We start from the raw sequence: 114491 nt of genomic DNA, 5'->3' as shown, positions 1-114491 counted from the left end.
CAGCACCCGCGGGTCGCCGAGCAGGGCCGCGGCGATGCCGAGCCGCTGCCGCATGCCGAGGGAGAACCCGCCGGCCCGCTTGCCGGCGACGTCCTCCAGCCCGGTCCGCGCGAGCACCTCGCCGACCCGGCGGCGGGGGAGACCGTTGCTGACCGCGAGGGCCAGCAGGTGGTCGCGGGCCGTCCGGCCGCCGTGGACGGCACCGGCGTCGAGCAGCGCGCCCACCTCGGTGAGCGGCGCGGGGAGGCCGGCGTAGCGGCGGCCGCCGATGGTGGCCGAGCCCCGGGTCGGCGCCGCCAGGCCCAGGATCATCTTCATGGTCGTGGACTTGCCGGCGCCGTTGGGGCCGAGGAAACCCGTCACCTGCCCGGGTTCGACGGTGAACGAGAGGTCGTCCACCACGGTGTCGGGCCCGTACCGCTTGGTCAGGCCCCGTACGTCGATCGTGGTCATGCGGCGAGCGTGCCCGGCCGATCCGACCGATTCCTGAGTGCTTCTGGGAGAACTCTGTGAATCCGCCGCCCACGGCCCGGCCGGGACGGCCCGGTCACGAGGAATCGCAATCTTCGACCGGGTCAGCCCAGCGCGGCCGCCTTGCCCAGCAGCACCGAGCGTTCCCGCTCGTTGGTGCACAGCCGGGCCGCCAGCTCCAGCTCGGCCCGCGCCTCCGGCCGCCGGCCGAGCCGGGTCAGCAGCTCACCGCGCACGGTCGGGACCAGGTGCGAACCCGGGAGCCGGTCGGTGACGACCAGCTCGTCCACAATGGCCAGACCCGCCGCGGGACCCGACGCCATGGCCACGGCGACGGCCCGGTTGAGCTCGACCACCGGTGAGGGCGCGACCCGGCCCAGCGCCTCGTAGAGCAGCACGATCCGGTCCCAGTCCGTCTCCGCCACCGACGGCGCCGACGCGTGGACGGCGGCGATCGCGGCCTGCAGACCGTAGGGGCCGAGCCCGCGCGGTGACGCCTGGGCCAGCGCGGCCAGCCCACGGCGGATCGCCGAGAAGTCCCACCGCCGCCGGTCCTGGTCCTCGAGCAGGATCGGCGCGCCGTCCGGGGCGGTCCGGGCCGGGAAGCGCGCGGCCGTCAGCTCGAACAACGCGAGCAGGCCGTGCACCTCCGGCTCGGCCGGCTGCAGCGCGGCCAGCGTGCGGGCCAGCCGGATCGCCTCGTACGCGACGTCGGGGCGCACCAGCCGGTCACCCGAGGTGGCCGTCGAGCCCTCGGAGAAGATCACGTAGAGGACGCTGAGCACGCCGCCCAGCCGCTGCTTGCGTTCGGCGGCCGGCGGCAGCTCGAACGGCACCCCGGCCGCCGCGATCGTCTTCTTGCCGCGGGTGATGCGGGCCTGCACGGTCGGCACGGACACCAGGAACGCGCGGGCGATCTCCTCGCTGGACAGGCCGCCGACCACGCGCAGGGTCAGCGCCACCCGGGCCTCGGGGGAGAGGACCGGGTGGCAGCTGATGAACATCAGCTTCAGGACGTCGTCGTCGATCCGGTCGGGGTCGGTGTCGTCGACGGCCACCTCGGCCACCTCGTCGTCGGTCGCGAGCAGGGCGTAGCGGTCCCGCAGGGCGGCCCGGCGGCGGATCGTGTCGATGGCCCGCCGCCGGGCCGTGGCCATCAGCCAGCCGACCGGGCTGGCCGGCGCGGCCTGGGGCCAGGACACCAGCGCCTCGGCCACCGCCTCCTGGGCGGCGTCCTCGGCGAGCCCGAAGTCGCCGGTGAACCGGGTCAGCGCGGCCACGATCCGCGCCGACTCGATCCGCCACACGGCCTCGACGTCGGCCGGTCCCATCAGTCGCGACCGGCGCTCTCGGCCCCGGCCGCCTCGCTGCCGCGCGGGACCTCGTCGTCGCCGGCGACCCGGCGGACCTCGATCTTCGACCCGGCCACGGCCGGCATCCGCGTGGCCCATTCGACGGCCTCTTCCTGGGAGGAGACGTCGAGCAGGAAGTAGCCGCCGAACAGTTCCCTGGTCTCCCCGTAGGGCCCGTCGGTGACCACCGGCTTCTCGCCGCCGAAGGCGACCACGACACCCCGGGCCGGGTCGTCGAGGCCTTCGGCCGCGAGCAGCACCCCGGCCTTGAGCAGGTCCTCGATGTACTCCCGGGTCGCGGCCATCTCCCGGTCGATGTCGGCCATCATGGCCGCGTTGGACTCGTCGGTGCCCCGCATGATCAGCATGTACTTCGACATCGTGTGCTCCTCGTTCCGGTCAGGCCGCCTGCCGGCCTCACGCCCCCTGGTCGAACGGGCGACCCGGGAATCGACACGGCCCCGGAGAAATCTTCCCCGGGCGCCGTCGATCCCGCCGGAGGACGCCCGGGGCAGGCCGGCTTGACGAAAACATGAACGTGATTCACAGTTACCTTCGCTCCGACTCCGAGGTAACGAGGTGCCCATGAAGGTGTCCCGGATCGTCCTCGCCGCCGCGCTGGCGGTGGCCACCGTGACCGGTGCGGGGGTGGCGAGCGCCGCGCCGGCTCCGGCGTTCCGCCACTACGTCGCGCTGGGCGACTCCTACACCGCCGGGCCGCTGATCCCGTGGCAGTCGGCGAGCTGGTGCTTCCGGTCGAACAACAACTACCCGTCGTGGCTGGCCACCCGGCTCGGCATCTACGCCACCCCGGGCGCGTTCACCGACGTGAGCTGTTCCTCGGCGGACACCACGAACATGACGCGGCAGCAGACCGTGCCCAGCGAAGACGCGCCGATCACCTACGAATACCCGCAGTTCGACGCCCTGACCCCGGACACCGACCTGGTGACCATCGGGATCGGCGGCAACGACGCCAGCGTGTTCGGGTCGATGATCTACATCTGCCCCGGCCTGCGTGCCGCCGACCCGACCGGCTCGCCGTGCCGGGAGCACTTCACCGTCGACGGCGTCGAGACCCTCACCGCGGCGATCACCGGCACCGAACGGAACCTGGAGAAGGTCGTCAAGGGGGCCCGCGCGCTGTCGCCCGGCGCCAAGATCGTCCTGGTGGGCTACCCGCGGCTGGTCCCGCCGAGCGGGTACTGCCCGGACCAGATCCCCTTCGCCGACGGCGACTACCGCTGGTTCGACGGCGTGGAGCGCACCCTCAACGCCGCCCTGGCCAAGGCCGCGAAGAAGACCGGCGCGACCTACGTCGACACCTACGGCCCGTCGCTGGGCCACGACGCGTGCGCGGGCAGCGCCGCCTGGGTCAACGGCCAATACACGAACCTGGTCAAAGCCGTCGCCTACCACCCGGTCCTGGCCGGGATGCAGGCCGAGGCCGGCCTCATCTACCAGGCGCTGGCCGCCGGACCCCAGCGGTGAGCGGGGTGCTAGCGGAAGCGGGGGCTGGTGACGATCTCGTCGACGTAGAGCCGATCAAGGCGCTTGGCCTCGTCCAAAGTGTCCTGATCGCCGTGGGGGTCGATCCGGAACGCCAGCTGCAGCAAGGCGTCCGCCACCCGGACGGCGGCCCGGCAGGCGAGCGCGAGCGGCGGTCCGTCGACGACGTCCGAGCGCGCGAGCAGGATCCGCCGGATGCTCTCGGCCAGCAGGTCGTTGTTCGCGTCGTCGGCGCGCAGCAGCTCGGGGCTGAGGTGGCGGCCCGTCCAGATCGCGACGTAACCCGGGTTCTGCCGGTACCGCTCGACGAACCGGTCGAAGACGATGTCGACCAGGTCCGCCAGCGGCGCGCGGGAGGCCGCTTCGACCGCCTCGGCCATGGTCTCGCCGAAGCTGTCCATGTAGTGCTGCGCCAGCGCCGACAACACGGCGGCCTTGTCCTCGAAGAACTGGTAGACCGTGCCGGTCGGCACGCCGGCGCCGTCGGCGATCCGGCGGATGGTCAGCGCCTCGACGCCTTCGCCGGCCAGGATCCGGTCGGCCGCGGCGACGATCGCCCGCACCCGCGCGCGGCTGCGGGCCTGCTGGGGTTCCTTGCGCAGCCCCTTGAGGGCGCGATCCGGTCCTGGCTCGGTCACCAGGGCACAGTACCGTCCGGAGCGAGGCGGGCGACCGCGCAGCCACCGGGAGGGGACAGCCGTTGACGGACAGGGACTTCCTGGTCGGCCGCGGGATCGCCGACATCACCGGCGAGGCCGCCGGCTGCGAACTGATGGGCTACGGCAAGTCCTGGCAGCGCAGCGCCGGGCTCCATACGCGACTGCGCGCGCGGGCCTTCGTCATCGACGACGGCGTGCGCCGGGTGCTGCTGATCGTCTGCGACCTGCCGCTGATGTTCCCGAGCGTGCACCGCGCGGTGCTGGCCCGCCTGGACGGCCGGTACACCGAGTCCAACGTCATGATCACCGTGACCCACACGCACTGCGGCCCCGGCGGCTACGGGCACCACCACCTCTACAACCTGTCCAACGGGTTCCACCCCAAGACGTTCGCCGCGATCGTCGACGGCATCACCGCAGCCGTCGAGCGGGCGCACGCCGACCTCGCACCCGCCGACCTGACGCTGGCGCACGGGGAACTCCGCGACGCCAGCACCAACCGGTCGCGCGTGGCGTTCGACCGCAACCCGCGGGCGGACCGGGAGTTCTTCCCCGACGGCGTCGACCCGCAGACGACGGTGCTGCGCGTCGAGCGGGCCGGCCGGGTCGTCGGGGTGATCAACTGGTTCGCCACCCACGGCACCAGCATGACCAACCGGAACCTGCTGATCAGCTCGGACAACAAGGGATACGCGGCGCTGCACTGGGAACGCGAGGTCGAGGGCGGCGACTACCTCGCGCCGGAGCCGCCGGGCTTCGTCGCCGCGTTCGCGCAGACCAACGCGGGGGACATGTCGCCCAACGTCGGTGGGCGGCCCGGCAGCGGCCCGACCGGCGACGAGTTCGAGAACACCCGGATCATCGGCCTGCGCCAGTACGCGGCCGCGGCCTCGCTGCTGAAGCAACCCGGTGTCCCGGTGCGCGGCGGGGTGGACCACCGGCTGACCCACGTCGACCTGTCCGCGACGGCCGTCTCGGCGGAGTTCTGCGGTGACGGGCGCGCCCACCGGACCCGCGGCCCGATCGGCGGCGCCGCGGCGCTGGCCGGCACCGACGAAGGCAAGGGCTTCGCCGGGTTCCGCCAGCAGCGCAACCCCTTCTGGGACGCGCTGTCCGCGGTGCTGTACCGGCTCGCGCCCGGACTGCGGGATGCCCAGGCCCCCAAGGGAATGACGCTGCCGGGCCGCTTGCTCAACCGGCTGCGCCCGTTCATCGCCACCCGGTTCCCGGTGCAGCTGCTGCGTGTCGGCCCGCTGTACCTGATCGGGATCCCCGGCGAGGTCACGATCGTGGCCGGCCTGCGGTTGCGCCGCACGGTGGCCGAGCTCGTGGGCGCCGAGCTCGAGAACGTGCTGGTCGCCGGCTACAGCAACGGCTACTTCCACTACGTGACCACGCCGGAGGAGTACGAGGCCCAGCGGTACGAGGGCGGCAGCACGCTGTTCGGGCGCTGGCAGCTCGACGCCCTGCGGCAGACCGCGGCGAGGCTGGCCGTCGCCCTGCGCGACGGGACGCCGGTGGAGCGGGGCACGCCGGAACCCGACCACTCCGGCCGGATCCGGCCCGCCGAAGACGAGACCGCGGACGGCCCGTCGCCCGGCCGGGTCCTGACCCAGCCCGCGCCGAGCTACCACCCCGGCGAGCAGGCTAGCGTCAGTTTCGTGGCCGCCAACCCGAACAACGACCTCCGCCGCGGCCGCACGTACCTGACGGTCGAGTCCGAAGTGGACGGAGCCTGGCACACGATCGCCGACGACGGCGACTGGTCCACGAAGTTCCACTGGTCGAGGGGCAAGAGCACCGGCCCGGTCGTGCGGATCACCTGGGACATCCCACCCGGCGCGACCGGTCCGCACCGCATCCGCTACCACGGCGACGCGAAGGACCCGGCGGGCCGCAACGAGCCGTTCACGGCGGTGTCCGACGTCTTCGTGATCGGCTGACGGGAGCCCCGGTAGGGGACCGGTTTCGGCGCCATGGTGACCGTGCTCGGCCCCGGTGTCGGGTTCGTCTCCGCTGTGCAGGACCAGTTCCAGCCGTTCACGGGGCAGGACCCGGCGACCTGGGTGGTCACCTCGGCCGTCCTGGCGGCCGGCACCAGCCCGCGAGGCGAACCAGCTGGAAGGCGCGCCCGGCAACCTGCCCTCCGAGGTGCACGGCACCGGTCTCGCCGGCCTGCTCGTCGTCCGCGACGTGGCGAAGGACGACTGCTGACGCCAATCCGGTGCGGGCCCCGCCCCGAACGACCAACGGTGCTCGCGGTGTTTGAGGCAGATGAGTTGCGGGCACTCGAATTGTGGACGAGGTAATTTCTACCGTCGGGAGGACAGATGCCCAGCGTGACCGTCGGCCACGAGAACTCCGCGCCGATCAACCTGTACTACGAGGACCACGGCACCGGGAAACCGGTCGTGCTGATCCACGGCTGGCCGCTCAGCGGCCGCTCCTGGGAGGCGCAGGTGCCGGCGCTCGTCGACGCGGGTTATCGCGTCATCACCTACGACCGGCGCGGTTTCGGCCGGTCCTCACAGCCGTGGGGCGGCTACGACTACGACACCTTCGCCGCCGACCTCGAAACCCTGCTCACCCACCTGGACCTGCGTGAGGTCACGCTGGTCGGCTTCTCGATGGGCGGCGGCGAGGTCGTCCGCCACCTCGCCACCCACGGGGCCGGCCGGGTCGCCAAGGCCGTGCTCGCGGCGGCCGTCCCGCCTTACCTTTACCAGAGCGACGACAACCCGGACGGCGGTCTCGACGACGCGACGATCGGCCAGTTCGAAGCCGGCGTCCGCGGCGACCGCCTGGCGTTCCTGAAGCAGTTCACCACGGACTTCTTCAGTGCCAATGGCACGCTGCTCGTGAGCGAGGACCAGCGCGCGTACGCCCAGGAGATCGCGGCGTTCGCGTCGCCGAAGGGCACCCTCGACTGCATCGCGGCGTTCGGCCGCACGGACTTCCGCGCCGACATCGCCAAGATCGGCGTGCCCACCCTGGTGATCCACGGTGACGCGGACGCGATCGTGCCCTTCGAGGTCAGCGGCAAGCGTTCGGCGGAGTCCCTCGAGGACAGTGAACTGGTCGTGATCAAGGGCGGCCCGCACGCGATCAACGCCTCCCACGCCCAGGAGTTCAACGACGCGCTGCTGGCGTTCCTGGCCCGGGGCGCCGCGTGACGGCGGCGGCCGGCGCGGTCCACCACATCCGGCTTACCGTCACCGACGTCGCCCGCGCGCGGGAGTTCTACACCCGCGTGCTGGGCTTCTCGGTGGCGGTGGACACCGTGCCGCCCCAGGACGATCCGGACCACTGGCTGATGGTCCACAACCTGCAGGGCGGGATCGTGCTGACCAACGGGCAGCTGCAGCTCGGGCTCCGGCCCTGCGACGACCCGCGCCGCCGGGCCGGCGACCGGTTCGACCCGCTGCGCGTCGGCCTCGACCACGTCAGCTTCTCGGTCGGCGGCCGTGCCGAGCTGGCCGAGATCCGCGACCGCTGCGCCGCCGGCGGGCACGAGCACGGCGAACTCGCCGAGCTGGCGCCGTTCGGCATCGCGGTGCTGTCGATCACCGATCCCGACGGCATCCAGCTCGAACTCACGGCCCCGCTGGCGCCGGACGCCTGAGGTTCGCCCCGCCGGTGACGTCGGCCGCGGTCAGGACCCGGTTCCACACTTCGACGTCGTCGACGCTGCCCGGCCACAGGTCGCTGTGCTGCCCGCCGGAGACGGCGCGGCCGATGGCCAGCGGGCCGGGCGACGCGTCCCCGGTCGCCTGGCTCCAGGTCTTGGCCTGCGCCACGCCGTCGACGTAGAGCACGTAGGTGCCCGCGTCGGCGTCGTGCACGCCGACCAGCCGGTACCAGCGGCCCGGCTGCGGGGCGACGTCCGCCAGGGCCCGGCCCGCGCTGGTCGAGAAGGCCAGCCGGTCGTCGGCCGCGGAGTACTGGAGGTAGAAACCGCTGCTCGGGTCGCCGTCCTGGCTGACGGCGGTGGCCCACGATCCCGTGCGGTCCAGCCGGACCCACGCGCTGACCGAGTAGTTCCCGGTGGTGTCCAGCACCGGCCCGCCCGTCTGCCCGTACTGGCTCGAGCCGTCCAGCTGCAGGGCGGTGCCGGTCACGCCGGGGACCCACGCGGGCGCGCCGGTCAGGGCGGCGTCGTGGCCGCCCGCGCTGTCGTGGGCGACGGTGCCGCTGCCCTCGTCGAGGCTCCACGCGCCGACCGGATCGTGCTGCCCGGCCGGGTGGGGGATCTGCAGGTTCTGGCGCTGGTGCGTGGTTTCCGTCCGGCCGCCGGGCCCGCGGTAGGACGCGGTCGCGGTCAGCGTCGCCGCACTGCCCGGTTCGGCGTCCGGTGGTGCCGTCAGGGTGAACGTCGACGTCCGGGACTGCCCGGGCGGGATCGCGGCGGCGGGCCGTCCGGCCGGCGTGACCGCCCAGCCGGCCGGCACGGCGAGGCTCACTCGCGGTGAGATCAGCGGGCTCGACGTCGTGTTGCGCACCGTCACGGTCAGCGGGGTGCTCCGGCCGACGATGACCACGCCGTTGGCGTTGGCCGGCCCGACGGTGATCCGCGCGTCCGGGCTCGACGGCGTCCAGGACTGCAGCTCCGTGACGCCGACGAACGCGCCCGGCGGGTTGGTGAACACCAGCCGGACCTTGCTCGTGGTGAGCGTGGGGAAGGTGACGCGGTTGACGCCGTTGCCCACCGGGCTCGCCGGCGCGCGGACCTGGCCGGGGACGTCCTGCCAGGCCGAGCCGGTCCAGTACTGCAGGCTGTAGGCCGCGGCCGGTCGGACGCCGCCGCCGTCGTCGTACCCGCTCCAGCGGATGTCGCCGACCGGCGTGGGCGCACCGAAGTCGACGCCGTAGAAGTCGCTCGGGTTCGGTGAACCGTAGTTGGTCCACCGGGTGTTCTCGGGCACCTCGCTGTAGAAGACCTTGCCGTCGAGCGCGTTCCACGCGTTGTCGTTCGGCCAGGTGTAGGAGGTGATCGGCCGCGGGTAGCCGGTGCGCAGCGGGTTGGCGGCGTCGTTGACGAGATCGTTCCGCTGGGGCACCACAGTGCGCCCGACGTCGATGGTGGTGTCGCGCAGCGTCGCGGAGCGCTGGACGAGCTTTCCGTCGACGTAGAGGCGCATCCCGGCGCCCTGGCCGTAGTGCTGGCCGTCGCGGTCCCACAGCACGCTGACGTTGTGTCCGTGGTAGGGCACGTTTTCGGCGGCGAAGTGGTCCCAGCCGGCCGGGGTGAGCGGCTTGACCTCGAGGGTGTCGCCGGACTGCGGGCGCAGGCCGAGCAGCCCGGACAGCACCAGGTCGGTGTAGGTGGAGTGGTTGTAGTCCTCGCTGTGGTTCTGCCCGTCGTAGATCCACGCGTCCCGGTCCGGGTCGTGCGCCTCGGCGACGTAGGGCTCGCCGTTCCTGGTCTGGGTCCGGGCGTAGCCGGCCAGCGCGGCGGCGTAGTCCTCTTTGGACACCGTGCGCTGGGCCGGGTGGTCGTCCAGCAGGTTGGCGAGGCCGGTCAGGGTCTGGGAGGTGGCGAAGGGCCAGCTCGGTCCGTCCCAGCGGCAGCACGAACCGGCGTCCTTCATGAAGAACGGGCTGCGGCGCTCGGCCGTGGTCGGGCCGTAGGCGCTCGCGAACCCCTGGGGGTCGAGCAGCTGGGACCACGCCGTGGTGTCGGCCGGGCCGGCGGCGCCGAACGTCCAGGGGAGGTAGCCGATCTGCTCGCGGCTGCCGGACAGGCGGTGGCCCGGGTTGTCGTCGCGGGCCATGGCGTAGTAGAAGCCGCGTTCCGGGTCCCACAGCCACTTCTGCATCGCAGCCTGCACCCGCGTGGCGCGCTGGGCGTACTCGGCGGCGAGCTTGTGGTCGCCGACCGAGTCCGCGATGCGGCTGATCGCGACGGCGTCGCCGTACTGGTAGGAGTTGAGCGTCGGCCGGTAGCCGGCGCCGCCGTGGTAGGGCTCGGCGGATTCGTAGGAGGAGGCGGAGAACTCCATGGCGTCCCAGACCGGCACCGACCAGTAGAGGCCGAGGCCGGGGTTGAACTGCTTGTCCCAGCCGCGGTACTGGCGCACGAGCGCCGGGAGCAGCTGACGCAACGGCGCGAAGTCCCCGGTGACCTGGGCCTGGCCGTAGGCCGAGCTGGCCAGCCAGACGCTGTACTCGTGCGCCCAGTCGGTCGTGTCGGCGTTGACGTCGTCGGTGGCGGGCTTGGGGCCCGCGCCGGGGCCGGTGAGCCAGAACTTGAGGTAGTCCTGGCCGTAGGCCGGATCGCGCAGCCAGCGCCCCTCGGTCAGCTGGTGCCCGGCGGCGGCGTCGATCGCCTGGTAGGGCGCGGCGTACCCGCAGCAGTCGAGGAACTCCGTCGAGATCCAGCCGTCGGTGGGGTTCGTGTAGCGCAGGTGCTCTTTGTAGACGCGCCAGCGGTAGTAGTAGACGCTCTGCATGGTGGCGTCGGGCAGGTCCACGAACGGGATGTTCGCTTCGTACCAGGCGGGATCCGAGTACCCGGCGAGGGCGGCGGCGTGGTCGAGGAAGTGGGTCCCCGCGCCTGGTGTCGGCCGGCCCGAGGAGTCCCCGGTCGCTTCCGCGACGCCGCCGACGCCGCTGACGCCGCTGAGGGCGAGCTGCGCGGCCAGGCTCAGCGCGGCCACCCAGGTCATCGCCGACCGGGTGCGTTTCCAGGACAGCCGCCCGCGCATCGGACCTCCACGAGAAGGTTTACAACGTTGTAAAACACAGCTTCGACCACTATCGCCCAAGAGCGCGCAAAAGGGAACACCTCTCGTGACGTCGGCTGCCCGATCTGCTCGATCGACCCGGTTCGACGAGTTCGACTGCTGGTTCGCCCGAATAGGAGGGTCCGCGGGCATCCGTGGGTGATCGGACGGGCAACCCGATCCGGAGGCCCCGGCGCCGGTTCCCGGGAGGTTGGTAGCTTGAAAAGATCTCGGGCCGGGCAGAGTGAGCCGGCGAGCGGTCCCCCCACTGAGGATGGTTCCACCACATGAGCAACCCGTTGATCGCGCCGACGCAGGATTCGACGAAGGCGTACTCGGGGATCTCCCTGCTGGAGACGGCGAACGACCTGAAGTCCGCGATCGAGAGCGGTGACTGGGCCTCGGTCGCGATGGGGGCGGTCGGCACCGCCCTCGACGCGCTGTCGATGGCCATGGACCCCTTCGGCGCGATCCTCGCCGCCGGGGTGGGCTGGCTGATCGAGCACGTCGGGCCGCTGAAGGAAGCGCTCAACGGCCTCACCGGCAACGCCGACGAGATCGCCGCCCAGTCGGAGACGTGGAAGAACATCGCGGGCGAGCTGCAGAGCGTCGGCACCGACTTCGGCGACATGGTCAAGGCCGACCTGCAGTCGTGGACGGGGCCGGCGTCCGACGCCTACCGGCAGCAGTCGCAGGACCTCGTCGCCCTGCTGGGGAGCGCGCAGAAGGGCTGCGAAGGCGCTTCCAGCGGCGTGAAGACCGCGGGTGAAGTCGTCGGCGCGGTCCGGTCCCTGGTGCGCGACATCATCGCCGAGCTGGTCGGGCACCTGATCAGCTGGGCGCTGCAGGTCGTGTTCACCCTCGGCATCGGCCTGACCTGGGTCGTCCCGCAGGTGATCGGCGCGGTCGCGAAGACGGCGTCGAAGATCGCCGACCTCGTCACCCGGCTCGTCAAGGCCCTCAAAGCGCTCATCCCGCTGCTGAAGCGGGCCGGCTCGCTGTTCGGCGACGCCGCGAAGGCGCTGAAGAACATCAAGCCCGGCAAGGTGTCCGCGCCGAAGAAGCCCCCGAAGATCGACGGCACGCCGAAGGCGCCGGAGCCCAAGCCCAAGGGTGGCGACAGCACCACGACCTCCGGCGCGGACGGGACGCCGCCGCCGAAGCACGACGGCCCGCCGCCCAAGAACGACGGCACGTCGCCGTCCGGTAACGGGACCAACGGCGACACGCCACCCGGCGGCCACGGCGGTGGCAACGGGAACGGCGGCGGCGGGAAGGGCTCGTCCGGGGGCGGCGGCACCAGCCCGTCGTCGAACAAGCCGGACAACCCGCGCGACACCGCTCCCGACCCCGACAACCGCGTCTGCAAGGACGACCCCGTCGACATCGCGAGCGGCGAGGTGATCCTCGAACAGCTCGACCTCGAGCTCGGTTCGCTCGTGCTGGCGCGCACGCACGTGTCGACCTACCGGGCGGGCCACTGGTTCGGCGTCTCGTGGTCGTCCACTGTGGACCAGCGGCTCGAGGTGGACGACGAGCACGTCTGCTACTTCTCACCCGCCGGCACGATCCTCGTCTACCCGCGCGGCGAGGGCGAGCAGCTGCCGCTGGAGGGCGCGCGCTGGCCGCTCACCCGCGACGGCGACACGTTCACCCTCACCACCGACGACGCGGTGCTGGAGTTCTCCGGCTCCGGGCGCGTGGTGCCGCTGCGCGCCTTCGAGGGCGAGCAGCGGGTCGAGGTCTTCTACGACGACTTCGGCACCCCGACCCTGCTGCGCCGCGAGGACGGCGTCCGCGTCGCGCTGCGGACCCGGCGCGGCCGGGTGAGCGAGGTCGTCGTCCTGGGCGACGGCCTGCCGGACGTCACGGCGCTGCGCTTCGAGTACTCCCCGCAGGGCCACCTGTCCGCGGTGACCAACTCCTCCGGGCAGGCGCAGCGGTTCGGCTACGACGAGGCCGGGCGCCTCACGTCGTGGCAGGACCGCAACGACGTCCACTACGCCTACACCTACGACGAGCGGGGCCGGTGCGTCCGCACCACTGGTGACGGCGGCTTCCTCGACGGCACGTTCGCCTACGACGACCACCTCACGCGCCACACCGACTCGTTCGGGCACGTCACCGAGTTCCACCTCAACGACGCGCGCCAGGTCGTGCGCGAGGTCGACCCGATCGGCGGCGTGACGCTGTCCGAATGGGACCGCTACGACCGCCTGCTTTCCCGCACCGACCCGCTGGGCCGCACCACCCGCTACGGCTACGACGAGAACGGCACCCTGACCCAGGTGCACCGGCCGGACGGCTCCGTGGTGCTCGTCGAGGGTGACGCGGGCGGGCCCGCCGCGATCACCGTCCACAGTGGAGACACCACCTGGCACCGCCGGTACGAAGACGACGCGCCGGATCCGCGCACCACCCCGATGGGCGTCGCCACGCCCATCTCGCTGAGCGGCGACGAGCCGCCCGCGCCCGAAGGTGTGGAGCCCGACCAGTTCGGCCGGCCGCGGGCGCTGCCGACCGCGACCGGGACGGTCGCGCTGAGCTGGACCGTCGAGGGCCGCTCGGCCGCCCGGGTCGGACCGCGGCAGGAACGCGCGTCCTGGCGCTACGACGGGGAAGGCAACGAGACCGAGCACGTCGACGAGCTGGGCCGCGTCACCCGCCGCGAGTACGGCCCGTTCGACGTGCTCACGGCGCTCACCGACCCGGCGGGCGCGCGCACGGTGTACGGCTACGACACCGAGCTGCGGCTGACCTCGGTGACCAACCCGCAGGGCCGCACCTGGCTCTACCGCTACGACGAGCTGGGGCGGCTGCAGGCGCAGACCGACTTCGCCGGGCGCACCCGCACCTACGCCTACGACGCGGCCGGGCAGCTGGTCCGCTCCACCGACCCGGCGGGGCTGGTGACCACCTACCGCCACGACGTCATCGGCAACCTCGTCGAGGTGCGGGCGCCGGAACGAACCACCACCTACCGGTACGACCCCGTCGGATACCTGGCGCACGCCGCGAACGGCGAGTCCACAGTGGAGTTCGAGCGGGACGAGCTGGGCCGCGTCGTGCGCGAGACCGTCGACGGGCGCAGCGTGAGCTTCGAGTACGACGAGTCGGGCTACATCCACCGCCGCACCCCGGGCGACGCCGAGAGCACCTGGTTCTTCGACGACCTCGCCCGGCCGATCGGGCTGCTGGCCGGCCCGCACGCGATCGTCTACCGCCACGACACCGCGTCCCGCGTGATCGGCCGCCACGACGGCGCCGCCCAGCTCGGCCAGACCTACGGCGGCCAGGGCGAGCTCGCCACGCAGGCCGTCGCCGCCGGGAGCGTCCCGGTGCAGCGGCGGGCGTTCGGCTACCAGGCCAACGGGACGCTCGCGACGCTGCACGACGACGTCACCGGCACCACGGCGCTGACGCGGGACGCCGCCGGGCGCGTCGTCGGCGTCACCTCGGTGCAGGGGCGCGAGGAGTACCGCTACGACAACGGCGGCACGTTGCTCCCGCCCGCGGACCTCGCGGTGACCGAGGACGGCTACGGCCGGCGGGTCACCCAGGGCGCGGTGCAGTTCACGTGGTCCGGCGACCGCCTCACGGCGGCGGCCACGCCGGACGGCACGGTGTGGCGCTACCACTACGACCCGCTCGGCCGCCGCGTCGGCAAGACCCGCCACGGCGCCGACGGCAGCACCGCCACCACGATCTACACCTGGGACGGCACCACGCTCATCGAGGAGGCCGGGCCGGGCCGGATCATCACGTGGGACCACCTGCCGGGCACGGTCACCCCGGTCGTGCAGCGCGAGCGGGACGCCCAGGGCACGCGGTTGCGCACGTTCGTCACCGACGCCGTCGGCACGCCGACCGACCTGCTCGACGAGCGGGGCGGGCTGGTGTGGACCAGCCGCCGCACCGCGCACGGCCGGGAGCTGACGGCCGCGCCGACGCCGCTGCGGTTCCCCGGCCAGTACGCCGACGCCGAAACGGGCTTGCACTACAACGTCTTCCGCTACTACGACCCGGCGACGGCGCGGTACCTGAGCCAGGACCCGCTGGGCCTGGAACCGGGACCGGACCCGTACGCCTACGTGCCCGATCCGTACGCGGAGTTCGACGCGCTGGGCCTGATGAACTGCGGCACCAGCTCGCAGTCCGCGGGCGGGGGCAACGGTGCCCCGCAGACCCCGAGGGGCGGGCACGACGCCGGGAACACGGGTGGCAGTGACGGGAAGCCCACACCGCCGCCGCTCAAGCCGAAGCCGAAGCTAGGGCCCGACGGCAGGCCCATCGTGCCGCCCAAGCCGAAACCGAAGCCGCAGCTCGGGCCGGACGGCAGGCCCATCGTGCCACCCAAGCCCAAGCCCAAGCCGGACACGACGACGCCGTCGAGCAGCAAGCCGCCCCGGCCGGAACCGCCGCCGCAGAGCACGAAACCGAAGCCCGACACCCCGGCCGAGCCGAAGCCGGACACCCCCGGGCCGTCGAACCCGAAGCCGGACGCGGGCGGCGCGCCGGGCACCACGGGCAACCCGGCGTCGAAGCCGCCGCCGGGCAAGGACGACTTCCACCAGCCGCCGCCGGGCGCGAACGGCAAGCTGCAGGGGGAGTACACGTTCAAGCCGGAGCCGCAGAAGATCAGCGGCAGCAATTACGGCGACGTGACCCCGATGCAGGAGCACGTCTTCCAGGGCGTGATCGACGACAAGATCGCGAAGTGGAAGGCGGACGGCCTGATGGACAAGCCCTTGGACGTCAAGGTCTACTACCCGCCGGGCTCCAACCAGCTCAAGCTCGCCGGCGACGGCCACCACAGCTTCGCCGCGGCGATGGAGAGCGGCCGCCCGATCAACCTCCAGCTGTGGAAGCAGCCCGGCGGCGGCCTGGCCAACCCGCAGACCAGCTGGAACAACACCACCGCGCTGCCGGGGGTGCCGAAACCGGGGCAGTGGCAGAAGTAGCCGTCACCCCACCGGGCGTCGTCCGCGAGCCGCGGGCGGCGTTCGGTGCTTTACTCGGGTCCCGGACGAGGAAGGCGGGGACGCGGATGGCGAGCGCGACAGACCTGGTGGTCGGAGTCGACGGATCGGAGCCGGCGTTGACGGCGGTCCGCTGGGCGGCGCGGGCCGCCGCGACGCGCCGCCGCGGGCTCAGGCTCGTGCACGCCACGGAAGAGCTGCCGGTGGCCTATCCGCACGCCGGCGGAACGTTCGACGATCTCTACGAACTGGTCGGCGCGCGGGGGCAGCGGCTGCTCGACGCGGCCCGGGCCGCCGTGGCCGGGGTCGCGCCGGACCTGACCCCCGAAGTCGTGCTCCGCCCGGAACAGCCCGCGGAGGGGCTGATCGCCGAATCGGCGTCCGCGGCGATGGTCGTGCTCGGCACGCCGGGGCTCTCGACGGCCGCGCGGGTGCTGCTCGGCTCGGCGTCGCTGGCGCTGGCCGCGCACGCGGAGTGCCCGGTCGCGCTGATCCGCCCGCACGTCGCCGAAGACGACGCGCCCACCGAAGGCCCGGTGGTCGTCGGCGTCGACGGCACCCCGGCGAGCGAAGACGCGATCGCGGTGGCGTTCGACGAAGCGTCCTGGCGCGGCGCACCGCTGGTCGCGGTCCACGCCTGGCACGACACGTTCCTGGCGGGCGTCTTCGAAGAAGGCCGCCGCACCATGGACGGCACCGCGATCGAGCAGTCCGCGAACGAACTGCTCGACGAGCGGCTGGCGGGCTGGCAGGAGCGGTACCCGGACGTCCGGGTGGAACGGCTGGTCCAGCGCGGCCGCCCGGCGCAGGCCCTGCTCGACCTGGCCGACCGGGCCCAGCTGCTGGTGGTGGGCAGCCGCGGCCGCCGCGGCCTGGCCGCGCTGGCCCTGGGCTCGACGAGCCAGGCGATGATGTCGTACGCACTCTGCCCGGTGGTAGTGGCCCGCGGCGGCACTCACCCGGCGGCGGAGTAACCGACCGGACCGGCGAAGCAGCGACAGACCGGCCTAGCCGACGAGCCGCGCGAGTGCCTGCAGGAAAGCGTGCTCCGAGACGACCGGGACGCCGCATTCGCGCGCTCGCTTGGCCTTGCCCGACATGGAGTCCGGATCGGCCGCGGCGAGGACGCGCGTCTGCTTGCTGACCGATCCGGTGACGCGGACGCCGGCCGCGGCGGCTTCGGCCGCGATGTCGGCGCGTTCGCGCCGCATGGCACCGGTGAGGACCACTTTGTCGCCCGGTCGCAGGACGAGTCCGCCGACCTGGCGTTCCGGCCCCGGCGTCGGTTCCCGGACGGCGTCGCGTTCCTCGTCGAGGATCGTTTCGACGATCGCCGGGTCGAGCGCCAGGAGGATGGCGACGGTGAGCAGATCGTTCCGCTCTTCGTCGGTCACCACCTGGTCCGCCCAGGCTTCGCGCGCCAGGTCCCGCAGGTAGCTCAGGTGCAAGGCGACGACTTCGTTCTTGTGCAGGCCGAGGTCGTGGGCGATCTCGACGAGCGCGTCGCCTTCGGTGGCCGAGATCTGCCGGTCGAGCAAGGCGTCGTCGAGCATCGCGTAGTACGCGTCGACGGCCGGTTCACCGTCCCGCGGCAGCCGCTCGACGAGCTTGGCCAGGAAGTGCGGTTCGACGTGCCCGATCGCCGTGCGGTGCGCCGCCGGGGTGTGGCGTCGCTCGAGGTGCGGCCAGGTCCAGTTCGCGGCGTGCAGCTGGGCATCGGTGACGCGCACGGCGTCCGGCGCGTGCCGCAGGAGGAAGCCGAGCAGCTCGCCCGCGCCTCGCGCGTCGGCGAGCGCGGTGTGCCACGCACGTTCGGGCAGCCCCGCGGCCGCACAGCAGTCGACCAGGGACCGCCCGGAACCCAGCCGCGCCCGGCCCGCGGCTCGCATGGTGCACAGCCCGGCGTCGGGTTCGAACGGCGTGTCGATGCCCAGCCGGCTGAACTCGGCACGCAGGTGCATCGCGTCGAAGGTCCAGTTGTGCGCCACCACCACGCGCCCGCTCAGCCGCTCGACGAGCTCGCTCGCGAGGTGCTCGAACCGGGGTGCCCGGCGGGCGTCGGCCGCCCGGATGCCGTGGATGGCCTGAGGGCCCAGGTCGCGCTCGGGGTTGACGAGCGTCACCCACTCGTCGGTGACGGTGCCGCGCGGGTCCACGTGGACGATCGCGATCTCCGCGATGCGGTGGTGCCAGCCGGTGAGGATCCCGGTGGTCTCGGTGTCGATGACGGCGTAGCCGTGCGCGGCTTTCACAGCGGCAGCCGGTTGGTGCTGGCGGATCGGACCGCGGCCAGCCACCGGGGCGGCAGCGGATCGGGATCCCCGTGCGCGGCCCGCACGTAGCGGCGCCGGTTCTTCACCTGCTCCGTCTCCGCCCAGACGGACACCAGCCACCTCAGCGTGCGGGCGATCGACAGGACCTCGGACACCACGGGCGTCCCGGGCGCGGCCGAAATGCGCGCAACCCGCTGCAGGGAAGCGAAGTCCTGGACCTCGGCGTCGTCGGGAAGGTCGTGCGTCCACTCCAGGGGAGTGATCGTCTTGCTGTCCTGGCGTGCTGCTTCGACGGTCGCGGCGTACTGCTGCCGCCGCTCGGCCGTCTCACGGAACGCGTCCACCGGGGAGAACAGGTGCCGCTCCCACCCGCCGTCCTCGATGTCCACCTTCGCCGTCGTGGTCAGCCGGTCGAGCCATTCCCGCAGTTTCCGCGGGTGCACGGCGGCGATCGCCCGGCGCTCGACGAACGTCAGGACACGTCGCGCCGCGTCCTGGGAGCCGAACACGTCGTCGGCGGGGTAGATCCACGCTCCCGTCGCGTCGCCGGGCGGGCTGACGTGCCAGGTCGCCACCGACTCGATCCCGTCGTCGCCTTCCCCCACGCACAGCACCGCGCTTCCGGGTGCCCACAACGCTGTCAGTTCTTCGAGCGGTTCCACCGTGACCGGGTCCGTCACCGAGCGCCTCCTTCGTCGACCAACATCAAGTCGTCGGCGCGCAGCGGTTGTTACAACCCATCGATCCGGTGAGGCCGCGTCGCCCGATTCCGCTGGTTCTTTCCCCAACGGGTCATCCGGCAGCGCGTGGCCGGCCGCTTGTGGTTGCGCTGGGTGGTGATCACCGGTCTCGGCCGGGGTGGGTGGGTCCCGATTATCGTGACGCGCCGCAAGGTTTCCCCGACGAAAGGACCTTCGTGTCCCAGGATCTCCTCGAGCGCAAGTGGTCGAACTTCTTCCGGCACTTCGACGCCGACGGCAACGGTTTCATCGAGCACGAAGACTTCGTGCAGCGTGGTGCGCAGGTGGCCGCCGCGTTCGGGTACGCCAGTGAGACAGCCGCCGCGCAGGCCGTCACCTCGGGCTTCCAGCGGGTCTGGGAGTCCCTGGTGGGCAACCTCGACGCCGACGGTGACGGCCGGGTGTCGCGCGAAGAGTTCACCGGCGGCATGACGGTCTTCGCCGGCGAAGACCGTTACCAGGACCTGTTCCAGCCGGCGATCGACGCGCTGCTGGCGATGGGCGACGCCGACGGCGACGGGCAGCTCAGCCGGTCGGAGTGGGTGCGCCTGCAGGTCGGCTACGGCACTCCGGAGACCGACGCGGAGTACACGTTCGGCCTGCTCGACACCGACGGCAGTGGCTACCTCTCGCACGACGAGATCTCGGCCGCCACCCGGCAGTACTTCACCAGCACCGACGCCGACGCGCCGGGCAACAGCCTGTACGGCCCGCTCGCCTGACGACCCGGGTGCCGCCGACCGTCCACAGTGGCCGGCCGGCGGCACCGCGGTGGTGACCGCATCGGGGGACAGAGGTTCATCGATCGGGTAAGCGGGTGCTGCCTACTGTGGGGTGCTCAGCGAAAACCGATTTCGGAGGTCTGTCCCCGTGCCGGAGAAACCCGACACCGCGGTCGCGCTCACCCATCGGGCGATCGGGCTCCGGGCCTCGGACCCGGCGCGGGCCCGGGAACTGCTGGGTGTCGCGCTGGCGAAGGACGACGGCTACGAGCCGGCGTGGCGGTGGCTCGCCGAACTGGTGGCGACCGAGGGCGAACGGCGGTTCTGCCTCGAACGGGCTTACGAGATCAAAGCCGATCCCGAGACCGGCCGGGCGCTCAAGGCGGTGCGCACCACGCCACCGAGTACGCCGGCCGACGTCGCCGACCTGGTGGAACCGGAGCGGCCGCCGGCCAACGTCCGTGCCGGCCGGGCGAAGGGCGGCTGGAAGAAGATCTGGATCGCCGTGGGCGCGGCCGTGGTGCTGGCCTCGGTGCTGGGCGTCTGGACGGCGGCGGGAGCCGAGCGGGGCGAACCCGTCTACGTGGCGCTGGTGGCGGGGATGACCGGGGACAACGCGGTGACCTCGGCCCACATGGAGCACGCCGTGCGGATGCACCTCGACACCGTGAACGCGGCGGGCGGGATCCACGGGCACCCGGTGGAGCTGCTCGTCTACGACGACGCGGACCGGGTCGACAAGGCGATCGGGATCGCGCAGCAGATCGTCCGGGAGGACAAGGTCCTCTACGTCGTCGGGCACGGGAGCAGTGACACCGCGCTCGCGGCGTCGCCGATCTACCGGCGGGCCCGGATCCCGGCCATCACCCCGTCGGCCAGCTCGTCGCGGATCACCGACGGCAGCGAGTGGTACTTCCGCAGCATGTTCGGCAACCGGACGCAGAGCGACTTCATGTCGGTGTACGCCTCGCACGTCCTGGGCTCTAAGACCGCGGCCGTGATCTACGACGACGACGAGGACGGCCGGTCGGCGCACGACACCTTCCTGGAGTCCTTCGGCGAGTTCGGCCGGGTGACCGCCGAGCTGCCGATCTCCGCCGCGCCCGCGAGCCGCGCCGCGTCGGTCGACGCCGCGGTCGCCGCGCTCGAGGCGCACGACCCGCGTGAGCCGATCGTGCTGGCGTTGAAGGAGAAGAGCGGCCTCGAGGTGATCGACCGGCTCCGGTCCGCCGGTGTGACGGCGCCCGTCCTCGGCACCTCTTCGCTGAGCTCCCGGGCCTTCCACGACGCGTTGACCGGAGCCGAACGCAAGAGCGGGCGGCCGGGGGCGCTCACCGGCAACCTGTTCATGGCGACGCCGCTGGCCCAGGATTCGCTGTCCGGCCCCGCGCAGGTGTGGGCCGACGCCTTCGAGCAGCGCTACGGCGAACGCCCGTTGTGGCAGGCCGCGACGGCCCGGCAGGCGCTGAACGTCGGGCTGCACGCGATGGAGGTCGGCGGGCTGGGCTTCGACGGGAACCACCGGGCGGCGGACCGGCAGCGGGTGCGTGACTCCCTGGCGTCGTTGAAGGACCGGAAGAATTCGTTTCCCGCGTTGCTCGGGCCGTTGTACTTCAACGCGAGCGGGTCCGCGCAGATGGCCGTGTCGGTGGTGACGAGCGACGGCGCCCGGTTCGTCTCGGCGCCCGTCCAGTTCACGATCTACGAACCGCCGTCCGGTGACGCGCTGCAGGCGGGGCTGGCCGACGGCGAGGTCATCGCGGTCAAGAACCGGTACCTGAGCCGGCGCCAGGTGGTGGCGACCGGCATCAACCTCAACGAGGTCCGCGACCTCGACACGACCGACGGCACGTACTTCGTCGACTTCTTCGTCTGGCTCAAGTACACCGGCAACAACGGCGCGGCCGACGTGCAGTTCGTCAACGCCGTCAAACCCGACCTGAAGCTGGGGGAGCCGCTGCGCGACGTCACCGAGGACGGGCGCACCTACCGGCTCTACCGGGTGGCCGACCGCTTCAAGAGCAGCTTCGAGTTCCATGACTTCCCGTTCGACCACCAGCGGCTCACCGTGTTGCTGCAGAACCGGACGCAGACCGCGGACCAGGTCTCCTACGTGACGGACAAGGAGATCCTCGACCAGGATCCGCGCGCCTACCTGCGCAGCGGCGCCGACGCCGAGGCCACCATCAACCAGGTCCCCAACTGGGTCGCGTCCTCGGTGCACTTCTTCCGCCAGACGGTCGGCAGCAGCGACGCCCTGGGCGACGGCCAGTCCGCGGGCGCCGCCACCGGGATCTACTACAGCCAGTACGCGGCCGAGATCGAGATCGAGCGGGACACGCTGCCGTTCCTGATCAAGAACCTGCTCCCGCTGATCCTGCTGATCTGCGTCACGTACCTGTCGTTGTTCTTCAAGGCCGCCGACGGCAGCGCGCCGGTGTCGATGGGCGTGACCGCGATCCTCAGCACCGCGGTCCTGCTCAACAACGTGACGTCCCAGCTCCCGTCGGTCAGCTACATCGTGGCGCTCGAATGGGGTTACTACGCGTTCATCCTGCTGGCCGCCGGTTGTGTGCTGATCGCGATGCTGCGCAAGCGCTTCGCCACGCTGAAACGGGACGACGCGGAACAGACCCTGCGCCGGGCGGCGCGCATCGGCTATCCCGTCTACCTCCTCGGCATCGTGACCGTCTTCATGATCGCCTTCGGCTGAGGCGGGCCGCTACCGGCGGCCGTTCCAGGCGGCTCGTTCGGCGCCCGCGGCGTCCTGGACGACCCGGCTCTGTTCGTCGTAGACCATGGTCGTCCGCCCGTCGCGGTCGTACCGGGGCCAGCCGGGATCTCCCGTGGTGGCGAAGCGGACGAAGTCGGCGTGCACGCGCCGCGCCAGCTCCCGCGGGGGACGGCTGCCGAACCGGTCGATCGCGGGCGCTCCCAGCGCCATGACCGTTTCGAGGTCGTCGCGCACGAACGGCAGGTCGACGGCGTGGAACGCGCCGGAGCCCGGCGGGATTCCTTCGCGCTGCCAACGGAACTCGTAGAGCCACGACGGTTCGGGACGCGCTTCGAGCAGGCGGATCGTCGGGATCCGGAACCCCCAGTCCGTCCAGCCGGCCTCGACCAGGGCGGCCAGCCCGCGGACGTGGCGGGGGCCGTCGCGGTAGGCGCGCACCGTCGGGGCGTCCATCCCCAGCGTGCGGCGCAGGCCCAGGCGGATCAGCGGCGCCACCGGGCCGGCGACGCTCGCGATGCCCTCGATCAGCGGCGCGGCCTCGTTGCGCACCGTCCCGGCGAGCAGCGGGACGCCCGGTGCGGCACCGGCGGACCGGACCGGGTTCGCCGGCAGGAACTCCGTGCCGTGCACCCCGCGGAACGGGCTGAGCAGCAGCGCCCGGCGATCACCCTTGACCAGGCCCAGGGCGTACCGCTTCAGTGCCTTGAACGACGCCGCCGCGGTGCGCTCCAGGCCGACCGCCGACAGGCCCGCCACGGTCGGCGCGACCCCGAGGTCGCGCGCCACCTGCCGGGTCACGCGCCACGCCTCGTCGACGTCGACGGACGCCATCGAACACCCGCTTTGGGCGATGGCCCCGGCGAACGCGCCGCGCGAAGCGGGCAGCGCGAGGTGGTTCATCACGCTGACGCCGCCGCCGGACTGGCCGAAGATCGTCACCCGCGCGGGGTCCCCGCCGAACGCGGCGATGTTGCGCTGCACCCAGGCGAGCGCCGCCGACTGGTCGCGCAGCCCGAGGTTGTCGTGACCTTCGCCGAGGTACAGGAAGCCGTCGATGCCCAGCCGGTAGTTGATGCCGACGTGCACGACGCCGTCGCGCGCGAAGTTCCTGCCGCTGTAGCCGGGCAGCGAGCCGGCGCCGTAGATGTACCCGCCGCCGTGGATGTGCACCACCACCGGCAGGTTCGCGTGGCCGGGGTCGGGGGTCCACACCTCGAGGGTCAGGCAGTCCTCGCCGGTCTCGGTCGCCGCGTAGACCGCGCCGAGCGGGTTCTCCTCTGCGACCTGCGGCGCGGCGGGCCCGGGTGCGGTGGCGTCGCGGACGCCGTCCCAGTCCGCGGCGGGCTGCGGCGGCAGGAACCGGCGCGGCCCGAACGGCGGGGCGGCGTAAGGGATGCCGCGGAAGTGGTGCAGGCCGTCGATCTCGAGACCCCGGACCACGCCGTTTTCGGTGCGGACCCGCGGGAAGGCGACGCTCGTCATCTCCGCAGCCTTTCGACTCGGAGGCAATTAGTCAAGCCGTACTAATTCACGCGTCGAGGATGCGGTGGGCCAGCCGCTTCCACGCCGCGAGGTTCGGGTCGCTCCGGTGGTCGCGCGGCTCGAAGGTGTAGGTCAGGGCGACCCCGCGCATGCTCGCCAGCAGCACGGGCGCGAGGTCGGCGAAGCCGGGGTGCGCGACACGCTCCGGCCCGAACAGGCCGGTGATCAGCTCGCGGATGTGCCGGCCCAGCTCGTGCTCCGGCGGCCGCAGCGCCGCCGCGAGCTGCGGGTTGTGCTGCGCCGCGACCCACAGCTGCAGGGCGGCGGTGAAGAGCGGGCCGTGGAAGGTGAGCCAGATCTGCTCGACGGCGTCGTCGATCGTGCCGGCCGCCTCGGGCACGTCGACCTGGCCGGCACGCTGGATGGCGAGGTGCTGCACGGCGGCGATCAGCAGGTCGTCGCGCGAGGGGAACTGGTGCAGCAGGCTCCCGCGGGACACCCCGGCGCGTTCCTGGATGCGCGAGGTCGTCGTCGCGGCGTAGCCGTCCTCGGCGAGGCAGGCGACCGCGGCGGCCAGGATGCGCTCACGCGTGTCCCAGGCCCGCTTCTGGACGGGCAGCGGCGCGGGCTGCGAGGTGGCCATGGCCCGAGGTTAACGGGCTCAGCGTTGTTCCTGGATGCGGATCAGGTTGCCGGCGGGATCGCGGAAGGCGCTGTCGCGGACGCCGTAGGGCTGCTCGATCGGCTCCTGGACGACCTCGGCCCCCGCGGCCTGCACCTTCTCGAAGGTGGCGTCGAGGTCGGGGGTGGCGAGCATGATCCAGCCGTAGGTGCCCTTGGCCATCATCTCGGAGATGGTGCCGCGCTCGGCGTCCGTGATGCCGGGGTCGGCGCCCGGGGGAGCGAGGAGGAGGGACGTGCCGGGCTGACCGGGCGGGCCGACCGCGATCCAGCGCATCTTGCCCTTCCCGACGTCGCTGCGGACCTCGAAGCCGAGGACGTCGCGGTAGAACGCCAGCGAGGCGTCCGGGTCGTCGTGGGGGAGGACCGTCGTGTGGATGGTGATGTCCATGGCGCTCACGCTAGCCCGCGGTTCCGTGCCCCGGACGGCGACGGGCCGCCGGCTCCCGAGGGGGAACCGGCGGCCCGTCGTGACGGTCCGGCTCAGCCGATCCGGTAGTGGTACGGCAGGGTCGTGATGACCTCGCCGGTGCCCTCCTCCGGCAGGCCGGTCGAGCCGGTGGGCAGGGTCGGGACGGTCACCAGGTTGAGGTGACCCGTGACGTCGGTGCCGCGGGCGCCGGCCGGGGTGATGGTCACCTGGATGGTGGCCGTCCGGCCCGGCTGGATGATCACCGGCGTGCCGCCGGTGCCCGCCGGGTCGATCGCCTGGTCGTACGGGTCTCCGGTGGACGAGGTCACGGCGTGGTCGAAGCCCGCGGTCACCAGGGACGAGGTGTAGCTCGCGTGCCCGGCGGGGGCGCCGGCCGGCCCGAACGGGCCGAGCTCCTGCACGTCGGCGAACCAGATGCCCTTGGTGACGTAGCCCTTCTTCTCCCCGATCGTGGCGACCGAGACGGTACTGCCGGCCTGGGCCTGCTTCAGGTCGCCGAGCACGTCGATCCCGGCGGCCGAGCTCTGCAGCTCGACCTGGGCCGGCCTGCTCGACGAGGTGGCCACCGTCAGCTTGCTCGTGTCCGGCGGCACTTCGTAGACCGGCGCGATCGCGCCCGGCTCGGGCAGGTCGACCTCGGTCTGGCCGCCGACCGGGACCGGCTGCAGCGTCTGCGCGGTGTTGGTGCGCGCGTCGACGCCGATCGCGATCGGCTCGATGCCGGTGTTGTGCACGGTCACCGGCACCGTGACCGCCTTGCCGGCGGCCAGCTTCCCGCCGCTCGGCAGCGCCGGCGCGGACACCGACACCCGGTCGAAGGCGACCGTGCCGGTGAACGGCTGCTGCAGCTGCTTGCCCGTCACCGGGTTCTGCACCACCAGCACCAGGTGCCAGCGCCCGGGCAGCGGGTTCGCGTCGGTCAGCTGCAGCCCGGTGCCCTGCGACACGGTCGTCGGCGAAGCGAGCGAGATGTTGCTGGTGACGTCGCCGAGCTCGCCGTTCGGGTCGACCAGGACGCCGTCGACGACGGTGCCCGGGTCGGCCAGGTGCACGGCGACGTCGAGGTCCTTCTTGCCGTGCGGCACGTCGAACTCGTAGCTGAACGTCTGCGCGGGGGAGAACGCGCGGGCGTTGCCACCGGTGATGGTGCCGCTGAAGGCCCCCGGTCCGTTGCCGGTCGGGATGAGCGAGCGCAGCACCGCCGACACGGACGTCTGGTGGCCGTCGGAGCTGCCGAAGGTCACCGAGTAGTCCGCGTCGCCGCCCGAGGCCGGGGTCGGCAGGGCGATCTTGACCGGCTTGGTCTGGCCCGGGGCCAGGGTCAGGACCTGGGGCGAGACCTGGCCGTAGGGCACGGCGCGCTGCGCGTCCGCGGCCAGCTGGATGGCACCGGTGTAGCCGGACGCGCCGGCGACCGAGTACAGCACCGCCGTCCAGGTGCCCGCGGCCGGGTGCCGGACGTCCACGTTGGCGTAGTTGGCCGTCGCCGCACCACCCTGCGGGCGGCTGTTCGCGACGAACGTGCCGTCCGGCGCGAGCAGCGTCAACCGCACCACCGGGGTGACCGAAGCGCCGTTGACCGTCTTGGGGCTGCCCTGCCACGCCATCCGCGACAGCAGCCGGTCGGTGGCCGGCGGGACGCTGAACTTCACCGTCTTCTGCGCCCACTGCGCGCCGTTGTAGTAGGTGAACGTCGGCAGCTTGGCCGCGTCGAACGGCACGGTCTGGGTCTGCGTCGACGCCGTCGCGAACCCGCGCGTGCCGGTGGACACCGTGAGCGGCTTGGCGCCGACGTTCGACACCTTGACCGTCGCGGTCTGCGTGCTGCCGGGCGCGCCGTCCAGGGTCAGCTGGTCGGTCGAGAGCGCGATGTTCGACGACACCCCGGCCGGGGCGCCGTTGGTGCCGGGCGCGGTCGTGGCCGCCTCGACGGCCGCGCGCGCGTCCAGCAGTCCGGAGCCCTGCTCGTCGGCCGGCAGGCCGAGGTCACGCGTGGTGCCGGTGATCAGCTGCTTGATCAGGGCCGGCGTCGGCGACGCGCCGTGGTGCGTGCCGCGGTAGGCCTGGATGACCAGCGCCGCGACGCCCGCGGTCAGCGGCGCCGATTCGCTGGTGCCACCGAAGGATTCGAGGTCCGCGCCCTGCGGCGGCGACTGGAACGTCTGGCACTCCGCGTAACCCGGTTCGCAGTCGGCCCAGTTGCCCTCGCCGGGCGCGACCAGGTCGATCGTGCGGCCGTTCTGCGTGATGCCGGAGGAGGACAGCGCGGAGATGTTGTCGCTGACCCACTTCCCGTTGGAGAACGGGAAAGCCGCGTACGTGGTCTGCGCGTACAGCCGGTTGTCCGTGGTCGCGCCGGCGGAGATGACCAGCGGGTCGGTGGCCGGGCTGCCGATGGTGGACGTCGTGCCCGCGTCGCCGCTGGAGGTGGTGACCGTGACGCCGGCGGCGACGGCCTCGTCGTTGAACACCTGGAACAGCTCGCGCGAGCTGGTGTCCGGGTACTGGTTGAGGCCGAGCGACTCGTTGATGACGTCGACGTGGTCGACCGTCACCGCGTAGTCGATGGCCTGCAGCACCGCGGAGTTCGTCGCGGTCGAGCCGAAGACGTTGAGCCCGACCAGGCTCGCACCCGGCGAGACGCCCTTGACCACGATGGTGCAGCCCGGCGGCAGCGGGTGCGCCTGGTTCACGAACTTCGACAGGTCGTGCACCACGGTGCCCTGCGCGGCGATCGACGACGCGTCACCGAACGCCTCGGCACCCGCGTCCGTGGTCGCCGGGCCGTCGCCGGAGAAGTCCTGGTAGTCCGAGAAGACCTTGGACCCGTCCGGCCGGATGAAGTCGGCGTAGTCCGGGTCCATGTTGTCGGCGAGGAACGCGACCTTCACGCCGGAGCCGTCGGCGAGATCGGCCGCGCTCTTCGAGCCGTCGGTGCTGTAGGCGTGGATCGAGGTGAGCGCTTCCGGCTCCAGCAGCGGCTTCGCGGGGTCGGCCGGGCAGATCGCGCCGGGCGCCGTCGACGTCCGGGGCTGTGCGCTCGGCGCCGCCCCGCTCGCCGCCGCCGGCGGTGTGCTCGGCGTGGGCAGCGTGACCTTGCTGTCGGGCAGCACGGAGGCCACGGCCGGGTCCTGCGCGAGCGCGGCGGCCTGCGCGGGGCTGACGGTCGCGGAGAAGGCGTTGCCGACCGCGAAGTGCTTGACGTTCGCCGGCGCCGGGCCGGTGAGCTTGCCCAGCACCGCGTTCTGCGCTCTGGTCGCTTGGTCGCGTCTGCTCCCGGACGCCGCTTTTGTCGGTGGCGCTGACGCGATCTGGTCGCCCAGCACCACGATCACCGCCTGCGACGCGGTCCCGGCGTTCGCCGCGGGCACGGCCGCACCGGCCGGCTGAATGGATCCGGCCAGCACCAAGCCACCGACGGCGGCCAGAATCGCCGGCCGGAGTATGAGCGACGAACGCCGCATATGCAGCTCCCTGGTCGTAGGGGTTCAAATCCAGCAGATCCGACTAAATCGGACTCCCTTTCGGGTTCGATTTTCGTCGCCTGGCGACTATTGCGGTTCGACGTCCCGTCCACAAGCGACAATGGTCGGCGATTCCGCGCGATTCCGTGCCGCAACGGGCGTTACATCCGCATTGACCGATGTCATGAGTGGCTGTCGACGAGTTGGAAAATTCTTGACACCCATCGACGAATTCGCCCGCCGCTGCGGCCCGAGGGCGCCGGCGGGGCGTCCGTTTCCCGCTCGTCCGGCGGAATTCCCCGCACTCGTCCGGCGCTACCTGCGGGATGTCGCGCTGGGTATCGTCCCTGTGTCGTACAGAGGAACCACCAGTTCCGGAGGTAACCCATGCGCAAGAGTGCGGCCCTGGTTTCGACCGTCCTGCTGGCGGCGGGCATCGGTGTGCTGACCGCCGGACCCGCCGCGGCCCTGGGCGGCGAGACGTACGGGTGCCAGGTCTCACCGGGCCCGGTGGGCTCCTACACCGGGAACTGCCACAACAGCGCGAAGTTCCACGGCCCCTACTCGGCCGGATTCTCCGTCGGCGGCGCGGCCGCCGGCACGACCTACACCTGGCACGTCCCGGCCGGCTACCAGACCGCACCCGGCCTGTGCGGCACGACGTCCGGCTGCCGGGTCGACGGCCTGACCGGCGACGACGAAGTCACCGTCTCGGTCACCCTGACCCAGGCCGGCGCCACCGAAACCCTGACGGCAACGGCGTTCATCCTGGCGGTCTGCGGCAACGTCTACTGCTGACCGGCTGCCGTCCGTTCTCTGGTGCAGAACCTGTTCGACCTGGTCGGCGCCGGGCGGGTCTGATCCCCGTCTCCTGCGGTCACTTGCCTCCCGCGCCCGTGGTCGAACCGATGTCGATCCGGCCGAACAGTTGCTGGGCCACGGACTTGCACACTTCGGCGCCGTAGTGGTGGTCGTCGCCCTGGTCCGGGTAGTGCACCATGACCGCGAGCACCCAGTGGTCCCACATCGCCAGGCAGTTCACCGTCCACCAGGTGCCGTGGCGGGTCCAGCCGTTCTCGACGGCCGGGTGCAGGCCCGCCAGGGCCGGGGCCTCCGGGATGCCGAACGCGGTCGCGGGGTCGGCCGACCGCATGAGATCCAGCAGCTTGGCCCGCCACCGCGGGCTCAAGCCCGGACCGCGGGCCACGCACCGGCCGAGCAGGGTCGCCTCGGTCGCCGGCATCGCGGTCTTGGACCACCAGTTCGGGTGGATCGTCGTGTCGTGCAGGCCGCAGGTGCGGATCATCCGGGCGATCGAATCGTCGCCACCGAGCCGGAGGTAGAGCGTCTGCGCGGCACGATCGTCGCCGGACCGGATCATCCGGGTCACCCGATCCTCGTCCCCGGCCGAGATCCGCGACTCCCGCGAGGCCAGGTAGTCGACCGCGAGCCAGCTCTTGATCATGGATTCGGTCGTGTTGCGCAGGGTTCCGGCACCGACCACGGTGCCGGTGGCCGTCTCGCGCAACGCCCAGGACCATTCGCCCCGGACGTCGACCGCCACCTCGGCCGCCTCCGGAACCGGCGTGGCCGCCCGCGTCCTCGGGAACGACGGCGGGACGTCCGGCGCCGGTGACGTGCCCGCCGCGGCGGGCACGTTCGCGGAACGAACGCAGACCGCCGCGGCGAGCGCGCCGAGGATGACACCGACCAGGACGACGACGAGCGCGGAATTACGCATCGAAACTCCCTCGCCTGGGTCATGGATCGATGCCGCGAAATCACGGCAATTCGAGTGCGCTTTCGGGAATGCGGAAAATCAGAATCCGGTAGTAACGCTGATTCTCAGCGATTGAGCTGAACGGAGTTCAGCAACGCCAGCGCGGCCTGTTCGTTGGCGCGCGAACTGTCGATTTCGAGGGTGTAGGTCCCGAGCTTCCGGTGCTGGTGCACGGGCAGCGGGTCCTGCGGAAAGCTGCTGTCCGCGGCTCTGTTGGTCAGCGACACCGTCAGGGAGAAGCATCGGGGGTCGAGCGGGGTCTTCCCGACCTCGGAGGCGGGGCAGAGCACCAGGGTGTTGGTTTCGGGTTCGCTGGTGAACGTGCCGACCTGCTGCCCGTCGGGGACGTGCAGCGACTTGAGCGGCGACGCGATCACCGGTGGCGTGGCGTGGATCTTCCCCAGCAGGGCCAGCATTTCCGGGGCTGTCACGGGTTTTGTGGTCGTCACCCGGATCCAGCGGTTCGGTCCGTCCTGCCACATGACCGACTGCGGGTGCGGGATCTGGTCCGCCGCCGAGGGTTTCGTGGCCAGTGCGCTGTGGGGCGCGGTGCCGTCCCGGACGTCGATCTCGAACGCGTACCGGTGATCCTGCGCGTAGTGCAGGCCGGCGAAATGCGGCTGGACCGCCCAGAACAGCAGGTCCCAGGAACTGTCCTCGAGGCTGATCGCCGGCGCGGCCGGGGGCACCTTCCCGGCGGCCGGCGGCTGGGTCACCGTGGCGGACGGCGGGCTCGCGAGCGTGGCCGGTGGCACCGCGGCGGTACCGCGGTCCTGCGCCCAGAAGACCCCCGCGCCGACGGCGGCCACCGCGAGCGTCACCGCGGCGACGCTGGTCGTGTGGCGCCGCCGGATCCGGCGGCCGGCGACGGTCACCATGGCGTCGGGATCGGACGCCGGCGGCTCCTGGGCGTCCGACGCGCGGCGCACCTCGTCGAGGTCGGTCATGGCACGGTCTCCTTGCCTTCGTCGAGCTGGACGTGCAGCGCGCTCAAGCACCGCACACCTCTCAAGAGGCCACCTGCCCCGCGTTCTGTTGCAGTTGTCTTCGAGATTGTCCGGACGGCCGCGCGCGTCCCGGTGTGGTGAAGGCGACGTGAGTTCTGCCGTTCCCGTTCGGCTGACCAGGTGTTAGTGTCGGCTCGCTCAGTCAGTACAACTTCATGTTTTCTGCCCGTGGCAGGGGAAGCCGGTCGAAGTCCGGCACTGTCGCGCAACCGTGGGTCACCTTGGGGTGACGAGTCGGATTACCGCCTCGGGCAGGTGTTTGTCGAACCGCTGTCGCGCCAGCAGTGGGTGGACGCCCGGCCTCCCGTGGGGGCCGGTCTCTCCCTGTGTGTGTCGCGCCGGCGTCTGGGGAGAGGAAGGATCACGTGGCCGGCAAGCGGTTCAGGCCCATCGCGGCCTGGGTGTCCGCCGTCGTCGTGTTCACCGTCGGCTCGGTGACCCCGGCCTTCGCCGGCGATCTCGCGGCCTCGAAGCCGACGTCGAAGTGGCTCGCCGCGCAGCTCGCGCCCGACGGCACCCTGCAGAACCCGCTCGGTGGCGCGCTGCCCGACCACGGCCTGATGATCGACACGCTCTTCGCGATGTACGCCTCCGGCGACGGCGCGCTGGCCGCGCCCATCGTGAAGTACCTCGACGACGACCACCACGCCACCGACTACTACACGTGGGACGGCCTCGTCCCCGGCCAGGGTTACGACGCGATCATCACCGGTGGCGCCGCGGCGAAGGTGCTGGTCGCCGCGGAAATCGCCGGGCGGGACCCGAGGTCCTTCGGCGGGCACGACATGGTCGCCGAGACCCTCGGCACGATCGCGCGCTCGGGCGTCGACAAGGGCCGCGTCAGCGACTACTCGAAGAACCCCGACTTCAAGGACTTCGTCAGCAACAACGCCAACGTGTTCGGCCAGGCCCTGGCCGTGATCGGGCTGGCGGGCGCCGGCCTCACCGATCGGCTCGTGATCGACACGATGCTGAAACAGCAGTGCTCGGACGGCTTCTTCCGGATCTTCTTCGGCCTCATCCCCACCACCGAGACCGGCGACCAGGTGACACCGGACGGCCACCGGATCTCGACGTGTGACGAGGGCAAACCGTTCGACCAGTCGACGCCGGACGGCGACGCCACCGGTATCGCACTCTCCGCGATGCTCGCCGCCCGCGACGCCGGCGCGGCGAACCTCGACGCGCCCATCACCAAGGCCGTGCGGTGGCTGAAGGCCCACCAGACCGCGAGTGGCGGCTGGGGCGGCGGCGTCGGCACCGAAGCGCCCAACACCAACAGCACCGGCCTGATCGTGCAGGCGCTCGCCGACGCCGGGTGCGCGGACGCCGCGATGGCCTCGGGGACCGCGTTCCTCAAGTCCGCCGAAGCGACCGCGGCCGACGCGGGCACCCCGCTCGGGGATCAGCTCGGCGCCATCGCCTACACCCCGGCCGAGTACCGAGCCGCGCGCACCACCGGGATCGGCGGGCTCGACACCTGGATCCGCGCGAGCGCGCAGGCCGCGCTCGGCCTGTCCCAGGTCGGGTTCCACGACCTCACCCTCGGCCACGCCGGAGCGCAGAGGCAGCCGGACCCCGGCTGCAGCCCGCCCGGTCCGCCGCCACCGCCGCCCGGCGAAAAGCCCGCGCCGACGGGGGATCACGCCGTGAAGCCGCCGGTGAGCCCGAAGGCCGGCACCCCGGCGGTGCGGCCCGGTTCGCCGCGCGGCACCGTGGTCGTCCCCGTCGATGCCCCGGCGCCGGTGACCGGCCCGACCCCGGCCGACCGGCTGGGCGGCTACCTCGCGAGCCGGCTCGTCGACGGCGACCACGTCGAGGTCGCCCAGGACGGCAAGACCTTCGTCGACTACGACCTGACGGCGGATCTCGTGCTCGCCCTGCACACCCTCGGGCAGCAGCCGGACGCCGCCGCCCGGGCGTCACGGTTCCTGCTGAGCCCGGACTCGATCCGGGCCTACGCCCACGGCGCGCCCTACGAGCAAGGCCAGGCCGCCTACGCCGAACCCCTGGCCAAGCTGCAGATCGTCGCCCGGTTCCCGGAATCCGGCGCGGACGCGGAGGCCGTCGGGCAGCTGCGCACCGACCTCGCCGCGCTGCGGACCGCGTCCGGCGAGTTCACCGACACCGGCGAGTTCGCCGACACCACCGGCACCCTGCGGCGGCACGCCTGGGCCACGCTGGCGACCACGGCGGGCGCCGATCCCGCCGAAGCGCCGGTCGGCGCGCTCATCGCCCACCAGTGTGCGGACGGGCTCTTCCCGGCCGTCTTGACCGGAAAGCCGTGCGCCACCGGCGATCTCACCGCGACGGCCGCCGCGGTCGAGGCGCTGAACGCCGTCCCGCGCGACGGCCGGGCGCCGGGCAACGTCGCACCGGCCGGCTGGACGCCCGAACACCGGCAGGCCCTCGAGTCCGCCGCCGCGGCGCTGACCACCCGCACCGGACCCGACGGCACGATCGCCGCGGCGGACGGGCAGCCCGATCCCGTGCTCACGGCGGCCGTCGCCGGCGGGTTCAGCTCCGCCGGGCTCGACGCGAGCAAGGCCGCGCAGGCCCTCGGCGCGCTCGTGCTGGCCGACGGCGGGTTCCCGAAGAGCCCGGGCGGGCCGAGCGACCCGGGCGCGAGCATCGCCGCGGCGACCGGGATCGCCGGGCGGACCTGGCTCGACGCGGACGGCTCGCCGCTCACGACGGCGGTCCGGTTGCCGCTGGCCGAGCCGCTCGCCGCCGCGGGTGGCCACGGCGGTGTCGTCGCGGCGCCGGCCGCCCTCGGGAGTCCGGCGCTCTGGCTGGCCTTCCGCCTGTCCGGTGCCGCGCTCGTCCTCGCCTTCGCGCTGGCCGCCGGCCTGCGCCACCTGATCACCCGCACACCACGCACCAGGGGGTAACACCATGAGACGTCTTCCTTCGCTGCTGGCCGGTCTCGCCGTCATGGCCGGGCTCGTCGTGTCGTCGGCGACACCGGCGTCGGCGGTCGACCCGGCCAAGGGCTACGCCGGGATCTGCACCGGCAACGACGCGCTGAGCGGCGTCACCGTCGTCGTCGACTTCCAGGAGCTCAACGGCAACGGCGGCACCGCCGCGCCGACGATCACCCGCTGCTCGCCGAACGCCGCTCCCGGCACGGACCGGACCGGCATCCAGGCCCTGCAGGACGCGGGGATCGCCGTCGCCGGTGTCGCGCAGTGGGGGCTCGGGTTCGTGTGCCGGCTGGAGGGCCGGCCCTCGGCGACCGAGTCGATCCCGGTCTCGGGCAACCCGACCTACAAGGAAGCCTGCGTGCGGACGCCGCCGGGCGCCGCGTACTGGTCGTACTGGACCGCCACCGGCGCCACCTCGACCTGGACCTACAGCAGCTACGGCGCGCTCAACCGCAACGTCGTCCCCGGTGGTTTCGAAGGCTGGTCGTTCTCCCTCAACCGGTCCGCCGGCTCGAACCCGGTGCCGCGGGTGACCCCGCTCAACCCGGCCGTCAACGCGAGCAACCCGACCGTGAGCCTGTCGGCCGACGACCTCGACCACAAGATCACCCTGGGGCAGAGCACCACCCTGACCTGGACGTCCACCAACTCCACGACGCTCACCGCCCAGTCGGTCGCCCCGGCCACCGGCGGCGGCGCCTGGTCCGGGTCGCTGGCCGTGCCGGGCGGGACGAAGACGATCACGCCGACGGCCAAGGGCACCTACACGTACACGGTCAAGGCGGTCGGCACCGGCGGCACGGTGTACTCGACGGCGACCCTGACGGTGCAGTGAGGCGGATCTTCGCGGGTGCGGCCGTCGCGGTGCTGACGGCCGCCCTCGCCCCGGGCGTCGCGCGCGCCGTCGACCAGGGCAAGGGGCATCCCGGGTTCTGCGCCGACGGCGCCGGGGTCACCGTCGTGCTCGACTTCCAGCAGCTGGGCGGCACGACGATCGTGCGCTGCGACCCGCAGACCGGCCGTGGCACCGGCTTGGACGCGCTGAAGAACGCGGGTTTCCAGGTCGCCGGGGTGCAGCGGTGGGGTGAGGCGTTCATCTGCCGGATCGAGAACCGGCCGTCCGCGGTCGAGGAGATCCCGGTCAAGGGCAACGAGCACTACAAGGAGACCTGCGTCGACACGCCGCCCGCGGCGGGCTACTGGTCGTACTGGCACGCCGGGAACAACTGCGCGTGGGAGTACAGCCAGTGGGGCGTGAAGAACCGCGACTTCACCGCGGGCGGCTTCGAGGGCTGGTCGTTCTCGCTGAACGCGACGGCCGACTCGAACCCGGTGCCGCGGATCGCCGCGGTCCGGCCCGGCACCGCGGGGCCGTGCGTCACCGCGGCGGAGCCGGCGCCGAGTTCCGCCGACATCAACGAAAAGCAGCCCGGCGCCACGACGGCCCCGGCCGCGCCGCCTTCGGGAGCGCAGGCCACCACGGCCGGGCCGCCGGGACAACCGGACCAGCTCGGCACGAGCGGCCGTCCGTTGCCGCCGCCCAAGCCGCGGCCCGGCGGGGGTGGGCCGCAGGCCGCGGATCCGGCCGGCAACGTCGCGTTCACCGGCGGCGAGCAGGCTGCCGACGTCGACCAGGCGATCAAGGAGCAGGCCGGGGCGAGTGACTACGCGCCCTGGGTGGCCGGCGCGGCGGTCGTGCTGCTCGCCGCCGCGGCGTGGTTCACCGCGCGGCGTCGCAAACGCGCCCGGGACAGCTGATGCTCGCTTCCTGGTTCCTGCCGCGTGATCTGCACCCCGCCGCGTGGTGGGTGTGGGCGCTCGGGCTGGCGGTGGCGGCGAGCCGGACGACGAACCCGTGGCTGCTGCTGACGATCGTCGCGGTGCTCTGTCACGTCGTGATCGCGCGGCGGGCGGACGCGCCGTGGGCCATGGCGTTCCGGATGTACGCCTACCTCGCCGCGGTCATCATCGGGGTGCGGGTGTTCTTCCGGATCGTCTTCGGCGGCGCCGAAGGCTCGACGATCATCCTGCGCCTGCCCGAAATCCCGCTGCCCGCGTGGGCCGCGGGCATCCGGCTGCTCGGCGACGTCTCCGCGGAGTCCGTGCTGGGTGGGCTTTACGACGGGCTACGGCTGGCCACGATGGTGCTCTGCCTCGGCGCGGCCAACGCCCTGGCCAACCCGAAACGGCTGCTCAAGGCGATGCCACCGGCGCTCTACGAGGTCGGCACGGCCGTGATCGTCGCGCTGTCGGTGTTCCCGCAGCTGGCCGAGAGCGTCCAGCGCGTCCACCGGGCGCGGAAGCTGCGCGGCGGTGCGAAGGGACGCCGGTTCCGGGCGCTGCACGCGGTCGTCATCCCGGTGCTGGAGGACGCGCTCGACCGGTCGCTGCAGCTCGCGTCCTCGATGGACTCCCGCGGCTACGGCCGCGCCGGGGTGGTGCGGGCCCGCGCCCGGCTGCTCACCGGCGTACTGATGATCACCGGCCTGATCGGCGTCTGCGTCGGGGTCTACGCGACGCTCGACGGCTCGACCCCGCGGTTCCTCGCCACGCCGTTCCTGGTGGGCGGGCTCGCGCTCGGCCTGATCGGCTTCCGGACCGCCGGGACGCGCGTGCGGCGCACCCGCTACCGGCCGGATCGCTGGCACCCGGCCGAGTTCGTCACCGCCGCGAGCGGTGCCGCGGTGGCCGTGGCGTTGTTCACGACGTCCAGTGTGGACCCGACGAACCTCAACCCGTCGCTGAGCACACTGTCCTGGCCGCTGCTGTCCTGGGTGCCGCTCGCCGGCGTGCTCCTCGGCGTCCTGCCCGCCTTCCTGACTCCGCCGCCCGCGCTGCCGTTCGAGGCGGAACCGGTGCCCGAGACCGAGAAAGTCCCCGCATGATCGAGCTGGACCGCGTTTCCTTCTGGTACCACGGGCAACCGGAACCCGTCCTCGCCGACGTGTCGCTGTCGATCGGGGAGGGCGAGCTGGTGCTCGTCGCCGGGCGGACCGGCTCGGGCAAGTCGACGCTGCTCGGCACGTTCAACGGCCTGGTCCCGCACTTCACCGGCGGCCACCTCGAAGGCACGGTGTCGGTCGAGGGCGCCGTGACGCGGGACCGGCCGCCGCGGGAGTTCGCGCACCTCGTCGGCGTCGTCGGGCAGGATCCGCTGGCCGGGTTCGTCACCGACGTCGTCGAGGACGAGCTCGCCTACGGCATGGAACAGCTCGGCCTGGCCCCGCAGGTGATGCGCCGCCGCGTCGAAGAGACGCTCGACCTGCTCGGCATCGCCGAGCTGCGCCGCCGTCCACTGAGGACACTCTCGGGCGGGCAGCAGCAACGCGTCGCCGTCGGGTCGGTGCTGACCATGCACCCGAAGGTCCTCGTGCTCGACGAGCCGACGTCGGCCCTCGACCCGATCGCGGCCGAGGAGGTCCTCGCGACGCTCGCGCGGCTGGTGCAGGACCTCGGCACCACCGTCGTGCTGGCCGAGCACCGGATGGAACGGGTGATCCCGTTCGCCGACCGGATGCTCTACGTCCCGGGCGACGGCAGCGTCACCGACGGCACCCCACCGGAGATCCTGCGGACGACGCCCATCGCGCCGCCGATCGTGCGGCTCGGCCGGCTCGCCGGCTGGGACCCGCTGCCGATGTCGGTGCGCGACGCCCGCCGCGTCGCCCGGCCGCTGCGCGAGCGCCTCGGCTCGCGCCCGGAGCCGGCCGGGGCCGAGCCGGGGGAACCGGTGCTGACCGCCGCCGGCGTGGTCGTCCGGTACGGGCCGGTGGTCGCGGTCCGCGGGCTCGATCTCGACCTGCACCCCGGCCGGGTGGCCGCGATGATGGGCCGCAACGGCTCGGGGAAGTCGTCGTTGCTGTGGGCTTTGCAGGGGTCCGGGCCGCGGCAGGGCGGGAAGGTCCGTGCCGCCGGGGTCGATCCCGGGGAGCTGCCGAGCGCGAAGGCGCGCAAGGTCGTCGGGCTCGTTCCGCAGACCGCGAGCGACCTGCTCTACCTCGAGTCCGTCGCCGCCGAATGCGCCGCGGCCGATGCCGAGACCGGTGCCGAGCCCGGCTCCTGCCGGGGACTGCTCGACCGGCTCGCCCCCGGGATCGACCCCGGGCGGCACCCGCGCGACCTGTCCGAAGGGCAGCGGCTCGCGCTGGTGCTGGCGGTGCAGCTGTCCGCGTCGCCGTCGATCATGCTGCTCGACGAGCCGACCCGCGGGCTCGACTACCCGGCCAAGGCGGCGCTGGCGGGGATGATCGCCGCGATGACCGCCGAGGGGTGCGCGGTGGTCGTGGCGACGCACGACGTCGAGTTCGTCGCGACGGTCGCCGACCGGGTCGTGGTCATGGCCGAGGGTGAGATCGTCACCGACGGCGCCACCGCGGAGGTGCTCGGCGGATCGCCGGCGTTCGCGACGCAGGTGGCCAAGATCCTCGGCGGCGGCTGGCTGACCGTCGCCGAGGTCGAGGCGGCGGTCTCGTGACGCGCCTGCGCCAGTGGGGGCGCGCCGACCAGGCCGTGCGCGTCGGCCCGCGCTCGGCCGTCGTGCTCGGGCTCGCGTCGCTGGCCGGGCTGATGATGTTCGTCTGGCCGCTGCTGGTGCGGGTCGAACCGCAGAGCATGCAGCACGGGCCGGACGCGCCGTTCATCTTCTTCGGCATCCTGCCCATCCTGATCGCCATCGTGCTCGCCGAGCTGTCCGAAGGCGGCATGGACGCGAAGGCCCTCGCGATGCTCGGCGTGCTCTCGGCCGTCAACGCCGCGCTGCGGCCACTGGGTGCGGGCACGGCCGGGATCGAGACGGTGTTCTTCGTGCTCGTCCTGGCCGGCCGCGTGTTCGGTGCCGGGTTCGGGTTCGTGCTGGGCTGCACGTCGTTGTTCGCCTCGGCCCTGCTGACCGCCGGTGTCGGGCCGTGGCTGCCGTTCCAGATGCTGTGCTCGGCGTGGATCGGGATGGGTGCCGGCCTGCTGCCGCGTCGCGTGACGGGCAAGGCCGAGATCGCGATGCTGGTCGGTTACGGCATCGTCGTCGCTTACCTGTTCGGGTTCCTGATGAACCTGTGGTTCTGGCCGTTCATCACCGGTGCCGAAGTCCCGTACCACGACGGGCACATCTCGTACGTGGCCGGGGATCCGGTGTGGGAGAACCTGCACCGCTTCGCCGTGTTCACGCTGCTGACGTCGACCGCGGGCTGGGACACCGGCCGCGCGATCACCAACGCCGTGGCGATCGTCGTGCTCGGCCCCGCGGTGCTCGCCACGTTGCGGCGGGCCTCGCGCAAGGCCTCCTACGGCGTCGCCCCGACCTTCGCCGAACTCCCCGAACGAATCCCGGAAAGGCAGAAACCGTGAAACTCCGTCAGCTCGCCGCAGTCGTCACCGCCGCCACGCTCCTGGTCCCGGCGACGGCGTCCGCCACGACCCCGGCGCAGCACACCGCCGACGTCGCCGCCGGTTGGCTCGCCAGACAGCTGACCGGCGGTGACCACCTCGAAACCGTCTTCGGCGGAGTGTCCTATCCGGACACCGGCCTGACGATCGACGGCATCTTCGCCTTCGCGTCCGCCGGCGTCGCGAACACCGCCGCCGGCCGCGCGACCACCTACGTGGCCACGAACCTCGCCGGTTACGTCGGCGACGGCGTCACCGAGTCCTACGCCGGCGCCACCGCGAAGGCGACCCTGGCCGCGGAGGTCCGCGGCCAGAACCCGGCCACCTTCGGCGGCACCGACCTGCCCACCCGGCTGCGCGCGCTGCTGGCACCGTCCGGGCGGTTCTCGGACAAGTCGCAGTACGGGGACTACAGCAACGCCTTCAGCCAGTCGCTCGCGCTCATCGCCCTCGACCGGACGCCGGGCGGCGCACCCGCGTCCGCGGTGACCTTCCTCGCCGGGACGCAGTGCGCGGACGGCGGCTTCCCCCTCGACTTCGGCGTGACGCCCTGCGTCAGCGACACCGACTCGACGGCGATGGCCGCCCAGGCGCTGCAGGCGACCGGCCGGCCCGGCCAGGCGCAGCAGGGCCTGACCTGGCTGGCCGGGCGGCAGCAGGCGAACGGCGGGATCTCGGTCGGCACCGGTGACCCGGCGGTCGCGCCGAACGCCAACACGACCGGCCTGGCTAGCCAGGCGTTCCGCGCGGGCCTGCGGCTCGCCGCCGCCCAGAAGGCGAAGACGTTCCTCACCGGCCTCCAGGTCGGCTGCGCGGGCGCCGCCGCGAACCGCGGCGCGATCGCCTACGACGCCACCGGCTACAACGCCGGCACCGTCGTGCGCGCGACCACCCAGGCCGTCCTCGGTCTCGGCGGCCGCGGCCTGGCCCAGCTGACGTCGGCCGGGTCGTCCGCCGCGGAGCCGGCGCCGACCTGCCCGTGACCACGGGGGAGCCCGGCGCCCACGAGGTGCCGGGCTCTCGCCGGTTCGAGGCGCCCTGGTCAACGCCCGAATTCACGAAGCGACATTGATCACTCCCGGCTCCGGCCGCCCGCGTCGGTCGCGCATGATGGCCGGAAATGGTTGAGGACTTCCGCCTGCGCTCGGTCGCCGCGGCGGCGTACGGGCCGGCGGTCCTGTTCGGACTGTCCGAGGGGGCCGTGCTGCCGGTCGTCGTGCTGAGCGCGATCGACCGCGGGGCGAGCACCTCGACGGCCGCGCTGATCGCCGCGTTGCTCGGCGTCGGGTCACTGGTCGCGAACATCCCGGCCGGGATGCTGGCGACCCGGATCGGCGAGCGCCGGTCGATGCTCCTGGCGTCGGCCGTCATGGTCGCGGGCGTCGTGACCTGCCTGGTCGATCTGGGCCGCGGACCGGCGTCGCTGCTGCTCTACGGCTGCGGGATCCTGCTGATCGGGGCGGCGAGCGCGGTCTACAGCCTGGCCCGCCAGTCGTACCTGACCGAGATCGTCCCGGCGCACATGCGCGCCAGGGCGCTGTCGACGCTGGGCGGGAGCATCCGCGTGGGCGTGTTCCTCGGGCCGTTCGCCGGGGCCGGGGCGATGCAGGTCGCCGGGCTGCCGGGCGCGTACTACGTGAGCCTGGCCGCGATCGTGGCGGCGGCCGTCCTGGTGTTCCGGGTGCCCGACCTGGAGGTCACCGCCGGCGAGCGGGTGGACGCGGCCGCCGTCACGACGCGGGGGATGCTCCGGCAGTGGTGGCGGGTGTACGCGACGCTGGGCGTCGGGATCCTGCTGCTGTCGGCGATCCGGCAGACCCGCCAGACCGTGGTGCCGCTGTGGGCGGCGCACATCGGGCTGTCGCCGACCGCCAGCTCGATCGTCTACGGCGTCGCCGGCGCCATCGACGCGCTGACGTTCTACCCGGCCGGCAAGGTGATGGACCGCCACGGGCGGCGGTGGGTGGCCGTGCCCGCGACGCTCGTGCTGGGCGCCTCCTTCGTCGTCATGCCGTTCGCGGGCGGCGCGGTGGCGCTGGTGGTGGTGGCCATGGTGATGGGCTTCGGCAACGGCATCGGGTCGGGCATCGTGATGACGCTCGGCGCCGACGTGTCGCCGCCGGTCGGACGGCCGACGCACATCGGCATCTGGAACGAGCTCGCGGACATCGGGGCCGGCGCCGGCCCGCTGATCCTGTCCGCGGTGACCGCGCTGGCCGGCCTCGGCGCCGGAATCGTGGCGAGCGGCCTGGTCGGCTTCGCGGCGGCGGGCGCGTTGTGGCGGTGGATACCCCGGCCCCAGCGCGCCGGGCCGGGCACCCGGTGACGCGCCGCTGCCCGACGATGTCAATCCTTGACGCACGTCCCGGGACGTGCGTCCCGGCAAGTGCCGCTTACTGGTGGCCCGCTTCGTCCAGCCGACGCGCCTGCGCGGCCTGTTCGAACGGCGTGTCGCCCACCGCGTGGTGGTCGCCCAGGCCGGCGAACAGGGCGGCCACCTTCACCGAGTCGTGGTGGGCGGCGAAGTCGGCCAGCGCCGGGTCGGTGGCCGCCAGCACCTGCCGGAACCGGAGCTCGGCGAGCGGCCCGAGCCGGTCGTAGATCTGCAGGAACACCTTCTGGGCCCGGTCGCGCGCCCAGCCGGCGGGCAGCAGCTCGGCGGGCAGGTCGGGGTCGGTCTCCGGGAACCGGCGCCAGTCCACGCGCAGCTCGGTGCGGGTGCGCAACGCCTGCGCCGGGCTGACCAGGCCGGCGTCCAGGCCGGTGAGCACCCGTTCGTACCGCTCGACGAACTGCTCGTACTCCCGGGCGAGGGGCTCGAGGTCGAAGGCTGCGACGGGGCTGCCGGCGTCGCCGGGGACCTCGGTGGCGCGGAAGACCGTCGCGCTGCGGAGGCCGAGTTCGCGCAGCGCGGCGAGCGCGGGGGCGGCCAGGTCGTGCGGGCTGACCCACACGCCGTCGTAGAGGGCGGCGAACCGCAGGACCCGCAGCCGTGACCGGAGTGCCGTGCGGAGCCCGCGGTCCTGCTCCGGCACGGAGAAGGTGACGACCGTCCACTGCCCGTCCCACTCGGGCGCGGTCGTGCCGAAGGTCAGCATCCGGTGGGTGCGCTCGATGATCACTTCGGACGTGCGCGCGGGAATGCCGTACGCCGTGGTCCGCCCGCTCCGCGACACGGTGAGCAGGCCGCGCGCGGCGAGGCGGCGGATCGCGGCCCGCGCGCTGGCCGCGCTGATGTCGAACTCGCCGAGCAGCTCCACCAGGGCGGCCGAGGGGATGTGTTCATCGCGCCAGTACCAGAAGTCGCCGAGCAGGGACGTCAGGAGGAGCTGCGGTTCGGCTCCCTGCTGGGAGCGGGGCAGCGGGCCCGTCGTCATCGCGCGCTCGCCTCTTCCGGGGTTCGGGCCGGCGATCGGCCGGGGTCGTCCGCCGCCGGTGTCCATGGTGGCAGTCCCGGACGAGCGGCCGGATCGAGGGGTTGAATCACACGACACATCATGCGACGATCGGCGCCCAGATAGCAACCAATCTCCCCTCGGGTTCTCGCGCCGCCCGGTTCGGACGGCCTTCCTCAGGAAGAAACGACATGGGTTCCTCACTTCGTCAATGGCGTCGAAGCCCGCTCGCCGTGGCCGCCGCCGCGGGACTCGTCCTGGCCGGCTGCACGGTCGACGACGGGGCGGCGCCCGCGCCCTCCGCGGCCGCGCTCACCGTCGTCGCGGCGTTGCACGACCAGCTGCCGCAAGCGATCAAGGACGCGGGGGTGCTCCGGTTCGCCGGGGACTCCCACCCGCCGTACCGCACCGTCGGGCCGGACGGCAAGACCGTCACCGGCATCGACCCCGACTTCCAGCAGGCGCTCGGCCAGATCCTGGGCGTGCGCACGGAAACCACCATCGTCGCCGGGCTCCCGGCCGCACTGCAGGGCATGCTCAGCGGCCGGTACGACGCCTTCAACGGACCGGTCAAGGCCACCGCCGAGCGCGAGAAGCAGTTCGACACCGTCACCTGGATGACCACGCGCACCGCCTACGTGGTGCCCGAAGGGTCCGCCGCCGGCATCAAGCAGACCGCCGACCTGTGCGGCAAGCGCGTCGCCGTGGTCACCGCCAGCGTCGTGGAAGGCCAGCTCGCGAAGCTGTCCGCGTTCTGTGAGCGCGAACAGCGGCCGGGGGTGCAGGTGATCGGGCTCGACGACACCAACGCCATCCTGCTGGCCGCGAAGTCCGGCCGGGTCGAGGCCGCCGGCATGACCCAGGCCGCGGCGATCGACGTGACCGAACAGCAGAAGGGGCAGTACGAGTACGTGACGCAGACCGAGGAGCAGGGCGCCACGACGGACAACCTCGCGCTGTACACCCCGAAGGCCGGGAAGCTCGGCCCGGTGCTGCAGAAGGCGTTCGAGGAGCTGTTCCGCGACGGCACCTACACCCGGATCATGCAGAAGTGGGCCCTGGCCGACGTCACGGTCCCGCAGCCGTTGTTCGACGCGGCGTCCGCGAAATGACCGCGATGTCCACTGTGGCGGAGACGGCCGCGGCCCAGGACGACGTCGCGTCCGCGCGCGGCCGCTTCCGGCCGCTGCGCTGGCTGTTCGTGCTCGTGCTCGCGGTGCTGGCGGCGCAGCTGGCCGTCTTCCTGGTCGGCAACTCCCGGTTCCAGTGGGACGTCGTGGCGAAGTACCTCTTCGAGAAGAGCGTCCTGGCGGGGCTGGGCACCACGGTGGTGCTCGCGATCGCGGCGATGGTGCTCGGGTCGCTGGCCGGCGGGGTGGTCGCGGCGATGCAGCTGAGCGGGTTCGGGCCCGCGCGGTGGGTGGCGACGCTGTGGGTGGGCCTGTTCCGCGGCATCCCGCCGCTGGTGCAGCTGATCTTCTGGTTCAACCTCGCCTACCTGCTGCCGCGGCTGTCGATCGGCATCCCGTTCGGCCCGGTCTTCGGCAGCTGGGACGCCAACGCGGTGATCACGCCGGTGACCGCCGCGGTGATCGGCCTGTCGCTGGTCGAATCGGCCTACCTCGCGGAGATCTTCCGCGCCGGGGTGTCGTCGGTCGATCCCGGCCAGCGCGACGCGGCCCGCGCGATGGGCTACCCGCCGGGGCAGACGCTGCTGCGGATCGTGCTGCCGCAGGCGATGCGCGTGATCATCCCGCCCGCGGGCAGCCAGTTCATCAACGTGCTCAAGGGCACCGCGCTGGTGTCGGTCATCGCGATGTCGGACCTGCTGCACTCGGTGCAGGTGATCTACAACCGCACCTACGAGATCGTGCCGATGCTGCTGGTCGCCTGCTTCTGGTACCTCGTCGTGGTCACCGTCCTGACGGCCGGGCAACGCCGGCTGGAACGCCGGTTCTCGCGTGGTCACCGGAGTGCCCGGTGAGCGCCCCGGTGCTGCGGATCGGCGACGTCCGCAAGCGGTTCGGCACGGTGGACGCGCTGGCGGGGGTCAGCCTCGACGTCCACGAAGGCGAGACCGTCGTGGTCATCGGGCCGTCGGGCTCGGGCAAGTCGACGCTCGTCCGCTGCGCCCACCAGCTGGAGTCCGTCGACGGCGGCGCGATGTACCTCGACGGCGAGCTGCTCGGCCACCGGCGCTCGCCGGGCGGCCTGCGCCCGCTGAGCGAGCGGCGGATCGCCGCCCAGCAGCGCCGGATGGGCATGGTCTTCCAGCAGTTCAACCTCTTCCCGCAGTTCACCGTGCTGCGCAACGTCACCGACGCGGCGATCCGCGTGCACCGGCGCGATCGGTCCACTGTGGAGGGTGAGGCGCGGGAGCTGCTGGCGCGCATCGGCCTGGCCGGCCGGGAGGACCACTACCCGCGGCAGCTCTCGGGCGGGCAGCAGCAGCGGGTCGCGATCGCGCGGGCCGTGCTGGTGCGGCCGCGGATCATGCTGTTCGACGAACCGACCAGCGCACTCGACCCGGAGCTGGTCGACGAGGTCCTGGCCGTGCTGCGGGACCTCGCGGCGGCGGGCACCACGATGGTCGTCGTCACCCACGAGATGGCGTTCGCGCGCGAAGTGGCCGACCGGTGCGTGTTCATGGAGGCCGGCCGGATCGTCGAGGAAGGGCCGCCGGAGGAGCTGTTCACCCGGCCCCGGACCGACCGGCTGCGGGCCTTCCTGTCCCGTCATCTGTCCCACGAGGAGGGTGTTTCGTGATCACTGTCGGCGCCGTCGGCGACCTCATCCTGGACGAACCGGACCCGGAGTTCTTCCTCGCGCCCGCCGCGCCGGTGCTGCGGGAGCTGGACCTGGCGATCGGGCACATCGAGGTACCCCACTCGACGACGTCGGTGCAGAGCAGCACCGACGTCCCCGCGCCGCCGGCGGACCCGATGGCGCTGAAGGCGGTGGCCGAGGCGGGTTTCGCGGTGGTCACCCTGGCGGGCAACCACGTCTGCGACGCCGGCGACGGGGGACTGGCCGACACGATCGCCTACTCCCGCGCGGCGGGCCTGCTGACGGCCGGCGCCGGGCCGGACCTCGCGCGGGCCCGGCGCCCGGCGATCGTGAAGCGGGGCGGCCTGCGGATCGGCGTGCTGTCCTACAACTGCGTCGGCCCGCGCGACTCCTGGGCCGCCTCCCGCAAGCCCGGCTGCGCGTACGTGCACGTGCTGACCCACTACGAGCTCGACCACGCGAGCCCGGGCGGCCCGCCGAAGATCTACACCTTCGCCGATCCCGACAGCCTGGCGGCGATGGCCGACGACGTGCGCCGGCTGCGCGCGGAGGCCGACATCGTGCTCGTGTCACTGCACAAGGGCGTCGGGCACACCCCGGTCGTGGTCGCGATGTACGAGAGCCCGGTCGCCCGCGCCGCGGTCGACGCCGGGGCCGACGCGGTGTTCTCCCACCACTCGCACATCATGCGCGGCATCGAGGTCTACAAAGGACGGCCGGTGTTCCACGGGCTCGGCAACTTCGTCACGGTCACCCACGCGCTGACGCCGGGAGCGGGCGTGGGGGCCGACGAACTCCGCGCGTGGGCCGAACGCCGGACCAAGCTCTACGGCTTCGCGCCCGACCCGGACATGCCGTTCTTCCCGTTCCACCCCGAAAGCCGCAACACCGCCATCGCCTTCTGCCGCTTCGACGAGACCGGGCTGCACGAAGCCGGTTTCGTGCCCTGCCGGGTCGACGGCCAGGGCCGTCCGGTGCCGGTCGGCGGCACCCCGGAAGGCGAAGCCGTGGCGAAGTACGTCGAGGACATCACCCGCGGCGCGGGCCTCAACGGCCGGTTCACCACCCGCGGCCCCGAAGTGCTCGTCGATCTCTCCGAGGGAGCTGCCACATGACCGACCAGCCACTGGCCGGCCGCGTCGTCGTCGATCTGACCACCGCGCTCGCCGGGCCGTACGCGACGCTGCTGCTCGCCGGGCTCGGGGCCACCGTGATCAAGGTCGAGAACCCGGCCACCGGCGGCGACTCGTCGCGCAACAACGCGCCCTACGTCGGCCGCGACGGCCTGAACCTCGCCCGCCGCCACGACGACGACCTGTCGGTGTCGATGCTGCTGCGCGGGCGCAACAAGCTCAGCGTCACCCTCGACCTGAAGAACCCGCGCTCCCGGGCCGTGTTCACCGACCTCGTCCGCGACGCCGACGTGCTGGTGGAGAACTACAGCCCGGGTGTCACCGAGCGGCTCGGCATCTCCTACGAGAGCGTCCGGGAGGTCAACCCGCGGCTCGTCTACACCTCGATCAGCGGGTTCGGCGCCCAGGGCGGCCCGGGCTCGGGCAAGGCGATGGACTCGATCATCCAGGCGCTGAGCGGGGTGATGATGACCGCCGGGGAGCCCGACGAGGGCCCGGTCCGGTTCGGGCTGCCGATCGGTGACCTGCTGGCGCCGCTGTTCGCCGTGGTCGGCACGGTGTCCGCGTTGCTGCAGGCCGAGCACACCGGCGAGGGCCAGCGCGTGGACGTGTCGATGCTCGGCGCGCTGACCTCGCTCGTCGCGTGCGAGCCGTTCGACGCCTTCGACGCGGTCGGCCTGCCCCAGCGCACCGGCTCGATGGTGCCGCGCCTCGCGCCGTTCGGGATCCTGCCCGCTCTCGACGGCTATCTCGCCCTCTGCGCGCCGACCGACGCGTTCGCCCACGGCGTGCTCCGGGCGATCGGCCGGCCGGACCTGGCCGAGGACGACCGCTACCGCACGCGGGACCAGCGCGTGCGTGCTGCCGACGAGCTGCACGACCTCATCCGCGAGTGGTGCCGGGTGCGGCCGCTCGCCGAGATCCTCGCCGCGTTCACCGCCGAAGGGGTGCCCGCGGCCGAGGTCCGCGAGCCGCGTGAGGCGGTCCGGGACCCACTGGTCCTGGCGCGCGAGGAAGTCGTGCCGCTGCGGCACCCGCAGCACGGCGCGGTGGCCGACCTGGCCGGGACCGGCGTGCCGATCCGGTTCTCCGCCGCCCGCGTCGCCCTGGACCGGCCCGCGCCCGCGCTCGGCGAGCACAACGAGCACGTCTACCGCGAGCTGCTCGGCTACACCGAACAGCAGCTGGCGGACCTGGTGGCGGAGGCGGTGATTTGAGCGCCGGGTTGCCCGCGGTGGGCTACGTCGGGGCCGACGTCCCGGTCGAGCTGATCACCGCGGCGGGGCTGCTGCCGCTGCGGCTGGCCGGGAAGCCGGGCGAGGACAGCACGCTTGGCGACCGCTACCTCGGCCACGGCGTGGATCCGGTCGCCCGGTCGATCCTGACGCGGATCCTCACCGGCGGCTACGGGCCGCTCGAAGCCGTCGTCGTCTCCCGTGACTGCGAAGCCTCGCTGCGCCTGTTCTACGCCTTGCGCGAGCTGCACCGGGTCGAGCCGGAGCTGCGGCTGCCGCCGGTGCGCCTGGTGGACGTGCTGCACCTGCCGCACCACACGACCACCCGGTACGTCCACGCGAAGATCGCCCAGCTGCGCGAATGGCTCGGCCGGTGGCGGCCCATCGGCGACGACGACCTCGCCGCGGCGATCACCGCGCACGACACCCTGCGGCGGTCGCTCGGCCGCTGCGCTGTTTTGCGCCGGGCGAACCGGCTGAGCGGCACCGAGTTCCTCACCCTGGTCGCCGCGACCACCAGGCTGCCGGTCACGGCGGCCACCGCGCTCGCCGACCGCGTGGCCGCCGGCTCGCCCGAGGTCGAGGGGGTGCGGCTGTTCCTCACCGGCAGCTCCCACGATGACCCCGGCGTCTACAAAACGTTGGAGGACAACGGTTTCCTCGTCGTGGGGGAGGACCACGACTGGGGTGAGCTGCTCTTCGCGCGCACGTGCGCGGCGCCGACGGAACTCGCGCTGGCCGAGCGCTACCAGCACAACGGCCCGGCCGCGCCCCGCGCGTCCATCCGGCAGCGCGCCGCCCACACGGCCGCGGCCGCACGGGCCTGCGACGCGGAAGTCCTGTTCTCCTACGCGCGCGTCCACGACGACGCCCCACCGTGGGACTTCCCGGCGCAACGGGCCGCCACCGGACTGCGGGCGGTGCCGGCGGAGCGGCAACCGTACGGCGAGCTGACCGGCGACGCCCTCGCGGCGCTCCTGCCGGCCGGGGTCGCGGGATGACCGGCCGGCTGACCTCGGCGACCACCGCGACCGGCTACCAGCGCGAGTGGTTCGCCGGGATGCGCGACGACGTCGCCGCCGGTGCGCCACTGGCGCTGGTCAACGCGGACGCGCCCCAGGAGATCTTCCGCGCGATGGGCATCCCGTACGTCGTCAACCAGTGGTGGGCCTCGATCGTCGCGGCGAAACGCCAGACGCAGCGCTACCTCGGCCTGCTGCGCGAGCGCGGTTACCCCGACTACATCGAGCAGTACAGCGCCACGTCGCTGGCGTCGGCGTTCGAGGACGATCCCGGTCGGGCGCCGTGGGGTGGCCTGCCGAAGCCGTCGATCGTGCTCGGCGAGACGACGGGCGACGCGTCCCGGAAGATCTTCGACGTCTGGGACGCGCAGCCCGGCGTCACGTACTACCCGCTGGAGAGCGCGGCGGAGAACGCGGTGCCCGAGCGGTGGTGGGAGCTGATGCCGCACCGCTGGGAGGAGGCCATCGGGAGCGACCGGCTCGACCTGCTGACCGGCGAGCTGACCGGCCTGATCCGGTTCCTGGAGCAGACCACCGGCCGGGTGTTCTCCGAGACCCGGTTCCGGGAAGTCATGGCGCTGGTCAACGAGCAGCAGGAGTGGAACCGCCGCACCCGCGACCTGATCGCCGCGGCCCGGCCGTGCCCGATCGCCGTCACCGACGGCATCCCGAGCGTCATGGTGCCCCAGTGGCACCGCGGCACCGAGTGGGCCCGCGACGCCGCCCGCGCGTTCCACGACGAGGTGCGCGACCGGATCGACGCCGGTGTCGCGGCGTGCCCGGACGAGCGGCTGCGCTTGATGTGGATCGGTCGCGGCCTGTGGTTCGACCTCGAGTTCTACCAGCGGTTCCAGCGGTCGCACGGCGCGGTCTTCGTCTGGTCGATGTACCTCGCCATCGCCGCGGACGGCTACCTGCGTTACGGCGACGACCCGCTGCGCGCCCTCGCCGCCCGCTTCGCCGCTTTCAGCGACCAGCTCTACACGCCGCCGTGGTCGGCCGAGTGGTACGTCAAGGAAGCGCGGCACCACGGCGTCGACGGCGTCGTGCACCTGGTCTCCGACGACGCCCGCGGCGGCTACTTCACCACCCGCGCGCTGCGCGCCGCGGGGATCCCCGTGCTGGAACTGCACGCGGACAACGTCGACGCCCGCACCGGAGACGACCTGAGCGCGCAGATGACCGCGTGGCTCGACGAACTCCGGCGGGCGCTCACTTCTCCTTGCCCTCCGTGATCTTCACGGACTGCCAGTTCCCCGGCGCGTAGATGGCGAGGACCTTGTCGTCGCCCTGGGGGTCCTTGCCGCCGTACACGTAGAGGATCCCTTCCGGCCGCGAGGCTTCGAAGTGCTCGCCGTTCGGATACTTGTCTTCGTAGCTGCGGCTGGTACTTACCTCGACGGCCATCGATCACTCCTCGCTGCGTTGGTCTTCGTAGGTCGCAAGCGGTGGCGAGGCCGTTACAGGTGGTGAGCTCCCGACGGGCGCTAGCGAGGCTGCGGCGCGGGGAGACCGGCGGCGGCCAGGGCGTCCCAGAGGGGCTTCGCGTCGTACCGGTGGAAGCCCGGCCCTTCGACGAACTGGCAACCGAAACTTGCGGAGGTGAGAGTCGTGGTCCGGTTCTGGGTGTCGAGGAAGCGGAGTTCGTAGCTCGGTCCGAGTTCGAGGGTGCAGGCGATGTCCGCAGGCGGGGCCGGCAGGGAGCACGCGGCGGCGGCGATCTTCTTGATCGCCGCCGCGTCGGTGGTGCGGGCTTCGGCCGGGGTGCGGCCGGAGAGGCTGGGAAGCGCCACCTGGAGGGGGCGGTCGACGAGTTCCCGGGGTTCGTAGCCGGGGGAGCACAGCGCCGGAAGGTCTCCGGACCCCGGTTCGGCGCGGCCGCACGCCGTGGCGGCGGCGAGGAGGAGCAGGATGCCGGCCACGGCGGGCAGTCTTCGCATGGGCACGCTCCCCAGACGGAAGGGCCCGGCCGCACGGTTGCACGGAACCGCGCGCGCTCCCCGTGGCGTCAGCGGAAGAGGCGGAAGAACCCGCGCACCTGCTCGACCAGCGACTCCGGCTGCTCCAGTGCGGCGAAGTGGCCACCTCGCGGCAACTCCTCGAACCAGCGCAGGTCGGTGAACCGCCGCTCGGCTTCCCGGCGCGACGGGACCGTGATGTCGCGCGGGTAGACCGACACCCCGGACGGCGCGGTGACCGTGTCCCGGAAGTCGGCGAAGCTTTCCCAGTACAGGCGCGCCGACGACGTGGCCGACGCGGTGAACCAGTAGACCGAGATCTCGTCGAGGAGCTGCTGCCGCGACACCGCGTCCTCGGCGTGGCCGTTGTTGTCCGTCCAGGCCCGGAACTTCTCGGCGATCCAGGCGGCCTGGCCCGCGGGGGAGTCGGTGAGGCCGTAGCCGAGCGTCTGCGGCCGGGTCGCCTGCTGTCCCGAATACCCCCGGCCGGTGCGCTGGAACTCCTTCGCAGCCGCGAGGTGCACGCGCTCCGCGGGCGTCGGATCGTCGAACGTCCCCAGCGCGACGGACCCGAGGTTCACGTGCACGCCGGCGACCCGCTCGGGCGCCACCTCGCCCAGCGCGCCGGACACCGCCGAACCCCAGTCACCGCCCTGCGCGCCGTACCGCTCGTAGCCCAGCGACACCATCAACGTGTCCCAGGCGCGCGCGATGCGCTTGACGCCCCAGCCGGTCGTCGACGGCTTGTCGCTCCAGCCGTACCCGGGCAGCGACGGCGCGACGACGTGGAACGCGTCCGCCGGGTCCCCGCCGTGCGCGCGCGGGTCGGTCAGCGGTCCCAGGACGTCCAGGAACTCGAGCACCGAACCCGGCCACCCGTGCGTGAGCACCAGCGGGAACGCGCCCGGCTCCGGCGAGCGGACGTGCAGGAAGTGGACGCCCAGCCCGTCGACGATGTCGCGGTACTGCGGGAAGACGTTCAGCCGCTCGGCGAACCCGAAGTCGTAGTCCTCGGCCCAGCTGCGGCACAGCTCCTGCGCGTAGGCCAGCGGCAACCCCTGCGACCAGTCGTCCACCGGCTCGGGATCGGGCCACCGCGTCCGGCGCAACCGGTCACGCAGATCCGCGATCTCGGCTTCGGTGACGCTGACTTCGAACGGTTCGGCGGCCACAGCGGGGCCCCTTTCTCGGATCGGATGCGGGTCAGGCGCCGGGGCGCCGGGTCAGGCTGAGGACGAGTCCGGCCAGCGGCAGGGCCGCGAGCGCGGCGAGGGCCACCGGCACCGGCACGACGCCGGACAGGCCCGCGACCGCGGCCGGCCCGATCCCGCCGCCCAGGAAGATCATGAAGGTGAGCAGACCCTGTGCGGTATCGCGGTCGCGCGCGTCGACCAGTTCCGGTGCGAGGCCCACCAGCACGGCCTGCGCGCCGGCGAACCCGCACACGGTCAGCGCCGTGCCGGCGACGACCGGAACCGGCCCGGTGAAGACGGCGACCACGAGCACGCCGACGACGGTGAGGGCCGCCAGCCCGGCCGAGATCCGCCAGCCGGGGAACCGGCCGGTCAGGGTGCCGACCAGCCGTCCGGCCAGTACCGAGCAGGCGGCGGCCGGAACCAGGAGCGCGCCGGCTTCCAGGGCGCCGCCGCCCGTGGCCTGCTCGATCAGGGACGGGGCGAGGAACAGCACCCCGTAGTAGCCGGCGAAGACCGTCCCGCCGATGACCCCGGCGGGGAGGAAGCCGCGGGCCGTGATCACCCGGCGGGGCACGAACCCGTCGGGCGTGCGCCGCACGCGCCACCACAGCCCGACGGCGGCGAGCACTCCGGCTCCGGCCACGACGAGCGTCACCGGAGCGGGCAGGCCGACCGAGTGCGCCTGCAGCAGCGTGATCACCGCGCCGGCGAGCACCGACAGGACGGCCGCGCCGGCGACGTCGAACCGACCGGCCGGCTCGCCGCCGGTAGGCGCGAACGAGCGCCTGCTCGCCCACGCGGCCGGCAGGAGCGGCAGCGCGACGACGGGGATCGCGAGCACGGCACGCCACCCCAGCCAGGCGGTGACCGCCCCGCCCAGCAGGGTCCCGCACGCCGACGCCGTCGCGCCGGCGGCGGCGATGATCCCCAGCGCCCGGATCCGTTCCCGCCCGGGAAGGGCGGTGACCGCGGCGAAGACGGCGATCACGGTCGCGCCCGCCCCGGCGCCCCCGAGCAGCCGGCCGGCGATGACGACCGGCAGCGTCGGGCCGGCTCCCGCGAGCGCCGAGCCCGCGGCGAGGGTCACGACCCCGGCGACGAGGACGCGGAAGGGGCTCCACCGGCCCATCAGCCGGCCCGCGACCGGCATCGCGAGCGCGGATGTCAGCGACCACGCGGCGAGGATCCAGGCCGTGGCGCCGAACGGCACCGCGAGCCCGCGGCCGATGGCCGGCAGTGCCACCGACGGCGCGCCCAGTGCGACGTACTGGGGCAGCACCAGCAACCCCAGGACCAGCCCCAGCCGGCGCCCGTCCGGGGAGTGGTCCGTTTCGCCGCTGAGGGCCCCGTCCGCTCGGATCGTCGTCTCCTCTCGGTATGGTGTGACACGTGACAGTCGCTTTGGGTGTCACGTTACGGAACGGTGAGGAGACACGTCAAATGCTCGATGCGTGTTACACCGACGCGGCGGTCCGGACGGCCGTCGATCTCGCCAACACCTGGAAGCCGATCAAGGGGGAGGACGCGCTCGAGACCGTGGCGCAGCTCCGGGACTTCCTCGACGCCCATTCCCCAGCCGGTCTGGCCGGGGAGCAGGGGACCGGTCCACGGCGGCTCACCGGCACCGACCTGGCGGAGGTCCGCGAGGTGCGCGAGACGGTGCGCGCCGTGCTCGAACGAGCCACCACCGACGCGGCCGGAACCGCGGCCCTGATCAACGACGGCCTGCGTCGCAGCCGCGCCACCCCGGCGCTGCGCCACGAGCACGACCGCTGGTGGACCGAGGTCACCGCCGACTCCGGCCGCTGCTCGGCGCACCTGGCCGCGACCACGCTCAGCGCGCTGGCCGCCGTGATCGCCACGCTCGGCCCGGCCCGTCTCGGCGTGTGCGCCGGGCCGAACTGCCGGGGCACCTTCGTGGACCTCTCGCGCAACGGCTCGAAGCAGTACTGCACCCGGACCTGCGCCCACCGCGCCAGCGTCGCGGCCTACCGGAGCCGGAACGCCCGGGGCTGACCCTCCACTGTGTACTGACCGCGCGGACGGTGCCCGGGCCGGCTCGCGTGACCGGCTACTCGAACACCCCGTAGCCCGCGACGGCGTGGGCCCGGACGCCGTCCATGTCGAGCTTCACGCCGATGCCGGGCGTGTCGGGAAGCGTGATGTAGCCGTCCTTGACGATCGAGCCGCTCCCGTCGGGGGCGTGGACGTAGCTGTCCCACACCGCGCGCTCCTCCAGAGCGTGCCATTCCTGGACCAGGAAGTTGGGGATCGCGCCGCACATGTGCGACGTGGCCATCGTGCCCAGCGGCGTCGACACCAGGTGCGGTGCGAACGGGATGTAGTGCAGCTCCGCGAGGTTGGCGATCTTCTTGGCCTCGGCGAGACCACCGCACTTCGGCACGTCCGGTTCGATGACGTCGACGGCGCCGCGTTCGAGCAATTCGCGGAATCCCCACCGCAGGTAGAGGTTCTCGCCCGCGCAGATCGGCGTGCGGGTCTGCTCCCGCACCCGCACCAGCGCGTCGATGTTCTCCGCCGGCAGCGGTTCTTCGAGCCACATCAGGTGGAACGGCTCGAGCTCCCACGAAATCCGGCACGCGCTCGGCACGTCGTAGCGCGCGTGGAGGTCGATGGCCAGATCGACGTCCGGTCCGATCGCCTCCCGGACGGCGGCCACGCGCTCGACCATCGAGCGCAGCTCGGCGGCGTTGATCGTGTGGTTGAAATCGTCGAACTTGGCCGGGTGGCGCAAGTTGTCGATGTCGAACTTGATGGCGGTGAAGCCTTCGGCGACCATCCGCTGGGCCCGGTCGACGCACCCGGCGATCGAGCCCGCCGGGTCGTCGCCGTCGCCGCAGTCGGCGTAGAGACGGATGCGGTCGCGGAACTTCCCGCCGAGCAACCGGTAGACCGGCTGGCCCGCGGCCTTGCCCGCGATGTCCCACAACGCGAGCTCGATCCCGGACAGCGCGATCACCGACACTCCGCCCTGGACGCCCGCGAAAACCTTGTTACGGCGCAGTTTCTCCCAGCACCGCTCGACGTTGCGCGGGTCCTCGCCGATCAGGAGGGGCGCCAGGAAGCCGATCATCCCGACGACGGCGCCCGCACCGGCGTCGGGATTGGCCTCGCCGAACCCGCTGATGCCCTCGTCGGTGTCGATCCGCACCAGCGTGGCCTGACCGTGGTAGGCCACCACCGCCGTCGTGACGTTCACGATCCGCATTGTTCTCCCGCCGCCGGGTAGTGCGTACGAATGGACTGTCGCGAGGTCCAACTTGTCCTATAAGCTGATGACATGCAAAGGAGACAAGAGTCACAGGACGCTGTCAAGGTCCGGACTCTGCCGGTGCAGGTGGCGGCCCACCTGACCCGGCGCATCGTCAGCGGCGAGTTCGAGGAGGGCCGGGCCCCGTCGGAGCTCGACATCTCCCAGGAGTTCGGGGTGTCCCGTGTGGTGGCGCGGGAGACGCTCAAGATCCTCGCCTCACTCGACATCGTCGATGTCGCGCAGGGCCGCCGCGTCGTCGTGCGTCCCCGCGCGGAGTGGGACTACCTGAGCCCGCTGCTGATCGAGTGGCTGCCCGCGGAGATCGTCGGCGAGCTGCTGCAGGAGCTGCACCAGCTGCGCGTGCTGCTCGAACCGGAACTCGCCGCGATGGCCGCGGCCACCGTCACGGACGAGACGCTGGCCCGGCTCCGGGCCGAGATCGACCGCATGTCGGTGCTGGAAGCGGATCCCGAGGCCTACCTCGAGGTCGACCACGAGTTCCACATGGAGATCTGCCGGGCGGCCGACAACCGCATCCTCGACCGGATCATGTACTCCGCCCGCTGGCTCGGCACGGCCAGCCGGCGCATCACCAACGAGGGGCCGGCCGCGCTGCGCTGCGCCACCACCGACCACACGGACATCTACGAGGCGCTCGTGGCGCGCGACCCGGAACGGGCCCGCGCGGCGATGCGCAAGCACCTGAGCAACAACTCCACGCTCATCGCCCAGACACAGCGAACCAAGCGGGCCACCCGGCGGCGCTAGCCACACCGCACGACCGGGATCCGGAACCGACGACGAGGACGGACGAGGCATGGCAGCACCCGCGATCCCGCCGATCCGGCCGGGACCGACCGGCCCCGGACCGGGCGTCGCGCGTGCGGGCCGCCGGCCGCCGGCCCGTGACGTCGAGCGCCGTCGTCCGCTCGCCCGCGACCACGTCGACGCGCCCTTCCCCGCACCGGCGGCCGGACATCCGGACCGCACATTGTTACTGGGCGAGAACTTCTTCCACCGCGACGCCCGCTTCGGCGTTCTCCACACCGCACCCAACAGTTCGGCGTCCTTCGCCGCATGAACGACCCGCAGCGGGGCGCTCGCCTCGCTGTCCCGCCGGTTGCACCGTCGCCCCGTCGGTACGCGTCCGCTCGATCGGACGCGAGAGGAGTTGTCATGGAAGAGAAAACGGACCTGTCGAGACGCACGTTCCTCGGGATGAGCGCGGGAGTGAGCGCGCTGGGCGTGCTCGGTCTCGCCGGGTGCGGGAGCGGCCCCGCACCCGCGCCGCAAGTCGACGTCCAGGTGCCCAAGGCGCTGCTCGACCAGGCCGCCGCGCTGCGCGGCGGGTCGGCGGGGATGCTTTCGCAGAAGCTGTACTCCGAGGCCGCGAACAAGGCATTGGACAAGTCGCTGCAGGTGTTCGCGCAGGCCACCGGCACCACGGTCCGCAACGACCTGGTCTCCGGCGACGCCGGTGACATGGTCGCGAAGATGGACGCCGAGGTGAAGGCGGGCACCAACCGCGACCTGGCCTTCATGAGCGACCGGCGGTTCGTCGGCCAGCTCCACAACCTCGGCGCCCTCACCGACGTCACCGACGTGGTCACCGAGATGAAAGCGCTTTACGGGGAGCCCGCGACGGAGGCGGCCAACTACTGCGTGTTCGACGGGCGCTGGTTCGCGATCCCGTACCACTTCATCGCGACCGGGATGTACCTGCGCAAGGACTGGTACCAGGAAAAGGGTCTCCCGCTCAAGCCGTACTACTCGTGGGAAGAGCTGCGCGACAACGCGCTGGCCGTCTCCGACCCGGCGAAGCGGCGCTTCGGCTGGGGGCTCACGGTGAACCGCTCCGGCGACGCCAACGGCTTCATCGCGAACGTCATCAACACCTACGGCGGGGCGATCGCGGACAACACCGGCACGAAGGTGACGTTCAACTCGCCGGAAACCGTCGAAGCCGTCACGTTCATCGGCGACATCTACACGAACCCGAAGTACGCGCCGATGCTGCCGCCCGGGATCGGCAGCTGGACCGACTCGAGCAACAACGAGAACTGGCTGGCCCAGATCCTGGGGCTCACGCTCAACCAGTTCAGCGTCTACGCCGATTCGAAGACCAAGAAGAACCCGGTCTACGCCAACACCCACCCGTTCAACGGCGCCACCGGACCGGCGCTCGACCGGCCGCTCGCGTACGGCGAGTCCAACTCGTTCGTCGTGTTCAAGGGGGCGAAGAACCCCGACCTCGCCAAGCTGGTCGCGAAGTTCATGGTCGGCGGGAGCGCCCTGCTCGGTGTCGCGAAAGAAGCGCCGTGCCTGGTGAATCCCTCGTGGGACAAGGTGTGGGACTCCGACCCGTACTACACCACCGGTGACCCGGCCTTCGCCGCGCTGCGCGAGCAGACCCGCGCGGCGCTCCCGATCAAGACCAAGACCGGCTACGCCTTCCCGCAGGCGCCGAGCCCCGGCGAGCAGGCCGCCACCGCCGCCTACCTGCTGACCGACATGATGCAGTCGGTCATCCAGGGCACCCGGCCGGCCGACGCCGTGGCCTCGACCCACACCCGGATCGTCCAGATCTTCGAGCAACAGGGCTACCGGCAGTGACCGTCCTGCGTCCGAAGAGGACACCCCCGGCGCCGGCCCGTCCGGCGCCGGGCGCGTCGTCCTCGCTCACCCCGACCCAGCGGCGGCTCGGGCGCGACTGGCGCCTCGCGGCGGTGTTCATCGGGCCGACGCTGGTGCTGGTCGCCGGCCTGATCCTGGTCCCGATCATCAGCTCGGTCGTCACCAGCGCCACCGAGCGCCACGGTGCGGACACGGTCTTCGTCGGGCTGGACAACTACACCGCCCTCATCGACGACGCCGTGTTCCACAAGGGCGTGCTCAACTCGTTCGTCTTCACCGCCTACGCCGAGATCTTCAAGGTGGTCTTCGGCCTCATCGCGGCGTTGATGCTGCACCACATGCGCCGCGGCCGGGCGATCATCGCCGGGGTGATCCTGCTGCCGTGGGTGATCCCGACGGTCGTCACGGCCTTCACCTGGCGCTCGCTGCTCGACCCGATCTTCGGCAGCGTCAACGTCCTGCTCACCGACTCCGGGATCGGGCCCGCCCTCGCCGCGATCGGGCTCGTCGACAAGTGGCCGGCGGAGTGGCTGTCCGATCCCGCGCTCGCGCTGCCGGCGGTCATCCTGGTCAACGTCTGGAAGGGCGTCCCGTTCTTCACGGTGACGTTCCTCGCCGGCCTCAAGGCCATCGACAGCGGCCTGCACGAGGCGGCGATGGTGGACGGCGCCTCGTCGTGGCAGCGCTTCGTGCACATCACGCTGCCGGGGCTGCGCCCGGTCATGATCGTGACAGTGCTGCTGTCGTCGATCTGGACGTTCAACAACTTCGACCTGATCTGGCTGATGACCCAAGGTGGACCGGGCGACGCCACCGCCCCGTACGTGATGGTGGCCTACTCGAAGGCCATCCAGCAGCTGCAGCTGGGCGCGGGCGCCGCGGTCACGCTGGTCATGCTGCCGATCATCGCCGTCCTCGTGGTGATCCTCGTGCGGATGATGCGCCGCAGCGACCAGCCGGGCGCGGCCGATATGGGGCGCCGGCGGCTGAGTCCCGTCCAGCGCCGGGCGCTGCCGTGGGTGATCGTCGCGGGCTCGGTGCTCGTGCTGGTCTGGGCGTCGCCGCAGATCGTCTGGAAGGCCGCGCTCGTGCTGGGCGTGTTCGTGGTGCTCGCGGCGGCCGTCGGCCGGGTCGTTTCGACGCTCGCCGCGCGCGGCAACCGGCCGGCCGCCCGCCTGGTCGCCGGCGGCGGCTCGGGGGTCGCGCTCGCCGGCCTGCTGGGTTTCGTGCTCGCCCCGATCTACTGGATGACGGTCACGGCCTTCAAGTCCGACGACCAGATCGTCGCGCGCGGCGACGACCTCTGGCCGACGCCGTGGAGCACCGAGCAGTTCACGAACCTGTTCTCGGGCCGGGCGTTCGGCACCTGGTACCTCAACACGATCCTGGTGTCGGTGGCGTCCACCGTGATCGCCCTGGTCTGCGCGGCGCTGGCCGGCTACGCGCTGGCCCGGCTGAAGTTCCGGGGTTCGGAGAGCTTCACGGTGACGATCCTGCTCACCTACGTGATGCCGGGCGCGCTGCTGTTCATCCCGCTCTACCAGCTGATGAGCGGGATCGGGCTCAACGACTCGCTGTGGTCGCTCGTGCTCGCCTACCCCACGTTCACCCTGCCGTTCGCGACGTGGCTGCTCGTCGGCTACTTCAAATCGATCCCGGCCGAGCTCGAGGAGGCCGCGCTGGTCGACGGCTGCACGCGGTTCGGGGCGTTCCGCCGGATCGTGCTGCCGCTGGCGAAACCGGGCCTGCTCGCGGTCGCGCTGTTCACGCTCACCAACGCGTGGAACGAGTTCCTGTTCGCCTTCGTGTTCATCACCAAGGACGACTACAAGACACTGCCGGTCGGCATGCAGTCGATGATCTTCGGCGACGTCGTCCCGCAGGGGCAGCTCGCCGCCGCGTCGCTGCTGGTCAGCATCCCGGTCGTGCTCATGTACGGGTTCGGGCAGCGGTTCCTGACCGAGGGCCTCACCGCGGGAGCGGTGAAGGGATGAGCGGGATCACGGAGGAGCACGTCGCGACGGCGTCCCGGCCGAGCAAGCTGCGCATCACCGACCTGCGCGTGGCCAACGTGGCCGGGGTGCCGTTCCGCTCGTCGATCATCCGGATCGACACCGACCAGGGCCTGTCCGGTTACGGGGAGGTGCGTGACGGTGCCAGCGCCACCTACGCGCTGATGCTCAAGAGCCGGCTCGTCGGGGAGAACCCCTGCGACGTCGACAAGATCTTCCGCAAGATCAAGCAGTTCGGGTTCCACGGCCGCCAAGGCGGCGGGGTCTCCGGCGTCGAGATGGCGTTGATGGACCTGGCGGGCAAGGCGTACGGCGTGCCCGCGTACGCGCTGATCGGGGGCCGGTTCCGGGATGAGATCCGCTGTTACGCGGACACGCCGTCGCTGCCGGACCCGCGCGCGATGGGTGTCCGGCTGCTGGACCGCAAGCAGCGCGGGTTCACGATGCTGAAGATGGACGTGGGCATCGACCTGCTGTGGGACGTGCCGGGCGCGCTGATCGCGCCGCCGGGTGCGCGCGAGGACGCCACGACGATGCACCCGTTCACCGGCATCCAGGTCACCGCGAAGGGCGTCGACCACCTGGTGTCCTATGTGGACATCGTCCGCTCCGTCGTCGGCTACGACATCGCGCTCGCCGCCGACCACTTCGGTCACATCGCCCTCGACTCCGCCATCCGGATCGCCCGCGCGCTGGAGCCGTTCACGCTGGCGTGGATCGAGGACCTGATCCCGTGGCAGCTGACCGATCAGTGGCGGCAGCTCACCACCGCCGTCGACGTCCCGACGTGCACGGGGGAGGACATCTACCTGCTCGAAGGCTTCCGGCCGCTGTTGGACGCCGGTGCCATCCGCGTCGCGCACCCCGACCCGGCGACGGCGGGCGGCATCGCGGAGACCAAGCGGATCGGCGACTACGCGCAGGAACGCGGGATCGCGATGGCGCTGCACCTGGCGGCGTCGCCGATCGCGACGATGGCGTGCGTGCACCTGGCCGCCGCCACCGAGAACTTCCTCGCCCTCGAACACCACGCGGCCGAGGTGGGGTTCTGGAGCGACCTCGTCACCGGCCTGCCCCGCCCGCTGATCCGGAACGGCCACATCACGGTGCCGGACACGCCGGGACTCGGGTTCGGCGACGTCGACGAGGAGTTGCTGCGCCGCCACCTCGACCCCCGCGATCCGGTGTTCTTCGCCGAGACGACGCACTGGGACGGGGAGGCGAGCCACGACCGGTTGTGGAGCTGAAAGCGCTGTCAGGCCGGGCCCCGCCGGGCGCGCCACCGCTCGTACTCGGGCCGGGCCTCGTCCGACAGCGGGTAGTACAGCCGCATGTCGCCGCCCTCGGCCAGCCGGATCCGGGAGAACTCCTCCCATTCCGCGTGTTCCTGGGCGTGCGCCACCAGGGCGGGAGCGAGCTTGACCGGCACCACGACCGCCCCGTCGTCGTCGGCGACGACGATGTCGCCCGGCTCGACGAGCGTGCCGCCGCACGCAATCGGCACGTTGACGGCGGCCGGGACGATGCCGGTCTGGGTGTGGAAGTTCGGTGTGGCCCCCCGGATCCACAGCCCGAGGCCGAGCTGCTTGGCCTCGCCGGTGTCGCGCAGGCAGCCGTCGACCACGACGCCGGCGCCGCCGCGGCCCTTGAAGTAGGTCAGCATCATCTCGCCGAACACACCGCTGGTCATGTCGCCGCGCGCGTCGACGACGATCATGTCGCCGGGCTGGGCGTGGTACATGACGTGCCGGTGCAGCTGCTTCTCCGGTTCTTCGTACTCCTCGACGGGGTAGAGGTCTTCCCGTTTCGGCAGGAACTGCAGCGTCAGCGCCGGTCCGGCCACGCGCACGCCGGGGGTCACCGAGACCGGGCCGCTGATGAACGCGCTGCGGATGCCCATGCGGCTGAGCTCGCCGCTGGCCGTCGCGCTGCCGATGGCCGCGAGGGCCGCGCTCAGTTCGGCGGGCGGGCGAACGATGTCGTGCGTCTCGACCACGTCGATAGCTCCCTCGGGTCCGCGGTTACCGTGACTGTCGAAGAGTTTCGCTGAGACTCCGGATCCGAGCCTAGTCCGGCGGACCTGCTTCCGCGACGTCATCCGGGTGCGGTTTTGTCCTCCGTGCCACCAAAACACCGACCCCGCGGTCCACTGGGTCCGCGTTCCCCCGTCGTTGCAGCGCTTCGGCCGTGGGGAACGCGGCGCTGACACGGAACCCGTCGCCCGACGGTCCGGCGGTGAAGCGGCCGCCGAGCGCGTCGACGCGTTCGCGCAGCCCGGCGAGCCCGCGGCCGCCGGAGCCGAGCACGCCGGCGTCGGTCGCCGGGCCGCGGGTGGTCACCTCGATCTCGAGGTGGTCCACGCCGTGACCGACGCGCACCGTGGCGGGCCGGCCGGCGGCGTACTTGGCCGCGTTGGTCAGCGCTTCCTGCACGATCCGGTACGCCGTCAGCTCGGTGTCCGCCGGCCACGCCCGGCGTTCGCCCGATTCCACCAGCTCGACCACCCGCCCCGGCTGCTCGGCGAGGCCGCGCAGCGCGTCCAGGCCCGGCGTGCGCGCGCCGGTCGCTTCGAGAACACCGAGCAGGAACCGGAGTTCGGTGAGGGCGTCGCGGCCCGAGCCGGTGATGGTGGCCAGTACCGCGGGAAAGCGTTCGGGTGGCAGGTACCGCGCGGCGTCGGCCTGCACCACCATGGCCGTCACGTGGTGGGTGACGACGTCGTGCAGTTCGCGGGCGAGCCGGGCGCGTTCCTCGGCCGCCGCGGCCCGGGCGGTGAGCCGCCGCCGTTGCACCTCCTGCCACCGCCGTTGCCGCACCACCGTGCCCAGCAGCCAGAACAGCGCCAGCACCCCGTAGTAGACGAGGTAGATCGGCACACCCGACGGGGACCCGCGCCAGGTGACCAGGACCGCGAAGACGACGTACCCCGCCGTCACCGCCGCCGGCAGCACCCAGCGGAACCGCTCTTCGCGCGCTCCCGCCGAGTAGAGCGCGAAGTACAGCGCGAGGCTGGCGATCGTGGGGGAGTAGGCGAGCACTTCGTGCGCGGCGAACGAGGTCGCGATGACCGCGAGGGTCGCCGCCGGCCACCGGCTGCGGCCGGCCAGCGGGAGCGTCTGCCCGAGCACCAGCACGACCGCCGCGAAACCGCCGTCGTGGCGCGGCAGATCGCCGAACTGAGCCCCGAGCATCGCCAGTGCCGGGACGAACGCGGCGACCGTGACGCTCGCGGCGAGCGCCCGGTCCCGGATCTCCGGCGGCACGCGCGCCCAGCGGTTCCGGAGACGGTCCGGTGTCGGCATGGCCGGGAGCCTAGCGATACCGGGCCGTTCCCGTTGCGGCGCCTGGGAAAGCGGAGGTGCACCGGACCTCGGCTGCCCGCGAGCGTGTGAATCAGCTGTGGTGACGGCACTTCGGTCCGGATTCCGCTGATCACCGCAGAGCGGCGGCCGGCCACTCGCGCAGCGCCGCCGCTTTGCGCGGGTCCGGGTCCGGCTGGGGCGTGCCGTTGATCGTCGCCACCAGGGAGTGGTACCTGGTCAGCAGTTTCAGCCCGGTCGACTCGGACATCGACACGAGCTTGTGCAGCAGGCTGACCTGTTCCGTCGTGGTCTGCTGCCGCACGACGGTCCGCAGCACGGCTCGGCGGGCCCGGAACTGCCGCAGCTGGTCCTCGACCAGCCGCAGGTGGGTGCGAGCCAGGTCGGGCAGGGTGCGGACGAGTTCGAGGCGGGCGATGGCGTGCACGTCGTACTGCCGGAAGCCGCGCTCGGTGAGCGCGGCGGGCGACGTCTCCGATGGCGTAAAGCTCTTTCATACCGCCACTATGGGATCTCGAGCGGGTTGAGAGTCAAGGGCGCGGGCGGCCTCCGTCGAGAGGCCGCCCGCGCCGGGCCGATCACTGCGTCGTGACGTCGGTGCAGTCGAGGTCCTTCTCCGGCAGCCGGCCGGTGTCCAGGAAGGCCGTGGTGGCGGTGTCCGCGCAGGCCGAGCCTTCGTGGTAGACGTAGTGCCCGCCGTTGCCGACGCCGACGAAGGCGGCGCGGTTGCCCAGCGCGTGGCGCAGCCCGAGGCCGGAGTCCCACGGTGTGGCGTGGTCACGGCGGTTCTGCAGGATCAGGGTGTTGCGCGGGCCCTGGCCGGTCACGGTGACCGGCTTCTCGACCGGTTGCGGCCAGAACGCGCACGGCCAGATGTTCGCCGGCATGCCCGCGGTCAGCGGCCAGGCCGTGCGGTCGGCGGCGGTGGCCCGGGCGTAGGCGCCGACGTCGTGGGACCACTCGGCGTCGCCGCAGGTGAGGGCCAGGAACATGGTCGCCTGGTTGTCCGCGGGGACACCCGGGGCGGCCGGGCCGTCGGCGAACACCTGCTTGAGCACCGCACCGTCGGCGTCGGTGACCCGCCCGTCGGCCAGGTCGCCGGCGGCCTTCCAGACCTGGGCGAGCACCGGCAGGGTGTTGTTGTGGATCAGCAGCGCGTAGGTGACGCCGCGCAGCATCGCCCCGCTCAACGACTGTGGTGTGCCGGGGACCGACGCCGGCTGGTGGTCGAGCCGGTCGGCGAGCGCGAGGTAGGTCCGGGTGACCTCGGCGGGGGTGGCGCCGAGCCCGAGGGCGCCGTTCTGCGCGGCGGCGACGGCGGCCGCGTCCGGGAACCGCTCGGCCATGCCCTTGCTCCAGCTCGCCGCTTCGCCGGCCCACACGTGGGCGGGATCGACGTTGCCTTCGAGGATCACGCGGTCGGTCCGGTCCGGGAACAGTGCACTGTAGACGGTGCCGAGGTAGGTGCCGTAGGACTGGCCCCAGTACGAGATCTTGGCTTCACCCAAGGCCTCCCGGACGCGGTCGAGGTCGCGGGCGGTGTTGGCGGTGGTGAAGTAACGCAGGTTCTCCCCGGCCGTGGCGGCGCACTTGGCGGCCGTGGCCCGGGCGGCCTGGACGTTCGCGTCGATCGAGCCGTCGGCGGCGGGGTAGGGGAAGAGGGCGGCGACGCTGGGGTTCTCGAGGCCGCAGCTCTGCGGGGTGCTGGTCCCGACTCCGCGCGGGTCGAAGCCGATCAGGTCGTAGCCGTCCAGGACGGGTTTCGGCAGCGTCGGGGCCATCGCGCCGGGTGTGTCGAGCCCCGGCAGCGCCGGACCACCCGGGTTCAGCAGCAGGACGCCGTGGCGCTTGGCGGGATCGGCGGCCCCCAGCCGGGAGATGACGACCTCGATCGACGCGCGGTCCGGCCGGCTGTAGTCCAGCGGTACCTTCACTTTCGCGCAGGTGAGCCGGGGATCCCGGGTCGTGCCCGGCGCCGCCGCCGGGCACGCTCCCCACGCGAGCGCCGCGGGCTGGGCCGGGCTGTCTTCGTCGTCCGCGCTGTCGCACGCCGCCACGCCGAGAACGGTCAGCGTGGTCACCGCCAAAGCCGCCGCGAACCGTGACCCGCGTGTCTTCCTCATGGTGCTCGCCCTCCGCCGTTCAATGGTTTTGACGGCGCTGAAGGTAGCGAGGGCGGGACCGCGCGAACGTCACCCCGGAGTGGGCAGCCCGAGTAGCTCTCCCGGGGGACAACGGCCCGGATCTACACGCTTTTGGCGAGCGGCGTTGGCCGTGCTACTCGGCCGCTGCCGCGGGGATGGCGTTGTCGACGAGGACGGCCGCGACGGCGGCGGCGGTGGTGAACGCTTCGGCGTCGAGGACCCGGCTGCGGGCCGAGGCGCCGTCCAGGAGCAGCGCCAGTTGCTCGCCGAGCTGCCCCGGGTCGGGGGCGCCGGCCTCGCGGGCGGCCTCGGTGAGCCGGGCGGCGAAGCCGAGTTTGTAGTCACGGGCGTGCACGCGTGCCGGGTGGCCCGGGTCGGGGATCTCGACGGCCGCTGCGATGAAGGGGCACAGGGGCGAGTGCACGTCGAACACGGCGAGGAGCCGTTCGCGAGGTGTGAGGTCGGTGCGGTCGAACACTTCGGGCAGGATCTCGGGGTCGAATCGGCGCAGGCCTTCGGCGATCAGCTCGTCCTTGCCGGCGAAGTGCTGGTACAGCGTGCGTTTGGACACCTCGGCCACCGCGCAGAGCTGGTCCATGCCGGTGCCGTTGATGCCTTGGTCGCGGAACAGCTGCTGTGACGCGCTGAGGATGCGCTCGCGGGCGCCCCGGCCGCGCCGCAGGCCTCGCGGTCCCTTCTCCACCTCTGTCACCTCCTCAGCTTAGCGCACTTGGGTACCGCTCGGTGTGCATAGCTTGCGTCCCACCCGGCTGCCCGCTACGTTAGGTACTCAGATCGGTGTACATAACATCGGCACAGCGAGTGGATGGAGCAGTCGTGGGAAAGCTCGATGGCAAGGTCGCGGTGATCACCGGCGGGACGAGCGGAATGGCGCTGGCCGGTGCGAAGCTGTTCGTCGACGAAGGGGCGCACGTCTTCATTTCGGGCCGGCGGAAGGACGCGCTGGACGACGCCGTCAAGCTGATCGGCCGGAACGTCACCGGCGTGCAGGGCGATTCGGCCGATCTCGACGACCTGGACCGGTTGTTCGAGACGGTCAAGCGGGAGAAGGGTTCGGTCGACGTGGTGTGGGCGAGCGCCGGGACGGGCGAGCAGGGCAAGCTCGGCGAGATCACCCCGGAGCAGTTCGACGCCGCCTTCTCGCTGAACGCGCGCGGCACGCTGTTCACGATCCAGAAAGCGCTTCCGCTGCTCAACGACGGCGGCTCGATCGTCATGACCGGGTCGAACGCGTCGCTGCGGGGCTATCCCGAGTGGAGTGTGTACGCGGCGAGCAAGGCCGTGCTGCCCGCCTACGCCCGGGTGTGGGTGGCCGAGCTGCGGGACCGGAAGATCCGGGTGAACGTGCTGACCCCCGGCCAGGTCGCCACGCCGATCCTGGCCGAGGTGATGGACGAGGAGACGAAGGCGCAGTTCGAGTCCGTGATCCCGCGGCGGGAGATGGGCCGCCCCGAGGAGATCGCGTCGGTCGCGTTGTTCCTCGCCTCGGACGACTCGAGCTACGTCAACGGCATGGAGCTGGTCGTCGACGGCGGCACCACGGTGATCTGAGCGCGTCGTCAGCCGGCGAAGTGGTTCTGGCTCAGTGCAAGCAGTTTTCGCTGGGTCGCGGGGTCGTGGGACACCGGGGGAGTGCTCGTTTTCTTGTCACGATTGAAGTAGCGGCCGGTGACACCGGCCATGGCGGGGTCGGTCGCGATGCGTGTGGCGCTTCGCGCTCCTTCGGCGGGGGTGAGCAGGCTGCGGCGGATGAGGGCACGCATGGGGCGTAGCAACGGGGGCACGAGGTCGTCGATGATGTCGGTGGCGACGATGCCCGGGTGCAGGGCGTTGACGGTCACCCCGTCGGCGGCGAGGTCGCGGGCGAGGGCGTAGCCGGCGGTGACGGTCATCAGCTTGGCGCGTGCGTAGGCCTCGAACGGCGCGAAACCGGCCTCGGGGTTGAGTTCCGCGAGGTCGTCGACGCCGGTCAGGTCGAGGGTCGCCGGCCGCGGCTTGCCGGCGAGCTTGACCTGCCGGGTGTCGTTGAGGGTGTCGCTGGCGACGTTCACCACGCGTGCTCGGCCGCGGCGCAGAGCCGCGTCCAGCAGGGTGGTGAGGCCGTAGGCGGCGAGGTAGTCGAGGGCGATGTGCATCTCGACGCCGTCGGCCGAGACGAGGTGTTCGGGGAAGTGTGCGCCGGCGTTGTTGACGAGGAGGTGGATCCGGTCGTGCCGGTCCAGGATGGTCTTCGCCGCGGTGACGACGTCGGCGCGCCGGGACAGGTCGCCGGGGATGACGTCGAGCCGGTTCGCCTGGGCACCGAGGAGTGCGCGCAAAGCGTGGGCACGAGCGGGATCGCGGGCGACGGTGAGCACGTGCGCACCCGCGCGGACGAGGTCGGCGGCGATGACCTGGCCCATGCCGCCGGTCGCGCCGGTGACGACGGCGACCTTCCCGGTCAGGTCGGGGACGGCGGCGCTCACCGGCTGATCCGCGGGTAGGCGTGGGCGTACCGCGGGGTTTCGGCCTCGTCGAGCAGGAACGCGGCGAGATCGGCGCGGCCGATGGAACTCCACAGCCGGATGCGCAGGTCGGTGCCGGCCCGGTACTTCCCGATCTCGTCGTGGTCCGCCAGCTTCGGCGGCCGCACGATCGTCCAGTCCAGGCCTGAGGCGGTGATGAGCGGCTCCATCGTCTCCTTGTCGCGCATGCGCTCGGCGACGTTCGCCCACACGGCCAAGGAGTACAGCGACTTGTCGTGCGTCTCCAGTACGCCGTGCGCGCTGAGGGCGATCAGGCGGTCCACCCCCGCCGCCTTCATCGCGGTGACCGCGGAGCGGACGCCGTCGGTGCACACCGTCGTCGGCCCGGTGCCGGCGCCGCCCAGTGCGCTGATCACCACGCTGGTGCCCGGCAGGGCGCGGGTGAGGGCCGGGACGTCGGTGACCTCGGGCCAGCTCACTTCGTCGAGTCCTTCGTGCGGCGCGAATGTCCCCGCTCGGCGGACCGGCGCGACCACGCGGTATCCGCGCCGGAGCGCCGTGGACACCACGTGGCGTCCGGTGGCCCCGGTCGCTCCGAGTACCGCCACGGTCATCTGTGATACAGGATGTCTCATACCGTCATCATGCACACTCGTCGTGCTTCGAGTCAAGTTGTCTCATAGGATCGGCTCGTGACCAGTGAGACAGACCCCCGATCCGTGCGAAGCCGGGAAGCGATCTTGAACGCCGCCCGCGAGCTGCTGCTGGAAAGCGGCCCGACCGCGGTGACGCATGTGCAGGTCGCCGACCGTGCGGGGGTGGGCCGCGCCACGGTCTACCGCCACTGGCCGCAGGCCGAACCGCTCCTCCTCGAGGCCATGGCCACCGTCCCGATGCCGTTCCTCGACCAGCCCACCACGCCCACCCGGGAGTGGCTGCGCCGGGAGCTGACCGCGATCGCCCGCCAGCTCGAGCTGGACGACGTCCGCGCCGTGTCCACGACCTTGGCCAATACGGCCCTGTGGGACGAGAACATGGACGCCCGCCGCGCACAGTTCGCCACCATCCTCACCGACCGCCTGGCAACCGCCCTGGACGACGCCCAGACGCGCGGCGAGCTAACCCTGGCACTGGCGAGCCGCAACGCCGCAGCCCTGACGATCGGCCCGCTGTACTACCGCAGCACCATCGAGCACGCCCCGACCGACGCCACCCTCATCGACGCCGCCATCGCCGCCCTGGGCGACTGGTCCGCCGACCGGTGAGGACGCCGGACGACCGGTCAGCGGCGGGTGAAGGCGCCGAGGAGGAAGCTGGCGGAGTGCCGAGCAGCGAACGAAGGAACCGGGAAGCCATGCGCCGCGCCGCGGTCGAAGGCGTAGCGGCCTACCTCGCCGACGAGGACGCGGATGTCCACAACATCATCGACGCCGCCGTCCGGGAGAACGCGGTGGTAGCGGCGTTGAACCTGACCGCGCTGGCGGCAGCTGCGGTCACGGCCCTCGCCGAAGCGACGGACCGTACGCCCGCCGATGCCCTGCGCTCGATCGACCGAGCAGACATCGGTCGGCTGGCGTAGGCCCGCTCACCAGGCGGATTTCCGGAACCCGCCGCCGTCATAGTCATCGTCCTCCGAGGCGACCTCCGGCTCCGCAAGATCGAGCGCCGCCAACGCCGCGATCTCCTCCCGGACCCCGGCTTCCGCGCCGTCGAGGGCCGCTTGCTTCTCGGCCTCGGGCAGCGCGTGCCACTCGTCGATGCCCGCGTGGGCCGCCTCCAGCGTTTCCTCGGACAGGTACGAGCGGTACAGCAGGTCCTCCGGCTTCGCGTGGCCCGCCAGGACGTCGCGGGCGAAGTCGGCCAAGTCGCCCTCGCCGCGGGCCAGCAGCACCAGCTGGTTGTGCCTCGCGAGCCGGCCCCGTTCCGTTCGCCACGGTGAGATCTCCACGTCACGTCCCCGGGTGCTTGTACGGTTCGCCGGGCCAGGCCTTCGCGGCGATTTCGCCGTTGCCCGCCACCAGTTCGGAGATCGACGCGATCGTGTGCGCCAGCGTGTTCAGCGTGTCGATGGCGGTGCGCAGCGGGGTCACCTCGGTCATGATCCCGGCGATCGCCTGGCGCACGGATTCGCCGTCGCCCAGGCCGGCGATGCCCAGCAGGAACATCTCCAGGGCCTTGCCGAGCTTGAAGACCTTGCCGAGCAACGCGTCGAGCAGCCCTTCGAGCGCGATGTCGAGCGCCTGCATGGCGTCGTAGGCCGCGCGGGCGAAGTTCTTGATCTTCTGGCCGGCCTCCGTGCAGAACCTGGCGTGTTCCGCGCAGGCGTGGGAGTAGTCGGTCAGCCAGGCGCGCGCGGCTTCACCGGCGTGCCCGGTCCAGCGCTCCTGGATGCCGAAACGCCCGCGGTCGACGTTCTGCTTGATCTTGGCGAACGCGAGCCCGGTGTCCTCGAACACCATGCCCTGCCGCAGCAGCGCGTCCCAGTCGCCGGCCACCAGCTTCTCGACGACGGTCAGCAGGTCGATCCCGACCAGCTTCGTCAGCAGCCCCCGCGCCGCCCCGGAGATCGACGCCCCGCCCGCGATGTCGTCGGCGATGCGCTGGACCTCGATGTTCCAGCCGCCGAACGCGTCCTCGCCCGGGTTGTCCGGCCCGGTGTACTCGAGCTCGGGGTGCCGCGGGTTGCGGGACGCGTTGTCGAAGTCGGTGAAGGACGCCGCGGTTTCGGGCGAGGCGACGTCGTCGGGCGCGACCCGTTCGGACAGCGAGTCCGGGTAGGCCGCGTCGGCCTTCGCGGCGGCCTCGTGGTCAGTCTCGCGGTACAGCTTCGCCACGGCGACGAGCGTGGTGTCGTAGGAGTCCGCGAGGGACTCGGCCTTGCCCCCGTTGGCGACGGCGAGCTCCTGCCACCGGTCGAGCGGCGCGGCGAGCTTGCCGAGCAGCCCCTCACCCCACTCGTTCGGCCCGGCGGTGGCGGCCGCCCGGTAGAGCCCGGCCGCGGCGCCGGCCCGCCCGGCCAGCGCGCCGAGCTTCTTGATCGCCTCGGGGTCGGCGTGGAAATCACTGCTGATGGTCGTGCCTCCGGGTCCGGTCGTGCTGACGACCGGTGCACGCGCGCCGGGGTGATCCGGTTTAGTCCACCCGGTGGAACGCGGCTCGGCTCACCGGTAGTCGGTGGAGGTGGCCAGTTCACGCCACTGGTCGAGCTCGCCGGCGACCGTGGCCAGCTTGTCCTCCACGAGCCGGACGCAGTCGCTGCCCAGCTGCAGCCGCAGCGGCGGCTCCGCGGTCGTGACCAGGTGGCGGATGGCGGTGACCGCGCGGGCCGGGTCGCCGGGCTGGTGGCCGTCGTTCTTCTCGATCGCCGACGTCACGGCGCCGACGCTGCCGGCGTAGGCGGGCACGGTGACCGCGACCTGGCGACGGCTGGCGGGGGCGAGGAAGTCCGTGCGGAACGAGCCGGGCTCGACGACGGTGACGTCGATCCCGAGCGGCCCGACCTCCGCGCGCAGCGCCTCGCTGAGGCCTTCGACGGCGAACTTGGCCGCACTGTAGAGGCCGCGGCCCGCGCCGGAGGCGAACCCCGCGCTGGAGCTGATGTTCACAACGTGGCCCGCGCCCTGGGCCCGCAACACCGGCAGCGCGGCGCGGGTGACGTTCAGCAGCCCGAAGACGTTGGTGTCGAACAGCGCGCGCACATCGGCGTCCGGCACCTCCTCGACGGCGCCGAAGAGCCCGTAACCGGCGTTGTTGACGAGCACGTCGATGCGGCCGAACCGGTCGACGGCCGCGGCGACGGCGGCCTCGGCCTGGGCGGGATCGGTGACGTCGAGGCGGACGTCGAGCCGCGGCCCGGCCGGGTCGCCAGGCGGTGGGTTCCGCGCGGCGGCGACGACCTGGTCGCCCGCGGTGAGGGCGGCGTCGGTGAGCGCCCGGCCGAAGCCGCGGGACGCGCCGGTGATGAACCAGACAGACATGAGTGTGCTCCGTGATCGTGCGACGGCAGGCCGGTTATCGGCCGGACGGGTCGTCCGCGGGGGAGAGGGCGTAGCCGGCCAGCAGGGCGAGCGCGTGGGCGGCCGGGCTGCCCGGCTCGGCGTGGTAGACGACGAGGTGCTGCCCCGGCGCGCTGGTGACGGCCAGGTTTTCGAACCGCAGGGTCAGGTCCCCGGCGAGTTCGTGGTGGAAGTGCTTGACCGTCGCGGTCTTGGCCCGGACCTCGTGCTTGCCCCACAGGCGGGCGAAGTCGGGGCTGCCGACCGACAGGGTGCCCACCAGTTCGGTGAGGCGGGCGTCGTCGGGGTCCGGGTTGGCCGCGCGGAGAGCGGCGACGCAGCCTTCGGCGATCTTCGCCCAGTCGCGGTAGAAGACGCGAGCGCCGGGCTCGAGGAAGATGCCGCGCAGCAGGTTCCGCTCGCCGCGCAGCCAGGAGAACAGCGCTTCGCCGAGCGGGTTGACGGCCAGGAGGTCGAAGTACCGGCCGTAGACCAGGGCCGGGGTGTGGGGCCAGGCGTCGAGCAGGGCCACGAGTCCCGGTGCCGCGTGTTCGGGCCGGGCTTTGCGTGGTTTCGCCGGTGCGGCGAGGCCGCGGAGGTAGGCGGCGGCCTCGTCGTCCAGCAGCAGGGCGTCGGCGAGGGCCGTCACCACCTGCGGCGAGGGGTGGGTGTCGCGGCCCTGTTCCAGCCGGGTGTAGTAGTCCGTGCTGACGCCGGCCAGCATGGCGACCTCTTCCCGGCGCAGGCCGGGCGTGCGCCGGTCGCCGTCCGGGATGCCGTGCCGGCCGGGCCGGGTCAGGGCGCGCCGGGCCCGGAGGAACTCGCCCAGCCGGGGTGCCGCGTGCGCCACGGTCACCACCTCCTGTCCGTCGCGGATCTTCGACCTCACCGACGCTAGCCGGGGTTCGCCGGAGCCGGGTAGCTCTGCCAGGTCCCCCGTGCGGCGCTCGTCGGGGAAGCCGGATCAGGCGACGGCGAAGCGGGTCAGCACCGCGGCCGGCCGGACCTCGGGCAGGGCCCGGCGGAACGCGCGGTAGTAGGCGAGTTCCTCTTTGGACCGCAACGAGGTGGCCGGGTCGCGCCGCTCCGTCAGCTCGGCGTCGCCGATGTGCCGGTTCCAGTACGGGGTCAGCAGGTCCGCGGCGCCGCTGCCGGTGCCGAACTCCAGCTTGGGTCGCCAGAGCAACCGGTCGGGGAGCCAGCCGGTGAACGCGCGGCGCAGGTGGCCCTTCTCGAGGCCGTCGGCTTCGAGTGATTTCACGTTGTCCGGCAAGGACATCGCGTGGTCGACCACGCGGGCGTCGAGGAAGGGCACGCGCGCTTCCAGCCCGTGCGCCATCGTGACGCGGTCGCAGCGCTGGAGGTTGAGCCCGTGCAGCTGCTCGATGGTGCGCCGCAGCTCGCGGTGCAGCGCAGCCGGGTCGCGGTGACGTTCGTGGTAGTAGCTGTAGCCGGCGAAGAGCTCGTCCGCGCCTTCGCCGGTCAGCACCGCCTTGACGTGCTGTGCGGCCAGCTCGGCGAGGAACCAGTTCGGCACCGCGCTGCGGATGAGGCCGGCGTCGAACGACTCGACGGACGCGACGACGTCGTCGAGGGCCGCCACGGCCTGCGCGGCGTCGAAGACCGTTTCGCGGTGCTCCGTACCGAGGAATTCCGCGACCTCCCGGGCCGCGAGCAGGTCGGAGGACCCCTCGACGCCGACGGCGAACGTCTTCAGCCGCCGCCCTTCGCGGGTGTACTCGGCCGCGGCGACAGCGGCGACGATGCTGGAATCGAGCCCGCCGGAGAGGAAGACGCCGACCTCGACGTCGGCCATCAGGTGCCGGCGGACCGAGTCGACGAGCACGGCGCGCGTCCGGCTCTCCAGTTCCACCGCCGTGAGGCCGTCCTGGACGGGGGCGAAGGTGACGGCCGTGGCGAACCGGACCAGGCCGTCTTCCGGCGTCCACCAGCAGCCGGGCGGGAACATCTCCACCGCGTGCTGGACGGTGACCGGGAAGGCGCGCATCTCGGACGCGAAGTAGTACCGGCCGCCGGTCCGCGCCCAGTACAGGGGCTTGATGCCGAGGCGGTCGCGGGCCGCGACGAACCGTCCGTCCGGGGTCGCCGCGCACAGCGCCCACATCCCCTCCAGCCGGTCGAGCGCGCGCGGCCCTTCGGCGGTCAGCAACGCGAGCGCCGACTCGCTGTCCGAGGCGGTGGTGAAGTGGTGGCCGGGCAGGCTTTCGCGCAGTTCGGCGTCGTTGTAGATCTCCCCGTTGCAGACCAGCGACCACGGCCCGGCTTCGCCGAGCGGCTGCCGGCCGTTGGCGGGCCCCACGATCGACAGCCGGTTGTGGCCGAGCCAGACGTGCTCGCCGACGCGGGCCTGGCCGGTGTCGTCGGGGCCGCGGTGGGCCAGCCGGGTGAGCATGGCCCGGCCGGTGGCCACGACGTCGGAGGTGATCGCTTCGGACGAGGGGGCGTACCACGCGACTATTCCGCACATGCAGGTCACGCTAGGTCGGCCCGTGCGTCGGTGACAACCGTAGTTGCGCTCCGCGCACGGCCGTCGGACACTGGGCCGATGGCGAACGACAGTCTGACCAGCGTGCACCGGGCGCTCGACGTGCTGCGGACGCTCGGTGCGGGCCCGCTCGGGGTCCAGGCGGTCGCCGAGGCCCTGGCGGCCGAGAAGACCCAGATCTCGCGGACGCTGAAGGTGCTGCTCGAGGAGGGTTTCGCCGAGCGTGACCCGAAGACCCTGGAGTACCGCCTCGGCTGGCAGCTCTACGCGCTCGCCGGCGCGGCCGGGGACGGCCGGCTCCGGCAGGACGCGCCCCGGGCGCTGCGCACGCTGGTCCAGGAGCTGGGGGAGGCGGCGTACCTGACCGTCCGGGAGGGTGACGCGGCCCTGACCGTGCTGAGCGAGCAGGCGGGACGCAGCGTCCAGGCGCGCGAGTGGATCGGCCGGGGCACGCCGCTGACCTGCACGTCCAGTGGGCGGGCGCTGCTGTTCGGCCTGGCCGACGCCGAGATCGCCACCCTGCTCGCGGCCCGGCCGGGCGCGCTGCCCGGCACCCGCCGGGCCCCGCGGACCGTCGCCGCGGTGCTGAAGCGGCTGCGCGAGGAGCGGGTGGCGGGCCACGTCGTCGCCGCGGAGGAGTACGAGATCGGCCTCACCGCGGTCGCCGCCCCCGTGCTCGACTTCCGCGGCACGCCGCTGGCGGCGGTGAACGTGTCGGTGCCCAGCTTCCGGCTCACCGAGGACGGCCTGGCGCGGATCGTGGCGGCGGTGACCGCCACGGCCGCGGACCTGTCGCCCGGCGCCCGGGCGTGAGCCGGGTCGTCACCCGACGAGCAGGCCGACCGCGGTGGTGAGGCGGCCGAGGTACGCCTCCCGCGTCTCGACCTGGTGCTTCAACCCGATCGACACGCTGATCAGCGTCTGCGCGACCGGGACCGCGGCCGTCCGCCCCGACGTCTCGGCGATGGCGTCGGTGACGAGTTCCGCGAAGCGGACCGGGGCGGTCTCGACGATCTCGCCGAGCAGGTCCGGGTTCTGCTCGATGACGCTCGTGACGTCCCGGCCCAGCGGCCCGACGTAGCGGCCGGCCCAGCGGTCGAACGCGCCGGCCAGCCGCTCGCGCAGCGGCCGGTCAGCGGCGGCGAGGACGGCCTCGGCCGCGGCGAGGTCCTGTTCCAGCGCCCGGGTGAACGCGGCCCGGAACAGCGTTTCCTTCGACTCGAACAAGAAGTACAGGCCCGGCCGCGAGATCCGGGCCGTGCGCGCCAGTTCCTCCATGGACGTCTTGCGGTAGCCGTGGCGGGCGAAGGTGAGCAGCGCCGACTCGAGCACCGCGTCACGACGTCGTGCGGTGCCGACGTTCGATGTCTCGGGGGCGACCATGGGCCGATCCTACGACTCGTAGACTCGCTATACAAGAATTGACTAGTACGTATAGTGGCGCCATGACCACACGTGCACTCATCACCACCCCGTTCTCCGCCGCCAGCACCGCGGACGAGGTGCTGGCGGGCGTCGACCTCGCCGGGATCCGCGCGATCGTGACCGGGGCGTCCTCGGGCATCGGCGCCGAAACGGCCCGCGCGCTCGCGGCCGCCGGCGCCGAGGTGACCCTCGCTGTCCGGAACCCGGCCGCCGGCCACGCCGTCGCCGACGCCATCACCGGCATGACGCGCGTCGCGGCGCTCGATCTCGCCGATCAGGCGGCGGTCCGGCGTTTCGCCGGCGGCTGGGACGGGCCGCTGCACCTGCTCGTCGCCAACGCCGGTGTTGTCACCGGCGGCCTGGAGCGGACGCCGGAAGGGTGGGAGCTGCAGTTCGCGACGAACCACCTCGGCCACTTCGCGCTGGCCACCGGCCTGCACGACGCGCTCGCCCGCGGCGCCGCCGACCGCGGCGAAGCGCGCGTCGTCTCGCTCAGCTCGACCGCGCACATGCGCGCGAACGTCGATTTCGACGACCCGCACTTCGCGCACCGGGCCTACGATCCGCAGCTCGCGTACGCCCGGTCGAAGACCGCGAACTCCCTGTTCGCCGTCGAAGCGACCCGCCGCTGGGCCGCCGACGGCATCTTCGCGAACGCCGTCAACCCCGGCGGTATCGCGACCGGCCTGCAGCGGAACTTCACCCCGGCGCAGAAGGCGTCCCTCGACGCGGCCGAAGCCGCCGGCACCTTCACCTACAAGACCGTCGAGCAGGGTGCCGCGACCACCGTCGTCGCCGCGGTCGCGCCGCAGTTCGCCCGCACGGGCGGCCACTACCTCGACGACGCCCAGGAGGCGTACACCGTGCCGGACGACGCCACCCTCGCCGACCACCCGCATGGCGTGAAGCAATGGGCGCTCGATCCCGCCGCCGCGAAGCGCCTGTGGGACGTCTCGACGGAGCTGATCCATGGCTGAAGACGATCGGCGAGCCCGTGCGCCGGCGAGGCGTGGAATCATCGTCCTTGCTGTCGTGTCAGCCGTGGCTGTACTGTCCGATGCATGCTGACGTGTGAGACGCGGGGAGCGGCGCTGGCCCGGCTGGGGCGCGCACTGGCCGATCCGACGCGGTGCAAGATCCTCGTGTCCCTGCTGGACGGGGCGAACTACCCCGGTCAGCTCGCCAAGGAACTGGGCCTGAGCCGCTCCAACGTCTCGAACCACCTGGCCTGCTTGCGCGGGTGCGGCCTGGTCGTCGCGACCTACCAGGGGCGTCAGGTCCACTACGGACTGGCGGACGAGCACCTGGCCCGCGCGCTCCGCGAGCTGGTCCAGCTGGTGCTCGCGGTCGATCCCGAGCAGCCCTGCGTGGACGACGTCGAGCCGGTGAAGGCATGAGCGGCGACGCCGAACCACGCGTCGAGCTGCTGCCGGTCGAGCAAGGCGGCTGCGCCGACGGATGTTGCGCTGTCAAAGTGACAGACGCCGACCGCCGGGCGGTGCTGTCACGCCGGGTGCGGCTGCTGGTGGCCGCCACGATCGGCTACAACGTGGCCGAGGCGGTCATCGCGATCTCGGCCGGGTCGGTGGCCTCGTCGACGGCGCTGATCGGGTTCGGGCTCGACTCGGTCATCGAGGTCGCCTCCGCCTCGGCCGTCGCCTGGCAGTTCTCCGGCGCGGATCCGCAGGCGCGCGAACGGACGGCGCTGAAGGTGATCGCGGCGTCGTTCTTCGCGCTGGCCGTGTACGTCACGGTCGAGTCGGTGCGCTCCCTGTTCGGCGCGGAGCCGGCCGGGCATTCGACCGTCGGGATCGTGCTGGCGGCGGTGTCGTTGCTGGTGATGCCGTTCCTATCCCACGCGCAACGCCGGGCCGGACGCGAGCTGGGCTCGGCGAGCGCGGTCGCCGACTCGAAGCAGACGCTGCTGTGCACCTACCTCTCCGGCGTCCTGCTGCTCGGGCTGCTGGTGAACGCGTTGTTCGGCTGGTCGTGGGCCGATCCGGTCGTGGCGTTGGTGATCGCCGCCGTCGCGCTGCGGGAAGGTCGCGAGGCGTGGCGCGGCGAGCACTGCTGCTGAAACCGCGGTGAAACCGGCGTGAATCCCGCTGCCCGCATCCTCCTCGTGTCGTGGCCGCTCCGGCCACGCCGACGGAAGGGGGCGCATGGACAGCGCTGCATCCGCGATCACGGTGACCGGGCCCACCGGCATCCTCCGGTTTCGACCGCGGCTACGGGCGGATCACTTGGTCAGGAACTCGTCCGGCCGCAGTGCCCGGCCGACGATCCGGACGTCGCCGATCCAGCCGTGGAACACGTTGTCGAGCGCGCCGCCGTATTCGTGGCCGCCGAGGAGCCACGCGAGGCCGAGCGAGGCGATGCCGACGGAGTCGGTGAAGGGGTTGTCGGCCACGGGGGAGCTTTCGACGTAGACCTTGGTGCGGTGCCCGTCGTTGACGACCGCGAGGTGCCACCACTGGTCTTCGGCCAGGCCGTGGCTCCAGTTGGTGGTCGGGTAGGTCTGGCTGAGCGGGTAGCAGTTGAACTGCACCTCACGACCGTTGTTCGTGGTCATGAGCTGGGCCACCGGCTCCTTCGGGTCGGTGTTCTTCCCGTGCTTGCCCGCGTCGCCGGATCCGCCGCGGCGGACCAGGACGGGCATGTTGCCGTTGGTGCCGCCGTCCCAGTCGCGCGGGATCTTCACGAACGTCTCGATGGTGTAGCCGCGCTTGAACGTCTCGGTGTTCAGCGGCGCGCCCGGGCCCGTGGTCAGGTACGCGCCGTGCAGCGGGCTCCGGCCGCCGGCGAACCGGAGGCTGGCGTGGCCCGGCTGGTCGGGGTGGTGGTCGTCGGTCCAGGTCAGGGCGTCGGGGGCGGTGCCGGCGACGGACTGCAGCGTGAGGTCGTTGCCGTGACCCGACAGGTCGCGCACCTGCTGGCCGGCGGTGACGGCGCTGCCGTTCGCGCCGACGCCGTCGAAGCGCCAGTACGCGAGCGTGCCCGGCACGAGCACCTTGCCGGCCGGCCGGGCCGGGCGGACCGGCACGGGGATGAAGCCGGCGAAGCGCCGCTCGAAGTCGAACGGCATCGAGAAGCGGTCGACGGCCGTGGTGAGCCGCGACTCCAGCACCTCCATGCGGTTGCGCTTCGCGGGGTCCTTCTCGAGGATCCACGGCGAGACCGTCTCGACGTCGATCGTGTCGCGTTCGAGGTCGAAGTGGTACAGGCGCAGCATGCCGCCGCCGCTCATGTACCGGTTCTGGTAGTTCGTGATGTGCAGGTGCACGTCGTTACCGGCGGCGTTCTTCTTCGTCGTGCGGCCCGAGGGCCAGTAGTGGCCGTTGAGCGTGAGGAAGATCTGGTCGTTGTCCTTGATCAGCGAGTCCCACACGGTCTGCCCGTAGCCGGTGATCTCGGCGTTGTCCTCGGCGTCGCCCGACTCGTACGGGTAGACCTCGTCGCCGTAGGTCGGCGCGACGATCTCGTGGCAGGTGAGGATCACCGGCAGCTTCGGGTGCTTCTTGATCACGTCGTTGGCCCACGCGAAGCCGGCGGCCGAGGTGCGCCAGTCCATGGCCAGCAGCAGCCACTCGCGCCCGGCGGCGCGGAAGACGTGCGCGGTGTTGTAGCCGCTCGCGTCGGCGCCGAGGAACGACTTCTGCCGGCGGAACCGCTGCGGGCCCATCGTCTGCAGGTACGGCGTGGTGCCGCGGGTGTCGTCACCGGACACGTCGTGGTTGCCGGCGAGGACGCTGTAGGCGAGTCCGGCCGAGTCGGCCGGCCTGAACGTCTTGTCCACGGCCTGGAACGACGTGACGTCGGCGTCCTGCGTCAGGTCGCCGAGGTGGGTCAGGAAGACGATGTTGCGGTCCGGTGTGCCGCTGTTGGCGATCACGTACCGCAGCGACGCTTCCTGCGGCTCCGGGTTGATGCTGTTCTGGCTGCCCCAGTAGAGGTACTGGGTGTCCGGCATCACGGCGACGGTGAACTGGCGGCTCTCGCCGTCCGGATTCCACCTGCTGCTTTTCACGCTGTCCACGGCTTCGGCCGGTGCGGTGCCGAGCGCGCCCAGCGCCGTCGCGCCGACGCCGGCCAGCCCCGCGTTCCGCAGGAAGGACCGCCGGTTCGGGCCCGCCGGGTTTTCGCGCATGATCTGCCTCATTCGGTATTGCCGGGGGAATCCTTCGGCGACCCGGACGCTATTCCCGCCTGCTTGAGCCGACACGAACACCAGGTGGCCTGCTCACGTCGGCTCCCTTACGGCGCGGCCCCGAAACTGGTGACAATTCCTGTCCTGTCCGGGGAATTCACCCGGATTCGGGCCGCAGGTTGTCCATGAGCAGGCCGAGGGCGAACTCGAAGCGGTCGTGCCCGGTGCCGGAGATCAGCTCGGCGGCATGACGTCGGGTCTGCGGGAATTCCTCGGCGGGCAACGCGGTGAAGCGGTCCAGCAGTTCCTCGTGGCTGAGCACCCATTCCTGGTCCTGGTGCCGGCGTCGTTGCCGGACCAGCGACTGCTCCAGCGCGTAGGCGCTGACGTAGAGGGACATCGCGTCGCGGGCCCAGCCGGCCGGCCTCGGTCCGACGCCGCCCGCGAGCAGGATCGCCAGGATCCCTTCGCCGACCCGCAGCGTTTCCCGGTTGGTCGGCACCGTGGCCAGCGCGGCGCGCGAGACGCCGGGGTAGTCCAGGTACAGGTCGCGGATCTGCGAGTACACGTCGAGCAATTGCCCGCGCCAGGCCGCCGGGTCCGGCTCGGGGAGCACCACCGCGGCGTAGAGCCGGCCGATCAGCAGGTCGTCGATGTCGTCCTTGGTGGCGATGTGCGCGTACAGCGACGACGGACCGGTGCCGAGCACGGCGGCGACCCGGCGGATGGTCAGCGCGTCATACCCCTCGGTGGCGACGACTTCCAGGGCGGCGTCGGTGATCCGGTCGACGGTGATCGGCTTCTTGCGCGGTGCCTTCGCCGTTGGCTGGGCGCTTCGCGGGCGGGGATCGGCGGGCATGAGGGTCACTATAACTTGACACGAACTAAGTTCGCTAGGTACTACTTGAGGGGTAGACGAACTAAGTTCGTCTCTGAGTTCCGGAGGTGTGTGGTGCGAGTTTCCGTGGTCGGAGCCGGTCTGGGAGGTCTGGCTCTCGCGCAGGGTCTGCGTGGTGCCGGGATCGAGGCGGAGGTGTTCGAGCGCGACCCGGGCATCGTCGCCCGGTTCCAGGGCTACCGGCTGGTGCTGAACCCGATCGGGTTCCAGGCGGTGCGCGACTGCCTGCCGGCGCGCTGGCACCCGCTGCTCGACGAGATCGTGATGGACGCCTCGGCCGAGCAGCTGGTCCTGGACCCGCGGCTGAACGAGATCGGCAGGCTCGGCGCGGGCCGGACCGGCATCGTGGTCGACCGGCAGGTGCTGCGGCACCTGTTGCTGACCGGCCTCACCGTGCACGCCGACGCCGCGCTGACCGGCTACGACGTGCTGCCCGGCGGCCAGGTCCGCGCCCGGTTCGCCCGCCGCGACCCGGCCACCGCCGACCTGCTCGTCGGCGCGGACGGCGTCACCTCCGCGGTCCGCGGGGTGCTGTCGCCGCAGACCACCCCGACCGACACCGGCGTCCGGTTCGTCATCGGCCGCACCCCGCTGACCGACGAGTTCGCCGGCCTGTCCAAGGCGTACGGCTCGAAGATCGCGGGCGACGGCGTCAGCCTCCTGCTCGGCGCGATGCGGTTCCGCACCCCGCCGAAGCAGGCCGCCGAGCGCCTGGCCCCCGAAGTCACCCTGCCCGACATCGGCGACTACGTGCGCTGGGCCATGATCCTGCCACCGGACGGCTCACTGGCGGACCAGACCGCGCAGGACGTCGTGCTGTCCAGAATGGACGGTTGGCACCCACAGCTGCGAGCGCTGATCGAGCAGGCCGACCCGGACAACAGCACGCTGCTGTCCATCCGGGTGGTCAAGCCGGGCGCACGCTGGGCACCAGGCCCGGTCACGTTGCTGGGCGACGCGATCCACGCCACCTCCCCAACGGGAGGCAACGGAGCGAACACCGCCCTACGCGACGCAGACCTGTTACGCCGCAACCTGACCGAGACGGCCGAAGGCCGTCAGAACCTGCTCGACGCGGTCGATGACTACGAGCGCCAGATGTTCGAGTACGGCGCCGAGGCCGTGCGCAGCAGTCTCGAGAAGCTGCCCGCCTTCGCCCCCGAAGCAAAACTGTCCTGAGGCGGCACCACCGCGCACGTATTCTCGTTGTGGCGGGCGGGGCGAACCGATCGGACGGGTGCATGACCGGATACGTCCTGCCGGATATCGACGTCGTGTACCGCGACGGCACCCGGATCACGCTGCGCGCGGCCACGTCGTCACACGGCTCGGCGCCGCTGAAGCACGAGCCGAGCCGGCAGGCATGGATCGGTGGTACCGACCGCGACACGGTGGACCTCGTCCCGCACGGACGTCGGCGTGAGCCGCCCTTCGCCGTCCCGGCCTACGCGCTGAACACGCGGACCGCTACGAAAACCGCGACCACCGCCATGTTCGTCTTCCTGGCGGTGGTCACGGTCGACTTTGTTTCGCTGCAAGGACTTCAGATGCCCATGCTCGTGCCGAGGCTGTCCAGGGCCTTCTGGACCAAGGCCTGGGCGTTGGCGTTCAGGCTGGAGTTCGCACCGTTGACGACCCAGGACGAGCCGGAGAAGATCACCACGGTCACGCCGTTGTCGACGCCGCCCGTGGTGCCGCTGCTGGGGATGCCGAGCGATGAGGCCGCTTTCACCGACGCCTCGCCCAGTTCGCGGGAGTCGTTGTCCGATGTGGTCTGGTCGTTGCCCGTCTGCGTGTCGCCGAAGATCGCGCCGATCACCTTGCTCTTGTAGAACATCAGCGCGAACTGGCGCCCCTTGATGCCGTGCTCCTTGTAGAAGAAGTGCGGGCACGGGCTCTTGCGGTCGTAGCAGTCGTCACCCAGCACGTAGAACGGCACGTGGTGCGCGGCCAGCTGGTCGCCGTTGCTGTCCTGGAACGTCGTCTCGTCCTGGTGGTCCGGGTCGGAATCGGGGTCGCTGCCGTCGTCGTCGACGGCCAGGGACGAGCTGTAGGCGTAGACGCCCGACGACACCTGGAACACGTTCACGTTCTGCGACCGCGTCATGGTGTTGATGTGGGGCTTGGAGTTGACCTTGTTCGCGGTCGTGCTGTTCTTCTGGACGCCGGCCAGTACTTCGGCGGCCGTGTACGTCTTGTCTACTGAGGCCGGGGAAGCGGTGGCCGCCTCGGCGACCTTGACGCCGAGCGGCGGCGCGATGAGCGTCAGAGCCGCGGCGGCTACCACAGCGAAGCGCTTGCGGGATGACATGAGCGGGGACCCTCCCTGATTAGTTAGGAAAGTTACCTAACAGAGGAAACCACCTGTGACCCCGATCTCGTGAAAGTTTTACCAACATTTTGGAGAAATGTCCCGGTCTTCGGGGCACGCTCACGACGGCGGCGCGAGGTCACCCCAGCCGTGCGGCGCGGGTCAGGAGGTGCCGCCGCTCGGGTTCGCTGGTGGTGCGCCGGGCCGCCTCGTGGTAGCCGGCGCGGGCCGCGTCGTGGTCGCCGGCCAGCTCCAGCAGGTGGGCCCGTACGGACACGAGGTGGTGGGACGCGGAGATGCGCTCGTCGGCCGAGACGGCGTCGAGCAGGGCCAGCCCGGCCGCGGGTCCGTGCACCTCGGCGACCGCGACCGCCCGGTTGAGGGTCACCGTCGGGTTGGGGGCGACGCGCTCGAGAACCGTGTAAAGGGCCAGGATCTGCGGCCAGTCGGTGGCCTCGGCGGTGGGCGCCTCGTCGTGGACGGCGGCGATGGCGGCCTGCAGCTGGTACGGGCCGATCGGGCCCCGCGACAGGGCGCCGGTCACCAGCGCCACGCCCTCGGCGATGGCCTCGGTGTTCCAGAGCGTCCGGTCCTGCTCGCTCAGCGGCACCAGCGACCCGTCCGGGGCCGTGCGGGCCCGGCGCCGGGCGTCGGTCAGCAGCAGCAGGCCCAGCAGCCCGGCCACTTCGCCGTCACCGGGGACCAGCCGGTGCAGCTCGCGCGCCAGCCGGATGGCCTCGGCCGTCAGCTCGGCCCGCACCAGCCGCGCCCCCGACGTGGCCGTGTAGCCCTCGTTGAAGACGAGGTAGACCACGTGGAGCACGACGCCGAGCCGCTGCGCCTGCTCGGCCGGCGGCGGCAGGGCGAAGCCGGCGCCGGCGGCCTTGATGCGTTGCTTCGCCCGGCTGATGCGCTGCCCCATGGTCGCCTCGGGCACGAGGAAGGCCCGGGCGATCTCGGCGGTCGACAGACCGCCGACGGCCCGCAGGGTCAGCGCGATCTGCGACGGGGCGGTCAGCACCGGGTGGCAGCACAGGAACAGCAGTGTGAGGGTGTCGTCGCCGGCGGGCACCTCGCCGCCGGCGTGCGGAGGCGGCGTGCGGATCGCGTCCGCCTCCTCCCGCCGGCGCCGGGCGACGTCGCTGCGCACCTGGTCGGCGAGGCGCCGCGTCGCCACCGTCGTCAGCCACGCCCGGGGACTCTCCGGCCACCCCTCGACCGGCCACTGGGTGGTGGCCGCCACCAGGGCCTCCTGGACGGCGTCCTCGCAGGCGTCGAACAGGCCGTAGCGGCGCACCAGCGCACCGAGCACCTCCGGGACCAGCCGCCGGACGGCCTGCCAGTCGGTCACGGCTCGACGTCGGCCTCGTGCATGAGCGGCCGGACCTCGACACCCCAGTGGCGCGCTGAGGGATTGCGGGCCGCGATCTCCAGGGCCCGGTCCAGGCTGTCGCAGTCGAGGATCGTGAAGCTGCCCAAGTACTCCTTGGCCTCGGCGAAGGGACCGTCGGTCACCACCGGCGTCCCGCCGCTGACCCGGACCATCTTGGAGTTCATCTGGTCGGCCATCCCGTAGGCGCCGACCAGCTCACCGGACTCGAACAGCTCCTGGTTCAGCGCGTCCGTCTCGCGGATGAGCTCGGCGAGGGCCTCCGCGCCGATCGAGGTGAAGGCTTCCTCGTTGCCGTAGATCAGCAGCATGTACTTCACAGCGCGCTCCTCTGCTCCGGCCGGCCCGGTCCGACCAGCTCGCCGCTGGCCCCGCGATCGTCCAGCACCAGCTTCGACCGCCCGGTGACGGTATAGCGAATATGGGTGACCCCCGGCGTCGCGGCAACCCGGGTCGGGACCAGCTCGATGCCGTCGTCCGCGCCGAGACCGAGACCGGCGCCGAGCAAGTGCTGGCCGTCGCCGAGCAGGACCGGGGCGATGTGCAGCTCGAGCTGGTCGAGCAGCCCGGCGCGGAGCACCTGCTGCAGGAGCTCCCCGCCGCCGGCCACCGCGACGTCCTTGTCGCCGGCGGCGGCGCGGGCCAGCTCGACGGCCCGCTCGAGCCCGTCGGTGACGAAGGTGAAGGAGGTGCCGCCCTCGCGTTCGAGAACCTCCCGGGGACGGTGGGTGACGACGAACACCGGCGCGTGGAACGGCGGCTCGTCGCCCCAGGGGAACTCGCCGGCGTCGAACATGCGCCGGCCCATGACGTAGGCCCCGGCCGCGGCGAACGTCTCCTCGATGATCTCCGAGTCGACCGACTGCTCACCGCCGTCGAAGCCCTGGCGTTCGCGCCAGGCCGCGGCGTCGACGACCCAGCGGGTGACCCGGAAGAACCCGGGCGCTTCGGGGCCCCGCATCCAGCCGCTCATGTCCAGGGGGTGCTGCGTGTCGCGTGGTCCGGTGTAGAAGCCGTCGAGGGATATCGACATCTGGGCGGTCACCTTGGTCATCGTTCGTGCTCCTGCCGTGGTGGCGGCCCTGTTCGGCCGCCGGTGCCCACTGGTCGGAGCCGGCCGTCCGTTCTCGACACGCGCCGGGGAGAAACTTTGGGGGAGAAGTGCCCGCCGGTCGGATCGCGTGCGGGCTCAGAGCGTCGTCAGGTAGCTGACGAGCATGTCGGCGAGCATGCGCCGGTGGTGCTCGCGGTGCGCGGGGTCCAGCATGTCGCGGTCGAAGATGGCGTTGAACGTGTAGCGGTTCGCGGTGCGGAACACGCAGAACGCGCTGATCGTCATGTGCACGTCGAGTGCGTCGACGTCGTCACGGAACTGCCCGGCCTCGCGGCCGCGAGCGAGAATGCGGGTGAGCACGTCGAGGGCCGGGTTGGCCAGGTTGGACAGCGCGCTCGAGCGGGCGATGTGCTCGGCGCGGTGGATGTTCTCGATGCTGACCAGCCGCACGAAGTCGGGGTGGGACTCGTGGTGGTCGAAGGTGAGCCCCGCGAGCTGGCGGATGGCCTCAGCGGGGTCGAGGTGGTCGACGTCGAGGTTCCGCTCGAGGGAGCGGATGACGGTGTAGGCCCGTTCGAGGACCTCGACGAACAGTTGGTCCTTGTTGGTGAAGTAGTAGTAGATCATCCGCTTGGTGGTGCGGGTCTTCGCGGCGATCTCGTCCACCCGCGCGCCGTCGAAGCCCTTTTCGGCGAACTCGCGGGCGGCCGTGTCGAGGATCTCGGCGCGGGTCCGGTCCGCGTCGCGGATGCGTTCGGGCCCGCCTTTCGCCACCTCGTCCTGTGCTGGTGCGGCCACGGACGTCCTTCCTCGCTTCGGCTGGTGTGCCCACTCTAGGACGTCGTGGGGGATCGAAGCCCCTTCACGGCACCGGTGCCATGAGGTACAAATAACGTACTAGTTCGTACATTACGGGAGTGGTCGTGTCGTTGTCTTCGGCTGTCGAGGCCATCCGCGCCACCGCGTCGCGGGCGAGGCCGGGCACGGTGCTGACGGGGCTGATCGGCGCGGGCATCGGACCGTCGCTGAGCCCGCCGCTGCACGAGACCGAGGCCCGCCGGCTCGGGCTGGAGCTGGTCTACGCGCGGTTCGACCTGGACGACCACGCGGTGCCGGCCACCGCCGTCGGTCCGCTGCTGGCCGCGGCCCGCGACGCCGGCTACCGCGGGCTCAACATCACCCACCCGTGCAAGCAGCTGGTGCTGGAGCACCTGGACGAGCTGTCCGCCGACGCCGCGGCCCTGGCCGCGGTCAACACCGTCGTCTTCCGGGACGGCCGGGCGATCGGGCACAACACCGACTGGTCCGGCTTCGCCCGCGCGCTCCGGACCGGGCTGCCGGACGTCGACCTCGGCACCGTCGTGGTGCTCGGCGCGGGCGGCGCCGGTGCCGCGGTGACCCACGGCCTGCTCACCGCCGGGGCGGGGCACGTCCGGGTGTTCGACGTCGACGCCGGCCGGGCCGAAGCGCTCGCCGCCGCCCTCGCCGGCCGCTTCGGGGCCGATCGCGCGTCGGCGGGCACGGACCTCGCGCCGGACGTCGCCGCCGCGGACGGCCTCGTGCACGCCACCCCGACCGGGATGGCCGCCCACCCCGGCCTGCCGCTTCCCGCCGGCCTGCTGCGTCCCGGCCTGTGGGTCGCGGAGGTGGTCTACCGGCCGCTCGAAACGGAGCTGGTCCGCACCGCCCGCGCCCTCGGCGCGCCGGTGCTCGAGGGTGGCCGGATGGCCGTGTTCCAGGCGGCGGAGGCGTTCACCCTGTTCACCGGCGCCGAGCCCGACGCCGGGCGGATGCTGCGTCACCTCGGCGTGCTGACCGGAGACACCCCACGTGAAAGGCAGCCCGCCGATGTCCTCGACTGACTCCCGCCGCTCGATCGCCACCGTCTGCCTCTCCGGGACGCTCGAAGACAAGCTCACCGCGGCCGCCCGGGCCGGGTTCGACGGCGTGGAGATCTTCGAGAACGACCTCGTCGCGTCGCCGTGGTCGGCGAAGGAGATCGGCGAGCACTGCGCCGAGCTGGGCCTGTCGATCGACCTGTACCAGCCGTTCCGGGACTTCGAGGCGGTGCCGCCGGCCGTGCTCGCGCGGAACCTCCGGCGCGCGGAGCTGAAGTTCGACGTCATGGAGCAGCTGGGCACCGGCACCATGCTGGTCTGCTCGACGGTGTCGCCGGACGCGGTCGACGACGACGATCTCGCCGCCGAGCAGCTGCACCTGCTGGCCGAGCACGCCGCCGCGCGGGGCCTGCGGATCGCCTACGAAGCGCTGGCCTGGGGCCGGTTCGTCAACACCTACGAGCACTCCTGGCGGATCGTGCGCCGGGCCGCCCACCCCGCCCTGGGGCTGTGCCTCGACAGCTTCCACATCCTCTCGCGCGGCAGCGACCCGGCCGCGATCCGCACGATCCCCGGCGACAAGCTGTTCTTCCTGCAGCTGGCCGACGCGCCGCGGCTGCAGATGGACGTGCTGCAGTGGAGCCGCCACCACCGGCTCTTCCCCGGCCAGGGCTCGTTCGACCTGACCGCCTTCACCGGGCACGTGCTCGCGGCCGGGTACCGCGGGCCGCTGTCGCTGGAGGTGTTCAACGACGTCTTCCGCCAGGCCGACCCGGCACCGGCCGCCGTCGACGCGATGCGCTCCCTGCTGGCCCTGCAGGAGAACCTCGGGGTCGCGGACCTGCCGCCCGCCCCGGCGCTGGCCGGGCACACGTTCGTCGAGCTGGCCGTCGACGACGTGTCGGCCCCGCGGGTGGCGAACGCGTTGCGCGGACTGGGTTTCGCCGAGACGGGCCGGCACCGGTCCAAGCCCGTCCGGTTGTGGCAGCAGGGCGACGCGCGGATCCTGCTCAACACCGACGGTCCGGGCCCCACCGGGAGCGCGTCGGTCGGCGCGGTCGCCGTCGAGAGCGCGGACCCGGTCGCCTCGGCCCGGCGCGCCCAGCGGCTGCGGGCGCCGATCCTGCCGCGCGACCACCGCGCGGACGAGGCGGACCTCTCGGCGATCGCCGCGCCGGACGGGACGTCGGTCTTCTTCTGCCGCACCGGCGCGGAAACCGGCGACAGCTGGCTCGGCGACTTCACGCTGTCCGACGCTCCCGGCCCGGGCGCCGGGGTGACCGGGATCGACTACTTGGGCCTCACCCAGCCGTTCGACCACTTCGACGAGGCGACGCTGTTCTACCGCGCGGTGCTCGGCCTCGAGCCGGAGCCGGTGACGGAGTTCGCGGCGCCGTTCGGACTCGTGCGCAGCCGCACGGTGACGGACCCGTCCGGCCGCGTCCGCATCGCCCTGGAGTCGGCGCTGCTGCGGCGAGGGGAGTGGGCACCGAGCGTGCGGGAGCCCCAGCGAATCGCCCTGACCAGCGACGACGCGCTCGCGAGCGCCCGCCGGATGCGAGAACTAGGCGCGCCGCTGCTGGACATCCCGGGCAACTACTACGACGACCTCGACGCCCGCCTGGCCCCGGACCCCGAGCTGCTCACGGCCCTGCGGCGGCAGTCGGTGCTCTACGACCGCGACGAGCGTGGAGAGCTGCTGCACTTCTTCACGCTGGTGCTGGGTTGCCGGGTCTTCTTCGAGGTGGTGCAACGAATCGGCGGCTACGCGGGTGACGGCGCGGCGAACTCCCCGATCCGGATGGCCGCACACCGCGGCCAGCGGGCCGCGAGGAAGGGTGAAGCATCCATAGAGGACTGATGCGGCTTTGGCTTCGTAGTACGGCGCTTGAGGTTGCCCCCGACCGGCAGCGATCCGGCCTCATCACGTCGAACGTGGTCAGCACCAGCCGTTGTGCGCCGCAATGGCTGTTATCGGCCGGACTGCTCAATCGTGCTTTGCCGCGGCAGCGCCACCACGTTGCCACATGTCGTAGTTGCCGCACTCCGCCGTGATGTCGGCTGCCTCCTGGGCCGCGGCGAAGAAGTCGTCGACCATCGGTGAGGTGCGCGACGCCGCCACCGCGAGGCACACCTGTTCCGGCGCCAGATCCGGGATGGGCACGTAGCTGATGTCCGGGTGGGAGTAGAACACCGTCGCCGAGCGGGCCAGGAACGAGATGCCCCGGCCGGCCGCGACATGCTCGAGCGTTTCGTCCACTCCGCGTACCACGTAGCCGGCGTTGGGGTGGGGGCGTCCGGTGGGCTGCGTGCTGGTGTCGGCCGGCCAGATCAGCGGCTCGCCGGCCAGGTCGGCTTCGGTGACTTCTTCCTTGCCCGCCAACCGATGGCCGGCGGGAAGGACCGCTACCCGGGGTTCGGTGTAGAGCGGGGCGACGCGCAAGCCTGCCTCGTCGATGGGCAGCCGCACGTAGGCGATGTCGATGCGGCCGTCCAGCAGCATCGGGGCCTGGTCGTCGCTCTCGATCCGTTGTACGTCAACGGGAACGTCCGGGTGGCGGGCGGCGAACAGGTTCACCGCCGGGGCGGTCGCGACACCCGCCCGGAAGCCGACCATCAGCCGCCGGCTGCCCCGTGCGGCCACGGTCACCCGGTGGCGGGCCGCCTGCGCGGAGGCGAGCAGCGGGCCGGCGTCGGCCAGCAGTTGCCGGCCGGCGTCGGTCAGCGTGACGCCGTGGCTGTCCCTCGTCAGCAGCGCGGCGCCGAGATCCTTCTCCAGCGCGCGGATCTGCCGGCTGAGCACCGGCTGGGCGATGTGCAGCTCATCGGCCGCGCGGCCGAAGTGCAGCCTGTCGGCGACGGCGACGAAGTAGCGCAGCTTGCGCAGGTCCAGATCCATGGAGCCTCCCGGTCCGGCGATGCCTCCAGGGTATCGCAGCAGCTGAAAGAGGTCTTGGACACGCACTCGGGCCGCTGGCAGCCTCGGGAACAGGACGCCGTTCGGGCACGTCATCCGGCGGCGTCGACGGCTCGACAGTGGACGACGACGGGGCTGCGCGTCCTGTCCGGCTCCGGGAAGCAGCACATCATGAGCAACATCAGCATCATCGGCCTGGGCGGCATGGCCCGCGCGATCGGCGCCCGCGCGGTCGAGAGCGGCCACACCGTCGAGGTCATCGGCCGCGACGCGGTCAAGGCCAAGGAGGTGGCCGCGGCCCTCGGCGCCACGGCCGGGACGTTCGGCGCCACCCCGGCCGGCGAGCTTGTCATCCTCGCCGTGCCGCACGCCGGCGGTGTGCCGGTGGTCGCCCAGTACGGGGAAGCGCTGGCCGACAAGGTGATCGTGGACATCTCCAACACGTTCGCCGGTCCCGACGACACCGTGCTGGTCACCCCCGAGGGCAGTTCCGGCGCGCAGGAGATCGCCGAGGCCGCCCCGGCGAGCGCGCACGTGGTCAAGGCGTTCAACACCGTCTTCGGGCACGTCCTGGCCAAGGGCGGCCCGCTGGACGTGCTCGTCGCCGGCGACGACGCGGGAGCCAAGGCGAGCGTGACGGCGTTCGTCGAGAGCCTCGGGCTGCGGCCGCTGGACGCCGTGGCCTGGCGATGGCGCACTGGCTGGAGGGCGCCGGCCTGCTGCTGATGGGCCTGGCCCGCAGCGGCGCGGGGTTCGACGTCGCGCTCGGCGTCACGATCCTCGGATAAGCGGCGCACCACCGCTCACCTAACCCCTTTAAGGAGCACCAGGAACATGCGCGTTTTCGTCACGGGCGGGACCGGCCACGCCGGCTCGTACCTCGTCCCGGACCTCATCGCCGCCGGGCACGAGGTCACCGGCCTGGCCCGATCGGACGCCGCCGCGGCGGCGTTGTCCGCACTCGGCGCGAAGGTGCGTCGCGGCAGCCTCGAGGACCTCGACGGGCTCAAGGATGCGGCCGCCGGCGCCGACGGCGTCATCCACGTCGCGCACCGGCAGGACCTGCTGCCGGCCGGCGGGATGGACGCCGTGGCCGCCGCGGAGCTGCCGATCGTGCTCGCGTACGGCGAAGCCCTCGCGGGAACCGGAAAGCCGCTGGTCACGGCCGGGAGCATCGGCTCGCCCGGGAACGGGAGGACGCTGGACCGCCCGGCCACCGAGGACGACCCGGCCCTGCCGGCCGGCGACGAGCACAGGGGCACCCTGCGGGCTCGCAACGTCGTGGAAACCGCCGTGACCGGCCTCGCCGAGCGGGGAGTGCGGTCTTCGGTCGTGCGGCTTCCCACCATCATGCACAGCACGACCGACGCGGGCTTCCTCACCACGCTGATCGCCGTCGCGAAGGAGAAAGGCTTCGCCGGCTACCCCGGAGACGGCGCGAACCGGTGGAACGCGGTGCACGTCCGCGACGCCGCCTCCGTGTTGCGCCTGGCGCTGGAGAAGGGCGTGGCCGGCCGGTACTGGCACGCCGTCGAGAGCGACGGCATCCCGTTCCGCGCGATCGCGGAGGCCATCGGCAGCCGTCTCGGCCTGCCCGCCGTCAGCATTCCGCTGGACGAGCTGATGCTGCCGGGATACTTCGGGTTCCTCGCGGCCGTGGTCACGCTGGACCTTCCGGTGTCCAGCCGCATCACCCGCCGGACCCTCGGCTGGGAGCCCGGTCAGCCCGACCTGCTCACCGATCTGGACAACGGCCACTACTTCCCGGCCGGCTGACGGAAGGCGCTGATATGACGACGGTGGGATTCATCGGAAGTGGCAACATCGGCAGCGCCGTCGCGCGGCTCGCGGTCGACGCCGGGCACCAGGTCGTGCTCAGCAACTCACGCGGTCCCGGAACGCTCGCGGACGCGGTCGCGGAGCTGGGGCCGCGGGCGTCCGCGGCGACGAGCGGGGAGGCCGCGGCGGCCGGTGACATCGTCGTGGTCACGGTGCCGGTCACGGCGTTCCCCGACTTGCCCGCCGCGGCACTGGCCGGGAAGACGGTCATCGACACGTGCAACTACGGCCCCGAGCGTGACGGGCACATTCCCGAGCTTGACAGCGGATCGCTGACCTCGAGCGAACTGTTGCTGCGGTACCTCCCGGACGCCCTGCTCGTGAAGGCGTTCAACAACATCTTCCACAAGCACCTGCGGGCACTCGCCCGGCCGGTGGGGGCGGCCGACCGTTCGTACCTGCCGATCGCCGGGGACTCCGCGAAGGCGAAAGTGACCGAGTTCGTCGAGTCCATCGGGTACGGCGTGGTGGACACGGGATCGCTGCCAGACGGCTGGCGACAAGCGACGGGCATGCCGGTATGGGGAACCCCGTACGGGCCGTACTCCGACGAGAAGGGTCAGCCTGCTGGCGAGAACGCCATTCGTGCGGCACTGGCCGCCGCGACGCGGTAACGCCGACGCCGTACGGCAGTCACGTCAGTCACGTCAGTGTCGGCCAGGATCGGCCGGCTGGCCGGAAAGCTCGGCCTTGCCACGGCCCTCGCTGCCTGACCACACATCCCGGCAACCCCGGTCGCCGCGTCGGCTCGGATCGGCCGGCTGGTCGGAAAGCTCGGCCTTGCCACGGCCCTCGCTGCCTGACCACACATCCCGGCAACCCCGGTCGCCGCGTCGGCTCGGATCGGCCGGCTGGTCGGAAAGCTCGGCCTTGCCACGGCCCTCGCTGCCTGACCACCAACCCGGCAACCCGGTCGCCGCGTCGGCTCGGATCGGCCGACTGGCCCGAAAGCCCGGCCTCGCCACGGCTCCGCCGCCTGACCACCAACCCGGCCACCCCGGTCACCGCGTTGGCCACCCCGGTCACCGTGCTGGCCACTCCGGTCGGCTTCAGCCGCCCACGGGAACCGCCGAGGCTTGCGTGACTGCCGGGACTCGCGGGGCGCTGCGGCTGGGGGTCGTGAGTGTTTAGGAGGGTTCTAACCCTCCTAAACACTCACGACCGGTACCGGTGTGGCGCGTGTGGCTTCTGGTGCGGCGGGGTGGCTTGCGGCGGCTTGGTGCCGGGCCTGCGTGACGCGGGCCGGCGGTGTCGGTAGCCGAACGCTGGTCCGGCTCGAACCCGACCCTTCGGAACGTCTGTTCCAGCACCGGCGTGGCCCGCCGATCCGGCGCGAGTCGGCGGGAACCGTCCCGGCCCGGCAGCCGACTACTCCACGAGGACGACTGCGACGAGGTGACGGGTCGCTTCGGCGCGGGCATGAGCCGCCGCGACAGTCCACAGTGGACGGTCGGTGATCCGGCGCAGTGAGGCGCGTCACAGTGTGGCCGGGAACCCCGTCCGCTCGGGACCCGACTGTTGACGTGGCGGCTGAAGGGAGCCCGATGTCCATCGAAGAGCGCGAAAAGCTCGTACCGGAGCCGGTTGCCGAGCCGCGGGCCGGCTGGGCGTCGATCCGGCCGCTGGTGCTGCGCCTGCACTTCTACGCGGGCGTCTTCATCAGCCCGTTCCTGCTCGTGGCCGCGGTCACCGGGCTGGCCTACGTCTGGGCGCCGCAGGCGGAACAGGCCGTCTACGACCGGGAACTGCACGTTCCCGCGGCGCCGGGCGCCGTCCCGCTGGACCAGCAGGCCGCGGCGGCGCGGGCCCTCGTGCCGGACGGCACGCTGACCGGGGTGCGGCCCGGGATGACGCCGACCGACACGACCCAGGTGATCTTCGACCGGCCCGGCCTGGAAGCCAGCTACCACTGGACGGTGTTCGTCGACCCGCACACCGGTGACGTCCGCGGCCAGCTGGAGACCTACGGCTCGGGGCAGGCGATGCCGTTGCGCAGCTGGATCGACGTCCTGCACCGCAGCCTCCACCTCGGCGACTTCGGCCGCCTGTACAGCGAACTGGCCGCCAGCTGGCTGTGGGTCGTCGCGCTGGCCGGGCTGGCGCTCTGGCTCGGCCGGCGTCGCCGCAAGCGCGCGTCGGCGCCGAGCCCCCGGGTCAAGCTGCTGACCTGGCACGGCCGCACCGGCCTGGTTCTCGCGATCGGGCTGCTGTTCCTGTCCGCCACCGGCCTGACGTGGTCGCAGTACGCCGGCGACAGCATCAGCGAACTGCGCTCGCAACTGGACTGGACCTCACCTTCGGTGTCGGCCACGGTCCCCGCGTCGAGCGGACGTGACATCGGCTTCGACGGCGCGCGCGAAGCGACGCTGCGGGCCGGGCTGGCCGACCCGGTCGAGGTCCGCCCGCCGGCCGGTCCCGGCGAGGCCTACGTCGTGGCGCAGGTCGGCCGGAGCTGGCCGGTGCGGGTCGATTCAATGGCCGTCGACCCGGCGACCGGGACCGTCACCGACACCCTGCGGTTCGCGGACTACAACCTCGCGGCGAAGCTGAGCACGTGGGGGATCGACGCCCACATGGGCTTCCTCTTCGGGATCTGGAACCAGATCGCCTTGACGCTGCTGGCGGTCGCGCTGGTCGCCGTGATCGTCTGGGGCTACCGGATGTGGTGGCTGCGCCGGCCCACACGCGGCGAGGCCCGGTTCGGCCGGCCGCCGGCGCGCGGAGCGTGGCGGCGGATCCCGGGACGGGTGCTGGCACCGGCGGTGGTCGTGGTCGCCGTCGTCGGCTACTACCTGCCGTTGTTCGGGTTGTCACTGCTGGGCTTCGTCATCGTGGACGGCCTGCTCGAGCTGCGGCGGCGGAAGGTGGACGCATGATCACGGCGGAAGGCCTGCGCTGGATCCTGACGGCGTTGTTCGTGCTCACCGGGGCCTTCTGCGCCTACCGGTGCGCGCGGCAGGGGACCGCCGCGGAGCGGGTGGGCGACGTCCTGCACGTCGTCATGTGCGTGGCGATGGTCGTGATGGCGTGGCCGGCGGGCATGGGCTTCGCGCGGCTGCCGCAGACCGTCCTGTTCGGACTCGCGGCGGTGTGGTTCGCCGGTGTGGCGGTGACCGGTGCCGCGCACGCCGACCACGGCGGCCGCCGGGCGGCGGGCTACCACGTGGTGATGATGGCGGCCATGGCGTGGATGGTGTTCGTGATGCCGCGGGCGATGAGCGGTATGTCCGGCGGCGGGATGATGGACATGCCGGGGCATCCTGGGATGTCGATGCCCGTCGCCGGCTCCGGCGGCGGCACTCCGGTCGACGTGCGGGTCGTCGCGCTCGTGCTGCTGGCCGCGTTCGTGGTGGCGGGCCTGGTCTTCCTGTCCCGCGCCTTCGACGACGCGCGCGCGTCGGGGCCGCCCCTGCGGTTCCTGGGTCGCGGCGCCGACGGCGCGATGGCCCTCGGCATGGGCCTGATGCTGCTGACCATGGCCTGACGCGACCGTCCGAAGTGGACGTCCGAAGTGGGCTGGATCACAGTGCGGAACCGCGGGTGGTCTCCGGCCGACGTCTGAGGGGTGAAGACGTCCGGGTTCCGCGCCGTGGTCGTGACGGCGGTGGCGGCCGGGCTGGCGCTGCTGCTGCTCGTCGTCGCCACCGCGGGCGACGTGTACGACCCGCTGGGCAACGCCGACCCGGGACCGCTGACGACCTACGGCTTCGCGGTGGTCCGGTTCGTGGCCGACGCCGCGGCCGCGGGAGCGTTCGGTGGCTTGGTGTTCGCCGCGTTCGTCGCGCCCGGACGACGGGGCGGGGCCCTGTCGGCCGACGCCTTCGCGGCCTCCCGGTTCGCCGCGGGCTGTGCCGCGTGCTGGCTGGCGGCGGCCGTGGTCGCCGTGCCGTTCTCGGCGGCGGTCGCGGCGGGGCTGCCGGTCGCGCGCGTGCTGCGGCCCGAGGTGTTCCTGCCGACGCTGAGCGCCACCGAGGAACCGAAGGCCTGGCTCTGCGTCGCGGTCGCGGCGGCGGTGGCGGCCGCGCTGGCCTGGCCCGCGATGGCCTGGCGCACCGTCGTCGCGGCCGCCGTGGTCGCCGCCGCCGGGCTGCTCCCGCTGGTCGCCGTCGGGCACGTGTCGGTCGGCGCGGGGCACGACGTGGCGACCAACGCGATGTTCTGGCACGTCCCGGCGGCGAGTGCGTGGCTCGGCGCGCTGATGGCGTTGCCGGCCCGGCTGCGCCGGGCGACCGCGGTGCCGGATTTGGTGCTGCGCCGCTACCACCGGCTGTCGGTGACGTGCTTCGCCGTGGTCGCGGTGTCCGGGGCGGTCTCAGGTCTCGTCCTGGCTCGGCCGGACGGCTTGCTCGGCCGCTACGGTCTCGTCCTCGCCGTCGAGACCGCTTTGCTCGTCGGCGCGGGCCTGCTGCTGGCCGCGTGGCGGCGACGGCAGCGCGGTGTCCGGCTGGTCGTGGCGGAGCTGGTCCTGCTGGCGCTGGGAACCGGCGGCTCGGCCGCGCTGACCGTGCTCGTGCCACCGGCTTTCCCGAACCACCCGGCGACCGTGCAGGAAACGGTGCTCGGCTACGGCCTCGACGCCCCGCAGACGTTCGCCCGGCTGGTCGGGGAGTGGCGTCCGGACCTGCTGTTCGCGCCCGTCGCGCTGATCGCGGTGACGGCCTACCTGCTCGGAGTGCGGCGGCTGCGACGGCGTGGCGACCACTGGCCGCCGGGGCGGATGGTCGCCTGGCTCGCCGGCTGGGCGATCGTCCTCGTCGTGACGTCCTCGGGACTCGGCGTCTACGCGCCCGGGACGTTCAGCCTGCACATGGTCACGCACATGGCGCTGAACATGTTCGCGCCCGTCCTGCTCGTCCTCGGCGGCCCGATCACCCTCGCGCTGCGGGCGCTCCCCGCGGGCGCCCACGGCGACGTCCCCGGCGCGCGGGAGTGGGTGACGTCGCTGCTGCACGCGCCGGTGACCCGGTTCTTCGCGCACCCCGCGGTGGCCGCGATCCTGTTCGCCGGGTCGTTCTACGTGCTGTACTTCTCGGACCTGTTCGGTCAGGCGATGCTCTACCACTGGGCGCACCAGCTGATGAAGGCCCACTTCCTGGCGTCGGGCTACCTGTTCGCCTGGGTCGCGGTCGGCGCGGACCGGACGCCCCGGCAGCTGCCGCACCTCGCGCGGCTGGGGATGTTGTTCGCCGTCATGCCGTTCCACGCTTTCTTCGGCGTGATCCTGATGAGCAAGCAGACCGTGATCGCGTCCACCTACTACCACTACCTCGCGCTGCCGTGGGCCGGTGACCTGCTCGCCGATCAGCGCCTCGGCGGCGGCATCGCCTGGGCCAGCGGGGAAATCCCGATGGTCGTCATGGTGGTCGCGCTGCTGGTGCAGTGGTCGCGCGACGACGACCGCCGCGCCCGGCGGGCCGACCGCAGCGGTGACGGGGACTTCGACGCCTACAACGCGATGCTCGCCCAGCTCGCGGGACGACGGAACTGAGGAGAACGCATGACCACCGCAACCCCGGTCATCGGGGCGGTCCGCACCGTCGACCTGGCCGTGTCGGGCATGACCTGCGCGGCCTGCTCGGCGCGGGTCGAACGCACCTTGAACAAGCTCGACGGCGTCCGCGCCTCGGTCAACTACGCCACCGAGCGGGCCACCGTGCAGGTGCCCGCCGAGTTCGACGACGGTGTGCTGATCGAGCGGATCCGCAAGGCGGGCTACGGCGCCCGCCTTCGGGGTGACGACGACGAGGACCTCACACTGCGGCGGGTTCGCGACCTGCTGCGCCGGCTGGTCGTCGCGGCGGTGCTGGCCGTGCCGCTGGGCAACCTCTCCATCACCCTGGCCCTGGTCCCGTCGCTGCGGTTCCCCGGCTGGCAGCTGCTCTGCCTCGGCCTCGCGGTGCCGGTGGTGTTCTGGGCGGCGCTGCCGTTCCACCGGGCGGCGTTGCGCAACCTGCGGCACCGATCGTCCAGTATGGACACGCTGGTGTCGCTCGGCGTCCTGGCCTCCTTCACGTGGTCGGCGTGGGCGACTTTGTTCGGCGGCCACGATCCGGGCTACTGGGTCGGGTTCGGGCCGACCGCGGCCGGCGCGGACGCGATCTACCTCGACGTCGCCGCCGGCGTGACGACCTTCCTGCTGGCCGGTCGCTACTTCGAGAGCCGGTCACGCCGCGGCGCCGCCGGGCTGCTGGCCGCTCTCGACGCACTCGCCGCGAAAGACGTGCGGGTGCTGCGTGACGGCGTCGAGCGGATGGTGCCAGTGGGGGAGCTGACCGTCGGCGACCTGTTCGTGGTGAAGCCGGGGGAGGCGCTCGCCGCCGACGGCGTGGTCGACAGTGGACGGTCCACTGTGGACGTCAGCGCGGTGACCGGGGAGCCGGTGCCCGCGGAGGCCGGGCCGGGTGACCGGGTGATCGGCGCGTCGGTGAACCGGGACGGCCGCCTGGTCGTGCGCGCCACGGCCGTCGGCGCCCACACCCAGCTCGCGCAGATGACCGCGCTCGCCGAGCGGGCCCAGGCGCGCAAGGCGTCGGTGCAACGGCTGGTGGACCGGATCTGCGCGGTGTTCGTGCCGGTCGTGCTCGTGCTGTCGCTGCTCACCCTCGGGGGGTGGCTGCTCACCGGGCACCCGGTGCGCGACGCGTTCACCGCGGCCGTGTCGGTGCTGATCATCGCCTGTCCGTGCGCGCTGGGCCTGGCGACGCCGACCGCGCTGATGGCCGGGGTCGGCCGCGGTGTCCGGCTGGGCATCCTCATCAAGGGCCCGGACGCGCTGGAGGCCAGCCGGCGGATCGACACCGTCGTGCTCGACAAGACCGGCACCGTGACCACCGGCCGGATGACCGTCACCGGTGTCCACCCGGCGCCCGGCCGCAGCCGCGGCGACCTGCTGTGGTTCGCCGGCGCGGCCGAAGCCGGCTCCGAGCACGCCATCGCCGCGGCCGTCGTGACGGCGGCGCGCGCGGAACTCGCCGACCTTCCCGACGTCACCGGGTTCACGGCGCTGCCCGGGCTGGGCGCCCAGGGCACAGTGGACGGTCGTGTGGTCCTGGTCGGCAGCCCGAAGCTGTTCGCCGAACGCGCCGTCGTCCTCGACGCCGAGTTCGAGGCGCTCGTAGACGCCGCACACCGGGCCGGCGCGGTGCCGGTGCTCGTCGCCGTCGACGGCGAGGTCGCCGGGCTGCTCGTGGTCCGCGACGTCGTGAAGCCCTCGGCCGCGGCGGCCGTGACCGCGCTGCGTGAGCTGGGCCTGCGGACCGTGCTGCTCACCGGCGACCACGAGATCCCGGCGCGGGCCGTCGGCGCCGAGATCGGCGTCGACGAGGTCCGGGCGAGCGTGCTGCCGGCCGGCAAGGCCCGTGTGGTCGAGGAGCTGCGCGCCGCGGGCGCCCGGGTCGCCGTGGTCGGCGACGGCGTCAACGACGGCCCGGCGCTCGCGACCGCCGACCTCGGCATGGCCATGGCCCACGGCAGCGACATCGCGCTCCGTTCGGCCGACGTGGTCCTCGTGCGGGAGGACCTGCGGGTCGTCCCGGACGCCATCCGGCTCGCCGACCACACGCTGCGGACGATCCGCGGCAATCTCGTGTGGGCCTTCGGCTACAACGTGGCCGCGCTCCCGCTGGCCGCGCTCGGCCTGCTCAACCCCTTGATCGCCGGCGCCGCGATGTCGCTGTCGTCGGTCCTGGTGGTGTCCAACAGCCTGCGGCTGCGATCGTTCAGCCGGCCGCCGGGGTGAGGACCTTGTCCAGCACGCCCGCCTTGACGTCGGCGACGAGTACCTCGAGCTGCTCGAGGCTCATCTCGATCCGCTGGCCGAAGTCGTCGGTGATGACGATCGCGCGCTCCGGCGGAGCTCCTTCGGCCACGTCAAGCCGCGCGGCGACGGCTGGCCGGCAGGTGCGGGAACCGGCGGCGCCGGGCCGGGCCGCCGTCCTCGGCGCGGGGTTCCCAGCCGAGCGTGACGTCGTCGTGCGCCGCGGGCTCGACGCGGGTGCCCGTGCCCGGCGTCGACGTGCGGCGGTGCTGGCGGCGGACGCCGTAGAGGAGCCCGACCCCGGCCACGAGCAGGCCGTGGGACAGCACCCGGGACACGGTCACGTCGCCGTCGAAGAGGTCGATGCCCGACACGAGACCGAGGACGGCCACGAACCCGGCCAGCGCGGGCAGCAGCCCCGACGCCGTCGCCGGGCGCAGTGCCGCCCAGAGCAGGCCGAAGCCCATCGCCAGGTTCCAGGCCGCGCTCTCGTTGCCGAGGTGCACCGCCATCGCCATCATCCCGCCGTGCCCGGCGTGGCCGACGTCCGCGCAGAGGAGCTCGGCGAACCCGAGGCCGCTCTGGACCAGCGCGACGAGGGCCAGCGCGATCCGCAGGCCCCAGCGCTGGGCCGAGGGTGCCGGGACCTCGGTGAGGATGCGCTCGGTCAGGTCGGGCACCTGCGGTGCTTCGCGGACCAGCAGCAGCCGCCGCAGCCGCACGGCGTCGTCGTGCCACGCCCGGCAGTGCGGGCAGCCCGCGAGGTGGCGGTCCACCACCGCGTCCGGCAGCGAACCCGCTTCACCGTCGATCCGGGCCGAGAGCGCTTCGCGGAAGTCGGAGCAGTTCACCTCCACATAGTCGCGCGGAGACCCGTCGGAGTTCCCGGGGGTGTGGGTTACGGTGTCGTTCCGTGAACTCCAGCCGGGATCGTGACGACGAACGGATCACCGCGCTCGCCCTCGCCGCGGCGCGCGGTGACCAGCGCGCCTACGCGGACTGGGTGCGCTCGACCCAGGCCGACGTCTGGCGGTTCGTGGCCCACCTGACCGACTCGGTGATCGCCGACGACCTGACGCAGGAAACGTACGCCCGCGCGGTGACCTCGCTCACCCGGTTCGCCGGGCGGTCGTCGTCGCGCACCTGGCTGCTGTCGATCGCCCGCCGGGCCGTGGTCGACCACTTCCGGGCGCGCTCGGCGCGACCGCGGCTGTCCGGTCAGGACTGGACGGCGGCGGCCGAAGAGCAGTCCGCCCGCAGCCGGGCGGACTCCGCCGGGTTCGAAGAGGTCGTCGAGGTCGGGCTGTTGTTGCGGGACCTGGACGGCGAGCGGCGCGAGGCGCTCGTGCTGACCCAGCTGCTCGGCTACACCTACGCCGAGGCCGCCGAGATCTGCGGCTGCCCGATCGGCACCGTGCGCTCCCGGGTCGCCCGGGCCCGCGAGGACCTGCTGACCGCGCGCGACGAGCGCGGCAACGTCAGCTGAGGGTCCACAGTGGACTCGGTCAGCTGACCGCCGGATAACCCGGCCGGACTCCGGCCATGGCCGCCAAAAGGTCTTCCCTCGCTCGGGCGACCCGGGAGCGGATCGTGCCCACGGGACACCCGCAGACTTCCGCGGCGTCCGCATAGGACAGTCCCAGCGTCTGCGTCAGCACGAACGCGTCGCGCCGGTCGACGTCGAGGGCCTGGACCAGCTGGTCGAGCACGACCTGCTCGTCGAACCGCGCCGCGCGGGACGGCTCGGCGCGCTCCGCCGCGGCCTCCCAGTCGGTCACCGACGACCGGCGCGGCCGGGCCTGCAGCGCGCGGATGTGGTCGGCGACCGTCCGCCGCGCGATGGACAGCAGCCAGGTCCGGGCCGAGGAGTCGCCCTTGAACCGGTGCAGGCTGCCCAGCGCCCGCAGGTAGGTCTCCTGGCTCAGGTCGTCCGCCGACTGCGCGTCGCAGAGCCCGGCGACGAACCGCCAGACGAAGGGCTGGGTGGCGCGGAGGAACTGCTCGAGAGCCGGGCCGTCGCCGCGGCCGGCGAGCAGGGCCCACCGCGTGATGTCGGCGTCGTTCGCGCGTTCTGGCCTCACACCCGCTACTACGTCGCCCACGCCGATCCGGTTGAAAACGATCTTGAAGAAAACCGGCGGGAACCAAACGCTTCCCGCACCCGACCTTCCCGCCACGACACGGCCGTGGGCCGGGAAGGTGGACGACGATGACCCAGACGACGTACGCGGTGACCGGGATGACCTGCGGGCACTGCGCCAGTTCGGTCCGCGAGGAGCTCGGCGAGCTGTCCGGCGTCCGCGAGGTCGACGTCGACCTCGGCACCGGCAATGTCCTGGTCACCAGCGAGACGGCCCTCGAGCTCGGGCAGGTCGAGCAGGCGGTCCGGGTCGCGGGCTACCAGCTCGTCCGATGACCACCGGAGGCCGTCCCGCCGACCCCGTCACCGCGCCCATCCGGGCCCTCGGCCGCGTCGACGTCCGCGCCGCGGTGGCCCCGCCCGCGCCGGCCGGTGCGGAGTTCGAGCTGGTGGTCGGCGGCATGACCTGCGGGTCGTGCGCCGCGCGGATCGAGCGGAAGCTCAACCGGCTCGACGGCGTCGAGGCGAGTGTCAACTACGCGACGGAGAAGGCGCTCGTGCGGGTGCCACCGTCGATGACGGTCGACGACGTGATCGAGGCGGTCGAAGCGGCCGGCTACACCGCCGCGCCGCCCGCACCGCCGATAGCCGCGGAAGACGCCGAGTCGTTGCCGGCCGATGCGTTGCGCCGCCGGCTGCAGCTGTCGGCGTCGCTGGCGGGGCCGGTGATCCTGCTGGCGATGGTGCCCGTGCTGCAGTTCCCGGCCTGGCAATGGGTTTCGCTCGTCCTGGCGTCCCCGGTGGTGCTCTGGGGCGCGTGGCCGTTGCACCGCGCGGCCTGGACGAACCTGCGCCACGCCACCGCGACGATGGACACGCTGGTGTCGATGGGTGTCGCCGCGGCGTACCTCTGGTCGCTCTACGCGTTGTTCTTCGGCGGCGCCGGGGTCATCGGCATGCGCCACGAGTTCGCGCTCACCCTCTACACCGACCACGACGTCGACGGGATCTACTTCGAGGTCGCCACCGGCGTCACGCTGTTCATCCTGGCGGGCCGCTACTTCGAATCGCGGTCGCGACGCCGCGCCGGGGCGGCCCTGCGGGCGCTGCTCGACCTCGGCGCCAAGTCCGTCTCCGTGCTGCGCGACGGGCGTGAGGAGCGCGTCCCGGTCGACCGGCTGCGCGTCGGCGACCACTTCGTGGTCCGGCCGGGGGAGAAGATCGCGACCGACGGCGTGGTCGTCGACGGCGCGTCCGCGGTCGACCTCAGCCTGGTCACCGGGGAAGCCGTCCCGGTCGAGGTCGGCGTCGGTGCCGACGTGGTCGGTGCGACGGTCAGCATGAGCGGACGGCTCGTCGTGCGGGCCACCCGCGTCGGCACCGAGACGCGGCTCGCGCGCATCGCCGCGATGGTGGAACGCGCGCAGAGCGGCAAGGCCGGCGTGCAGCGGCTCGCCGACCGGGTGTCCGCGGTGTTCGTGCCGATCGTGATGGGTCTTTCCCTGGCCACGCTGGGATTCTGGCTCGTCTCCGGCGCCGGGACCGGGATCGCGTTCACCGCCGCGGTCGCTGTGCTGATCATCGCCTGCCCGTGCGCGTTGGGGCTGGCGACGCCGACGGCGCTGCTGGTGGGCACCGGCCGCGGCGCGCAGCTCGGAGTGCTGGTCAAGGGCCCGGAGATGCTGGAGTCGACGCGGCGGGTCGACACCGTCGTGCTCGACAAGACCGGCACGGTGACCACCGGCAAGATGACCCTGGCCGCCGTGAAGACCGTCGACGGCGTGCCGCAGGACCTGGCGCTGCAGCTGGCCGGCGCGCTGGAAAGCGCGTCGGAGCACCCGATCGCGGTCGCGGTCACCGAAGCGGCCCGCCGTCGCTTCGGCGACGTCGGCCAGGTGCGGGAGTTCCGGGCCGTCGCGGGGTACGGCGTGCTCGGGCGGGTGGACGGCCACCGCGTCGTCGTCGGCCGGCCCGAGCTGCTGCAGAAGATGTCGGTGCGCGTGCCGTCGGCGCTGTTCAAGGTGAAGCAGCGGGCCGAGCGGGCCGGGAACACCGCTGTCCTGCTGGCCTGGGACGGTTTCGCGCACGCGGTGCTGGTCGTGGCCGACACGGTCAAGCCGACGTCGGCCCCGGCGGTCTTCCAGCTGCGCCGGCTCGGCTTGACGCCGGTGCTGCTGACCGGCGACAACGAGGCCGTCGCGCAGGCGATCGGCCAGGAGGCCGGGATCACCGAGGTGATCGCCGGGGTGTCGCCGGAGCAGAAGGTCGAGGTGATCGCGGACCTGAAGGCACAAGGCCGGGTCGTCGCGATGATCGGCGACGGCGTGAACGACGCCGCCGCGCTCGCCACGGCGGATCTCGGGCTGGCGATCGGCACCGGCACGGACGCGGCGATCGAGGCCGCGGACCTGACGTTGGTCCGCGGCGACCTGATGGCCGCGGTCGACGCGATCCGGCTGTCCCGCCGCACCCTGGCGACGATCAAGGCGAACCTGTTCTGGGCCCTGGCCTACAACGTGGCGGCGCTGCCGCTGGCGGCGGCGGGCCTGCTGAACCCGATGATCGCGGGTGCGGCGATGGCCGCGTCGAGCTGCCTGGTCGTGTCGAACAGCCTGCGCCTGACGCGGTTCCAGGGCACCGCGGTGGGGCCACCGGTGCCGGATCCGAGGGCGTGACGCGGTCGGCTTCGGCGTTCGGGGCCGGGAGCAGCAGCTCCCGGCCCCGCGTCAGTGCGTGCCGGACGCGGACCGCCGGTCCTCACCGGAGGATCCGCTCAGTACCAGTGCCCGCGGCCGCCGACCTTGCGCCCGGTTCCACCCAGGACGGCGAGGATGACACCGGCGACGGCCAGCACGATGCCGATCGTGTACAGCACGGGGATGCCGATGAGAAAGCCGAGGACGATCAGGATGACGCCGAGGATGATCACGGTCGGAAAGCTCCTTCTGCTCACGGAGGGCCGGGCACCGGAAGCGGTGGCCTTTCGCCCGGGCCCGGAGTGCCCAGGGATCTCCGCGGTCAAACACACGTCTTCATCCCATCGGTCCACGGGGGACAGGCCGGCGGGACGAGGGTCGATCACAGGCCGTCGAGGAGACGCTTGAAACCCTTGCGGGAGGCCACACCCAGCTTCGCGTAGATGTTGCTCAGGCATTTGCCGGCGTTTCTGGCAGCACGTCCGCCGCACCGTGCGGCTATTCCGACACGTGGGCGGTGTGCTTCAGCCAGTGCTCGGCGAGTGCGACCTTGCCCTCGGTGATGACGTAGCCGGCCTTCTTGCCCGTCAGGGGAATCCGGCGTGTCATGACGAACAGCAGCGACTTCGCCTGACCGCTGACGGTCACGTCGGCCGTGCCGTTGCGGTCCCAGCGCGTGCCTTCGGCGTAGCGCTCGACGTACCACTCGCCGGAGTTGCCGAGGCCGGGTTCGTCGGTGGCGTGCCAGTGCAGGACCTCGCCGCCACCGCGGATCGCCTTCGCCGAGACCGGGCTCTGCTGCTCCCACGTCGGCGAGGTGAGCATGGCCAGGTGGTTGGTGATGAGATCCGCGGCGGTGGCGGCGTCGAGGTCGTAGTCGAGGTCGTAGTCGTCGCCCGCGGCCGCGGCCGCGTCGTAACCGTGGATGACGGCCTCGTTGAGCAGGCTGTGCAGCCAGAACTCCGCGCCGGTCCGCTTGTCGTCGGCGGCGTTGAACACCGAGTCCGCCAGCGCTTCGTCGGAGCAGGCCGCGACGGCGCGGGCGGCGGCGTCGGACAGCCAGTCCTGCCACTCCGCGACCTTGGGTGCCTTGGGCTTCTCGGCGCCGGGCAGCTCGGTCGGGTCGCTGACCCGGCGCTCGACGAGCTCGGACACCCAGTGCAGCGTCTGGCCGACGTGCTGGACCAGGTCTTTCACCGTCCAGTCCGGGCAGGTCGGCACCGAAGTCCTGGCACCGGCCGTGACAGCGGATTTCGCCAGCCGCAGCACGTGGTCCTCGAGTGCCAGCCGGCAGCGTTCCGCGTTCAGCTCGGGAATCATGTGTTCGCCCTTCCGTGCTCCATCAGCTCGAGTTCACGGCTCGCCCGCTCCGGGGATCGCCGAACTCGCCACCGCGTCCTGACTGACGGTGTACCGCTCCGCGCGCTGCCGCAAACGGTTCGGCCGACAATCGCGGACCCGCCGTGCACATAAAGCTTTTTCGAAGAAGTGGCGGCCCTCCAACGGCTACGGCTCGACCAGCCTGCGTACGGCTTCGACGATCGTGGCCCGTCTGGCCGCGTGCTCGTGGGGGCCCAGGTCGCTGATCTCCTGGTTTTGGTGGGCCCACATCGAGGCCGTGTTGATGGTGAGCATCAGCAATTCCGGGGCGGAGAAGCGCGTGGACAGCCTGCCTTCGTCTTGGGCCTGCCGGATCGCGTCGATCTTCGCCCGGTTCGCGTTGGTGATGGCCTCGATCGCCGGCCGGTGACCCGGCTGCTCCAGCCGGTGCCACGCGGCGAGGCGCATCACCTCCGGGTGGGCGGTCTGCCCGTCGAAGAGGGCGCCCGCGTACTCCGGCAGGTCGTCGGGGGAGAGCGGGGCCTGCTCCGTCGTCCGCACGACGACTTGGTCGAACACGGCGTGGAAGAGTTCCTCCTTGCCGCCGAAGTAGGTGTAGACGAGGCCCACGCTGCACCGGGCCCGGCCGGCGAGCCGGTCGATCCGCGCGCCGGCGATGCCGTGTTCGGCGAACTCGGCCAGCGCGGCCTCCAGCAGCGCGCGGCGCTTCGCCTCGGGATCTCGGGGTGCCATGCGTCCCACGTTATTGAGTGAACGTTCATTTGACAAGTCGGGACGGACCGTGCTTACCTGGACGGGTCGAATTGAATGAACGTTCACTTAGGAGTTGGGATGGACATCCCTTCGCAGGTCGGCAAGCGTGCGCTGGTCACCGGGGCCACCGGCGGGATCGGGTTCGAGACGGCGGTGGCGCTGGCCGGGGCCGGTGCCGAGGTGGTCGTCGCCGGACGGGGGAGGGCCAAGGTCGACCAGGCGGTCGCCGCGGTGCGCGAGGCCGTCGGCACCGCCAAGGTGGAGGGGCTGGTGCTCGACCTGGCCTCGCTGGCCTCGATCGACGGGGCCGCCTCCGCCGTGCTCGCCGGCGGGCGGCCGCTGGACCTGCTGATCAACAACGCGGGCGTCATGGCCGTGCCCGAGCGACGGGAGACCGCCGACGGGTTCGAGCTGACTTTCGGGACCAACCACCTCGGGCACTTCGCGCTGACCGGGCGCCTGCTGCCGGCCCTGCTGGCCGCGCCCGCGGCCCGGGTGGTGACGGTGAGCGCGAAGGTGGCGCGGAACAAGGGCGCGACGCTCGAGGATCCGCTGAGCGCGCAGTCCTACGGCTCGGGGATGGCCTCGTACACGAAGTCGAAGCTGGCGAACGTGGTCTTCACGCTGGAACTGGCGCGACGGGCGGCCGGAACCGGGATCACCGCCGTCGCCGTGCACCCGGGCACGAGCAACACGGGGCTCCAGCAGCACCTGCCGAAGTACATGCAGGTCATGGCGTCCTTGGTGCTCGAGCGATTCGTGGGCCAGAGCCCGGCTGACGCGGCCCGGCCGTCCCTCTACGCCGCGACGAACTCCGGCGTCAAGGCGGGCGACTTCGTCGTGCCGCAGGGGCGCGCCGAGCTACGCGGGGCCCCGCACGTCGCCGAGATGCCCCCGGCCGCCACCGATCCCGCCGTCGGACGCCGGTTGTGGGAACTGTCCGAACAGCTGACGCACGTCACCTACTCCTTCCAGTGAAAGGGCTTTCCGTCATGACCTTCCAGTTCGAATCCGTGCCCGAGTCCATTCTGGAGCAGATGCGCGGGATCAACGCACAGCTCGCCGCCGCCGACCTCCCGGACCCCACCACCGCCGAAGGGCTGGCGGTGATGCGCGGAACGACGTTCCAGGTGCCGGCGGCGACCGAGCTGGTTCCGGTCGACCGCACGGTGTCCGGTCCCGCGGGCGAGGCGACCGTGCGGATCATCCGGCCGGCCGGCCCGGTGACCGGCGTCGTGTTCCACGTGCACGGCGGTGGTTTCGTGCTCGGCGCGCCCACGGACGACGACGCGATCAACGACCTGCTGGCGCGCACGGCCGGCGTCGCCGTGGTGTCCACCCGCTACCGGCTCGCGCCGGAGCACACGTTCCCCGCTCCGATCGAGGACTGCCTCGCGGCGGCGGTGTGGCTGGCCGGCGCGGTGGAGGAGGAGTTCGGCACCGACCGGATCGTGGTGTCCGGGTACTCGGCGGGCGGCAACCTGGCGGCGCACACGTTGCTGCGCCTGCGGGACGGCTTCCCCGAGCTGTTCGGCCGAGTCGTGGGAGCGAGCTTGGTGTTCGGCGTCTACGACCTGTCGCGGACGCCGAGTTCACGTTCGGCCACGCCGGCCACTCCGGTGCTGCCGCCGCGCTGGCTCGACCAGTTCGTCGGACTGGCGTTCCCCGGACTGGACAAGGAGAAGCTGCGCGACAGCGCAGTCTCCCCGCTCTACGCCGACCTGCACGGGATGCCGCCGGCCCTGTTCACCGTGGGAGAACGAGACCCCCTGCTGGACGACTCGCTGTTCATGGCCGCACGCTGGCGCGCCGCGGGCGGGCAAAGCGAACTGGCGGTGTGGCCGGAGTCCCCACACGGTTTCGTCGGGATGACCCCACCGACCGGGCTCCCGGCGCAGCACCGGATCAACGCGTGGGTGAAGGCGCTGCTGAGCGAGAAGCAACCGGCCGAGTGAGAGGCGGCGCACGGGCCGCATCGGGGTCGGTGTGTCCGGCATAGGGTGTGCTCCGTGAGCCGGGCCGGGGAAGAGAGCAACCGTCGCCTGCTGCGCGCACGCGACACCATGGACCGGGATTACGCGAAGCCGCTGGACGTGGCCGCCTTGGCCGGGGTCGCGCACGTCTCGCCGGTGCACTTCATCCGGACCTTCCGCGCGACCTTCGGGGAAACCCCGCATCGCTACCTGCAACGCCGGCGCGTGGAGCGGGCGATGTTCCTGCTGCGCTCGGGGGATCGGAGCGTCACCGACATCTGCCTGGAGGTCGGCTTCATCAGCCTCGGGACCTTCAGCAGGACGTTCCGCGACATCGTCGGCGAGTCGCCGACGGCGTACCGGCGGCGTGGACCGGTGGCGGACGTGCCGACCTGCTTCGCCATGGCCTGGATGCGGCCGCGGGGCTGACCGGGACGATCATTTCGGATAAGCGTCCCGGCGCGCATCTGAACTACCGTCGCCGGCATGCTCAACGCGATCACGATTTCCCAGATCTTCGTACTCGACCAGGACGAGGCGCTCGACTTCTACGTCGGCAAGCTCGGCATGGAGGTCGGCACCGACGCCGACCTCGGCTTCATGCGGTGGTTGACGATCCACGTACCCGGTCAGCCCGACCGGGAGATCCTCCTGGAGAAGCCCGGATCGCCGAGGCTGGACGAGGCGACGGCCGAGCAGGTCCGGGACCTGCTGACCAAGGGGGCGATGGGTGGGTCGCTGTACTTCAGCAGCGACGACTGCCGCAAAACGTACGAAACGCTGCTGGCCAAGGGCGTGGAGTTCACCGACGAACCGACCGAACGCCCGTACGGGATCGACTGCGGCCTCCGTGACCCGTTCGGCAACAGCATCCGCTTCAACCAGCCGCTGTCCGGTTCCTGACGCGGCTCACGCGGAGGGGACGGCGCGATCACCCGGATGACGACCGAGCCGGGACCGGCCGAGCCCCGAACCACCAGCGGACACCCCTGAGCACGACGGAGGAGGCGACCGCCGGTGACCACGATCGCCCTGGTCACCGGCGGGGTCGCCGGCGTCGGGATGGGCTACGTGCTGCAACGCGCCCAGCTGTGCTTCCACGCCACGTTCTCCGGAGCGCTCGCGAGACGCTTCCTGCTGGCCCGCGGCTGGCTCCTGGGTGTGGCGATCAGCTCCGTGGGCCTGTCGGTGCTGTTCCTGACCCCGCTCGGCGACGGCCTGAACAGGGGCCTCCCGTTCGCGCCGGTCGCCGATGTGGTGGGCGGTGTGGTGATCGGCGTCGGGATGGCCGTCGCCGCGACGTGCGTCTCGGGGCTGTTCTTCAAGCTCGGGTCGGGCATGCTCGGCTGCCTCGCCGGGCTCGGCGGCTGGGCGGCCGGTGAACTCGCCGCCCGGCAGGTGGTACTTCCCGGGCCGACCGTCCTGCCGGCAGGAGCCGGAGCCACCTTCCCCGCCTTGCTCGGCGTCCCTCGCCTGGCGTTCGCGGTCGTGTTCCTGGCCGTCGTGGGCGTGGTCCTGTGGCGGTGGCGCGCCGCGGAGCGCCCGCGGCCGGGGCAGTGGGACTGGCCGGTCACCGGCGTCGCACTCGGCGCGGTGACGATCGCGGGCTGGGTGCTCGCCGGCGTCGGTGGCGCGGGTTTCGGTCCCAGCACGGTCGGCGCGGTGGCCGGTTTCGCCGCCGGTGCGCCGAACTGGTGGCTGACGGCGTTCCTGCTGGGCATCGTCGTGGGCGCCGCGGTCGCCGCGCGGGTCAGCGGCGAGTTCCACGTCCGTGGCGAACGTCCCGTCCGCTACGTCCGGCTGGTCGCCGGCGGATTCCTGCTCGGTGCCGGTGGCTGGATCGCCGGTGGCTGCAACCTGGGCCACGGGCTCTCGGGCGTGGCGCAGCTCAACGTGGCGTCGTGGGTCGTCGTGGCCGCCATCGTCGCCGGGATCGCGCTCGCCCGCGCCGTCAACCGCGCTGCCACAGCAGGCCCGCCAGGTGCCGCGCGATGACGTCGACGTGCGGCGGGTCCACGACCGCCAGGTGGTGCGCGGGCACCGGCACGATCTCCAGGCGCGGGCACAGGTCCGCCCAGCCCGCCGTGGCGTCGGTGCGGGAGTACCGCGGTTCCATGGCCAGCCCGGCGGCGTACGGCTCGGTCGCCCGGTAGAGCACGATCCGGCCGTCGTAGGGCGGCGGCACCGCGCGTTCGGCGGCGAGAGTGTCCAAAAAGGACTGACGCTGGTGCCGCAGCACGCCGGGGCCGAGCAGCCCGGCCTCGGCGACCCGTCGCACGGTCAGCTCGATCTGCGCCTCCTCGGGCAGCGGCGCGAGCTCGTCGTGACCGAGGTGGACGGCCCGGCCGTAGGTGCCTTCGACGTACCCGGTGAACCGCAGGAACCGCCGCGCCGACGACGCCCGCGGGTCGAGGCCCGGTTCCGGCAGCGGCAGCGTGGTGTCGATGAGCGCGACGAGGTCGACGTCCGCGCCCTCGCCGGCAAGCCTCGCGGCGAGGCCGTAGGCCAGCGCCCCGCCGAACGACCAGCCGGCCAGCCGGTAGGGCCCGTCCCGCTGGGCCTCGCGGACCAGCGGCAGCAGCCGGTCGACGCGCTCCTCGACGCTGGCACCGGGGACGCGTTCGAAGCCGACGCACGGCAGCGCTTCAGGCAGCCGCTCCAGCAGCGGCCGGTAGACCGTGCACGTGCTCCCGCCGGGGTGGAACAGCAGCAACGGCGCGACGCCGGCGTCCCCGGGCGCGAGGACGTGGACGGGCCCGCGTTCCTCCCGGGTGTCGAGGACGGCCCGCGCGACGTCGGCGACGGCGGCCAGGGAGTCGTGCCGCAGCAGGTCGGCGGCGTCGGCCGGGGTGTCCAGCTCGGCCGTGAGCCCGGCGGCGAGCAGCCGGGCGAGGCGTGCGGGCCGGTCGGTGCCGGACAGCAGGACGTGTGTGCCGCTCGGCTCGGACCCGGTGTGCACCGCCCACAGCCGCAGGACCAGCCGGTCGGCGGCGTCCCAGGCGCGCCCGCGCGCCGGTCGCGGGGACTCGCCTTGCCGGAGCGCGAGATCGCGGTTGAGGTCGGCGAGGGTGACGGCCCGCAGGACGGCGGCGGCGAGCTCCGTGCGTGGCACCGGCCCGAGCGGGCCGGGTGGCGCCACGGCGGGCACGGTTCCGGACCCCGATCCGGAACCGCGGTTCAGCTCGGCAGGCCCCCCGGCCGTCGAGGTGAACCAGTACCGCTCGTGGCGCCACCACATCGGCGGGACGTCCACCAGCCGGGCCCCGTCGCGCGGCCCCGCGCACGTGGCCGGGGCGACGTCGGGCTCGCCGGTGCGGCTGCGGGCGACGTGGTCGATGGCCGGGCTGTCCCGCAGCAGCGCGTCAGGCGAGAGGTTTCTCATCGCACCAAGGCCTTTCCGTACGCGTGGGCGAGGTAGCGGTCGCGGCAGGCGCTGCGGGCGATCTTGCCGCTGGACGTCCGCGGGACCTGGCCCTGCGGCACGAGGACGACGTCGCGCAGCGCCAGCCCGTGCGCGGCGGCCACGAGGCGCCGGACCGTCGCGGTCAGGTCCCGTTCGGACTGCTCGGACAGCTCGGCGTGGCCGCGGTGCTCCGCGACGACGACCGCGCCCTCGGTGTCGGCCGCGTCGACGGCGAACGCGGCCACGCTGCCCGGGCGGATCGCCTGGTTCGCGCCGGCGACGGTCGCCTCGACGTCCTGCGGGTAGTGGTTGCGGCCGTCGACGATGACGAGGTCCTTGAGCCGGCCGGCGATGTAGAGCGCGCCGTCGTGCCGGACGCCGAGGTCGCCGGTGCGCAGCCACGGCCCGGTGGGCAGCCCGGGGTGGTCGCCGGTCAGCCGGGCGCCGAAGGTTTCCGTGCTGTCGATCGGCTGCTGCCAGTACCCGTCGCCGACGTTGGGGCCGTGGACCCAGATCTCGCCGACCGCCCCGTCCGGGAGCGCGACGGCGGTGTCCGGGTCGACGAGCGCCACGTGCTGGCCCGCCGGCGCACCGCAGGCGACCAGCCGGACGCCGTCACCCGCCTCGACCGCGACGCCCTCGCCGAGCGCGTCGCGGTCGAACGTCGTGACGCGCGGAGCGGCGTCGGCGGTGGTCACGAAGACGGTCGCCTCGGCCAGGCCGTAGGACGGGCGCGTCTGCCGCGGCCGGTAGCCGGCGACGGCGAAGGCCGTGTGGAAGCGGTCGAGGAAGTCCGGGTTGATCGGCTCGGCCCCGTTGATGATCCCGGCGACGCCGCCGAGGCGCAGCCGGGCGCGGTCGGCTTCCCGCACGCGGCTCGCGCAGTAGCGGAAGGCGAAGTTCGGCGCGGCGGTCCACGCGCCGGGCCGGTCACCGAGCAGTTCCAGCCAGCGGATCGGGCGTTCGATGAAGGCCAGCGGGTGCATCAGCACCGAGCGCAGGCCCAGCACCAGCGGCGTGATCAGGCCGAGGACCAGGCCCATTTCGTGGAACAGCGGCAGCCACGAGACCGTCGTGGCCTCCTGAGGGTCGAGGCCGAGCCCGCGGGTGGCCTGCCGCACGTTGGCGAGCACGTTCGCGTGGGTCAGCACCACGCCGGCGGGGGAGCGGGTGGAGCCGCACGTGTACTGCAGGTACGCGACGTCGCTTGCCTTCGCTTCCGGGGCGGGCCGGGTCCGGACCGCGTCGACGCGGTCGACGGCCACGACCTCCACGCCGGCTCCGAGCAGTTCCTCGACGGCGGCCCGCGCGGCGGACGTCGTGACGACGGCCGCGGGCGCGCAGTCGGCGAGCATCGCGGTGAGCCGCCCGGCGCGCCCGGGCAGGCCGGGGGCGAACAGCGGCACGGCGATCGCGCCCGCGGCGATCGCGGCGAGGAACCCGACGACGTAGTCGATGCCCTGCGGGCAGAGCACGGCCACCCGGTCGCCGGGCCGGACCGGCAGCGCGCCCGCCGCGGCGTCGACGCGCCGGGCCAGCTCCCGCCAGGTGGGGGTCCGCCGCCGCCCGCCGCGGTCGCCGCTGAAGTCGGCGAAGGTCAGCGCGGGGTCGTCGGCCTTGACCGTCGCCCAGTGCCGCAGGCACGCGATCAGGGTGTCACCCGCCGGGCTTTCCGGGGCCAGGTTCATGGGTTCTCCTCCGGTCTATCGGCCCAGCCGCGCCGCCGCGTGCTGCCACGCGGTGACGGCCGGGGTGTCGAGGTCGGTGGCTCCGGCGACGGTGCGCAGCCACGGCAGAACCTGTTGGTAGGAAAGGGTTTTCGCGCTGGCGACGTCGAAGGTGTCGCGTGGCGCGAGCGGAACCACGCCGAGTGGCAGCGGAACGGACACGGGAACAGCGGGCGGAAGCGAAACCGGAGGTATTGTTTCCGGTTTCCCCGCCGAGCCGGAAATGGTGCCGGCCGCGGCGGCGACGATCAGCAGGGCCGTGACGCGCACCGGCGGAAAACGGGACGGGCGACGAATTCGGGCAGTCATGGCCACGCCTTTTCCGGTGGATTCGAGGGTTCGCGGTCCCGCGGTGGAACGGCGTGTGCGGTGGCCGTCGGCCCGGCGGCACGGGGCGAACGCTACGACAAGTAATCGGTTACCGGAAGGGTGTCAAGAAAACGTAAACGCTCTTCATCTACTGGGAGTGACCTGCGAAATCGCCGTGATTTGGCTGGTGAAGCGCAAGGGTTACCCGTGGGTACGACGACGG

At 72.4% G+C, this 114491-nt stretch carries 103 protein-coding genes, 1 pseudogene and 1 riboswitch (1 of these 105 only partly in view); of the genes and pseudogenes, 55 read left to right on the top strand and 49 right to left on the bottom strand.

The annotated features are described in order from the left end of the window. The 3 genes from OHS58_RS15135 to OHS58_RS15125 all read right to left on the bottom strand — a co-directional run. Positions 1-453: the beginning of an ABC transporter ATP-binding protein gene (locus OHS58_RS15135; protein ID WP_326949231.1), read on the bottom strand. 459 nt of this gene lie to the left of the window's left edge; only the first 453 of its 912 coding nucleotides appear in the window; the start codon lies at positions 451-453; the stop codon falls past the left edge of the window. A 122-nt stretch (positions 454-575) separates the two neighbouring features. Further along, entirely contained in the window at positions 576-1802 is a 1227-nt protein-coding gene (locus tag OHS58_RS15130) for an RNA polymerase sigma factor (RefSeq protein ID WP_328648669.1), read from the bottom strand. Next, complete coding sequence (locus OHS58_RS15125; RefSeq protein ID WP_328648668.1) at positions 1802-2203, bottom strand: YciI family protein; 402 nt, start codon at positions 2201-2203, stop codon at positions 1802-1804. The genes OHS58_RS15130 and OHS58_RS15125 overlap by 1 nt, the downstream gene beginning before the upstream one ends. Positions 2204-2408: 205 nt before the next feature. Between OHS58_RS15125 and OHS58_RS15120 the strand changes: the two genes are divergently transcribed. Then, positions 2409-3314 carry an SGNH/GDSL hydrolase family protein gene (locus tag OHS58_RS15120; RefSeq protein WP_328648667.1) on the top strand — a complete coding sequence of 302 codons (906 nt, stop codon included), beginning with the start codon at positions 2409-2411 and terminating at the stop codon, positions 3312-3314. Between the two features lie 8 nt (positions 3315-3322). On the opposite strand, the gene OHS58_RS15115 is transcribed toward OHS58_RS15120, so the two are convergent. After that, positions 3323-3970: a TetR/AcrR family transcriptional regulator gene (locus OHS58_RS15115; RefSeq protein WP_247051414.1), complete on the bottom strand. Its 648-nt coding sequence runs from the start codon at positions 3968-3970 to the stop codon at positions 3323-3325. A 62-nt stretch (positions 3971-4032) separates the two neighbouring features. Between OHS58_RS15115 and OHS58_RS15110 the strand changes: the two genes are divergently transcribed. From OHS58_RS15110 to OHS58_RS15100, 3 genes are all read left to right on the top strand, one after another. Further along, positions 4033-5934, top strand: a complete 1902-nt coding sequence (locus OHS58_RS15110) for a neutral/alkaline non-lysosomal ceramidase N-terminal domain-containing protein (protein ID WP_328648666.1) — start codon at positions 4033-4035, stop codon at positions 5932-5934. A 387-nt stretch (positions 5935-6321) separates the two neighbouring features. Continuing rightward, on the top strand, positions 6322-7164 hold the full coding sequence (locus OHS58_RS15105; protein WP_328648665.1) for an alpha/beta fold hydrolase: 843 nt from the start codon (positions 6322-6324) through the stop codon (positions 7162-7164). After that, positions 7161-7613: a VOC family protein gene (locus tag OHS58_RS15100; protein WP_328648664.1), complete on the top strand. Its 453-nt coding sequence runs from the start codon at positions 7161-7163 to the stop codon at positions 7611-7613. Before OHS58_RS15105 ends, OHS58_RS15100 begins: the two co-directional genes overlap by 4 nt. Here OHS58_RS15100 and OHS58_RS15095 read toward each other — a convergent pair. Further along, a complete protein-coding gene (locus tag OHS58_RS15095; protein WP_328648663.1) occupies positions 7585-10695 on the bottom strand; it encodes an MGH1-like glycoside hydrolase domain-containing protein in 3111 nt (1036 codons plus the stop codon). The genes OHS58_RS15100 and OHS58_RS15095 overlap by 29 nt on opposite strands. Positions 10696-11000: 305 nt before the next feature. On the opposite strand from OHS58_RS15095, the gene OHS58_RS15090 reads away from it, so the two are divergent. Together OHS58_RS15090 and OHS58_RS15085 are read left to right on the top strand one after the other, a co-directional pair. Then, on the top strand, positions 11001-15674 hold the full coding sequence (locus tag OHS58_RS15090; protein ID WP_328648662.1) for an RHS repeat-associated core domain-containing protein: 4674 nt from the start codon (positions 11001-11003) through the stop codon (positions 15672-15674). 86 nt (positions 15675-15760) lie between these two features. Beyond that, on the top strand, positions 15761-16666 hold the full coding sequence (locus OHS58_RS15085; RefSeq protein ID WP_328648661.1) for a universal stress protein: 906 nt from the start codon (positions 15761-15763) through the stop codon (positions 16664-16666). A 33-nt stretch (positions 16667-16699) separates the two neighbouring features. On the opposite strand, the gene OHS58_RS15080 is transcribed toward OHS58_RS15085, so the two are convergent. Both OHS58_RS15080 and OHS58_RS15075 read right to left on the bottom strand, forming a co-directional pair. Continuing rightward, complete coding sequence (locus OHS58_RS15080; RefSeq protein ID WP_328648660.1) at positions 16700-17944, bottom strand: exonuclease domain-containing protein; 1245 nt, start codon at positions 17942-17944, stop codon at positions 16700-16702. Further along, positions 17941-18645 (bottom strand): DUF6218 family protein, encoded by a 705-nt coding sequence (locus tag OHS58_RS15075; protein WP_326953611.1) that lies wholly within the window; start codon positions 18643-18645, stop codon positions 17941-17943. The genes OHS58_RS15080 and OHS58_RS15075 overlap by 4 nt, the downstream gene beginning before the upstream one ends. A 236-nt stretch (positions 18646-18881) precedes the next feature. Between OHS58_RS15075 and OHS58_RS15070 the strand changes: the two genes are divergently transcribed. Continuing rightward, a complete protein-coding gene (locus OHS58_RS15070; RefSeq protein ID WP_326953610.1) occupies positions 18882-19427 on the top strand; it encodes an EF-hand domain-containing protein in 546 nt (181 codons plus the stop codon). 148 nt (positions 19428-19575) lie between these two features. Next, complete coding sequence (locus OHS58_RS15065; RefSeq protein WP_328648659.1) at positions 19576-22140, top strand: ABC transporter substrate-binding protein; 2565 nt, start codon at positions 19576-19578, stop codon at positions 22138-22140. Positions 22141-22149: 9 nt separating this feature from the next. Here the strand turns inward: OHS58_RS15065 and OHS58_RS15060 are convergent, their stop codons facing one another. From OHS58_RS15060 to OHS58_RS15045, 4 genes are all read right to left on the bottom strand, one after another. Continuing rightward, positions 22150-23643 carry a carboxylesterase/lipase family protein gene (locus tag OHS58_RS15060; protein ID WP_328648658.1) on the bottom strand — a complete coding sequence of 498 codons (1494 nt, stop codon included), beginning with the start codon at positions 23641-23643 and terminating at the stop codon, positions 22150-22152. Between the two features lie 46 nt (positions 23644-23689). Then, positions 23690-24286, bottom strand: coding sequence for a TetR/AcrR family transcriptional regulator (locus OHS58_RS15055; RefSeq protein WP_326949246.1), 597 nt, complete (start codon positions 24284-24286; stop codon positions 23690-23692). Between the two features lie 18 nt (positions 24287-24304). Beyond that, entirely contained in the window at positions 24305-24715 is a 411-nt protein-coding gene (locus OHS58_RS15050) for a VOC family protein (RefSeq protein ID WP_247051428.1), read from the bottom strand. Between the two features lie 92 nt (positions 24716-24807). Then, a complete protein-coding gene (locus tag OHS58_RS15045; RefSeq protein WP_328648657.1) occupies positions 24808-28221 on the bottom strand; it encodes a S8 family serine peptidase in 3414 nt (1137 codons plus the stop codon). 387 nt (positions 28222-28608) lie between these two features. On the opposite strand from OHS58_RS15045, the gene OHS58_RS15040 reads away from it, so the two are divergent. After that, complete coding sequence (locus OHS58_RS15040; RefSeq protein WP_326949248.1) at positions 28609-29019, top strand: hypothetical protein; 411 nt, start codon at positions 28609-28611, stop codon at positions 29017-29019. Positions 29020-29098: 79 nt separating this feature from the next. On the opposite strand, the gene OHS58_RS15035 is transcribed toward OHS58_RS15040, so the two are convergent. Next, entirely contained in the window at positions 29099-29962 is an 864-nt protein-coding gene (locus OHS58_RS15035) for a serine hydrolase (protein WP_328648656.1), read from the bottom strand. Positions 29963-30066: 104 nt separating this feature from the next. Continuing rightward, entirely contained in the window at positions 30067-30948 is an 882-nt protein-coding gene (locus OHS58_RS15030) for a hypothetical protein (protein ID WP_328648655.1), read from the bottom strand. A gap of 209 nt (positions 30949-31157) precedes the next feature. Then, positions 31158-31306: riboswitch (adenosylcobalamin (AdoCbl) riboswitch) on the top strand. 67 nt (positions 31307-31373) lie between these two features. On the opposite strand from OHS58_RS15030, the gene OHS58_RS15025 reads away from it, so the two are divergent. The 8 genes from OHS58_RS15025 to OHS58_RS14990 all read left to right on the top strand — a co-directional run bounded on the left by OHS58_RS15025 (position 31374) and on the right by OHS58_RS14990 (position 41640). Next, complete coding sequence (locus OHS58_RS15025; RefSeq protein WP_328648654.1) at positions 31374-33899, top strand: prenyltransferase/squalene oxidase repeat-containing protein; 2526 nt, start codon at positions 31374-31376, stop codon at positions 33897-33899. Between the two features lie 4 nt (positions 33900-33903). Then, entirely contained in the window at positions 33904-34767 is an 864-nt protein-coding gene (locus OHS58_RS15020) for an ABC transporter substrate-binding protein (RefSeq protein ID WP_326949252.1), read from the top strand. Next, positions 34764-35690, top strand: coding sequence for an ABC transporter substrate-binding protein (locus tag OHS58_RS15015; protein WP_328648653.1), 927 nt, complete (start codon positions 34764-34766; stop codon positions 35688-35690). Before OHS58_RS15020 ends, OHS58_RS15015 begins: the two co-directional genes overlap by 4 nt. Next, positions 35690-36817, top strand: coding sequence for an energy-coupling factor transporter transmembrane component T (locus OHS58_RS15010; protein ID WP_328648652.1), 1128 nt, complete (start codon positions 35690-35692; stop codon positions 36815-36817). Before OHS58_RS15015 ends, OHS58_RS15010 begins: the two co-directional genes overlap by 1 nt. Next, positions 36814-38406, top strand: coding sequence for an ABC transporter ATP-binding protein (locus OHS58_RS15005; protein WP_328648651.1), 1593 nt, complete (start codon positions 36814-36816; stop codon positions 38404-38406). The genes OHS58_RS15010 and OHS58_RS15005 overlap by 4 nt, the downstream gene beginning before the upstream one ends. Further along, on the top strand, positions 38403-39275 hold the full coding sequence (locus OHS58_RS15000) for an ECF transporter S component (RefSeq protein WP_442875536.1): 873 nt from the start codon (positions 38403-38405) through the stop codon (positions 39273-39275). The genes OHS58_RS15005 and OHS58_RS15000 overlap by 4 nt, the downstream gene beginning before the upstream one ends. Next, a complete protein-coding gene (locus OHS58_RS14995) occupies positions 39272-40297 on the top strand; it encodes a prenyltransferase/squalene oxidase repeat-containing protein (RefSeq protein ID WP_328648650.1) in 1026 nt (341 codons plus the stop codon). Before OHS58_RS15000 ends, OHS58_RS14995 begins: the two co-directional genes overlap by 4 nt. 137 nt (positions 40298-40434) lie before the next feature. After that, positions 40435-41640: an MFS transporter gene (locus OHS58_RS14990; RefSeq protein ID WP_328648649.1), complete on the top strand. Its 1206-nt coding sequence runs from the start codon at positions 40435-40437 to the stop codon at positions 41638-41640. Between the two features lie 67 nt (positions 41641-41707). On the opposite strand, the gene OHS58_RS14985 is transcribed toward OHS58_RS14990, so the two are convergent. Continuing rightward, a complete protein-coding gene (locus OHS58_RS14985) occupies positions 41708-42691 on the bottom strand; it encodes a PaaX family transcriptional regulator (protein ID WP_328648648.1) in 984 nt (327 codons plus the stop codon). 209 nt (positions 42692-42900) lie between these two features. On the opposite strand from OHS58_RS14985, the gene OHS58_RS14980 reads away from it, so the two are divergent. From OHS58_RS14980 to OHS58_RS14950, 7 genes are read left to right on the top strand one after another with little or no spacing between them, the layout of a single operon-like run. After that, positions 42901-43821: a transporter substrate-binding domain-containing protein gene (locus OHS58_RS14980; RefSeq protein ID WP_328648647.1), complete on the top strand. Its 921-nt coding sequence runs from the start codon at positions 42901-42903 to the stop codon at positions 43819-43821. 5 nt (positions 43822-43826) lie between these two features. Then, the gene (locus OHS58_RS14975; protein WP_326949260.1) at positions 43827-44693 is read left to right on the top strand and encodes an amino acid ABC transporter permease; all 867 of its coding nucleotides are present in this window, start codon (positions 43827-43829) and stop codon (positions 44691-44693) included. Continuing rightward, entirely contained in the window at positions 44690-45475 is a 786-nt protein-coding gene (locus OHS58_RS14970; RefSeq protein ID WP_328648646.1) for an amino acid ABC transporter ATP-binding protein, read from the top strand. Before OHS58_RS14975 ends, OHS58_RS14970 begins: the two co-directional genes overlap by 4 nt. Continuing rightward, positions 45472-46611, top strand: coding sequence for a CapA family protein (locus OHS58_RS14965; RefSeq protein WP_328648645.1), 1140 nt, complete (start codon positions 45472-45474; stop codon positions 46609-46611). The genes OHS58_RS14970 and OHS58_RS14965 overlap by 4 nt, the downstream gene beginning before the upstream one ends. After that, complete coding sequence (locus OHS58_RS14960; RefSeq protein ID WP_328648644.1) at positions 46608-47846, top strand: CaiB/BaiF CoA transferase family protein; 1239 nt, start codon at positions 46608-46610, stop codon at positions 47844-47846. The genes OHS58_RS14965 and OHS58_RS14960 overlap by 4 nt, the downstream gene beginning before the upstream one ends. Next, entirely contained in the window at positions 47843-48865 is a 1023-nt protein-coding gene (locus OHS58_RS14955) for a 2-hydroxyacyl-CoA dehydratase family protein (protein ID WP_328648643.1), read from the top strand. The genes OHS58_RS14960 and OHS58_RS14955 overlap by 4 nt, the downstream gene beginning before the upstream one ends. Continuing rightward, on the top strand, positions 48862-50121 hold the full coding sequence (locus tag OHS58_RS14950; protein WP_328648642.1) for a 2-hydroxyacyl-CoA dehydratase family protein: 1260 nt from the start codon (positions 48862-48864) through the stop codon (positions 50119-50121). Before OHS58_RS14955 ends, OHS58_RS14950 begins: the two co-directional genes overlap by 4 nt. On the opposite strand, the gene OHS58_RS14945 is transcribed toward OHS58_RS14950, so the two are convergent. The 4 genes from OHS58_RS14945 to OHS58_RS14930 form a co-directional block, all read right to left on the bottom strand. Beyond that, positions 50099-50293: a hypothetical protein gene (locus tag OHS58_RS14945; RefSeq protein WP_326949266.1), complete on the bottom strand. Its 195-nt coding sequence runs from the start codon at positions 50291-50293 to the stop codon at positions 50099-50101. The genes OHS58_RS14950 and OHS58_RS14945 overlap by 23 nt on opposite strands. An 80-nt stretch (positions 50294-50373) precedes the next feature. Next, positions 50374-50826 carry a hypothetical protein gene (locus OHS58_RS14940; RefSeq protein WP_328648641.1) on the bottom strand — a complete coding sequence of 151 codons (453 nt, stop codon included), beginning with the start codon at positions 50824-50826 and terminating at the stop codon, positions 50374-50376. Between the two features lie 68 nt (positions 50827-50894). Continuing rightward, positions 50895-52016, bottom strand: a complete 1122-nt coding sequence (locus OHS58_RS14935; protein ID WP_328648640.1) for an epoxide hydrolase family protein — start codon at positions 52014-52016, stop codon at positions 50895-50897. 31 nt (positions 52017-52047) lie between these two features. Further along, positions 52048-53319, bottom strand: a complete 1272-nt coding sequence (locus OHS58_RS14930) for an MFS transporter (protein ID WP_328649812.1) — start codon at positions 53317-53319, stop codon at positions 52048-52050. A 161-nt stretch (positions 53320-53480) separates the two neighbouring features. Here OHS58_RS14930 and OHS58_RS14925 point away from each other — a divergent pair, with 161 nt between their 5' ends. Then, the gene (locus OHS58_RS14925) at positions 53481-54056 is read left to right on the top strand and encodes a CGNR zinc finger domain-containing protein (RefSeq protein WP_328648639.1); all 576 of its coding nucleotides are present in this window, start codon (positions 53481-53483) and stop codon (positions 54054-54056) included. A gap of 55 nt (positions 54057-54111) precedes the next feature. Here the strand turns inward: OHS58_RS14925 and OHS58_RS14920 are convergent, their stop codons facing one another. After that, positions 54112-55269, bottom strand: coding sequence for a mandelate racemase/muconate lactonizing enzyme family protein (locus tag OHS58_RS14920; protein WP_328648638.1), 1158 nt, complete (start codon positions 55267-55269; stop codon positions 54112-54114). A 72-nt stretch (positions 55270-55341) separates the two neighbouring features. Here OHS58_RS14920 and OHS58_RS14915 point away from each other — a divergent pair, with 72 nt between their 5' ends. The 5 genes from OHS58_RS14915 to OHS58_RS14895 all read left to right on the top strand — a co-directional run bounded on the left by OHS58_RS14915 (position 55342) and on the right by OHS58_RS14895 (position 61207). Continuing rightward, a complete protein-coding gene (locus tag OHS58_RS14915) occupies positions 55342-56082 on the top strand; it encodes a FadR/GntR family transcriptional regulator (protein WP_328648637.1) in 741 nt (246 codons plus the stop codon). Positions 56083-56131: 49 nt separating this feature from the next. Continuing rightward, entirely contained in the window at positions 56132-56395 is a 264-nt protein-coding gene (locus tag OHS58_RS14910; RefSeq protein ID WP_328648636.1) for a hypothetical protein, read from the top strand. A gap of 95 nt (positions 56396-56490) precedes the next feature. Next, on the top strand, positions 56491-57927 hold the full coding sequence (locus OHS58_RS14905) for an extracellular solute-binding protein (RefSeq protein ID WP_326949273.1): 1437 nt from the start codon (positions 56491-56493) through the stop codon (positions 57925-57927). Continuing rightward, a complete protein-coding gene (locus tag OHS58_RS14900; RefSeq protein WP_328648635.1) occupies positions 57924-59942 on the top strand; it encodes an ABC transporter permease in 2019 nt (672 codons plus the stop codon). Before OHS58_RS14905 ends, OHS58_RS14900 begins: the two co-directional genes overlap by 4 nt. After that, a complete protein-coding gene (locus OHS58_RS14895; protein WP_328648634.1) occupies positions 59939-61207 on the top strand; it encodes a mandelate racemase/muconate lactonizing enzyme family protein in 1269 nt (422 codons plus the stop codon). Before OHS58_RS14900 ends, OHS58_RS14895 begins: the two co-directional genes overlap by 4 nt. An 8-nt stretch (positions 61208-61215) precedes the next feature. On the opposite strand, the gene OHS58_RS14890 is transcribed toward OHS58_RS14895, so the two are convergent. The 5 genes from OHS58_RS14890 to OHS58_RS14870 all read right to left on the bottom strand — a co-directional run bounded on the left by OHS58_RS14890 (position 61216) and on the right by OHS58_RS14870 (position 66136). Beyond that, entirely contained in the window at positions 61216-61956 is a 741-nt protein-coding gene (locus OHS58_RS14890; RefSeq protein ID WP_328648633.1) for a ribonuclease activity regulator RraA, read from the bottom strand. A gap of 70 nt (positions 61957-62026) precedes the next feature. Continuing rightward, the gene (locus tag OHS58_RS14885; RefSeq protein ID WP_328648632.1) at positions 62027-63262 is read right to left on the bottom strand and encodes a sensor histidine kinase; all 1236 of its coding nucleotides are present in this window, start codon (positions 63260-63262) and stop codon (positions 62027-62029) included. 130 nt (positions 63263-63392) lie between these two features. Next, entirely contained in the window at positions 63393-63707 is a 315-nt protein-coding gene (locus OHS58_RS14880; RefSeq protein WP_328648631.1) for a hypothetical protein, read from the bottom strand. A 151-nt stretch (positions 63708-63858) separates the two neighbouring features. Continuing rightward, positions 63859-65403 (bottom strand): alpha/beta fold hydrolase, encoded by a 1545-nt coding sequence (locus tag OHS58_RS14875; RefSeq protein ID WP_328648630.1) that lies wholly within the window; start codon positions 65401-65403, stop codon positions 63859-63861. A gap of 154 nt (positions 65404-65557) precedes the next feature. Then, on the bottom strand, positions 65558-66136 hold the full coding sequence (locus OHS58_RS14870) for a TetR/AcrR family transcriptional regulator (protein WP_328648629.1): 579 nt from the start codon (positions 66134-66136) through the stop codon (positions 65558-65560). A gap of 125 nt (positions 66137-66261) precedes the next feature. Between OHS58_RS14870 and OHS58_RS14865 the strand changes: the two genes are divergently transcribed. Beyond that, positions 66262-66996, top strand: a complete 735-nt coding sequence (locus tag OHS58_RS14865) for an SDR family NAD(P)-dependent oxidoreductase (RefSeq protein ID WP_326953576.1) — start codon at positions 66262-66264, stop codon at positions 66994-66996. Positions 66997-67004: 8 nt separating this feature from the next. Here OHS58_RS14865 and OHS58_RS14860 read toward each other — a convergent pair whose 3' ends face one another. Beyond that, a complete protein-coding gene (locus OHS58_RS14860; protein ID WP_328648628.1) occupies positions 67005-67910 on the bottom strand; it encodes an SDR family NAD(P)-dependent oxidoreductase in 906 nt (301 codons plus the stop codon). Next, complete coding sequence (locus OHS58_RS14855; protein WP_328648627.1) at positions 67907-68524, bottom strand: NAD(P)-dependent oxidoreductase; 618 nt, start codon at positions 68522-68524, stop codon at positions 67907-67909. The genes OHS58_RS14860 and OHS58_RS14855 overlap by 4 nt, the downstream gene beginning before the upstream one ends. A 78-nt stretch (positions 68525-68602) precedes the next feature. Here OHS58_RS14855 and OHS58_RS14850 point away from each other — a divergent pair, with 78 nt between their 5' ends. Together OHS58_RS14850 and OHS58_RS14845 are read left to right on the top strand one after the other, a co-directional pair. Next, positions 68603-69175 carry a TetR/AcrR family transcriptional regulator gene (locus tag OHS58_RS14850; RefSeq protein WP_328648626.1) on the top strand — a complete coding sequence of 191 codons (573 nt, stop codon included), beginning with the start codon at positions 68603-68605 and terminating at the stop codon, positions 69173-69175. Positions 69176-69264: 89 nt separating this feature from the next. Continuing rightward, positions 69265-69489 carry a hypothetical protein gene (locus tag OHS58_RS14845; protein ID WP_328648625.1) on the top strand — a complete coding sequence of 75 codons (225 nt, stop codon included), beginning with the start codon at positions 69265-69267 and terminating at the stop codon, positions 69487-69489. A gap of 6 nt (positions 69490-69495) precedes the next feature. Here the strand turns inward: OHS58_RS14845 and OHS58_RS14840 are convergent, their stop codons facing one another. The 5 genes from OHS58_RS14840 to asnB all read right to left on the bottom strand — a co-directional run bounded on the left by OHS58_RS14840 (position 69496) and on the right by asnB (position 74393). Next, positions 69496-69858, bottom strand: coding sequence for a hypothetical protein (locus OHS58_RS14840; RefSeq protein WP_328648624.1), 363 nt, complete (start codon positions 69856-69858; stop codon positions 69496-69498). Position 69859: 1 nt separating this feature from the next. Continuing rightward, positions 69860-70744, bottom strand: coding sequence for a hypothetical protein (locus OHS58_RS14835; protein ID WP_328648623.1), 885 nt, complete (start codon positions 70742-70744; stop codon positions 69860-69862). Positions 70745-71071: 327 nt separating this feature from the next. Then, entirely contained in the window at positions 71072-71887 is an 816-nt protein-coding gene (locus tag OHS58_RS14830) for an oxidoreductase (protein WP_328648622.1), read from the bottom strand. A 34-nt stretch (positions 71888-71921) separates the two neighbouring features. Beyond that, a complete protein-coding gene (locus tag OHS58_RS14825; RefSeq protein ID WP_328648621.1) occupies positions 71922-72794 on the bottom strand; it encodes a helix-turn-helix transcriptional regulator in 873 nt (290 codons plus the stop codon). A 75-nt stretch (positions 72795-72869) separates the two neighbouring features. Continuing rightward, the gene (gene asnB / locus OHS58_RS14820) at positions 72870-74393 is read right to left on the bottom strand and encodes an asparagine synthase (glutamine-hydrolyzing) (RefSeq protein ID WP_328648620.1); all 1524 of its coding nucleotides are present in this window, start codon (positions 74391-74393) and stop codon (positions 72870-72872) included. Between the two features lie 78 nt (positions 74394-74471). On the opposite strand from asnB, the gene OHS58_RS14815 reads away from it, so the two are divergent. Next, positions 74472-75224 carry an IclR family transcriptional regulator gene (locus OHS58_RS14815; protein WP_328648619.1) on the top strand — a complete coding sequence of 251 codons (753 nt, stop codon included), beginning with the start codon at positions 74472-74474 and terminating at the stop codon, positions 75222-75224. 9 nt (positions 75225-75233) lie between these two features. Here OHS58_RS14815 and OHS58_RS14810 read toward each other — a convergent pair whose 3' ends face one another. Then, a complete protein-coding gene (locus tag OHS58_RS14810) occupies positions 75234-75794 on the bottom strand; it encodes a TetR/AcrR family transcriptional regulator (RefSeq protein ID WP_328648618.1) in 561 nt (186 codons plus the stop codon). 62 nt (positions 75795-75856) lie between these two features. On the opposite strand from OHS58_RS14810, the gene OHS58_RS14805 reads away from it, so the two are divergent. From OHS58_RS14805 to OHS58_RS14795, 3 genes are all read left to right on the top strand, one after another. After that, a complete protein-coding gene (locus OHS58_RS14805) occupies positions 75857-76813 on the top strand; it encodes an SDR family NAD(P)-dependent oxidoreductase (RefSeq protein ID WP_328648617.1) in 957 nt (318 codons plus the stop codon). A gap of 84 nt (positions 76814-76897) precedes the next feature. Further along, positions 76898-77233, top strand: coding sequence for a Cd(II)/Pb(II)-sensing metalloregulatory transcriptional regulator CmtR (gene cmtR / locus OHS58_RS14800; protein WP_328648616.1), 336 nt, complete (start codon positions 76898-76900; stop codon positions 77231-77233). Continuing rightward, positions 77230-77913 (top strand): cation transporter, encoded by a 684-nt coding sequence (locus OHS58_RS14795; protein WP_328648615.1) that lies wholly within the window; start codon positions 77230-77232, stop codon positions 77911-77913. Before cmtR ends, OHS58_RS14795 begins: the two co-directional genes overlap by 4 nt. A gap of 162 nt (positions 77914-78075) precedes the next feature. Here the strand turns inward: OHS58_RS14795 and OHS58_RS14790 are convergent, their stop codons facing one another. Both OHS58_RS14790 and OHS58_RS14785 read right to left on the bottom strand, forming a co-directional pair. Then, positions 78076-79983, bottom strand: coding sequence for a LamG-like jellyroll fold domain-containing protein (locus tag OHS58_RS14790; RefSeq protein ID WP_328648614.1), 1908 nt, complete (start codon positions 79981-79983; stop codon positions 78076-78078). A gap of 157 nt (positions 79984-80140) precedes the next feature. Then, complete coding sequence (locus tag OHS58_RS14785) at positions 80141-80842, bottom strand: TetR/AcrR family transcriptional regulator (protein WP_328648613.1); 702 nt, start codon at positions 80840-80842, stop codon at positions 80141-80143. Between the two features lie 93 nt (positions 80843-80935). Here OHS58_RS14785 and OHS58_RS14780 point away from each other — a divergent pair, with 93 nt between their 5' ends. Continuing rightward, entirely contained in the window at positions 80936-82060 is a 1125-nt protein-coding gene (locus OHS58_RS14780; protein WP_328648612.1) for an FAD-dependent oxidoreductase, read from the top strand. Between the two features lie 364 nt (positions 82061-82424). Here OHS58_RS14780 and OHS58_RS14775 read toward each other — a convergent pair whose 3' ends face one another. The 5 genes from OHS58_RS14775 to OHS58_RS14755 all read right to left on the bottom strand — a co-directional run bounded on the left by OHS58_RS14775 (position 82425) and on the right by OHS58_RS14755 (position 86434). Further along, entirely contained in the window at positions 82425-83192 is a 768-nt protein-coding gene (locus OHS58_RS14775) for a glycoside hydrolase family 75 protein (RefSeq protein ID WP_326949298.1), read from the bottom strand. A 139-nt stretch (positions 83193-83331) separates the two neighbouring features. Beyond that, positions 83332-84543 (bottom strand): RNA polymerase sigma factor, encoded by a 1212-nt coding sequence (locus OHS58_RS14770; protein WP_328648611.1) that lies wholly within the window; start codon positions 84541-84543, stop codon positions 83332-83334. Further along, positions 84540-84893: a YciI family protein gene (locus OHS58_RS14765; RefSeq protein WP_326951526.1), complete on the bottom strand. Its 354-nt coding sequence runs from the start codon at positions 84891-84893 to the stop codon at positions 84540-84542. Before OHS58_RS14765 ends, OHS58_RS14770 begins: the two co-directional genes overlap by 4 nt. Positions 84894-84898: 5 nt before the next feature. Continuing rightward, on the bottom strand, positions 84899-85636 hold the full coding sequence (locus tag OHS58_RS14760; protein WP_326949301.1) for a dihydrofolate reductase family protein: 738 nt from the start codon (positions 85634-85636) through the stop codon (positions 84899-84901). A 135-nt stretch (positions 85637-85771) separates the two neighbouring features. Next, a complete protein-coding gene (locus OHS58_RS14755; protein WP_328648610.1) occupies positions 85772-86434 on the bottom strand; it encodes a TetR/AcrR family transcriptional regulator in 663 nt (220 codons plus the stop codon). Positions 86435-86565: 131 nt separating this feature from the next. Between OHS58_RS14755 and OHS58_RS14750 the strand changes: the two genes are divergently transcribed. Both OHS58_RS14750 and OHS58_RS14745 read left to right on the top strand, forming a co-directional pair. Next, the gene (locus tag OHS58_RS14750; RefSeq protein ID WP_328649811.1) at positions 86566-87498 is read left to right on the top strand and encodes a shikimate dehydrogenase; all 933 of its coding nucleotides are present in this window, start codon (positions 86566-86568) and stop codon (positions 87496-87498) included. Then, on the top strand, positions 87485-89335 hold the full coding sequence (locus OHS58_RS14745) for a bifunctional sugar phosphate isomerase/epimerase/4-hydroxyphenylpyruvate dioxygenase family protein (RefSeq protein ID WP_328648609.1): 1851 nt from the start codon (positions 87485-87487) through the stop codon (positions 89333-89335). Before OHS58_RS14750 ends, OHS58_RS14745 begins: the two co-directional genes overlap by 14 nt. A gap of 126 nt (positions 89336-89461) precedes the next feature. Here OHS58_RS14745 and OHS58_RS14740 read toward each other — a convergent pair whose 3' ends face one another. Then, positions 89462-90373, bottom strand: coding sequence for a LysR family transcriptional regulator (locus tag OHS58_RS14740; protein ID WP_328648608.1), 912 nt, complete (start codon positions 90371-90373; stop codon positions 89462-89464). Between the two features lie 189 nt (positions 90374-90562). Here OHS58_RS14740 and OHS58_RS14735 point away from each other — a divergent pair, with 189 nt between their 5' ends. The 7 genes from OHS58_RS14735 to OHS58_RS14705 all read left to right on the top strand — a co-directional run bounded on the left by OHS58_RS14735 (position 90563) and on the right by OHS58_RS14705 (position 99968). Continuing rightward, on the top strand, positions 90563-91117 hold the full coding sequence (locus tag OHS58_RS14735; protein WP_328648607.1) for an NADPH-dependent F420 reductase: 555 nt from the start codon (positions 90563-90565) through the stop codon (positions 91115-91117). 108 nt (positions 91118-91225) lie between these two features. Then, positions 91226-92167, top strand: a complete 942-nt coding sequence (locus OHS58_RS14730; RefSeq protein ID WP_328648606.1) for an SDR family oxidoreductase — start codon at positions 91226-91228, stop codon at positions 92165-92167. 14 nt (positions 92168-92181) lie between these two features. Continuing rightward, a complete protein-coding gene (locus OHS58_RS14725) occupies positions 92182-92844 on the top strand; it encodes an NADPH-dependent F420 reductase (protein ID WP_328648605.1) in 663 nt (220 codons plus the stop codon). Positions 92845-93774: 930 nt separating this feature from the next. Next, entirely contained in the window at positions 93775-95106 is a 1332-nt protein-coding gene (locus OHS58_RS14720; protein ID WP_328648604.1) for a PepSY-associated TM helix domain-containing protein, read from the top strand. Further along, positions 95103-95714 (top strand): DUF5134 domain-containing protein, encoded by a 612-nt coding sequence (locus OHS58_RS14715; RefSeq protein ID WP_328648603.1) that lies wholly within the window; start codon positions 95103-95105, stop codon positions 95712-95714. The genes OHS58_RS14720 and OHS58_RS14715 overlap by 4 nt, the downstream gene beginning before the upstream one ends. Before the next feature lie 81 nt (positions 95715-95795). Continuing rightward, positions 95796-97718 carry a cytochrome c oxidase assembly protein gene (locus OHS58_RS14710; RefSeq protein WP_328648602.1) on the top strand — a complete coding sequence of 641 codons (1923 nt, stop codon included), beginning with the start codon at positions 95796-95798 and terminating at the stop codon, positions 97716-97718. A gap of 9 nt (positions 97719-97727) precedes the next feature. Continuing rightward, the gene (locus tag OHS58_RS14705) at positions 97728-99968 is read left to right on the top strand and encodes a heavy metal translocating P-type ATPase (protein ID WP_328648601.1); all 2241 of its coding nucleotides are present in this window, start codon (positions 97728-97730) and stop codon (positions 99966-99968) included. Here the strand turns inward: OHS58_RS14705 and OHS58_RS14700 are convergent. Both OHS58_RS14700 and OHS58_RS14695 read right to left on the bottom strand, forming a co-directional pair. Beyond that, the gene (locus OHS58_RS14700; protein ID WP_328648600.1) at positions 99949-100098 is read right to left on the bottom strand and encodes a hypothetical protein; all 150 of its coding nucleotides are present in this window, start codon (positions 100096-100098) and stop codon (positions 99949-99951) included. The genes OHS58_RS14705 and OHS58_RS14700 overlap by 20 nt on opposite strands. Before the next feature lies 1 nt (position 100099). Then, positions 100100-100837 carry a zf-HC2 domain-containing protein gene (locus OHS58_RS14695; RefSeq protein WP_328648599.1) on the bottom strand — a complete coding sequence of 246 codons (738 nt, stop codon included), beginning with the start codon at positions 100835-100837 and terminating at the stop codon, positions 100100-100102. Between the two features lie 62 nt (positions 100838-100899). Between OHS58_RS14695 and OHS58_RS14690 the strand changes: the two genes are divergently transcribed. Then, positions 100900-101472 (top strand): sigma-70 family RNA polymerase sigma factor, encoded by a 573-nt coding sequence (locus tag OHS58_RS14690; protein WP_328648598.1) that lies wholly within the window; start codon positions 100900-100902, stop codon positions 101470-101472. Positions 101473-101491: 19 nt separating this feature from the next. Here the strand turns inward: OHS58_RS14690 and OHS58_RS14685 are convergent, their stop codons facing one another. Further along, positions 101492-102067 (bottom strand): sigma-70 family RNA polymerase sigma factor, encoded by a 576-nt coding sequence (locus tag OHS58_RS14685; protein ID WP_326953545.1) that lies wholly within the window; start codon positions 102065-102067, stop codon positions 101492-101494. A 128-nt stretch (positions 102068-102195) separates the two neighbouring features. Here OHS58_RS14685 and OHS58_RS14680 point away from each other — a divergent pair, with 128 nt between their 5' ends. Both OHS58_RS14680 and OHS58_RS14675 read left to right on the top strand, forming a co-directional pair. Beyond that, positions 102196-102402 (top strand): heavy-metal-associated domain-containing protein, encoded by a 207-nt coding sequence (locus OHS58_RS14680; RefSeq protein WP_326949314.1) that lies wholly within the window; start codon positions 102196-102198, stop codon positions 102400-102402. Between the two features lie 125 nt (positions 102403-102527). After that, positions 102528-104741: a heavy metal translocating P-type ATPase gene (locus tag OHS58_RS14675; protein WP_328649810.1), complete on the top strand. Its 2214-nt coding sequence runs from the start codon at positions 102528-102530 to the stop codon at positions 104739-104741. 98 nt (positions 104742-104839) lie between these two features. Here the strand turns inward: OHS58_RS14675 and OHS58_RS14670 are convergent, their stop codons facing one another. From OHS58_RS14670 to OHS58_RS14660, 3 genes are all read right to left on the bottom strand, one after another. Beyond that, on the bottom strand, positions 104840-104995 hold the full coding sequence (locus tag OHS58_RS14670) for a DUF6131 family protein (RefSeq protein WP_247051505.1): 156 nt from the start codon (positions 104993-104995) through the stop codon (positions 104840-104842). Positions 104996-105260: 265 nt separating this feature from the next. Further along, on the bottom strand, positions 105261-106082 hold the full coding sequence (locus OHS58_RS14665) for a maleylpyruvate isomerase family mycothiol-dependent enzyme (protein ID WP_326949315.1): 822 nt from the start codon (positions 106080-106082) through the stop codon (positions 105261-105263). Between the two features lie 186 nt (positions 106083-106268). Beyond that, the gene (locus OHS58_RS14660) at positions 106269-106835 is read right to left on the bottom strand and encodes a TetR family transcriptional regulator (RefSeq protein ID WP_328648597.1); all 567 of its coding nucleotides are present in this window, start codon (positions 106833-106835) and stop codon (positions 106269-106271) included. 99 nt (positions 106836-106934) lie between these two features. On the opposite strand from OHS58_RS14660, the gene OHS58_RS14655 reads away from it, so the two are divergent. The 5 genes from OHS58_RS14655 (at position 106935) to OHS58_RS14635 (ending at position 110824) form a co-directional block, all read left to right on the top strand. Next, positions 106935-107834 (top strand): oxidoreductase, encoded by a 900-nt coding sequence (locus tag OHS58_RS14655; RefSeq protein WP_328648596.1) that lies wholly within the window; start codon positions 106935-106937, stop codon positions 107832-107834. Positions 107835-107848: 14 nt separating this feature from the next. Then, positions 107849-108811, top strand: a complete 963-nt coding sequence (locus OHS58_RS14650; protein ID WP_328648595.1) for an alpha/beta hydrolase — start codon at positions 107849-107851, stop codon at positions 108809-108811. 54 nt (positions 108812-108865) lie between these two features. Then, on the top strand, positions 108866-109258 hold the full coding sequence (locus tag OHS58_RS14645) for an AraC family transcriptional regulator (protein WP_328648594.1): 393 nt from the start codon (positions 108866-108868) through the stop codon (positions 109256-109258). Positions 109259-109315: 57 nt separating this feature from the next. Beyond that, the gene (locus OHS58_RS14640) at positions 109316-109732 is read left to right on the top strand and encodes a VOC family protein (protein ID WP_326949320.1); all 417 of its coding nucleotides are present in this window, start codon (positions 109316-109318) and stop codon (positions 109730-109732) included. Positions 109733-109846: 114 nt separating this feature from the next. Further along, positions 109847-110824, top strand: coding sequence for a YeeE/YedE thiosulfate transporter family protein (locus OHS58_RS14635; RefSeq protein ID WP_328648593.1), 978 nt, complete (start codon positions 109847-109849; stop codon positions 110822-110824). Here the strand turns inward: OHS58_RS14635 and OHS58_RS14630 are convergent. From OHS58_RS14630 to OHS58_RS14620, 3 genes and pseudogenes are all read right to left on the bottom strand, one after another. Beyond that, positions 110781-112115, bottom strand: a pseudogene (locus OHS58_RS14630) (thioesterase domain-containing protein); the annotation flags it as partial. The gene OHS58_RS14635 and the pseudogene OHS58_RS14630 overlap by 44 nt on opposite strands. 92 nt (positions 112116-112207) lie before the next feature. Further along, positions 112208-113920, bottom strand: a complete 1713-nt coding sequence (locus OHS58_RS14625; RefSeq protein ID WP_328648591.1) for a fatty acyl-AMP ligase — start codon at positions 113918-113920, stop codon at positions 112208-112210. Between the two features lie 15 nt (positions 113921-113935). After that, positions 113936-114268 (bottom strand): hypothetical protein, encoded by a 333-nt coding sequence (locus tag OHS58_RS14620; RefSeq protein WP_328648590.1) that lies wholly within the window; start codon positions 114266-114268, stop codon positions 113936-113938. Positions 114269-114491 lie beyond the last annotated feature (223 nt).

Origin of the sequence: Amycolatopsis sp. NBC_00348 (assembly GCF_036114655.1) — a bacterium.
GTDB lineage: Bacteria > Actinomycetota > Actinomycetes > Mycobacteriales > Pseudonocardiaceae > Amycolatopsis.
Note: the sequence above shows the minus strand (reverse complement) of the source record. Positions and strands in the feature narration are given on the sequence as shown.

What these genes read in the sequence shown, in the direction of transcription:
- OHS58_RS14920 (WP_328648638.1), bottom strand. Translation starts at nt 55,269, where the DNA reads ATGCGGATCGTGAACGTCACGACGGCGGTGGTGGCCTACCACGGTCAG.
- asnB (WP_328648620.1), bottom strand. Translation starts at nt 74,393, where the DNA reads ATGTGCGGAATAGTCGCGTGGTACGCCCCCTCGTCCGAAGCGATCACC.
- OHS58_RS15105 (WP_328648665.1), top strand. Translation starts at nt 6,322, where the DNA reads ATGCCCAGCGTGACCGTCGGCCACGAGAACTCCGCGCCGATCAACCTG.
- OHS58_RS15050 (WP_247051428.1), bottom strand. Translation starts at nt 24,715, where the DNA reads ATGGACATCACCATCCACACGACGGTCCTCCCCCACGACGACCCGGAC.
- OHS58_RS14745 (WP_328648609.1), top strand. Translation starts at nt 87,485, where the DNA reads ATGTCCTCGACTGACTCCCGCCGCTCGATCGCCACCGTCTGCCTCTCC.
- OHS58_RS14775 (WP_326949298.1), bottom strand. Translation starts at nt 83,192, where the DNA reads ATGTCATCCCGCAAGCGCTTCGCTGTGGTAGCCGCCGCGGCTCTGACG.
- OHS58_RS14905 (WP_326949273.1), top strand. Translation starts at nt 56,491, where the DNA reads ATGGAAGAGAAAACGGACCTGTCGAGACGCACGTTCCTCGGGATGAGC.
- OHS58_RS14815 (WP_328648619.1), top strand. Translation starts at nt 74,472, where the DNA reads ATGGCGAACGACAGTCTGACCAGCGTGCACCGGGCGCTCGACGTGCTG.
- OHS58_RS14980 (WP_328648647.1), top strand. Translation starts at nt 42,901, where the DNA reads ATGGGTTCCTCACTTCGTCAATGGCGTCGAAGCCCGCTCGCCGTGGCC.
- OHS58_RS14885 (WP_328648632.1), bottom strand. Translation starts at nt 63,262, where the DNA reads ATGCCGACACCGGACCGTCTCCGGAACCGCTGGGCGCGCGTGCCGCCG.
- OHS58_RS14945 (WP_326949266.1), bottom strand. Translation starts at nt 50,293, where the DNA reads ATGGCCGTCGAGGTAAGTACCAGCCGCAGCTACGAAGACAAGTATCCG.
- OHS58_RS14760 (WP_326949301.1), bottom strand. Translation starts at nt 85,636, where the DNA reads ATGACCAAGGTGACCGCCCAGATGTCGATATCCCTCGACGGCTTCTAC.
- OHS58_RS14805 (WP_328648617.1), top strand. Translation starts at nt 75,857, where the DNA reads ATGACCACACGTGCACTCATCACCACCCCGTTCTCCGCCGCCAGCACC.
- OHS58_RS14895 (WP_328648634.1), top strand. Translation starts at nt 59,939, where the DNA reads ATGAGCGGGATCACGGAGGAGCACGTCGCGACGGCGTCCCGGCCGAGC.
- OHS58_RS14765 (WP_326951526.1), bottom strand. Translation starts at nt 84,893, where the DNA reads ATGCTGCTGATCTACGGCAACGAGGAAGCCTTCACCTCGATCGGCGCG.
- OHS58_RS15095 (WP_328648663.1), bottom strand. Translation starts at nt 10,695, where the DNA reads ATGCGCGGGCGGCTGTCCTGGAAACGCACCCGGTCGGCGATGACCTGG.
- OHS58_RS14655 (WP_328648596.1), top strand. Translation starts at nt 106,935, where the DNA reads ATGGACATCCCTTCGCAGGTCGGCAAGCGTGCGCTGGTCACCGGGGCC.
- OHS58_RS14660 (WP_328648597.1), bottom strand. Translation starts at nt 106,835, where the DNA reads ATGGCACCCCGAGATCCCGAGGCGAAGCGCCGCGCGCTGCTGGAGGCC.
- OHS58_RS14640 (WP_326949320.1), top strand. Translation starts at nt 109,316, where the DNA reads ATGCTCAACGCGATCACGATTTCCCAGATCTTCGTACTCGACCAGGAC.
- OHS58_RS15125 (WP_328648668.1), bottom strand. Translation starts at nt 2,203, where the DNA reads ATGTCGAAGTACATGCTGATCATGCGGGGCACCGACGAGTCCAACGCG.
- OHS58_RS15130 (WP_328648669.1), bottom strand. Translation starts at nt 1,802, where the DNA reads ATGGGACCGGCCGACGTCGAGGCCGTGTGGCGGATCGAGTCGGCGCGG.
- OHS58_RS14975 (WP_326949260.1), top strand. Translation starts at nt 43,827, where the DNA reads ATGTCCACTGTGGCGGAGACGGCCGCGGCCCAGGACGACGTCGCGTCC.
- OHS58_RS14740 (WP_328648608.1), bottom strand. Translation starts at nt 90,373, where the DNA reads ATGGATCTGGACCTGCGCAAGCTGCGCTACTTCGTCGCCGTCGCCGAC.
- OHS58_RS14735 (WP_328648607.1), top strand. Translation starts at nt 90,563, where the DNA reads ATGAGCAACATCAGCATCATCGGCCTGGGCGGCATGGCCCGCGCGATC.
- OHS58_RS14625 (WP_328648591.1), bottom strand. Translation starts at nt 113,920, where the DNA reads ATGAACCTGGCCCCGGAAAGCCCGGCGGGTGACACCCTGATCGCGTGC.
- OHS58_RS14985 (WP_328648648.1), bottom strand. Translation starts at nt 42,691, where the DNA reads ATGACGACGGGCCCGCTGCCCCGCTCCCAGCAGGGAGCCGAACCGCAG.
- OHS58_RS15120 (WP_328648667.1), top strand. Translation starts at nt 2,409, where the DNA reads ATGAAGGTGTCCCGGATCGTCCTCGCCGCCGCGCTGGCGGTGGCCACC.
- OHS58_RS14875 (WP_328648630.1), bottom strand. Translation starts at nt 65,403, where the DNA reads ATGAGGAAGACACGCGGGTCACGGTTCGCGGCGGCTTTGGCGGTGACC.
- OHS58_RS14795 (WP_328648615.1), top strand. Translation starts at nt 77,230, where the DNA reads ATGAGCGGCGACGCCGAACCACGCGTCGAGCTGCTGCCGGTCGAGCAA.
- OHS58_RS15040 (WP_326949248.1), top strand. Translation starts at nt 28,609, where the DNA reads ATGCGCAAGAGTGCGGCCCTGGTTTCGACCGTCCTGCTGGCGGCGGGC.
- OHS58_RS14620 (WP_328648590.1), bottom strand. Translation starts at nt 114,268, where the DNA reads ATGACTGCCCGAATTCGTCGCCCGTCCCGTTTTCCGCCGGTGCGCGTC.
- OHS58_RS14730 (WP_328648606.1), top strand. Translation starts at nt 91,226, where the DNA reads ATGCGCGTTTTCGTCACGGGCGGGACCGGCCACGCCGGCTCGTACCTC.
- OHS58_RS15035 (WP_328648656.1), bottom strand. Translation starts at nt 29,962, where the DNA reads ATGCGTAATTCCGCGCTCGTCGTCGTCCTGGTCGGTGTCATCCTCGGC.
- OHS58_RS15005 (WP_328648651.1), top strand. Translation starts at nt 36,814, where the DNA reads ATGATCGAGCTGGACCGCGTTTCCTTCTGGTACCACGGGCAACCGGAA.
- OHS58_RS15010 (WP_328648652.1), top strand. Translation starts at nt 35,690, where the DNA reads ATGCTCGCTTCCTGGTTCCTGCCGCGTGATCTGCACCCCGCCGCGTGG.
- OHS58_RS14910 (WP_328648636.1), top strand. Translation starts at nt 56,132, where the DNA reads ATGGCAGCACCCGCGATCCCGCCGATCCGGCCGGGACCGACCGGCCCC.
- OHS58_RS14705 (WP_328648601.1), top strand. Translation starts at nt 97,728, where the DNA reads ATGACCACCGCAACCCCGGTCATCGGGGCGGTCCGCACCGTCGACCTG.
- OHS58_RS14960 (WP_328648644.1), top strand. Translation starts at nt 46,608, where the DNA reads ATGACCGACCAGCCACTGGCCGGCCGCGTCGTCGTCGATCTGACCACC.
- OHS58_RS14715 (WP_328648603.1), top strand. Translation starts at nt 95,103, where the DNA reads ATGATCACGGCGGAAGGCCTGCGCTGGATCCTGACGGCGTTGTTCGTG.
- OHS58_RS15060 (WP_328648658.1), bottom strand. Translation starts at nt 23,643, where the DNA reads ATGACGAGCGTCGCCTTCCCGCGGGTCCGCACCGAAAACGGCGTGGTC.
- OHS58_RS14720 (WP_328648604.1), top strand. Translation starts at nt 93,775, where the DNA reads ATGTCCATCGAAGAGCGCGAAAAGCTCGTACCGGAGCCGGTTGCCGAG.
- OHS58_RS14990 (WP_328648649.1), top strand. Translation starts at nt 40,435, where the DNA reads ATGGTTGAGGACTTCCGCCTGCGCTCGGTCGCCGCGGCGGCGTACGGG.
- OHS58_RS15045 (WP_328648657.1), bottom strand. Translation starts at nt 28,221, where the DNA reads ATGCGGCGTTCGTCGCTCATACTCCGGCCGGCGATTCTGGCCGCCGTC.
- OHS58_RS15090 (WP_328648662.1), top strand. Translation starts at nt 11,001, where the DNA reads ATGAGCAACCCGTTGATCGCGCCGACGCAGGATTCGACGAAGGCGTAC.
- OHS58_RS14855 (WP_328648627.1), bottom strand. Translation starts at nt 68,524, where the DNA reads ATGACCGTGGCGGTACTCGGAGCGACCGGGGCCACCGGACGCCACGTG.
- OHS58_RS14725 (WP_328648605.1), top strand. Translation starts at nt 92,182, where the DNA reads ATGACGACGGTGGGATTCATCGGAAGTGGCAACATCGGCAGCGCCGTC.
- OHS58_RS14845 (WP_328648625.1), top strand. Translation starts at nt 69,265, where the DNA reads ATGCGCCGCGCCGCGGTCGAAGGCGTAGCGGCCTACCTCGCCGACGAG.
- OHS58_RS14940 (WP_328648641.1), bottom strand. Translation starts at nt 50,826, where the DNA reads ATGCGAAGACTGCCCGCCGTGGCCGGCATCCTGCTCCTCCTCGCCGCC.
- OHS58_RS14915 (WP_328648637.1), top strand. Translation starts at nt 55,342, where the DNA reads ATGCAAAGGAGACAAGAGTCACAGGACGCTGTCAAGGTCCGGACTCTG.
- OHS58_RS14790 (WP_328648614.1), bottom strand. Translation starts at nt 79,983, where the DNA reads ATGCGCGAAAACCCGGCGGGCCCGAACCGGCGGTCCTTCCTGCGGAAC.
- OHS58_RS14650 (WP_328648595.1), top strand. Translation starts at nt 107,849, where the DNA reads ATGACCTTCCAGTTCGAATCCGTGCCCGAGTCCATTCTGGAGCAGATG.
- cmtR (WP_328648616.1), top strand. Translation starts at nt 76,898, where the DNA reads ATGCTGACGTGTGAGACGCGGGGAGCGGCGCTGGCCCGGCTGGGGCGC.
- OHS58_RS14785 (WP_328648613.1), bottom strand. Translation starts at nt 80,842, where the DNA reads ATGCCCGCCGATCCCCGCCCGCGAAGCGCCCAGCCAACGGCGAAGGCA.
- OHS58_RS15030 (WP_328648655.1), bottom strand. Translation starts at nt 30,948, where the DNA reads ATGACCGACCTCGACGAGGTGCGCCGCGCGTCGGACGCCCAGGAGCCG.
- OHS58_RS14675 (WP_328649810.1), top strand. Translation starts at nt 102,528, where the DNA reads ATGACCTGCGGGTCGTGCGCCGCGCGGATCGAGCGGAAGCTCAACCGG.
- OHS58_RS15020 (WP_326949252.1), top strand. Translation starts at nt 33,904, where the DNA reads ATGAGACGTCTTCCTTCGCTGCTGGCCGGTCTCGCCGTCATGGCCGGG.
- OHS58_RS14925 (WP_328648639.1), top strand. Translation starts at nt 53,481, where the DNA reads ATGCTCGATGCGTGTTACACCGACGCGGCGGTCCGGACGGCCGTCGAT.
- OHS58_RS15055 (WP_326949246.1), bottom strand. Translation starts at nt 24,286, where the DNA reads ATGGCCACCTCGCAGCCCGCGCCGCTGCCCGTCCAGAAGCGGGCCTGG.
- OHS58_RS15085 (WP_328648661.1), top strand. Translation starts at nt 15,761, where the DNA reads ATGGCGAGCGCGACAGACCTGGTGGTCGGAGTCGACGGATCGGAGCCG.
- OHS58_RS14830 (WP_328648622.1), bottom strand. Translation starts at nt 71,887, where the DNA reads ATGTCTGTCTGGTTCATCACCGGCGCGTCCCGCGGCTTCGGCCGGGCG.
- OHS58_RS14680 (WP_326949314.1), top strand. Translation starts at nt 102,196, where the DNA reads ATGACCCAGACGACGTACGCGGTGACCGGGATGACCTGCGGGCACTGC.
- OHS58_RS14950 (WP_328648642.1), top strand. Translation starts at nt 48,862, where the DNA reads ATGACCGGCCGGCTGACCTCGGCGACCACCGCGACCGGCTACCAGCGC.
- OHS58_RS14665 (WP_326949315.1), bottom strand. Translation starts at nt 106,082, where the DNA reads ATGATTCCCGAGCTGAACGCGGAACGCTGCCGGCTGGCACTCGAGGAC.
- OHS58_RS14810 (WP_328648618.1), bottom strand. Translation starts at nt 75,794, where the DNA reads ATGGTCGCCCCCGAGACATCGAACGTCGGCACCGCACGACGTCGTGAC.